General features: G+C 71.8%; 103 protein-coding genes and 4 pseudogenes (1 of these 107 only partly in view). 56 read left to right on the top strand and 51 right to left on the bottom strand.

The features are described 5' to 3' along the window. The 3 genes from modA to HEP85_RS21530 form a co-directional block, all read left to right on the top strand. Positions 1-440 carry the 3' portion of a molybdate ABC transporter substrate-binding protein gene (gene modA, locus HEP85_RS21540; protein WP_168529178.1) on the top strand. It extends 403 nt beyond the left edge of the window, so the window shows 440 of its 843 coding nt (coding positions 404-843); its start codon lies off the left edge, out of view; its stop codon occupies positions 438-440. 110 nt (positions 441-550) lie between these two features. Beyond that, a complete protein-coding gene (gene modB / locus HEP85_RS21535) occupies positions 551-1,324 on the top strand; it encodes a molybdate ABC transporter permease subunit (RefSeq protein ID WP_248002504.1) in 774 nt (257 codons plus the stop codon). Beyond that, positions 1,321-2,586, top strand: a complete 1,266-nt coding sequence (locus HEP85_RS21530) for an ABC transporter ATP-binding protein (RefSeq protein ID WP_329289236.1) — start codon at positions 1,321-1,323, stop codon at positions 2,584-2,586. The genes modB and HEP85_RS21530 overlap by 4 nt, the downstream gene beginning before the upstream one ends. A gap of 33 nt (positions 2,587-2,619) precedes the next feature. Here HEP85_RS21530 and HEP85_RS21525 read toward each other — a convergent pair whose 3' ends face one another. Then, positions 2,620-3,636: an FkbM family methyltransferase gene (locus HEP85_RS21525; protein ID WP_168529176.1), complete on the bottom strand. Its 1,017-nt coding sequence runs from the start codon at positions 3,634-3,636 to the stop codon at positions 2,620-2,622. Positions 3,637-3,949: 313 nt separating this feature from the next. On the opposite strand from HEP85_RS21525, the gene HEP85_RS21520 reads away from it, so the two are divergent. Then, positions 3,950-4,372: an ATP-binding protein gene (locus HEP85_RS21520; RefSeq protein WP_248002027.1), complete on the top strand. Its 423-nt coding sequence runs from the start codon at positions 3,950-3,952 to the stop codon at positions 4,370-4,372. Between the two features lie 237 nt (positions 4,373-4,609). Here the strand turns inward: HEP85_RS21520 and HEP85_RS21515 are convergent, their stop codons facing one another. Beyond that, positions 4,610-4,888 carry an SCO5918 family protein gene (locus HEP85_RS21515; RefSeq protein WP_168529175.1) on the bottom strand — a complete coding sequence of 93 codons (279 nt, stop codon included), beginning with the start codon at positions 4,886-4,888 and terminating at the stop codon, positions 4,610-4,612. Positions 4,889-5,124: 236 nt separating this feature from the next. Then, positions 5,125-5,328, bottom strand: a complete 204-nt coding sequence (locus HEP85_RS21510) for a cold-shock protein (RefSeq protein ID WP_010986199.1) — start codon at positions 5,326-5,328, stop codon at positions 5,125-5,127. 697 nt (positions 5,329-6,025) lie between these two features. Here HEP85_RS21510 and HEP85_RS21505 point away from each other — a divergent pair. Further along, complete coding sequence (locus HEP85_RS21505; protein ID WP_329289233.1) at positions 6,026-6,289, top strand: hypothetical protein; 264 nt, start codon at positions 6,026-6,028, stop codon at positions 6,287-6,289. 106 nt (positions 6,290-6,395) lie between these two features. Beyond that, on the top strand, positions 6,396-7,226 hold the full coding sequence (locus HEP85_RS21500; RefSeq protein WP_329289231.1) for a hypothetical protein: 831 nt from the start codon (positions 6,396-6,398) through the stop codon (positions 7,224-7,226). A gap of 94 nt (positions 7,227-7,320) precedes the next feature. Here HEP85_RS21500 and HEP85_RS21495 read toward each other — a convergent pair whose 3' ends face one another. Next, positions 7,321-7,599 (bottom strand): ribosomal protein L7/L12, encoded by a 279-nt coding sequence (locus tag HEP85_RS21495; RefSeq protein ID WP_168529174.1) that lies wholly within the window; start codon positions 7,597-7,599, stop codon positions 7,321-7,323. 10 nt (positions 7,600-7,609) lie between these two features. After that, positions 7,610-8,086, bottom strand: a complete 477-nt coding sequence (locus HEP85_RS21490) for a MarR family transcriptional regulator (protein WP_329529131.1) — start codon at positions 8,084-8,086, stop codon at positions 7,610-7,612. A 71-nt stretch (positions 8,087-8,157) separates the two neighbouring features. Between HEP85_RS21490 and HEP85_RS21485 the strand changes: the two genes are divergently transcribed. After that, complete coding sequence (locus HEP85_RS21485) at positions 8,158-8,961, top strand: alpha/beta fold hydrolase (protein WP_168529173.1); 804 nt, start codon at positions 8,158-8,160, stop codon at positions 8,959-8,961. Here HEP85_RS21485 and HEP85_RS21480 read toward each other — a convergent pair. Together HEP85_RS21480 and HEP85_RS21475 are read right to left on the bottom strand one after the other, a co-directional pair. Next, complete coding sequence (locus HEP85_RS21480; RefSeq protein ID WP_168529172.1) at positions 8,928-9,689, bottom strand: L,D-transpeptidase; 762 nt, start codon at positions 9,687-9,689, stop codon at positions 8,928-8,930. The two genes, HEP85_RS21485 and HEP85_RS21480, sit on opposite strands and share 34 nt — an antisense overlap. Before the next feature lie 133 nt (positions 9,690-9,822). Continuing rightward, positions 9,823-10,293: pseudogene (locus tag HEP85_RS21475) on the bottom strand (SigE family RNA polymerase sigma factor); the annotation flags it as partial. Between the two features lie 857 nt (positions 10,294-11,150). On the opposite strand from HEP85_RS21475, the gene HEP85_RS21470 reads away from it, so the two are divergent. From HEP85_RS21470 to HEP85_RS21450, 5 genes are all read left to right on the top strand, one after another. Further along, a complete protein-coding gene (locus HEP85_RS21470) occupies positions 11,151-11,681 on the top strand; it encodes a sigma factor-like helix-turn-helix DNA-binding protein (RefSeq protein WP_248002026.1) in 531 nt (176 codons plus the stop codon). Then, entirely contained in the window at positions 11,678-12,436 is a 759-nt protein-coding gene (locus tag HEP85_RS21465) for a hypothetical protein (RefSeq protein ID WP_329526981.1), read from the top strand. The genes HEP85_RS21470 and HEP85_RS21465 overlap by 4 nt, the downstream gene beginning before the upstream one ends. Positions 12,437-12,825: 389 nt before the next feature. After that, complete coding sequence (locus HEP85_RS21460) at positions 12,826-14,469, top strand: transglycosylase domain-containing protein (RefSeq protein WP_168533857.1); 1,644 nt, start codon at positions 12,826-12,828, stop codon at positions 14,467-14,469. Beyond that, positions 14,466-14,687 (top strand): hypothetical protein, encoded by a 222-nt coding sequence (locus HEP85_RS21455; protein WP_101399314.1) that lies wholly within the window; start codon positions 14,466-14,468, stop codon positions 14,685-14,687. The genes HEP85_RS21460 and HEP85_RS21455 overlap by 4 nt, the downstream gene beginning before the upstream one ends. Positions 14,688-14,934: 247 nt before the next feature. Then, complete coding sequence (locus HEP85_RS21450; RefSeq protein WP_168529170.1) at positions 14,935-16,770, top strand: alkyl/aryl-sulfatase; 1,836 nt, start codon at positions 14,935-14,937, stop codon at positions 16,768-16,770. A 103-nt stretch (positions 16,771-16,873) separates the two neighbouring features. Here the strand turns inward: HEP85_RS21450 and HEP85_RS21445 are convergent, their stop codons facing one another. Then, entirely contained in the window at positions 16,874-18,217 is a 1,344-nt protein-coding gene (locus tag HEP85_RS21445; RefSeq protein WP_329289218.1) for a helix-turn-helix transcriptional regulator, read from the bottom strand. Positions 18,218-18,368: 151 nt separating this feature from the next. Here HEP85_RS21445 and HEP85_RS21440 point away from each other — a divergent pair, with 151 nt between their 5' ends. Continuing rightward, positions 18,369-18,551, top strand: coding sequence for a hypothetical protein (locus HEP85_RS21440; protein ID WP_168529169.1), 183 nt, complete (start codon positions 18,369-18,371; stop codon positions 18,549-18,551). Between the two features lie 209 nt (positions 18,552-18,760). Beyond that, complete coding sequence (locus HEP85_RS21435) at positions 18,761-20,014, top strand: amidohydrolase (RefSeq protein ID WP_168529168.1); 1,254 nt, start codon at positions 18,761-18,763, stop codon at positions 20,012-20,014. On the opposite strand, the gene HEP85_RS21430 is transcribed toward HEP85_RS21435, so the two are convergent. The 4 genes from HEP85_RS21430 to HEP85_RS21415 form a co-directional block, all read right to left on the bottom strand. Then, positions 19,989-21,455, bottom strand: a complete 1,467-nt coding sequence (locus HEP85_RS21430) for an extracellular solute-binding protein (RefSeq protein WP_348772410.1) — start codon at positions 21,453-21,455, stop codon at positions 19,989-19,991. The two genes, HEP85_RS21435 and HEP85_RS21430, sit on opposite strands and share 26 nt — an antisense overlap. Continuing rightward, positions 21,452-23,371, bottom strand: a complete 1,920-nt coding sequence (locus HEP85_RS21425) for a hypothetical protein (protein WP_369657795.1) — start codon at positions 23,369-23,371, stop codon at positions 21,452-21,454. Before HEP85_RS21425 ends, HEP85_RS21430 begins: the two co-directional genes overlap by 4 nt. A 71-nt stretch (positions 23,372-23,442) precedes the next feature. Beyond that, the gene (locus tag HEP85_RS21420) at positions 23,443-24,495 is read right to left on the bottom strand and encodes a hypothetical protein (RefSeq protein ID WP_369657794.1); all 1,053 of its coding nucleotides are present in this window, start codon (positions 24,493-24,495) and stop codon (positions 23,443-23,445) included. A 4-nt stretch (positions 24,496-24,499) separates the two neighbouring features. Beyond that, positions 24,500-24,865: a hypothetical protein gene (locus HEP85_RS21415; protein WP_248002024.1), complete on the bottom strand. Its 366-nt coding sequence runs from the start codon at positions 24,863-24,865 to the stop codon at positions 24,500-24,502. Between the two features lie 11 nt (positions 24,866-24,876). Between HEP85_RS21415 and HEP85_RS21410 the strand changes: the two genes are divergently transcribed. Continuing rightward, on the top strand, positions 24,877-24,999 hold the full coding sequence (locus HEP85_RS21410) for a hypothetical protein (protein WP_282189851.1): 123 nt from the start codon (positions 24,877-24,879) through the stop codon (positions 24,997-24,999). Between the two features lie 51 nt (positions 25,000-25,050). On the opposite strand, the gene HEP85_RS21405 is transcribed toward HEP85_RS21410, so the two are convergent. From HEP85_RS21405 to HEP85_RS21395, 3 genes are all read right to left on the bottom strand, one after another. Beyond that, the gene (locus tag HEP85_RS21405; RefSeq protein WP_329289208.1) at positions 25,051-26,118 is read right to left on the bottom strand and encodes a hypothetical protein; all 1,068 of its coding nucleotides are present in this window, start codon (positions 26,116-26,118) and stop codon (positions 25,051-25,053) included. Between the two features lie 83 nt (positions 26,119-26,201). Next, a complete protein-coding gene (locus HEP85_RS21400) occupies positions 26,202-27,401 on the bottom strand; it encodes a PP2C family protein-serine/threonine phosphatase (protein ID WP_329289206.1) in 1,200 nt (399 codons plus the stop codon). A 39-nt stretch (positions 27,402-27,440) separates the two neighbouring features. Continuing rightward, positions 27,441-28,076, bottom strand: a complete 636-nt coding sequence (locus HEP85_RS21395; protein ID WP_168529165.1) for an NAD(P)-dependent oxidoreductase — start codon at positions 28,074-28,076, stop codon at positions 27,441-27,443. Positions 28,077-28,180: 104 nt separating this feature from the next. Between HEP85_RS21395 and HEP85_RS21390 the strand changes: the two genes are divergently transcribed. The 4 genes and pseudogenes from HEP85_RS21390 to HEP85_RS21375 all read left to right on the top strand — a co-directional run bounded on the left by HEP85_RS21390 (position 28,181) and on the right by HEP85_RS21375 (position 33,011). After that, entirely contained in the window at positions 28,181-28,636 is a 456-nt protein-coding gene (locus HEP85_RS21390; protein ID WP_168529164.1) for a hypothetical protein, read from the top strand. 308 nt (positions 28,637-28,944) lie between these two features. Next, positions 28,945-29,844, top strand: a complete 900-nt coding sequence (locus HEP85_RS21385; protein WP_329289202.1) for a hypothetical protein — start codon at positions 28,945-28,947, stop codon at positions 29,842-29,844. Positions 29,845-30,097: 253 nt separating this feature from the next. Beyond that, a pseudogene (locus tag HEP85_RS21380) lies at positions 30,098-31,026 on the top strand (endonuclease/exonuclease/phosphatase family protein). 38 nt (positions 31,027-31,064) lie between these two features. Further along, on the top strand, positions 31,065-33,011 hold the full coding sequence (locus tag HEP85_RS21375; protein ID WP_329289200.1) for an FUSC family protein: 1,947 nt from the start codon (positions 31,065-31,067) through the stop codon (positions 33,009-33,011). A 324-nt stretch (positions 33,012-33,335) separates the two neighbouring features. Here HEP85_RS21375 and snpA read toward each other — a convergent pair whose 3' ends face one another. Next, positions 33,336-34,046, bottom strand: a complete 711-nt coding sequence (snpA, locus tag HEP85_RS21370) for a snapalysin (RefSeq protein WP_168529161.1) — start codon at positions 34,044-34,046, stop codon at positions 33,336-33,338. A 185-nt stretch (positions 34,047-34,231) separates the two neighbouring features. Here snpA and HEP85_RS21365 point away from each other — a divergent pair, with 185 nt between their 5' ends. The 5 genes from HEP85_RS21365 (at position 34,232) to HEP85_RS21345 (ending at position 40,512) form a co-directional block, all read left to right on the top strand. Further along, positions 34,232-35,173: a LysR family transcriptional regulator gene (locus tag HEP85_RS21365; protein WP_168529160.1), complete on the top strand. Its 942-nt coding sequence runs from the start codon at positions 34,232-34,234 to the stop codon at positions 35,171-35,173. A gap of 307 nt (positions 35,174-35,480) precedes the next feature. Next, a complete protein-coding gene (locus HEP85_RS21360; RefSeq protein ID WP_168529159.1) occupies positions 35,481-37,310 on the top strand; it encodes a VWA domain-containing protein in 1,830 nt (609 codons plus the stop codon). A 184-nt stretch (positions 37,311-37,494) separates the two neighbouring features. After that, positions 37,495-39,216 (top strand): methionine--tRNA ligase, encoded by a 1,722-nt coding sequence (metG, locus tag HEP85_RS21355; protein ID WP_168529158.1) that lies wholly within the window; start codon positions 37,495-37,497, stop codon positions 39,214-39,216. Between the two features lie 116 nt (positions 39,217-39,332). Next, complete coding sequence (locus HEP85_RS21350; RefSeq protein ID WP_168529157.1) at positions 39,333-39,809, top strand: hypothetical protein; 477 nt, start codon at positions 39,333-39,335, stop codon at positions 39,807-39,809. Positions 39,810-39,873: 64 nt separating this feature from the next. Continuing rightward, entirely contained in the window at positions 39,874-40,512 is a 639-nt protein-coding gene (locus HEP85_RS21345; protein WP_211118036.1) for a hypothetical protein, read from the top strand. Between the two features lie 34 nt (positions 40,513-40,546). On the opposite strand, the gene HEP85_RS21340 is transcribed toward HEP85_RS21345, so the two are convergent. Further along, entirely contained in the window at positions 40,547-41,515 is a 969-nt protein-coding gene (locus HEP85_RS21340) for an intradiol ring-cleavage dioxygenase (protein WP_168529156.1), read from the bottom strand. A gap of 117 nt (positions 41,516-41,632) precedes the next feature. Next, a complete protein-coding gene (aspS, locus tag HEP85_RS21335; protein ID WP_168529155.1) occupies positions 41,633-43,396 on the bottom strand; it encodes an aspartate--tRNA ligase in 1,764 nt (587 codons plus the stop codon). A gap of 152 nt (positions 43,397-43,548) precedes the next feature. On the opposite strand from aspS, the gene HEP85_RS21330 reads away from it, so the two are divergent. Further along, positions 43,549-45,702, top strand: coding sequence for a SpoIIE family protein phosphatase (locus tag HEP85_RS21330; protein ID WP_168529154.1), 2,154 nt, complete (start codon positions 43,549-43,551; stop codon positions 45,700-45,702). Here HEP85_RS21330 and HEP85_RS21325 read toward each other — a convergent pair. The 3 genes from HEP85_RS21325 to HEP85_RS21315 all read right to left on the bottom strand — a co-directional run bounded on the left by HEP85_RS21325 (position 45,669) and on the right by HEP85_RS21315 (position 48,404). Continuing rightward, positions 45,669-46,718, bottom strand: coding sequence for an AI-2E family transporter (locus HEP85_RS21325; RefSeq protein WP_168529153.1), 1,050 nt, complete (start codon positions 46,716-46,718; stop codon positions 45,669-45,671). The genes HEP85_RS21330 and HEP85_RS21325 overlap by 34 nt on opposite strands. Before the next feature lie 129 nt (positions 46,719-46,847). Next, entirely contained in the window at positions 46,848-47,819 is a 972-nt protein-coding gene (locus HEP85_RS21320; RefSeq protein ID WP_168529152.1) for a pirin family protein, read from the bottom strand. A gap of 117 nt (positions 47,820-47,936) precedes the next feature. After that, complete coding sequence (locus HEP85_RS21315) at positions 47,937-48,404, bottom strand: SseB family protein (RefSeq protein ID WP_168529151.1); 468 nt, start codon at positions 48,402-48,404, stop codon at positions 47,937-47,939. A 332-nt stretch (positions 48,405-48,736) separates the two neighbouring features. Here HEP85_RS21315 and HEP85_RS21310 point away from each other — a divergent pair, with 332 nt between their 5' ends. From HEP85_RS21310 to HEP85_RS21300, 3 genes are all read left to right on the top strand, one after another. Continuing rightward, the gene (locus HEP85_RS21310; RefSeq protein ID WP_168529150.1) at positions 48,737-50,563 is read left to right on the top strand and encodes an acyl-CoA dehydrogenase; all 1,827 of its coding nucleotides are present in this window, start codon (positions 48,737-48,739) and stop codon (positions 50,561-50,563) included. Positions 50,564-50,982: 419 nt separating this feature from the next. Further along, positions 50,983-52,287, top strand: a complete 1,305-nt coding sequence (locus tag HEP85_RS21305; RefSeq protein ID WP_168529149.1) for a M18 family aminopeptidase — start codon at positions 50,983-50,985, stop codon at positions 52,285-52,287. Between the two features lie 116 nt (positions 52,288-52,403). Beyond that, the gene (locus tag HEP85_RS21300) at positions 52,404-52,637 is read left to right on the top strand and encodes a hypothetical protein (protein ID WP_168529148.1); all 234 of its coding nucleotides are present in this window, start codon (positions 52,404-52,406) and stop codon (positions 52,635-52,637) included. A gap of 7 nt (positions 52,638-52,644) precedes the next feature. On the opposite strand, the gene HEP85_RS21295 is transcribed toward HEP85_RS21300, so the two are convergent. Both HEP85_RS21295 and HEP85_RS21290 read right to left on the bottom strand, forming a co-directional pair. Then, positions 52,645-54,477, bottom strand: a complete 1,833-nt coding sequence (locus tag HEP85_RS21295; protein ID WP_168529147.1) for a thioredoxin-like domain-containing protein — start codon at positions 54,475-54,477, stop codon at positions 52,645-52,647. A gap of 41 nt (positions 54,478-54,518) precedes the next feature. After that, positions 54,519-54,911 carry a cupin domain-containing protein gene (locus tag HEP85_RS21290; protein ID WP_329289182.1) on the bottom strand — a complete coding sequence of 131 codons (393 nt, stop codon included), beginning with the start codon at positions 54,909-54,911 and terminating at the stop codon, positions 54,519-54,521. A 51-nt stretch (positions 54,912-54,962) separates the two neighbouring features. On the opposite strand from HEP85_RS21290, the gene HEP85_RS21285 reads away from it, so the two are divergent. Both HEP85_RS21285 and HEP85_RS21280 read left to right on the top strand, forming a co-directional pair. Further along, positions 54,963-55,982 carry a GlxA family transcriptional regulator gene (locus HEP85_RS21285; protein WP_168529146.1) on the top strand — a complete coding sequence of 340 codons (1,020 nt, stop codon included), beginning with the start codon at positions 54,963-54,965 and terminating at the stop codon, positions 55,980-55,982. Then, positions 55,979-56,473 carry an LURP-one-related/scramblase family protein gene (locus tag HEP85_RS21280; RefSeq protein WP_168529145.1) on the top strand — a complete coding sequence of 165 codons (495 nt, stop codon included), beginning with the start codon at positions 55,979-55,981 and terminating at the stop codon, positions 56,471-56,473. Before HEP85_RS21285 ends, HEP85_RS21280 begins: the two co-directional genes overlap by 4 nt. A 52-nt stretch (positions 56,474-56,525) precedes the next feature. On the opposite strand, the gene HEP85_RS21275 is transcribed toward HEP85_RS21280, so the two are convergent. After that, positions 56,526-57,320 (bottom strand): carbon-nitrogen family hydrolase, encoded by a 795-nt coding sequence (locus HEP85_RS21275; protein ID WP_168529144.1) that lies wholly within the window; start codon positions 57,318-57,320, stop codon positions 56,526-56,528. 144 nt (positions 57,321-57,464) lie between these two features. On the opposite strand from HEP85_RS21275, the gene HEP85_RS21270 reads away from it, so the two are divergent. Next, a complete protein-coding gene (locus HEP85_RS21270; protein ID WP_168529143.1) occupies positions 57,465-58,289 on the top strand; it encodes a maleylpyruvate isomerase family mycothiol-dependent enzyme in 825 nt (274 codons plus the stop codon). A 161-nt stretch (positions 58,290-58,450) separates the two neighbouring features. Here the strand turns inward: HEP85_RS21270 and HEP85_RS21265 are convergent, their stop codons facing one another. Continuing rightward, entirely contained in the window at positions 58,451-59,755 is a 1,305-nt protein-coding gene (locus HEP85_RS21265) for a nitrate/nitrite transporter (RefSeq protein WP_168529142.1), read from the bottom strand. Next, entirely contained in the window at positions 59,752-60,435 is a 684-nt protein-coding gene (locus HEP85_RS21260; RefSeq protein ID WP_168529141.1) for a GntR family transcriptional regulator, read from the bottom strand. The genes HEP85_RS21265 and HEP85_RS21260 overlap by 4 nt, the downstream gene beginning before the upstream one ends. A gap of 231 nt (positions 60,436-60,666) precedes the next feature. On the opposite strand from HEP85_RS21260, the gene HEP85_RS21255 reads away from it, so the two are divergent. The 7 genes from HEP85_RS21255 to HEP85_RS21225 all read left to right on the top strand — a co-directional run bounded on the left by HEP85_RS21255 (position 60,667) and on the right by HEP85_RS21225 (position 66,108). After that, a complete protein-coding gene (locus HEP85_RS21255) occupies positions 60,667-61,563 on the top strand; it encodes a D-alanyl-D-alanine carboxypeptidase family protein (RefSeq protein ID WP_168529140.1) in 897 nt (298 codons plus the stop codon). Positions 61,564-61,762: 199 nt separating this feature from the next. Continuing rightward, a complete protein-coding gene (locus HEP85_RS21250; protein ID WP_168529139.1) occupies positions 61,763-62,179 on the top strand; it encodes a WXG100 family type VII secretion target in 417 nt (138 codons plus the stop codon). A gap of 49 nt (positions 62,180-62,228) precedes the next feature. Next, positions 62,229-62,534, top strand: a complete 306-nt coding sequence (locus HEP85_RS21245) for a WXG100 family type VII secretion target (protein WP_168529138.1) — start codon at positions 62,229-62,231, stop codon at positions 62,532-62,534. Next, positions 62,534-64,237, top strand: coding sequence for an RNase A-like domain-containing protein (locus HEP85_RS21240; protein ID WP_248002022.1), 1,704 nt, complete (start codon positions 62,534-62,536; stop codon positions 64,235-64,237). The genes HEP85_RS21245 and HEP85_RS21240 overlap by 1 nt, the downstream gene beginning before the upstream one ends. 104 nt (positions 64,238-64,341) lie before the next feature. Further along, positions 64,342-65,013: a hypothetical protein gene (locus tag HEP85_RS21235; protein ID WP_168529137.1), complete on the top strand. Its 672-nt coding sequence runs from the start codon at positions 64,342-64,344 to the stop codon at positions 65,011-65,013. Positions 65,014-65,071: 58 nt separating this feature from the next. Further along, a complete protein-coding gene (locus HEP85_RS21230; protein WP_168529136.1) occupies positions 65,072-65,377 on the top strand; it encodes an RNase A-like domain-containing protein in 306 nt (101 codons plus the stop codon). 47 nt (positions 65,378-65,424) lie between these two features. Then, complete coding sequence (locus HEP85_RS21225; protein ID WP_168529135.1) at positions 65,425-66,108, top strand: contact-dependent growth inhibition system immunity protein; 684 nt, start codon at positions 65,425-65,427, stop codon at positions 66,106-66,108. A 51-nt stretch (positions 66,109-66,159) separates the two neighbouring features. Here HEP85_RS21225 and HEP85_RS21220 read toward each other — a convergent pair whose 3' ends face one another. From HEP85_RS21220 to pdhA (HEP85_RS21210), 3 genes are read right to left on the bottom strand one after another with little or no spacing between them, the layout of a single operon-like run. Next, the gene (locus HEP85_RS21220) at positions 66,160-67,602 is read right to left on the bottom strand and encodes a dihydrolipoamide acetyltransferase family protein (protein ID WP_168529134.1); all 1,443 of its coding nucleotides are present in this window, start codon (positions 67,600-67,602) and stop codon (positions 66,160-66,162) included. Between the two features lie 10 nt (positions 67,603-67,612). Continuing rightward, a complete protein-coding gene (locus tag HEP85_RS21215) occupies positions 67,613-68,593 on the bottom strand; it encodes an alpha-ketoacid dehydrogenase subunit beta (protein ID WP_168529133.1) in 981 nt (326 codons plus the stop codon). A gap of 2 nt (positions 68,594-68,595) precedes the next feature. Then, positions 68,596-69,843 carry a pyruvate dehydrogenase (acetyl-transferring) E1 component subunit alpha gene (pdhA, locus tag HEP85_RS21210; protein WP_168529132.1) on the bottom strand — a complete coding sequence of 416 codons (1,248 nt, stop codon included), beginning with the start codon at positions 69,841-69,843 and terminating at the stop codon, positions 68,596-68,598. 407 nt (positions 69,844-70,250) lie between these two features. Here pdhA (HEP85_RS21210) and HEP85_RS21205 point away from each other — a divergent pair, with 407 nt between their 5' ends. From HEP85_RS21205 to HEP85_RS21195, 3 genes are all read left to right on the top strand, one after another. Then, the gene (locus HEP85_RS21205; RefSeq protein WP_168529131.1) at positions 70,251-70,913 is read left to right on the top strand and encodes a response regulator transcription factor; all 663 of its coding nucleotides are present in this window, start codon (positions 70,251-70,253) and stop codon (positions 70,911-70,913) included. Between the two features lie 113 nt (positions 70,914-71,026). Then, a complete protein-coding gene (locus tag HEP85_RS21200) occupies positions 71,027-71,449 on the top strand; it encodes a pyridoxamine 5'-phosphate oxidase family protein (protein WP_168529130.1) in 423 nt (140 codons plus the stop codon). Positions 71,450-71,551: 102 nt separating this feature from the next. Beyond that, on the top strand, positions 71,552-72,775 hold the full coding sequence (locus HEP85_RS21195; RefSeq protein WP_211118239.1) for a phosphotransferase: 1,224 nt from the start codon (positions 71,552-71,554) through the stop codon (positions 72,773-72,775). Between the two features lie 148 nt (positions 72,776-72,923). Here HEP85_RS21195 and HEP85_RS21190 read toward each other — a convergent pair whose 3' ends face one another. Then, positions 72,924-74,483: a protein kinase gene (locus tag HEP85_RS21190; RefSeq protein WP_168529128.1), complete on the bottom strand. Its 1,560-nt coding sequence runs from the start codon at positions 74,481-74,483 to the stop codon at positions 72,924-72,926. Between the two features lie 388 nt (positions 74,484-74,871). Here HEP85_RS21190 and HEP85_RS21185 point away from each other — a divergent pair. Beyond that, a pseudogene (locus HEP85_RS21185) lies at positions 74,872-76,500 on the top strand (protein kinase). A gap of 163 nt (positions 76,501-76,663) precedes the next feature. Here the strand turns inward: HEP85_RS21185 and HEP85_RS21180 are convergent. After that, positions 76,664-77,206: a bacterial proteasome activator family protein gene (locus tag HEP85_RS21180; protein WP_168529127.1), complete on the bottom strand. Its 543-nt coding sequence runs from the start codon at positions 77,204-77,206 to the stop codon at positions 76,664-76,666. Between the two features lie 231 nt (positions 77,207-77,437). On the opposite strand from HEP85_RS21180, the gene HEP85_RS21175 reads away from it, so the two are divergent. After that, entirely contained in the window at positions 77,438-77,770 is a 333-nt protein-coding gene (locus HEP85_RS21175; protein WP_369657793.1) for a hypothetical protein, read from the top strand. A gap of 37 nt (positions 77,771-77,807) precedes the next feature. Next, a complete protein-coding gene (locus tag HEP85_RS21170) occupies positions 77,808-78,122 on the top strand; it encodes a hypothetical protein (protein ID WP_329289147.1) in 315 nt (104 codons plus the stop codon). A gap of 84 nt (positions 78,123-78,206) precedes the next feature. On the opposite strand, the gene HEP85_RS21165 is transcribed toward HEP85_RS21170, so the two are convergent. After that, a complete protein-coding gene (locus HEP85_RS21165; RefSeq protein ID WP_168529125.1) occupies positions 78,207-79,187 on the bottom strand; it encodes an NAD(P)H-quinone oxidoreductase in 981 nt (326 codons plus the stop codon). 10 nt (positions 79,188-79,197) lie between these two features. Next, a pseudogene (locus HEP85_RS21160) lies at positions 79,198-79,878 on the bottom strand (TrkA family potassium uptake protein); the annotation flags it as partial. 318 nt (positions 79,879-80,196) lie between these two features. On the opposite strand from HEP85_RS21160, the gene HEP85_RS21155 reads away from it, so the two are divergent. Further along, a complete protein-coding gene (locus tag HEP85_RS21155) occupies positions 80,197-81,306 on the top strand; it encodes a TrkA family potassium uptake protein (protein WP_168529124.1) in 1,110 nt (369 codons plus the stop codon). A 192-nt stretch (positions 81,307-81,498) separates the two neighbouring features. Continuing rightward, positions 81,499-82,113 (top strand): hypothetical protein, encoded by a 615-nt coding sequence (locus tag HEP85_RS21150; protein ID WP_168529123.1) that lies wholly within the window; start codon positions 81,499-81,501, stop codon positions 82,111-82,113. A gap of 173 nt (positions 82,114-82,286) precedes the next feature. On the opposite strand, the gene HEP85_RS21145 is transcribed toward HEP85_RS21150, so the two are convergent. Genes HEP85_RS21145 through pdhA (HEP85_RS21125) form a run of 5 tightly spaced genes read right to left on the bottom strand, consistent with a single transcriptional unit; the run spans position 82,287 to position 88,374 of the window. Continuing rightward, on the bottom strand, positions 82,287-83,723 hold the full coding sequence (locus HEP85_RS21145) for a molybdopterin molybdotransferase MoeA (RefSeq protein WP_168529122.1): 1,437 nt from the start codon (positions 83,721-83,723) through the stop codon (positions 82,287-82,289). Beyond that, the gene (locus HEP85_RS21140; RefSeq protein ID WP_369657792.1) at positions 83,723-84,721 is read right to left on the bottom strand and encodes an NTP transferase domain-containing protein; all 999 of its coding nucleotides are present in this window, start codon (positions 84,719-84,721) and stop codon (positions 83,723-83,725) included. The genes HEP85_RS21145 and HEP85_RS21140 overlap by 1 nt, the downstream gene beginning before the upstream one ends. A gap of 25 nt (positions 84,722-84,746) precedes the next feature. Continuing rightward, positions 84,747-86,207 (bottom strand): dihydrolipoamide acetyltransferase family protein, encoded by a 1,461-nt coding sequence (locus HEP85_RS21135; RefSeq protein ID WP_168529121.1) that lies wholly within the window; start codon positions 86,205-86,207, stop codon positions 84,747-84,749. Beyond that, positions 86,207-87,211, bottom strand: coding sequence for an alpha-ketoacid dehydrogenase subunit beta (locus tag HEP85_RS21130; protein WP_168529120.1), 1,005 nt, complete (start codon positions 87,209-87,211; stop codon positions 86,207-86,209). Before HEP85_RS21130 ends, HEP85_RS21135 begins: the two co-directional genes overlap by 1 nt. Then, positions 87,208-88,374 carry a pyruvate dehydrogenase (acetyl-transferring) E1 component subunit alpha gene (gene pdhA, locus HEP85_RS21125; RefSeq protein ID WP_168529119.1) on the bottom strand — a complete coding sequence of 389 codons (1,167 nt, stop codon included), beginning with the start codon at positions 88,372-88,374 and terminating at the stop codon, positions 87,208-87,210. Before pdhA (HEP85_RS21125) ends, HEP85_RS21130 begins: the two co-directional genes overlap by 4 nt. A gap of 174 nt (positions 88,375-88,548) precedes the next feature. On the opposite strand from pdhA (HEP85_RS21125), the gene HEP85_RS21120 reads away from it, so the two are divergent. Beyond that, the gene (locus tag HEP85_RS21120; protein WP_211118035.1) at positions 88,549-89,049 is read left to right on the top strand and encodes an Lrp/AsnC family transcriptional regulator; all 501 of its coding nucleotides are present in this window, start codon (positions 88,549-88,551) and stop codon (positions 89,047-89,049) included. Between the two features lie 2 nt (positions 89,050-89,051). Here HEP85_RS21120 and HEP85_RS21115 read toward each other — a convergent pair whose 3' ends face one another. Then, the gene (locus tag HEP85_RS21115) at positions 89,052-89,642 is read right to left on the bottom strand and encodes a TetR/AcrR family transcriptional regulator (RefSeq protein WP_168529118.1); all 591 of its coding nucleotides are present in this window, start codon (positions 89,640-89,642) and stop codon (positions 89,052-89,054) included. Continuing rightward, positions 89,639-91,153, bottom strand: coding sequence for a 3-hydroxyacyl-CoA dehydrogenase (locus tag HEP85_RS21110; RefSeq protein ID WP_168529117.1), 1,515 nt, complete (start codon positions 91,151-91,153; stop codon positions 89,639-89,641). The genes HEP85_RS21115 and HEP85_RS21110 overlap by 4 nt, the downstream gene beginning before the upstream one ends. Positions 91,154-91,301: 148 nt before the next feature. Here HEP85_RS21110 and paaN point away from each other — a divergent pair, with 148 nt between their 5' ends. Then, positions 91,302-93,008, top strand: a complete 1,707-nt coding sequence (gene paaN, locus HEP85_RS21105; RefSeq protein WP_168529116.1) for a phenylacetic acid degradation protein PaaN — start codon at positions 91,302-91,304, stop codon at positions 93,006-93,008. Here paaN and HEP85_RS21100 read toward each other — a convergent pair. The 3 genes from HEP85_RS21100 to HEP85_RS21090 are packed head-to-tail and all read right to left on the bottom strand — an operon-like array spanning position 93,005 to position 96,143. Beyond that, the gene (locus HEP85_RS21100) at positions 93,005-93,778 is read right to left on the bottom strand and encodes a TrmH family RNA methyltransferase (RefSeq protein ID WP_329294940.1); all 774 of its coding nucleotides are present in this window, start codon (positions 93,776-93,778) and stop codon (positions 93,005-93,007) included. The two genes, paaN and HEP85_RS21100, sit on opposite strands and share 4 nt — an antisense overlap. Before the next feature lie 44 nt (positions 93,779-93,822). After that, positions 93,823-95,052, bottom strand: coding sequence for an HTTM domain-containing protein (locus HEP85_RS21095; protein WP_168529115.1), 1,230 nt, complete (start codon positions 95,050-95,052; stop codon positions 93,823-93,825). Next, positions 95,049-96,143, bottom strand: coding sequence for a DUF5819 family protein (locus HEP85_RS21090; protein WP_168529114.1), 1,095 nt, complete (start codon positions 96,141-96,143; stop codon positions 95,049-95,051). Before HEP85_RS21090 ends, HEP85_RS21095 begins: the two co-directional genes overlap by 4 nt. 259 nt (positions 96,144-96,402) lie before the next feature. Between HEP85_RS21090 and paaA the strand changes: the two genes are divergently transcribed. The 6 genes from paaA to HEP85_RS21060 all read left to right on the top strand — a co-directional run bounded on the left by paaA (position 96,403) and on the right by HEP85_RS21060 (position 101,424). Beyond that, positions 96,403-97,446 (top strand): 1,2-phenylacetyl-CoA epoxidase subunit PaaA, encoded by a 1,044-nt coding sequence (gene paaA, locus HEP85_RS21085; protein WP_168529113.1) that lies wholly within the window; start codon positions 96,403-96,405, stop codon positions 97,444-97,446. Further along, positions 97,443-97,730: a 1,2-phenylacetyl-CoA epoxidase subunit PaaB gene (gene paaB / locus HEP85_RS21080; RefSeq protein WP_148009329.1), complete on the top strand. Its 288-nt coding sequence runs from the start codon at positions 97,443-97,445 to the stop codon at positions 97,728-97,730. The genes paaA and paaB overlap by 4 nt, the downstream gene beginning before the upstream one ends. Positions 97,731-97,810: 80 nt before the next feature. Continuing rightward, positions 97,811-98,515 (top strand): 1,2-phenylacetyl-CoA epoxidase subunit PaaC, encoded by a 705-nt coding sequence (gene paaC, locus HEP85_RS21075; protein WP_168533843.1) that lies wholly within the window; start codon positions 97,811-97,813, stop codon positions 98,513-98,515. Further along, positions 98,509-99,054, top strand: coding sequence for a 1,2-phenylacetyl-CoA epoxidase subunit PaaD (paaD, locus tag HEP85_RS21070; RefSeq protein ID WP_168529112.1), 546 nt, complete (start codon positions 98,509-98,511; stop codon positions 99,052-99,054). The genes paaC and paaD overlap by 7 nt, the downstream gene beginning before the upstream one ends. Continuing rightward, complete coding sequence (locus HEP85_RS21065; RefSeq protein WP_168529111.1) at positions 99,054-100,118, top strand: 2Fe-2S iron-sulfur cluster-binding protein; 1,065 nt, start codon at positions 99,054-99,056, stop codon at positions 100,116-100,118. The genes paaD and HEP85_RS21065 overlap by 1 nt, the downstream gene beginning before the upstream one ends. 127 nt (positions 100,119-100,245) lie before the next feature. Then, on the top strand, positions 100,246-101,424 hold the full coding sequence (locus tag HEP85_RS21060) for an acyl-CoA dehydrogenase family protein (protein WP_168529110.1): 1,179 nt from the start codon (positions 100,246-100,248) through the stop codon (positions 101,422-101,424). 115 nt (positions 101,425-101,539) lie between these two features. On the opposite strand, the gene HEP85_RS21055 is transcribed toward HEP85_RS21060, so the two are convergent. The 4 genes from HEP85_RS21055 to HEP85_RS21040 all read right to left on the bottom strand — a co-directional run bounded on the left by HEP85_RS21055 (position 101,540) and on the right by HEP85_RS21040 (position 105,152). Further along, on the bottom strand, positions 101,540-101,869 hold the full coding sequence (locus HEP85_RS21055) for a rhodanese-like domain-containing protein (RefSeq protein ID WP_153293017.1): 330 nt from the start codon (positions 101,867-101,869) through the stop codon (positions 101,540-101,542). A 73-nt stretch (positions 101,870-101,942) separates the two neighbouring features. Next, on the bottom strand, positions 101,943-102,779 hold the full coding sequence (locus tag HEP85_RS21050) for a hypothetical protein (protein ID WP_168533841.1): 837 nt from the start codon (positions 102,777-102,779) through the stop codon (positions 101,943-101,945). Between the two features lie 382 nt (positions 102,780-103,161). After that, entirely contained in the window at positions 103,162-104,592 is a 1,431-nt protein-coding gene (locus tag HEP85_RS21045) for a DUF2252 domain-containing protein (RefSeq protein ID WP_248002021.1), read from the bottom strand. Positions 104,593-104,780: 188 nt separating this feature from the next. After that, the gene (locus HEP85_RS21040) at positions 104,781-105,152 is read right to left on the bottom strand and encodes a helix-turn-helix domain-containing protein (protein WP_168529108.1); all 372 of its coding nucleotides are present in this window, start codon (positions 105,150-105,152) and stop codon (positions 104,781-104,783) included. A gap of 135 nt (positions 105,153-105,287) precedes the next feature. On the opposite strand from HEP85_RS21040, the gene HEP85_RS21035 reads away from it, so the two are divergent. Beyond that, entirely contained in the window at positions 105,288-105,941 is a 654-nt protein-coding gene (locus tag HEP85_RS21035) for an FMN-dependent NADH-azoreductase (RefSeq protein WP_168529107.1), read from the top strand. A 358-nt stretch (positions 105,942-106,299) separates the two neighbouring features. Here the strand turns inward: HEP85_RS21035 and HEP85_RS21030 are convergent, their stop codons facing one another. Further along, the gene (locus HEP85_RS21030) at positions 106,300-107,142 is read right to left on the bottom strand and encodes an SDR family oxidoreductase (RefSeq protein WP_168529106.1); all 843 of its coding nucleotides are present in this window, start codon (positions 107,140-107,142) and stop codon (positions 106,300-106,302) included. A 212-nt stretch (positions 107,143-107,354) separates the two neighbouring features. Then, positions 107,355-108,560 carry a YafY family protein gene (locus tag HEP85_RS21025; RefSeq protein WP_168529105.1) on the bottom strand — a complete coding sequence of 402 codons (1,206 nt, stop codon included), beginning with the start codon at positions 108,558-108,560 and terminating at the stop codon, positions 107,355-107,357. A gap of 137 nt (positions 108,561-108,697) precedes the next feature. Between HEP85_RS21025 and HEP85_RS21020 the strand changes: the two genes are divergently transcribed. Next, on the top strand, positions 108,698-109,333 hold the full coding sequence (locus tag HEP85_RS21020; protein WP_168529104.1) for a TIGR03086 family metal-binding protein: 636 nt from the start codon (positions 108,698-108,700) through the stop codon (positions 109,331-109,333). 139 nt (positions 109,334-109,472) lie between these two features. Here HEP85_RS21020 and HEP85_RS21015 read toward each other — a convergent pair whose 3' ends face one another. Both HEP85_RS21015 and HEP85_RS21010 read right to left on the bottom strand, forming a co-directional pair. After that, entirely contained in the window at positions 109,473-110,987 is a 1,515-nt protein-coding gene (locus tag HEP85_RS21015) for an FAD-binding oxidoreductase (RefSeq protein WP_168529103.1), read from the bottom strand. Between the two features lie 160 nt (positions 110,988-111,147). Continuing rightward, positions 111,148-112,848: an NAD(P)/FAD-dependent oxidoreductase gene (locus HEP85_RS21010; protein WP_168529102.1), complete on the bottom strand. Its 1,701-nt coding sequence runs from the start codon at positions 112,846-112,848 to the stop codon at positions 111,148-111,150. Between the last annotated feature and the right edge of the window lie 24 nt (positions 112,849-112,872).

The raw sequence follows: 112,872 nt of genomic DNA, 5'->3' as shown, positions 1-112,872 counted from the left end.
TCGTGCGCAACCAGCTGGAGATCGCGACGCTGCCCGGCAACCCGGACAAGGTCGCCTCCCTCAAGGACCTCACCAAGTCCGGCCTGAAGGTGGTGCTGTGCGACAAGACGGTGCCGTGCGGCGCCGCCGCGCAGAAGGCGCTGGACGCCAGCAGCCTCAAGCTCACCCCGGTCTCCTACGAGCAGGACGTCAAGAGCGCCCTGACGAAGGTGGAGCTGAAGGAGGCCGATGCCGCGGTCGTCTACAAGACCGATGTGAACGCCGCGGGTGACAAGGTGGAGGGCGTGGAGTTCCCCGAGTCGGCCAAGGCCATCAACGACTACCCGATCGTCCTCCTCAAGGACGCGCCCAACGCGGCCGCGGCCAAGGAGTTCATCGCGCTCGTGCAGTCCCCCGAGGGCCAGAAGGTACTGACCGCGGCCGGGTTCCTCCAGCCGTGACCGAGCCGGGCCAGGCGGACGCCGAGGTTCTCTCGCGGGGCGACGCTCCCGACGACGGACCTCGGCGGCCGCGTGCCCGGTCGCGTGTCCGGCGGGGTGTCCGCGGCGGGGTGCCGCTGCCGCTGCTGCTGCCGGCCCTCGTCGGTCTGGCGTTTCTGCTGCTGCCGCTGCTCGCCCTGCTCGTACGGGCTCCCTGGCGCGGCCTGCCGGACCTGCTGACGAGCACCGAGGTGTGGCAGGCCCTGCAGCTCTCCCTGGTCTGCGCGACCGCGGCCACCGGCGTGAGCCTGGTCCTGGGCGTGCCCCTGGCCTGGCTCCTCGCACGCACCGACTTCCCCGGACGGGGCTTCGTCCGCGCGCTGGTGACCCTGCCGCTCGTCCTGCCGCCCGTCGTGGGCGGTGTGGCGCTGCTCCTGGCGCTGGGGCGCAACGGTGTCGTCGGCCAGTTGCTCGACGCCTGGTTCGGGATCACGCTGCCGTTCACCACGGCGGGGGTGGTGGTCGCGGAGACGTTCGTGGCGATGCCGTTCCTGGTCATCAGCGTGGAGGGCACGCTGCGGGCGGCCGACCCGCGGTACGAGGAGGCGGCCGCGACGCTCGGCGCCTCCCGGTTCACCGCGTTCCGCCGGGTCACGCTGCCGCTGATCGCGCCGGGCATCGCGGCGGGCGCCGTCCTCGCCTGGGCCCGCGCGCTCGGCGAGTTCGGGGCGACCATCACGTTCGCGGGCAACTTCCCCGGCCGTACGCAGACCATGCCGCTCGCCGTCTACCTGGCCCTCCAGAGCGACCCCGACGCGGCGATCGCGCTGAGCCTGGTGCTGCTCGTCGTGTCGATCGCGGTCCTCGCCGGACTGCGGGACCGCTGGATGACGGGGGTGTCATGACGGGCGTGAACCCCGCGACCGGGGAGAACCCGGCGCCAGGGAACGGGCCGGCCGCGGAGGGCGGCCGCGCTCCGGGCGACGGGCAGTCCTCCGGCAACGGCCCGACACGGACCGGGCGTCCAGGACCGGACCGGGAACCCGCGCCGCTCCAAAAACCCGTACCGGACCACGGCCCGGCGCCGGTCAAAGGCACCGCCCCGGCCGGGGACACCGCAGCCGGGCAGGGCCTCGACGCCCGGCTCGTCGTCGACCGCGGCACCTTCCACCTGGACGTGACGCTGAGCGTCGCCCCCGGCGACGTGGTCGCGCTCCTCGGGCCGAACGGCGCCGGGAAGACCACCGCGCTCCGGGCCCTGGCCGGTCTCACCCCGCTCTCCCACGGCGGCCGGCTCCGGCTGGACGGCGTCCGGCTGGACCGTACGCCGCCGGAGTCCCGTCCGGTCGGCGTCGTCTTCCAGGACTATCTGCTCTTCCCGCATCTGACGGCCCTGGACAACGTCGCGTTCGGGCCGCGCTGCCAGGGCGTGCCGAAGGCGGAGGCACGGGCGCGGGCCGCCGCCTGGCTGGACCGGATGGGCCTGGCCGACCACGCCGGCGCCAAACCGCGCCGGCTCTCCGGCGGCCAGGCACAGCGCGTCGCCCTCGCCCGCGCGCTGGCCATCCGCCCCCGGCTGCTCCTGCTCGACGAGCCGCTCGCCGCGCTCGACGCCCGTACCCGACTCGACGTGCGCGCCGGACTCCGGCGCCATCTCGCCGAGTTCGAGGCCGTGGCCGTGCTCGTCACCCACGACCCGCTCGACGCGATGGTGCTGGCCGACCGGCTGGTCGTCGTCGAGCACGGCCGGGTGGTCCAGGAGGGAACCCCCTCGGACATCGCCCGCCACCCGCGCACCGACTACATCGCCCAGCTGGTCGGCCTCAACCTCTATCGGGGCAGGGCCGAGGGCCACACCGTACGGCTGGACGCGGGCCCGGCGATCACCACCACCGAGGAGCTGGCCGGCCCCGTCTTCGTGGCCTTCCCGCCCGGCGCCGTCACCCTGTACCGCGACCGGCCGACCGGGTCCAGCGCGCGCAACCTGTGGCAGGGCGAGGTCGCGGGTCTGGAGACGCACGGCGACCAGATCCGCGTGGACCTCACCGGTGAACTCCCGCTGGCCGCCGACCTGACGACCGTCGCCGCGGCCGAACTCGGCCTGCACACGGGCGCACCGGTCTGGGCGACGGTCAAAGCCGCCCAGACACACGCGTATCCGGCGTAGCACGTGCGGCGCCGGTGCCGTGACCGGCGCCGGTCACGCGGACGTGGCCTCCGGCACGGCGTCGGCACGCACCATCACGCAGTCGAACTCGACGACCCGGCCGGTCGTCTCCTCACGCGTCACCGGGTACATGCCCGTGATCTCGAACCCGGCCTCCTCGTACGTGGCGATCGCCTCCCGCATCCGGGGGCTGCCCTCGTAGAGCCGCAGCGCGGCGACCTCCGACTGCATGCCGACGAAGTCCGCGATCCGTTCGCCCGCGCCGGCGAACACCTCCAGGTCGTAGCCCTGGGTGTCCATCTTCAGGTAGGGGCGGGGGTCGGTGATGCCGTCCAGCGCCTTCTCCAGCATCCCGTCCAGCCGGCGGATCTCGATGTCCTCGGTACGGGTCTTGGCGAACCGGAGGTAGCGGTCCTTCCCGTAATCACTGGGCGGAAGAAGGGAGTTCATGGTGTTCCAGCCCACGTGGATGGACTGCGCGGAGTCCTCACGCCCCAGCCCGACGTTGAACACCTGCCAGTCGTCGTCCTTCTCCGCGGCCCGCTCCAGCTTCTCGAAGGCGTCCGCGGTGGGTTCGAAGGAGACGATGCGGCCGGTGTAGCCGAGCCTGCGCAGCCGCCGACCGTACTGGCCCGCGTTGGCACCCACGTCGAAGACGCAGTTCACCCGGTACTTCTCCAGCAGGGCGGTCACGTGCTGGGTGCACAGATACTCGGCGGCCGCGATCTGGAAGCGGCGCTCGTCGGCCGCCGACGCCGTCTCGTCGACCAGCAGCCGCCCGCCGGACTCACCGAAGGGCACGCTTCCCCAGGCGTCGCCCTGCGCCGAGGACTCCCGGGCGACCACCCACATGTCGGCCTTCTTCTCCGGCCCGACGGCCGTGACCTCGTAGCGTCCTTGGCCGCGGGCGATCAGATCGGCCGTGCGCCCCACGGGCACGCGGGTGCGCCTGCCGCGTCGGTAGACCACCGCCGCGCCCGAACCGAGGTCGAGAACCTGCACGCCTATCCGGGGGAGCAGACCGAGCATTCTTCTGTAAAGGGTCGGCATCCCCACACCCTTGCAGAATCATGTGGGGAAAGGGAGTTGCCCGAACAACTTTTGCGCGGACGAACACTTGATGACAGGCGTCGGCATCGGTCCGGCGCGATCGCCCCACCCGCACCCCCTCGCACGGGGAGAACGTCCGTGACCGTCTCCTGTACACCGTTGGCGGGTTTGTGACCCCGATCGCCGGTTGCCGATCGCCGGGGGCGGGCATCACCCGGGGGCAGGACCGCCGCGCGCCGTTTCGCGCGGGGCCCGGCCGGCGGGGGTCCGGCCGCCGGGTACCTGGTGTCCTGGGAGGGGAAGTGAGGTTGTCATGCGTGCGCAGCAGCGCGCCGTCCGGCAGACCGCCCGCGTGGAGTACACCCTGCCACGCACGGCCGTTTCGGCAGGCAGGGCCCGTAGGTTGACATCGGCGTTCCTGACCCGGCCGCGTCCGCGGACGGTGCCGCCGACCGCCGACCAGGTCGACGACGCCACGCTCATCGCGTCCGAACTCGTCGCCAACGCCGTCCGGCACGGGCGTACCGGCTGCCGGCTGCGTCTACAGGTGGGGCACGGGGGCGAAGTGACCGTCGAGGTCCACGACGACAGTCCGGGCCGGCCCCGGGTCGGTCTGGTGGACACCGACGCGGAGAGCGGCCGCGGTCTCGCGATGGTGCAGCACCTCGCCCACCGCCTGGAGGTCGTCAGCACGGGCATCGGCGGCAAGACGGTCCGCGCGGTCCTGGCCGTGTAGCCCCGGCCCCGGCAGGCGTCGCCCGTCCGCTGGACCATGTACCGCGCCGCGTACCGCCCCATGATCCGAACGACTGGCTCCGAGGGCTGTCCCGCTGTGGCCGCGCGAGCAGGACCTCAAAACCCGGGGAAACGCAAACGCCCCGGGAGGAGACACCGGGGCGGTCGACCGCGCGGGTCGGGCGGCCTTCGCGAGAGGCGCCGGAAGACTGGACCCGCGAAGGCGGCGGGACAGGGACTAGGCGGGTTCGGCCCAGCTGGGTACGGCGGTACGGGCCGGCGCGGCAGCGGGCCGGCACGTGAAGCCGAGCCGGGTGAGCGCACGGGCCACCTCGGCCTCGGTGAAGTCACGACGGTCCTGCCTGGTGATGATCTCGCCGACCTGCTTGACGGGGTAGGCGTGCGGGCCGACGAGCACGGACGCGCCGGTGACGGACTCGGGCTCGACGCCCGCCATCGAGTGCTCGACCTCGCTCTTGATGAGGTCGAAGGGGAATCGGGCGATCACACAACGCATGGTGCCTCCGCGGGATGAAGTTTCGTGGCCCGGAAACTGGGCGAGGCGGGCCGGAAAGTGGGCACGGCGTACAGAAAATTCGCCGGAAATTCAATCCGGGACGAAACCAGCCGGAGGACGAAGCCGGGGAACGAAACCAAAAAAAGCAGGTGGCCGGGGCCCGCACCTCAGGGTGCAGGTCCCGGCCACCTGTAAGCGTCGGCCGACTCAGAAGTCAGGCGTCAGCAGGTCCCGGACTAGGCGGGGACGATGTTCTCCGCCTGGGGGCCCTTCTGGCCCTGCGTGACGTCGAAGGTCACCTTCTGGCCTTCCTGGAGCTCACGGAAGCCCTGGGTGGCGATGTTCGAGTAGTGGGCGAAGACGTCGGCGCCGCCGCCGTCCTGCTCGATGAAGCCGAAGCCCTTTTCCGCGTTGAACCACTTCACGGTGCCAGTAGCCATGTCAATCTCCTTCGGGGCAAAGCTCGAGGACCCACACTGTGCGGGTCCGCGTCGCCGCGATGTTGCCCCCTCCGGATAAAACCGGAAATTCAGAAGCGACCGACCGGTATGGACCGGAAAGACGCTCCAAGACTTTGGGAACCACAACTGCAACTGATATCGACACTAGCACGCCACGGCTCCGGAAGGGTGGCGCACTATCTCACCGCACTCCGGGGAATAAGGAACTGCCCCCTCGGCCGAGGCATTTTCTATCGCGGCCATGACAGATATTCCACGCCCTCCCGCACCGGATCTCCCGTGCCGGGCCGGTTCCCCCTTACGGACGGCTCGCGGAGCCGGGCCCTGCGGCGCTGCGCGTCGTCGGGGCGGCCCGCCGCCGTGACGACACGGCGGGCGCGCCCGGCCCGGCGTGTCGCGGTCGGCGTGTCGCGGTCGATGTGTCACGGCCGGCGGCCGTGACGCCGGCGGCCGAAGAGATCGCGCCGCACGACACCCCGCACCCGCGCGGCCCGTCACCCCACTCCCGCTCCCGCTCCCGCCCTCGCCCTCGCCCCGAGTTGCCGCCACGCGACGACCGGTGTGCTCTGGAGTCCGGCCACCGGCCGCCCGGCCGACAGACGCACCTCGTACGGGTCCCGAGAAGGGACGCACCTCGTACGACAGGGGGACGGCCCCGTACGACGCAGGAGGGCGCATGACGAGCGAGCCCGGTGCGGTGTCCGAGACCTTCGCGTTCGCGTGCCGGAGCTGCGGGCACACCTGGGAGGCGACGTTCCAGGTCATGTTCTTCACCGATCCGACCGACGCCGCAGGCCTGCACACGCAGGAGTACGTCGACGAGGACGGCGTCGCGATCAGGTCGCCGCTGACCGACGCCGTGTGCACGCGGTGCGGAAGCCGCCGGGTGCGGGTGACGACGCCGGGCGCCGGGCGGCCGGCGCACGACCCTGCCGGCTGACGTCCGCGCGGCGGGTCACCCGGACGGGCCCGGTGCGCTGGTGGTGCGCCGCACCCGGTGGTGGCGTGGACGGAGACATCGCGCCCGCCGTCAGGAGGCCTCCGCCGTGAACCGTCCGCCGCACCGCCCCGCCTCCGTCCGCCCGCCGTCCCCGGTGCCCCGGCTGCTGGTCTGCGCCCTGACGGTGGGCGTGCTGTGGTCGGCGGCCGCGTGCTCGAACGACGGCGGCGGCGGCCGTACGGTCCCCGCCTCCCCGCTGGCCAAGGTGGCGCCCTCGTCCACCGCCACGCTCACCGAGGCCCAGGCCAGGACCGCGCTGATCACCAACGCGGACCTGCCGTCGCAGTGGACGGGGACGTCGGGTGCGGCGACCTGGCGGGACGGCCTGCTCAAGAGCAAGGTCGACGCGGCGGGCTTCGGCACGGACAAGAACGCCGCCGCCGACTGCCAGAAGCTGCTCGACGGCCTGTACGCCGAAGATCTGCTCGGCCCGGCGAAGGGGACCAAGGCCGTCACCGGTTTCGACGACAGCGACAACCAGGCGCAGATGCACTACCAGGTCGCCGAGTACGGGCAGGCGGAGCTGAACAGGCAACTGGCGTGGGTGGCCACGCTGCCGCAGAAGTGCGCCGAGTTCACGGCGGTCGACGGGCAGGGCGGTCAGCAGAACGTCCAGGTCGTCTCGACGCAGTTGCCCGACGAGGGTGACGCCCGGCAGGGGCTGATGCTGACCATGAACGGACAGCTGGACGGCGAGCCCTCGACCCTGACCCTGGACATCGCCGCCGTGCGGGTCGGCGACAGCGCCCTCTTCCTCACCAACGGCGGTCTGGACGGCGCCGAGTCGGACTCCACCGCGCAGGCCGTCCAGCAGGGCACCTCGCGGCTTCGGCAGGTACTCGAGGGAAAGACACCCGCCGCCAGCCCGACGAACTGACGGACCGCGGCTCAGGGGCCGGGGCCGGCCGGGATGCGCGTACCGAGCCGGTCGGGCGTTCCATCCGCTGCGGGCGCACCAGGCGCACCGAGCGCTATTCCATCCGCTCGACCGCGTCCTTCGCCTCCTTGAGGCCCACCCCCGTGAACTCCCGGTACTCCTTGATCGCCTGGATCTTCTTGCCGTCCCGTACGAGCGCGGCCACCTGCTCCAGCTCCGGTTCGGTCTGCTGGATGCCCAGGTGGTCGAGGATCAGGTCGAGTTTGCGCTCGACGCGGGCGATCCTGCGGTCGGTGCGGCCCAGCCTTCCCTCCAGCCCCGCGTAGGTCGCGAAGACGATCATGACGAGGACGAAAAAACCGAGTATTCCCATGGGCCCGATCCTATGAAAGCGCCCCGCCGTCCACGCCCAGACGGCGCAACAGGCCCAGCAGTGTGACCCGTTCGTCCTCGTCGAGCGGCGCGAAGGACGTGGCGAGCACCTCGACCGCGACGGCACGCCCCGCCTCCAGGGTCCGTTCGCCCGCCTCGGTGAGGTGGTGCTCGATCCGGCGGCCGTGGCCGGGGCGCCGCTCGACGAGGTGCTGAGCGGCGAGCCGGCCGGCCAGCGTGCCGAAGGACTGGTCGCCCTGGAAGGTCGCCACGGCCAGTTCGTGCGCGGAGGCACCGGGCGACCGGCCGATCGCGCGCAGCGCGTCCCACTGGGCGAGGGTCGTACCGACCGCCGCGAGGCGGGTGTCGAGCGCCCGGTGATGCCGGTACTGCGCCTCCTTCACGGCCCGCCCCAGCGTTTCGAGGTCGACCGCACCGCCGACGTGACCGTCCACGCGTTTCTCCTCCTCAGTCGTGCCACGAGTCATGCCACTCATGTCACGATCCTAAGGCCTCGAATACGGTTGCGTATATACGCATACGTAGATACGGTGGGCGCATGACCGACACCAGGACCCGTACCGTCCGCACCCGCCCCGACCTCCCGCTCACCCTCACCGAGAGCGGCCCCGAGGACGGCCCGCTCGCCCTCGTCCTGCACGGCGGTGGCGGCCCCGCCACCGTGCGGGGCATCGCCGCCCATCTGGCCGCCCGCATGCGGGTCGTGGTGCCCACGCACCCGGGCTGGAACGGGACCGAGCGGCCCGACTGGTTCACGGGCGTGGACGACCTCGCTCTCGCCTACCTGCACTGGCTCAAGGACGAGGGCCACCGCGACGTCCTCGTCGTGGGCTCCTCCCTCGGCGGCTGGACCGCCGCCGAGATGGCCTTCCGCGACGACGGCGACCGCATCAGCCGCCTCGTGCTCGTCAACTCCGCCGGCGTGGACGTACCGGGCGAGCCGGTCCGCGACATCTTCGCCCTCGACCCGCGTGAGATCGGCACGTACTCCTTCCACGACCCGGCCCGCTTCGCCGTGAACCCCGCCACCCTCACCGAGGAACAGATCACCGCCCAGAAGGCCAACATGGTGACGTTGCGGACCCTGTGCGGCGACCCGTACATGCACGACCCGAAGCTCCTGAACCGTCTCGGCCGGATCCGGGTCCCGGCGCTCGTGCTGTGGGGCGAGAGCGACCGCATCGTGACGCCCGCGTACGGGCGGGCGCTCGCCGCGGCGTTCGCCGACGCCCGGTTCGTGTCCGTGCCCGAGGCCGGCCATCTCCCGCACATCGAACAGCCCGCGGCGACGTTCGGCGCCCTCGACTCCTACCTGGACGGGATGGCTGTGGCGGCGGGCTGACGGCCCGACGAGGGACGCGCGTCCGTGCCACCGGTGGCCGGGGGGACGGTGTCCACCGCCGCCTCGGACGGCCCGGAGACCGTGTCCCCGATCTCGACGATCTCGACCACCGCGCCCAGGTCCAACTGCCCGTACAGCCACTGCGCGTCGGCCGACCGCAGCCCGATCCAGCCGTCCGTGACGTCGTAGTTGCCGGGGGCCTTCTGGTCGGCGGAGAGGGCGCCGACGAAGTTCGTCGTCCCGTCCGCGGCGCGCAGTTCGATCACCCAGGGCACCTTCAACGCATAGACGTCCTTCGGGCCCACCTCCAGGGCGGGCACCACCCGGACGTCCCGCTTCGCCACGACCGTCATCCGGCCCGTCGGCGTGGGGCGGCCGGGCATGCCCGCGGAGACCGGCATGTCGCGGCCCGCTGCCGTCAGCACCCGGCGGGCGAGATCGACGGTGGCGCCGACCGCGACGGGCGTACGGGACGGGGCGGTGTGACTCGCCGCCGGGGACGGACGCTCCCGCGTCCCGCCGTCACCGAGATGCAGGGCCAGCAGCAGCGCCAGGCTCGCCGCGGCGCAGGCACCGGCGACGGAGGCGGTCACGGCCGTGCGGCGGCGGCGCCGTCGGCGTACCGCCCGCAAGCGGATCCCGGCCCCGGACACCGGCGGCGGCGTCTCACCGGAAGCGGCCAACTCGCGCAGGTCGGAGGCGAGTTCGGAGGCGAGTTCATCGGACACGGTCGTCCTCCCTCCTCCCCTCGTCCGCGGCGTCGGCGTCGGCGGCCGAGGCCGCCGGGCCGGCGGAGCGCTTCGCGGTGTTCGCCCGCCGCCCTCCGTGCGCCTTCTTCCCCCGGTCGGCGGCCTCCCACTCGTCCGCCGCCAGTTCCCGGGCCAGTGCCGTCCGGCCGCGGGACAGCCGGGCCTTGACCGTGCCCACGGGGGCCCCGGTTTCGGAGGCTACCTGCTCGACGCTGAGGTCGCACAGATGGTGCAGGACCAGCGCCATCCGCTGCGCCTCGGGCAGCGTGCGCAGTGCGGCGACCAGCGCCGTGCGCTCGGGATCGGGCCCCGGAGCGTGCTCGGGCGGCGGGGTGCGGCGGACGAGCTCCAGCCAGCGGCGCGCGCGACGCCAGCGGCTCACCGCGAGCCGCATCGCCACGGTGCGGATCCACGCCTCCGGGGCCCCCTCGGCGAGGAACTCCCGCCGCCGGTCCCAGGCGCGGACGAACGCCTCCTGGACGACGTCCTGCGCCTCGCCGTGGTCCCCGGTGAACGCGAAGAGCTGTCCCGTCAGCCGGGGGAACGCGGCGGCGTAGAACGCGTCGAACTCTTCCTCGGTCATTCCTCCCGCAGCTTCCTCGGTCGTGCCCCCGCCGGAGATCCCGGAATTTCCGCGGCCCCGTGCAACCCGGCGGAACGTGCCGTGCGTACAGGTCCCGTACGCCGCACATCGAAACACACCACAGGGGGAACACAATGACGAGCGGAGTCAGGAGCCGTCGCCGCGCGGCCGGTTGGCCGGTGGCCGCGGTGTGCGCGCTCGCCCTCACCGGATGTCCGAAGGGGCCGACGGTGAGCGCCGCGGACACCGAGGCCGGCGCGGCGGCGAAGCGGGCCCGGTGTCCTCGCCCCACCACCCCACGGCGGCGCCCGCCGGGGCCGAGCCCCTCGGGGGGCTGCCCCGCGCGCACATCGACATCGCCGGCGGGCAGACCGTGCGCGTCGGCCTACCGGTATCCGTCACCTTCGGCCACGCGATACGGGCGGCCGAACGTGCCCGGAGGGAGCGCCGGTTGACGGCCGCAACGCCCGTCGAGGGCTCCCCGAGCCGGGGCGGGGACCGCGATCCGCCGGAGGAGAAGCGGGTCGACGCGACCAAGGTCCTCATGAATTCGCGGACCGTCGGCCACGGCGACGGGAACGCGAGCTCGGCGCGGTGCCGGGCGGGCGGCGCGCTCAAGTGGCCCCGCCCGACGCCTGATCAGCCAAAGCCACACGCCACCAGAAGAGTTGTCCGCTCATGAAGGCCCACGACACCGGGGACGAGGTCCACTCCCGGTTCGGGCCGCGCTGAATCCGCGGGCGGGGGAGCCGAGTTGTTCAGGTCCCGACTCCCCCGCACCGCACCTCCCCCACGTACCCGACTCCGAGGGACCGCCGGCCGTGCCCCACACCTCATCCGACGCCTCATCCGACGCCTTGTCCGCCATACCCGCCGGTGAAGGCGGCGTCACCGCCGCACCCGGCCGTGGAGGCGACTTCACGACGTACGCCACCGCGGCCTGGCCCCGCCTGGTCCGCACCGCGCACCTGCTCACCGGTGACCTCCAGGAGGCCGAGGATCTCGTCCTGGCCACGCTGGCCCGGGTCCGCACCCGCTGGCGGCGCATCCCGCGCGACGACGTCGCCTTCTACGTACGGCGCGCACTGGTCGAGCACCATCTCGGCCGTACCCGCAGGAGACGCGTCACGCGTCTGCCGGCGCCCTTCCTGCCCGCGCGGCCGAGACGGCCCGCTCCCGCCGCGCTCGCCACCCTCACGGTCCTCACGGCGCGGCAGCGTGCCGTACTCGTGCTGCGCTACGGCGACGGGCTGAGCGAGGCCGAGACCGCCCAGTTGCTCGGCTGCGCCGGCGGCACGGTCCGGACGCTCGCGCGGCGCGGTCTGGAGGCCCTGCGCGCCGATCCCTCCTTCGTTCTTCGCCACCCCGTCCCCGGAGCCCGTCCATGAAACGTCATCGCAGGTCCGCAGCCATGGCGGCCGAGGCCGGTCGGCTGCGCGAGATATTCGCCGAGGCCGCCTGCGACGTGACTCCCTCGCCCGTCCCGCTGGCCGCCGTCGAGCGGGCCGCCCGCCGGCGCCGGCGGCGCCGCGCGGCCACCGTGGCGGGTGCCGCCTTCGCGTTACTGGTGGTCCCGGCGGCCGCGGTGGCGCTGCGCGCGGGCTTCGGCGCGGGAGCGGACGCGACGCGGGTGACGGGGCCGTCCGCCGCGCCCCGGGGGACGGTACGGGTCGTGACGCCCGGGGAACGCGTGCGGATCGCGTCCGGCATCAAGGTCTGGCTCACCGAGGACGGCGGGCACTGGAACTCGCCCTGGAGTTCCGCACCGCTCTTCCGCGGCGTCAAGGACGACGGCATCGACATCGGCACACCCGGCGTCACCCTCCAGGAAGAGGGCGTCGGCGACAACGGCTACTTCGTGTCCGGCATCTACCACGGCAAGGGGGACGCGGCGCGCGTGCGGATCGAAACCACGGCGGGCGACGTCGACGGCACGGCACTCACCCTCGCGGGCAGCCCGCACTGGGGAGTCTGGTACGCGCTGGTGAGGCCACCGAAGACGCAGGAGACACCGAAGACGCGGGAGGTGCTGGGGATGCCGGGGCTGCCGATGAAACGGCGGTTTCACGGCGGTCCGACGAAGAGAGTCACGGTGTACGACTCCGCGGGCAGGGTGATCGCGACCATGGAGTTCGCGACGTGAGCGGCGGGAACGGCGGGAACGGCGAGAACGGCGAGAACGTCAGGAGCACGGGCACGAGCCGCCCCTGGCGGACCGGCGCCACGGACGTGGCCGGATGGCCGCGCGCGGGCATCCGCGGGGACGGGAGGCCGGACGGGAGGCCTCGCGGGAACAAGGATCGGGACCGGGGCCCGGACCCGGCCGAGGACGCGAGCACGGGAACGGGCACCGGCACCGGCACGAGCACCGACCCGGGCACGGACGCGGATCCGAACGCAGACGCGTGCACGGTCCCGAACGCAAACGCAAGCACGGACACGGGCGCGGACCCGAACCCCGGCGCAGCCCGGAACAGGAGGACCCGCCGCTCCCGGGGCCGGCGCAGGCTCCGGGCCGGTCTGCGGCGCCGTATGGCCGACCGCCGTATCCGCGTCCGCCGCACGCGCGGCCGCCGTCTGCGCCGCGCGCTGATCGTCCTGCTCACCGTCCTCGCCCACCTCGTCGCCGCGGTCCTCGTCGCGTACCACCTCACGGTCATCCCCGAGCCGCACCCCGAGACGGCGATGCAGAGCAGCGTCTTCGTCGACGACGACGGCGACTACCTGGGCCGGCGCGGCCCCGTCGACCGTCAGGAGATACCTCTCTCGCAGGTGCCGGGGCATGTCCGGGAGGCGGTGATCGCGGCAGAGAACCGTTCCTTCCGTTCGGACACGGGGATCTCCCCGAAGGCGATCACCCGGGCGGCCTGGGCGACGGTGAGCGGCGGCGGACGGCAGGGCGGGTCCACGATCACGCAGCAGTACGTGAAGAACGCCCTGCTCACCCCGGAGCAGTCGCTGTACCGCAAGGCGCGCGAGGCCCTGATCGCGATCAAGCTGGACCGCACCCGCTCGAAGGACGAGATCCTGGCGGGCTACCTCAACACGGTCTATTTCGGCCGGGGCGCGGCCGGTATCCAGTCCGCCGCCCGGAACTACTTCGGCGTCGATGCCAGGAACCTGACCGTGAGCCAGGGCGCGGCGCTCGCGGCCGTCATCAACATCCCCTCGTACTACGAGAAGGCCGGCTCCGACCCCGCGGTGACGGCGAAGCTGGTGGACCGCTGGGACTGGGTGCTGGACGCGATGGCGGACAGTCACGCCATCACGGCCGCCCAGCGCGCCGCGGCCCGCTTCCCCGCCTTCCGCTTCTATCCGCCGGGCGACACGGACGGTCAGCGCCAGTATCTGATCGACGTGGCGTCCGCCGAGGCCGCCGACCGGCTCGGCATCACCGAGGACCAGCTCGCCCGCGGTGGCTACACGATCCGTACCACCTTCGACCTGACGGCGCAGGACGCGACGGCGGAGCGGGCGGGCGACGCACCGCCCGCCAAGGGCGGCGCCCGGCTGCACACGGCCGTGGTGGCCCTGGTCCCGGGCGACGGCGCGGTCCGGGTCCTGTACGGCGGCCCGGACTACGCCCGCCAGCCCTTCAACGACGCGGTGGACGGCGCGGTGGAGGCGGGCACGGCGCTGGAGCCCTTCTCCGGCACGAAGCTGCCGCCTCCGCTCGCCGGCCTCACCCGCGCCGCCGCCCCGACCCCGCTGCGGCTGGCCTCCGCGTACGCGACCGCGGCGGCGCACGGTACGTACGCGAAGCCGTACACGATCGCGCGGATCACCCGCGCGGGCCGCACCCTCTACCGCGCCCATCCGAACACCAGTACGGCGACGGCGGGGGGTGGCGCGGGGGTGTTGACCAAATTGATGCAGAGCCGGGCCGGCGGTCGTCCGGCCGTCCTCACGGGCGCCGCGGGCCCGCGCACCCTCTGGCGGACGACCTACGACGAACACCTCACCCTCACCGTGGCTCTCTTCGCGGAACACCCGGCCAAAGGCGGAAAGCCGGCCCTCCCGGCGCCGCTCCCCGGCACCGCCGAGGGGCTCTCCGCCCACATCTCGGAGGGTGCCTGGGCCAAGATCACCGGCACCTCCGGCGGCCCCTCTCCGGCCGAAGAAGGAAATCCGGGGCTTCCGATCGGCCAAACAAAGCCCATACTGGCTACACGATGACGAAACCCTCCGCGCCCCGGCGCCACCTGCCCACCAGCCCCTTCGCAGCCCCGGTCGTCCCCGTGGCCAAGGAATTCAGCCTCGGAGACCGCGTCTCCCACGACCAGTTCGGCCTGGGCACGATCATCGGCGTCGAAGAGGGCATCGCCATGCTCGTCGACTTCGGCTCCCGCCAGGCCCGCATCCTCAGCCCCTACACCCGGATGGACAGGCTCTGACCTGCACATTGCGCAGTACCCGCACCGCCGTCAGCACCCGCGACGCGTGCAGTACCCGACCCGACTGACACCACCGGACCCGGCCACCTCACCCCGCGGCTGCCACATCCGCAGGTTGCCGGGTTTTCGGTGTGCGACGGGCCGGACGCCTCACCTCCCCGCCCGATGACGCCTTCCCGGGCCCCTCCACCCCCTCGAACGGCCCACCCCGCTGGTCCCGGGGCAGGGTGTAGTCGAGGGTGGGGGCATGGATGCCGCGGGCGAAGAGCTGCCGTTCGAGGATCTGACCGACTTCGAGAACGCGGATCGCGGGTTCATCGCGGCCCTGGTTCCCGGCGTGGTCCGGGACGCGGAGGGGCGGGTCGTCCATGACGCGGACGCCTACGCGTTCCTCGCGGACGACTGTCCGCCGACCGCGCACCCGAGTCTGTGGCGGCAGGCGCGGCTGTGTGCGCGGCAGGGGCTGTACGAGGTCACCGAGGGTGTGTACCAGGTGCGCGGGCTCGACCTGTCGAACATGACGCTCGTCGAGGGCCGTGAGGGTGTCGTCGTGATCGACCCGCTGATCTCGGCGGAGTGCGCCGCCGCCGCCCTCGCCCTCTACCACGAGCACCGCGGACCGCGCCGCGTGACCGGGCTCGTCTACACCCACTCGCACGTCGACCACTTCGGCGGCGCCCGCGGTGTGCTGCCGCACGGCAGTGACAGCGGGGTGCCGGTACTCGCGCCCGCCGGCTTCCTGGAGCACGCGGTCAGCGAGAACGTCTTCGCCGGCAACGCGATGCTGCGCCGGGCGGCTTTCATGCACGGCGCCCGGCTGCCCAAGGGGCCCCGCGACCAGATCGGCACCGGGCTCGGCACCACCACCTCCACCGGCACCGTCACGCTCATCGCCCCGAACGTGGACGTCACCCGGACCGGGCAGGAGGAGACGGTGGACGGCGTGCGCTTCGTCTTCCAGCTCACCCCGGGGACGGAAGCGCCCGCCGAGATGAACTTCCTGCTGCGTGACCAGCGCGCGCTGTGCGTGGCCGAGAACGCCAGTCACACCCTGCACAACGTGCTCACCCTGCGTGGCGCCCCGGTCCGCGACGCGCGCGTCTGGGCCCGCTACCTCGACGAGACCGTCGACCTGTTCGCCGACACCTACGACGTCGCGTTCGCCTCCCACAACTGGCCGACCTGGGGGCGCGAGAACGTCGTCCGGTTCCTCGGTGAGCAGCGGGACCTCTACGCCTACCTGCACGACCAGACCCTGCGCCTCCTCAACAACGGCCTGACCGGCCCCGAGATCGCCGAGGAGCTGCGGCTGCCGCCCGCCCTGGAACGGTCCTGGCACGCACGCGGCTACTACGGCTCCCTCAGCCACAACGTCAAGGCCGTCTACCAGCGGTACATGGGCTGGTACGACGGGAACCCCGCCCACCTCTGGGAACACCCGCCCACCGAACTGGCCTCCCGGTACGTGGAGTTGGCGGGCGGCCCGACGGAGACCCTGGTGAAGGCGCGGGCGTACGCGGACAACGGCGACCTCCGTTTCGCCGCCACCCTCCTCAACCACCTGGTCTTCGCCGACCCGTCGGACAGCGCGGCCCGGGAGACCCTCTCCGGCATCTACGAACGGCTCGGGCACGGCGCCGAGAACGGCACCTGGCGCAACTACTACCTCACGGCCGCCCTGGAACTGCGCCGGGGCACGGCCGACACCGACATCGACACCACGGGCTCCGAACTCACCTCCGCGCTCACCGTGAGCATGCTCCTCGACTCGCTCGCCGTCCGTATCGACGGCCCGCGCGCCTGGCACGAGCACCTCACCCTCGACCTCGTCGTGACCGACGAACAGCGCCGCCACCGCGTCAACCTCCACCACGGCGCGCTGACGCACCGCGGCATGCCGGTCCACCACGTACCGAAACCGCACGCGGGACTGACCCTGACCCTCACCCGGCCGGAACTGCGCGCCGTGCTGGAGGGGCGGGGCCTCGCGGGCATCGAGACCGACGGCGACCCCGCCCTCCTGGACCGCCTCCTGTCGTACGCCACCGCACCGGACCACGCGTTCCCCGTCGTGACCCCGTAGCGCGGCCACACGGCACCGTGGAGGCCGTCCGAAGGGTGACGGGCGTACGGGACGGCCTCCGCGTCCTCCGGCGCCCTGACCGCCCCCGCCCGCGTGACGGCGGTCAGAGCGGGGGCTGCGCGGGGGCCGGGCCCAGGGTGGTCGTGCCGGGAGCCGTGCGGTGGCCCAGGCCCGTGCGGTAGGCGTCGAGGGCCGCCTCCACCCGGCCGGTGCGCCGCAGGAGGTCTCCGAGCAGGCGGCAGAGGTCGGCCAGGTCGCCCGCCGCGCCGGCCCGCTCCAGCAGGCTCAGCGCCCGGACGTAGTGCTCCTCGGCGGTCTCGGTGTCCCGGGCGTCCTCGGCGATGATGCCGAGCAGCCGGTGCGCGCCCGCCGAGTGCACGGCGCCCCGCTCGGGGCTGAGGTCGCCGAGCACCTCGTGGAGGAGAACGGCGGCCTCCGTCGACTTGCCGCGCCGGTGCAGCACGTCCGCCAGTTCGACGTTGACCTGGCTGGTGTAGAGGGCGGCCCGCTTGGCCGAGAGCATGACCTGCGCCTCGCGCAACTCGTTCTCGGCGCGCTCCAGTTCACCGTTCTGCGCGTACAGGTATCCGCGCATCCAGTGACAATTGGCGAGCTCCGTACGGATCTGGAGCTGGCGGTAGAGCTCGGCGGCCTTGGCGAGGGAGGCGTCGGCCTCCGCCATCCGGCCCTCGGCGATCATGGTGCGGGCCACCGAGCGGTGCATCCGGGCGACGAGCGCCGGGTCGCCGACCTGCGGGGCGAGCGCGAGCGCGAACTCGGCGGCCTGGGCGGCGCGGGCGTGCGCGCCCATGTCCATGTAGGGCGCGATGACGCCGGTGTAGAGAAGCAGCAGGGCGTCCGGGTCGTGCATGCCGGTCCGGTTCAGCTCGTCCAGCGTGGACTCGAACAGGTAGCAGGCGTAACGGAGTTCACCGGCGAGGTAGTGGGAGACGGCACGGCCGCGCAGGGCGGGCACCCGCTGGGGCAGCGGCGCGTCCCCGAGGCGCCGCTCCGACGCCTCGAACCGCTCCTGGGCGGTCTCCAGGTCCCCGGTCTCCAGCGCGCATTCGCCGAGCCCGAGCAGTGCGGCGGACTGCTCGGCGACGAGTCCGTGCGTGTCCGCCTCCGCGAGGAGCACCGCGTACTGCTCCGCCGCGACCTCGGCCTCGCCGGTCGCGAGGGTGCGCTGCGCGTCGGTGAGCCGCAGCCGCAGATCGGTCGCGAGATGGGCCGGCCGGCCGGTCGCCAGCTCCTCGTACGCCACCCCGAGCCGCTCGGCTATGTGCCGCAGCGCGGGCTCCGAGGCGCGTACCCGCCCCGCCTCCAGTGTCGAGATGTAGGCGGGCGTGTACGCCGGTTCCGCCAATTGTTTCTGTGTCAGCCCGCGTTCCGTACGCAGCTGCTGGACCCTGCGCCCGATGACCTCCGGGCCGTCACGCTCCGCCATGGATTAAGCATGCCATTAAGTCCACTTAACCCGAGACGACTTTGACTAATATCCAACTCCCCTTGCGCCCCTTGCTCTTTGGTGCTCCGAGCCCCTACGTTAAGCGACGGGTTAAGCCTGCTTAATACGCCGCTGTTGTTGCGAGGTCGCCGTGCTCCGACGTATTTCCGCGCGCTACTTCCGAGTGCTCGGTGCGGCGGTCATCGCCGTGGCCGCACTGGTCCTGGCGGCGAACGCGGGCCCGGCCAGGGCGGCCGATCCCGCCCCGGCCCTCCACCAGCAGGGCCCCGGACACACCGAGACGGCGTACGGCGACACCTCCTCGCGACCGTAGCGGCCGGCCACACCCGGCCCTCACCGCCCCCGCCGTCCACAGGTGTGGACCAACGCACCGAAGACGAACTCCCGTTGTCGACGGCACCCTTCGTCGGCGCCCCCGCGAGACCCGACCGTCCGGAAACCGCGTCCTCCCCCGCGGCGGACGGCGCGAACGGCCGCCGGCGGAACTCCCCCCGTTCCGTCGGCGGCCTCTACCCTGACCCCGTGAACTCTCCCGCCGCACGTACCGCGCTGGACCTCACCGCCGACCTCCCGCTCCCCGCCCTGGAGGACTTCTACCGGGACCTGCACCGGCATCCGGAACTGTCGATGCGCGAGCACCGCACCGCCGCCGCCCTCGCCGGCCGGTTCCGCACGGCCGGGTTCGACACGGTCACCGGCATCGGGGGCACCGGGGTCGTCGGGATCCTGCGGAACGGGCCGGGACCCACCGTCCTGCTCCGCGCCGACATGGACGCGCTGCCGGTCAAGGAGGAGACCGGGCTGCCGTACGCGTCCACGACGCCCGGCGTGATGCACGCCTGCGGCCACGATCTGCACGTCACCTGGCTGGCGGGCGCGGCACAGGCGCTCGCCGCCGGGCGCGACACCTGGTCGGGCACACTGCTGGTGCTCGGACAGCCCGCCGAGGAGACCGGCGAGGGCGCCGCGGCGATGATCGAGGACCACGTCTACGAGCGGTTCCCGCCGCCGGACGTGCTGCTCGCCCAGCACGCCGCGCCCGGTCCGACGGGGCTCTACGCCCACCGGCCCGGTCTCATCATGTCCGCCTCGACCGACGTGGACATCGTCGTGCACGGGCGGGGCGGGCACGGTTCACGCCCGGAGTCGACCGTCGACCCGGTCGTCACCGCCGCCTACCTGGTGACCCGGCTGCAGACCGTCGTCAGCCGGGAGATCGCGGCGCGCGAGCAGGCCGTCCTGACGGTGGGACGGATCGAGGCGGGCACCCGCCACAACATCATCCCCTCCGAGGCCCGGATCGCCCTCAACCTGCGGACCCAGTCGGACGAGGTACGGGAACGCATGATCGCGGCGATCCGGCGGATCGCGGCGGGCGAGTGCCTGGCGGCCGGCTGCCCGCGCGAACCCGACGTCACCGTCGGAAACAGCTTCCCCGTGACCGTCAACGACCCGGACACCGACGGGCGGATCGCCGCGGTGCACGGCGAGGTCTTCGGGACCGGGACGATCCTCGACCCGGGTCCGGCGATGGGCAGCGAGGACTTCCCGAGGCTCGCGGACGGACGGATCCCGTACTCCTACTGGTTCGTGACGAGCACCCCGGCGGAGGTCTGGGACGCCGCTCCCGGCGACGACCTCATGGAGAAGTTCGCGGCCGTGCCCAGCAACCACAGCCCGCACTTCGCACCCGACCCGCGCACCCTCGCGCCGGGCGTACGGACGCTGGTGTCGGGGGCGCTCGCCTGCCTCAACGCTCCGGAAGGATCCGCCTGAGCGCCCGGTCCAGTCCGGCCGCCAGCTCCGCGTCACTCGGCGGGTCCTCGCCGAAGAGCCTGCCCAGTTCGGTGGCGAAGGTCTGGGTGAAGGCCCCGTAGAACGGGGTACGGGGACGCTGCACGGCGCGCCGGAGCGCGGGCAGCAGGATGGTGCGGGCGTACCGGGGACGGCCGTGGTCGTCGCGCGGCATACGGTCGGCGCTCTCCGCGGACGGCGACGCCGGCGGGGACGCCGAGGGGGAGGCACCGGCGGTCCTGGCCGCACCGCAGGTCACCCCGTCGTCCTGGTAGGCGGACTCCCGGGTGGCCGCGAACCCCGCGTCGAGCAGACAGCGTTCGCTCTCCTTGCCGGTGAGGAAGCCGATCAGTTCCTCCGCCTTCGCGGCACGCCCCGGAGACTGCGTGGTCACCGCGAGGTTCTGTCCGCCCAGCACCGCCCGGCCCGGCAGCGGGGCCACGCCGACCTGCGCCTCGTCGAGCGACTGGTGCAGGGTGCGGTACGCGTACGGCCAGTGGCGCAGGAACGCCGTACGGCCGTCGGCGAAGTCGGTGAGCGACTCGGTCTCGCCGGAGCGGAACGCGTCGCCGAGCGTGTACGCGGCCTGGGCACGGGCGCGCAATTGCGCCACCCCCTCGGTCAGCTCCGGCACGGTCGCGGTGTAGCGGCCCCGGTCGTCGGTGAGGGCGGCACCGCCGCCGGCGGACAGGAACGCCTCGACGCCGTTGACCGTACGGCCCTCGTAGGGGCCGAGCTGTGTGGTCCAGCCCTTCTCGTAGTCACGCGGCCGAGGCGCGCCCGGTGCCTCGATGGTGTCGGTCAGATCCCGCAGCCGCTGCCAGCTGACCCCCTGGCTCAGGTCGGTGTCCCGGATGTGCGCCCGCTCCAGGTAGTCGCGCCGGTAGTAGAGGAGCCCGACATCGCTGTTGAACGGCACCGCGTAGACCTTTTCCGCCCAACGGGCCGTACTCGCCACCGACTTGATGACGTCGCCGTCGATCAGCCCGTCCGGCAGCGGGCGTATCAGGTGCGCGGCCGCGAACTCCGGCACCCAGGTCACGTCGAGGTTGACGACGTCGTACTCCGCGCCGCGCGACTGGAGCGCGCCGAGGAGCTGGCTGCGCTGTTCGTCGGCGGAGCCGGGGAGTTCGACCAGACGGGCGTGGACACCGGTGTGCTCCTTGTCCTGCCGGGCGTTCCACGCGTCTATCAACTGCTGCCGGACGCCGCCCTTGCCGGTCACGTCCCGCCCGCTGGCCACGATGATGTCCCCGGGGCCGCCGGGGGAGACGGGCACACCGGACGGCGCGGGACCGCCACCGGTGCAGGCGGCGGTCAGCAGGAGCGCCAGGGCCAGCGCGTACCCGTACGCCCGCCGGACCGCCCCGTACCCGTACGCCCGCCGGGCCGCCGGGCCCCCGTACGCCCGTCCCCGCGTCACTCGTCCCCCGTTCCCGTGCGCGCGACCTCGTTGCGCAGGTCCGCCACGAGGTCGCCGCCGGTGTCCAGACAGCGGCCGCCGCTCGCCTCGGACATCCGCTGGTCGGGACTGCCCTTGGCGCAGCCGCCGCTGTCCAGGGCCGCCATGACCACCGGAACGCCCTTGTCGTGGAGCGGCCCGAGCAGCTCGTCGATGTGATCGTGCGCGGTCAGGCGGTTGTTGTCCTCGTCGTCCGTGAGGAAGACGATCAGCTCGGGGCGGCTGTCGTCCCTGCCCTTGCGGGCCATGGTGTCCAGCGCGGCCCTGAGCGCGCCGTACGGATCGGCCTCCGCGTCCTGGACGACGGCCCCGCGGTCGACGGCGCGCTCGGCCTCCTGCCGCTCGTGCGGGCCGAACGCCAGGATCTCGCCGTAGGGGCGGCTGCCCGGCGAGGCGACGGACCAGACCCCGTACTCGTCCCGGTCGCCGAGCCCGGCGAACGACTGCTTCAGGATGCCGGGAGCGCCGCCCGGCCCCTGCCACAGATCGGCCATGGAGCCGGAGCTGTCCAGCAGGAAGAGGACCCGGCCCGGCCCGTTGGCGTTGCGGTACCGCTTCAGGGCCGTCTCCATCGCGTCGGCGCCCGCCGCCCCGGCGGACGGGCCGGGATCGGCGATCAGCCCGGAGTCCGGGACCCGCGACGAGAGCAGGGCATGCGCCCCGGACGGGGAGCGGAAGCCGTCCTTCCCGAAGACCGCGAGACCTCCGCCCGGCTCGCTCCCGCCGCTGCCGTGCCCGTCCCCGCTCCCGCCACCCGGGTCCGTGAGCCAGTCGTGGAACGACCGGACCGCGTCGTCCCGCGCCGCACCGTCGGCGTCACCGCCCGTCCAGCGGACCCGCACGAAGAGCGGGGCGAGGGCCGGCACGTCGTCTGGGTACTCGGCCATCCGCAGCGTGCGCGTCGTCCGGTCGCAGCCGACGCCGCTCACCATCAGGAACTCCGGTACGAGGGCCGCCGTACCCCGGTCGGTGTCCGCGTCGTCGGGCAGCGTGCAGAGCAGGTCACCGGCGGTGGGAGAGACCGGCCCGGTCTGGTCCACGCTCTCCTCGGCCCGGCTCACGTCGGGCGTCCCGGTGCCGTACAGACCGACCGTCGCCAGCAACGCGGAGTCCGTGTACGCCGGGTCCGGGCGCCGCACCCCGGCGCTCCCCGCCCGCCGCGTCAGCTTCTGCCGCAGGCCCGTGAGCGAGTCGCCGGTACGGTCGGCGACCGAAGCCTCGGCGATCTCCTGCGGCACGGACAGCACCACCGGGGAGTACGCGAAGGGGGCCGCGTCCGGCTCCAGCGAAACGTAGCTGCGCTGGAGCCCCGTGGGCCGCGCCCGAGCCGCGGTCGCCGCCATGGCCGGGATCCAGATGTCGGGCTGGGGTCCGATGTCGCGCTGCGGGTCGACCTCGTCGCCGACCGGCCGCTGCCAGGGGTCCGACTGGTCGCGCAGGCCCGTCACCACGGCCGCCGACCCGGCGCCGTACACCGTGATCCCGCTGCGCCGGCAGCCGTCGTCCATGGTGTTCGCCGCCGAGGTGAGGTAGGTGTCGGCCGCCTTGCGGACGGTGGACTCCAGGTCGGGATCGGTGAGCAGGCGCAGTTCCAGGGGCGGGGCGCAGGGCGACCCGCCGGACGCGTCGTGGCCGAGGACCAGGTAGCCCGTGAGACCGAGGACGGCGACGGCCAGGCCGGCGGCGGCAGCGACGGTGCGGTGGGGCCACCGGCGTGGGGAGCGCCACGGGACGCGCGGGCGAGAGGTCCGGCCGGGCTGCCGGGGCTCGGCCGGGCCGGTGGACCGGGTGCGGGACGGGTGCGCGTGGGTCCGTGCGGCCCGGACGGCGCCCGCTGCCGCGGCGAGGACGCCGCGGATCCGGAGCCGGACCGGCACACGCGGCCCGCGGCGGCCCGGACCCGCGACCGGCTCACGGGGCCCGACGGAGCCGGGGGGTCCGGCGGACCTCACTGACCCGGCGGACCCCGTGGACCCCGTAGACCCGGCGGACCTGGCAGACCCGGAGGGCACAGCAGACCCAACAGACCCAGCCGACCCGGCGGGCACAGCAGACTCAACAGACCCAGCCGACCCGGCGGGCACAGCAGACCTAGTGGATCCGGCGAACCCATCAGACCCCGTGGACCCGGCAGACCCCGTGGACCCTGTAGCCGGGGTGGATCCGGCGGCCGCGGCGTCGGGTGTTCGGCCCGCCGCCCCCGCCCCGGTCTCCCCGCCGGAGGCAGCGGCCCCGGCCGGACCGCCAGCAGCACGTCCACCGCCGGGTTCTCCGTACGGCTCTGCGGTTCCCAGGGCTCCCCCCGCTCGGTGCGGTGATGGGCGGACATGTACACCCTGAGCGCTTCCGAGAGGGCCAGGAAGTGGACCTCGTCGCCCTGTCCCTCGACGCCGTCCGTCAGCAGGTCCACCAGCCGGGCCGTGAACGGCGTGGGGGTGTCGCCGTCCCCCGCGTCGATGCGGTGGTTGGCCTGCACGCCCATGAGCACGGAGACCCGCCGTCTGACGTCGGGTCTCTCCACCGCCTCCCACACCCGGGCCGCGTTGCCCGCGTTGCAGCAGTCGAGGACGACGACGATCCGCTCCGCGTCGCTGTTGGCGAGGATCCTCAGCACGTTGGTGAACGGGGCGGCCCCCTCGAACCCGGCCGTCCCGCCCCGGACGACCTCCGCGTCACGCATCTGCAACCACAGCTCGTCGCCCGCGCTGGGCACGGCGCCGTGTCCGGCGAAGTAGAGCAGGAGCAGGCCCTCGGCGGCGTCGACGGCCGTGCGCAGCTCCTTGCGGAACTCCCCCAGCACCGGGGAGGCCGCCACGGTGATCCCGTCCGGCCCGACGACTCCGCCCCGCTCCAGCGCGACGGCGAGCAGCGAGAGGTTGTGCGCGACGGCGGGCAGCGGGCTCGGGACGCCGTGGCGGTGCTCCGGCCGCGTGAACTCGTACGCGGACACCCCGACCAGCAGGGCCCGGTTCACTCGTCCGCGCGGGTCGAAGCGGTCCACCCGACTACCTCTCGTCGGGGTCCACGGAATCGACGCGGGCATCGGGCGGATCGCCGTTCTCGACGGAGCCGCGGTTGTCCCGCCAGGCCCCCACGGCACTCTTCACCTGGGCGAGCAGTTCCTTGAAGAGAGTCTCGGCGCCCGCGCCGATCAGGACCAGCACGATGTCCATGCCGACGCCCATGGGCGTGCCCTGCGCGTCGGTCCCGGCGCGCTCCTCGATCCTGAGGTCGCCCCGCCTGACCAGCTCCTCCAGAGGCTTCTCGCGCTCCAGCCACTTCTTCAGGGCGCCGACGTCGCTCTCGCTCGCCGTCCCGTCCAGACGCACACGGACGGCACAGGCCGCCACACCCTCCCCCTCAGCAGTCATGACTCACCATCATGGCACCGGAGCAGGCGTCCGGGGAGGCTCTCGACCGGGGCAGCGCCTACGACAACACGTCGGGCGACACCGTGAACCCGACGACGCACGGCGCCTGGAAGTACTTCCTCCTCACCGGCTGACGTACCCGGCGTGATCCGGCGGCCCGCTTCCCCGCGAGGGGAGGCGGGCTGTCACACCTGGGCCTCCAGCCGGCTGAGCCGGCCCTGCACATGGTCCAGCGCACCCTGCCGGCGCCCCGGCACCCGCAACCGCAACCCGGCCAGCGCGAGCCCCAGTTCACGGGCGCGCAGCGGGTCGTCGACACGGCCCCACTGATGATGGGCCCGGTCCACGGCCGACTCCACGGACGGCGCGTCGGCGGGCTGTCCCGTGTCCAGGCGCGCGGTCGCCACCGCCAGCCAGACCCGGCAACTGCCGGCCGCGTCACCCGCGAGCATCGCCAGGTCCGCACGGACCTCCGCCCAGTGCAGGGCCTGCTCGGACGCGGTGCCCCAGGTGCGGACCGCCTCCTGTTCCCAACGCGCGGCCAGCGCCGCGGCCTCTTCGTGCCGGCCCTCCCGCGCGGCAACGGTGATCGCGGCGTGCGGGTCCGGCGCCGCGGGCACCCGCGCGTCCACCGCCAGCACGATCCCCGGCCGGCCGCCCTCCCCGTCGGCACGGGCCAGCGCCTGCTCGTGCAGCAGCGGCAGTTCGGGCCGGTGACCGCTGCGCAGGAGGGTGGCGACGGCCTTCATGTACGCCGGGGACGCCACCGTGCGCCGGGGCGGCGGCGGGGCCACCCGCCCGTACAGGCCGACGCCCCTCCCCACGGGCAGGGTGCTCGTGGCGAGGTACTCCCAGCTCTCCGCGTCGGCGTGCAGGTCGACCAGGAGCGCGGTGGTGCCCGGCGGGCGCAGCCGGAGTTCCTCGGCGATCCAGTGCCAGGGGAAGGCCGTGTAGCGGACGGTCGCCGGGGTGGTGCGGGCGAGCGCCAGGTGGGGGAGGCGCTGGCGGCGGTCCAGTTGGAGCTGGCCGGTCACGAACACCGTCAGCGGGCCGGGTGCCGTCGCCGCGGCACGCAGCCGGGTCAGGACGGCCTGCGGCTCCAGCGGGTCGGCCAGTTCGACCACGTTCGCCGTGTCCGTGCCGGACAGCACCGCGGGGGAGACGGCCGCGAGGACGGGGAGCACGGACGCCGCGTCCACCAGACACCCCTTGCCCATCGGCGAGGCCGCGAGGAGCAGCACGGTTCCGGGCATGGTTGCCTCCCCCATCGATCACGTACGCCAGCACCGTAACCGCTGCGCCTGCAAAGGGGGGACGACAGACGTGCAAACGCCCCCTATGGCTGGCTTGTACCGCTCCCCGTGGCGCCGCCGCCCGTCCGCCGCCGCACCGCGAAGATCGTCGTGTCGTCGGAGAGGCGTCCCCCGCAGTGCCGCAGCGTGCCGTCGCGGACGAGTTCGACGAGGCGTTGCGGATCGGCGGTCGCCGGGTCCGCGGCGAGGGCGCCGGCCACCCGTTCGCGGAGCGGGAAGAACACTCCGTCGGCGTCACGGGCCTCGGTCACCCCGTCCGTCACCAGGAGCAGGGTTTCACCGGGTGCCAGCACGACCGTCAGGACGAGGGGCCGGTCGGCGGTCAGGGCGGCGAGGCCGAGCGGCAGGCCGTGGCCCGGCGGCAGGTCGCGCACGCCGTCGGGGGCGACCACCAGAGGGGGTTCGTGGCCGAAGTTGACGAACTCCACGGTGTCCCGGTCGTCCTGGGGGAAGCCGACGAGGATGCCGGTGGCGAAACGTTCCCAGTCGTCACGGTCGAGCGCCGCCCGGTAGCGCACGTGCCGGAGCATGCGCACCTCCAGCCGGTCGGCGACCGTGTCGAGCGCGGGCTCGTGGTAGGCCGCCTCCCGGAACGTGCCGAGCAGCGCGGCCGCCGCCTCCACCGCCCCGAGCCCCTTGCCCTGGACGTCGCCGAGCAGCAGCCGGGTGCCGCGGGGGCCCGGCTGGATGTCGTAGAAGTCGCCGCCGACCCGGGCCTCGCTGTCCGCGGCGAGGTACACGGCCGCGTGGTCGAGGCCGCCCCAGCCGGCCGGCATCGGGCGCAGCACGGTGCGCCGGGTCGTCTCGGCGACGTCCAGCATGTGCAGCATGCGCCGTTCGCCGCGGACCCGGACCGCGCAGGCCAGGATCGCGAGGAGGCCGCCCAGGGCGACGAGGATGAAGTCGGGCAGCCCCGTCCGGTACTGGTACGACCAGGACTTGTCCACCGCGAAGTAGGTGAGGAGCGAGAGGCATGCGAAGGCGGCCGTGCCCCACACTCCGCAGATCGCCGCCGCGATGCCCGGGACGAGCACGATCCAGGAGATCATCCGGAACGCGCCCGAGGTGTTCCAGTCGGCCGCCGCGATCCCGCCGAGCAGCAGCGCGGGCGGCACCCACGCGACGCTGCGTCCGCGCAGCCTCAGGAGCTTCTGCCGCTGGACCGGATCGGCCCGTCCGGCCGGGGGCGCCAGCGGGCCGAGCGGGGATAGCCAGTCGCCCACCTCGCCGTACCGCCTGTCCTTGTCGGCGCGCGGCCGATGTCAGTACGCCACCGACATCCGGGCGCGCGGGTGGGTGGGCGTCTCCAGCTCGTCGACGAAGGCGACCGCGTAGTCCTCGGCGCTGATCCGGCTGTTGCCCTGGTCGTCGGTGAGCATCCGGTCGCCGCCGGTCCGGAACCGGCCGGTGCGGCGGCCGGGGGCGATCTCCGCGGCGGGCGAGACGTAGGTCCAGTCGAGGTCGTCGACGGTGCGGTAGTAGGTGAGGGCGTCGCGGTGGGCGAGCGCCTCCGCCAGAACGGTCTCGGGGAAGCCCGGCTGGTCGCAGAGCTCCTGGCCGGGCGCGACCTCCAGACTGCCCGCGCCGCCGACGACCACGAGCCGTGCCACGCCCGCCGCACGCGTACCGTCCACCAGCGCGTGGTTGAGGGCGAGGAAGGGGCCCGTGAGATCCGTGCTGTCCCTCGGCGGTACGCACGCCGAGACGACCGCGTCGGCGCCCGCCGTCAGTTCGCTCACCTTCGCCGCGTCGGCGGCGTCCGCGGCGGTGGCGGTGACCCCGGGGACCGGGGACCGCCCGGACCTGCTGACCGCCAGGACACGGTGGCCGCGCTCCAACGCCTCCGTGGCGATACGGCTGCCGACCATGCCGGTGGCGCCGAAGAGTACGAGCTTCATGGAAGTCAGCGAAACACGGGGCCAGGGCACCCGCATCCCGACTTGCCAGGCGTCCGGGCGAGGTGTGCTCTGGAAGGCAGGGGCGAGGAGAGAGGAGTGCTCCCATGGCTCACACGGCACATGCCTCATCGGCGTCAGGGACACGGCACACATCACGGACGCCACGACCCTCGGACGTCTTCGACGCGCGCACCCACGCCGCCGCGCAGCGGGCGGTACCCGTGCTCGGCGGGCTCGTCTACGGATTCTGGGCCGCGGCCATCAACCGCAGCGGCGGACCGATCACGGGCTGGAACGTCCTGTTCGGGTTCGTGAGCGCGATCGTGTTCGCCGCGGTCTGCACCGGCGTCCTCATGGTCGCGCCCCTGCTGAGGCGCGAACTGCACGCGGTGCTGTGGGCCGTGTTCGCGGGCCTCGCGTTCGGCTTCATCTACAGCCAGGCCGATCACAGCGTGTGGCGGTCCACGATGATGTCGCTGGCGGTCGCGTTCGGCGTGTTCGCGGTGAACTTCTACCGCTACTACACCCACGAGGACGGAGCGGGTCATCGCGTGGGCTGACGTCCCGCCCGCGTCGTATGTGGTGCACGAGACCCCGGCGGCCACCGGGGTCTCGTGCACCTCCCTCACTCACCTACCTCCTGGGACGCCGGTCCCAGGAGCCACGGGGCGTGATGGCCACGCCTGGTTCTTCCGGATTCCAGGAAACACCCGTTCGGGTGAGCCCTCCACCGGAGCGGGCGGAGCCCGTGTGGCGCACGGCCTCCCGGGGGTGCCGTCCCGGTCCGGGTCCCCGTTCGGCTTGTCGCATGCGCCCATATGCAGTCACACCGCTCGCGCCCGGCTCCGCCGGGCCTTTGCCTGAAGGGGTGTCCCCTCGTGCCCGGAGCGTCCTGTCGGCCGTTCTGATCGTCCTCGCCTGCCTGCTCGCGCCACTCGGCGCGCTGTCCGGCTGGGCGATGTACGGCATCAACGACAGCGGGCGGTACGAGGCCACGGTGGCGCCCCTCGCCTCCGACTCGGACGTGCGGGAGGCGATCGCCTCGGCCGTCACGGACGGGATCCTGCGCGAGGTCCACGTGGGCGCACCGCTCCAGAAGCCGGTGAACCACTTCGTACGGGACGCGGTGCGTTCCTTCACCCAGACCCCGGCGTTCCGCACGGCGTGGCAAGCGGTGAACCGGGCCGCGCACGACGCCGTGATGCGGGCGCTGCACAGCGACCGCGAGGAAGCCGTGACCATCGACCTCGCGCCGGTCGCCGCGCGGGTCAAGAGCCAACTCACGGTCGAACACATGCCTTTGGCGAACCGGATCCCCGTCGAGCACACCGAGATCACGGTGTTGCCGCCCGAGGACCTGAACCAGCTCCGGAAGGGGTTCCACGTGCTTGAATTCGCCGGCTTCTGGCTGCCGGCCACGGCAGCCGTCCTTGCCGTGACGGGCATCCTGGTCGCCGTGTGCCGCAGACGGGCGGTGCTGGCCACCGGACTCGGCACGGCGCTGGGCGCCGCGCTGCTCGGTGTCGCGATCGCCGTCGGCCGCCGGCTCACGCTCGCCGACCTGCCGGCCGACGTGTCCCCCAGCGCGGCGGGCGCGGTCTACGACGCCCTCACCGGCACCCTCCGCCTCGTCTCCTGGCTGCTGCTCGCCCTCGGTGTCGTGGTGGCGTCGACCGCGCTGCTCACCGCCGCGTACGGGCGCCGCCGGCGAGCGTCCGCGACGCCCGCGCAAGCCGCGGCGGACCAGCCGACACAAGTCCGAGCCTGACGGCACGAGTCCGGGCCCGACGGCTTCCGGGCCGCCGCGACGGCCCGACCCGCCACGGGCATGCCTGGAAAGCCCACTCGAAGAAGTGACGCCCGTCCCCACGTGAGCGCACCACCCGCTGTCTGAGGGAGGATTCGGGCATCCCACACGGACGAGTGGAGGGCCGGGCGTGGACACTGCGGCAGCGCAACGGGCGGACGAGCGGCGGCCACGACAGCCACGTCGGCCGGCCGGTCGGAGGGCCGGACCCTGGGTGTCCGGCGCCCTGCTCACCGGCGTGAGCGTCGTCGTGGGCTGCCGGGCGGCCGACACCGACGGGATCACCCCCGTGCCCCAACTGCTCGCATTCCTGCCGTGGCTGCTCGCTCCCCTCGGTCTGGCCCTGCTGCTCGCCCTGTTCGCGCGCTGGCGGACCGGGATGGTGTGGGGCGTGCTGGTGCTGGGGGCGATCGCCTGGTTCAGCGAGCCGTACGGGAAGACCCGCGAGCCCGTCGGCAGTCCCGTCGCCGAGCTGCGGGTGCTGGCCTCCAACGTGCAGTTCGGCAGGGGAACCCCCGCGCTCATCGCCGCCGTCCGGCGCGAGCGGCCCGCCATCGTGTTCGTCGAGGAGTGCGAGTACGTCTGCTCCCGGGCACTGCGCGACGCCTTCCAGCGGGCCGACGGCCCCTATCCGTACCGGCAGTCCGTCGAGGGCGCCGGCTCCGACGGGTCGGTCATCATGAGCCGCTTCCCGCTCAGGAAGGCCGCCGGCATCCGCGCCACGATGGGGATGCCGGGGGCCGTGGCCGACGTCGACGGCCACCCCGTACGGCTCCAGCTCGCGCATCCCAAGCCCCCGTTGCCGGGACAGGTCGGCCTCTGGCGCCACGAACTCGGCGAACTGCGCGCCTACGCGGCCGCCGACAAGGCCACCCCCACCCTGATCGCCGGGGACTTCAACGCCTCCCAGGACCACGCCGCCTTCCGCCACCTCCTCGACACCGGCCTGCGCGACGGCTCCCGCCTCGCTTACCCCCGCGCACCCCAGCTGGCTTGGCCCGCACCGCCCCCGCCCTCGGCGCCCAGATCGACCATGTCCTGGTCTCCAAGGAGTTCTCCGCGACCGGTGCCGCCTTCCTCACCGTCGCCGGCAGCGACCACCGCGCCCTGCTCGTCGATCTCACCCTCCACCAGCCCGGATGAGTCCGGGGACGGCTCCGTGAAACGGTCATAATGGGCCCATGCCCCGCCAGTTGCCCAGTGTGCTCACCCCTCCCGACTGGCTGGTCAGGAACCTCCGCCCGCAGAACGCCCCCGTCTCCCGCGCCGCCGTCGTCCGCGCCGCGGTCGCGATGTCCCTGCCGCTGGCGATCGGCCTCGCCGTGGGCCGGCCCGAGTACGGGGCACTCGCCTCCATGGGCGCCCTGTCCGGCGTCATCGGCGACACCGCCGACGCGTACCGCATGCGCATCCTCACCATCGCCGTCCCCCAGCTCTTCGGCGCGGTCGGCGTCACCATCGGCGCGCTCGCCTTCGGCCACGGCTGGATCACCGTCACCGCCGTCACCGCCGTCGCGCTCGTCTCCGGGATGTTCTCGACGATCGGCTCCGTCGCCTCCGTGTCCGGACTGCTGCTCCTCCTCAACTGTGTGATCGGTGCCGGGCTGCCGTTGCCGGGCCCGTGGTGGCTGGCGCCCGTCCTGATGTCCGGCGGCGGCCTGCTGGTCCTCGCGCTCGCCCTGCTCGCGTGGCCACTGCGCTCGGGCGTGCCCGAACGGGTCGCCGTCGCGGAGACGTACCGGGCCGTGGCGGACCTGCTCGCCGCGAGCGGCACCGACGCGTACGACGACCGCCGCCACGCCGTCACCCAGTCCCTCAACCAGTCCTACGACCTCGTCCTCGCCCGGCGCGCCCGCCACCACGGCCGCAACCCGGACCTCGCCCGGCTGCTGGCCCAGCTGAACGCCGTCACCCCCGTCGTGGAGAGCGCCCCGGCCGCCCACCAGTACGGCCGCCGGCACGCCGAGCCGCTGCCCCCCGAGGTGCCCACCGCCGTGCGCCGGCTCGCGGACGCCGTCGAGACCGGGTACACCGGCCCGACAGGCCTCAGGCTCCCCGTCCCCACCAACGAGACCGCTCGCGCCGTCGACCACGCCCTGACCCATGCCGCCGACGTCGTCACCGGCCGGACCCCCGACACGCGCACCGCCGACGACCCCCTCGGCAGACCCGCCCGCCTCGGCGTCCGGGCGGTGGGCTCCGCCCGCGACGTCCTCCTGTCCTCCGGGTCCTGGCGCTACGGTCTGCGGCTGGCCGTCTGCATCGGCATCGCGCAGGCCCTGGTCTCCCTCGTGCCGGTGGCACGCTCCTACTGGGTCGCCCTCACCATCACCTTCGTGATGAAGCCCGATTTCGGGTCGGTCTTCTCGCGGGCGCTGATGCGCGCGCTGGGCACGGTGGCGGGGCTCGTCGTCGCGGCCGTCGTCCTGGCCGCGGTGCCGCTCGGCTGGTGGGACGTGCCGGCCATGGCCGTCCTCGCCCCGCTCATCCCGGTCCTCGGCGCGCGCGGCTACGGCCATCAGACCGCCGCCGTCACCCCGGTGATCCTGCTCCTGTCCGACGTCCTCAACCACCAGGGCACCGCCCTGCTCGTCCCGCGGCTCGTGGACTCCCTCATGGGGTGCGCGATCGCACTCGTCGCGGGCTATCTGCTGTGGCCGGAGAGCTGGCACACCCGTGTCGGCGACCGGCTCGCCGACACGGTCGCGGGCACCGCCCGCTATGTGGAGTACGCCTCCAGGGAGGACGCCGACTCCGCCGAACGCGCCCGTATGCGGCGCCGCCTCCACCGCGACCTGTCCGGCATCCGCACCGAGTTCCAGCGGGCCCTGAGCGAACCCCCGCCCAACGGCCGGCGCGCCGCCGCCTGGCTTCCGCTCGTCGTCGCCGTCGAGCGGATCGTCGACGCGACCACCGCGGCCGGGGTACGGATCCGGCACGGGGCCCAGCGTCCGTCGGCCGCCGAGTTCGCGCAGGTGGCCCTGCAACTGCGGGAACTGTCCGAGGGGCTGCGCGAGACGGACGTGCTCGTCGCCGTCCGTACGGATCTCACCGGTCCGGCCGGCAGTGTGCTCGAACCCCTCCGGCAGGAGGTCGCCGCGGCCCGCGCGATCGCGTCACCTCACTGAACGACCGGGCGCGGCCGGGGCACGGACCCGGCAGGGACCGGACGCGTACCCGGGAAGAACGGCGGTGCGGGCCGCCCGTGCAGGGGGCGGCCCGCACCCGTGGGGGGTGGGGCTGGTGAAGGCCGGTGGGAACTAGGGCGTGTTGCGATAAGTCCCGTCGTCCGCCCGGAGGGCGGGCCTCGCGGCGTCTGGTGCGTGCTCTCGGCGGGCCGGGCGGAAGCCCGCGTACTGGACGTACTCGGGTTTTCGCCCGGTGCGGCGAGAGGGCGTGCCAGGCGTCGCGAGGCAGGCGGGACTTTCGCAACACGCCCTAGTGCCGCGGCACTAGCGGGCGCTCGCCTTGGCCAAGACCTTGTCCAGCGCCTGCGCGAAGCCGCCTGCCCACAGCTGGTTGACACGCGACCGCTCGGCCGCGTTGGGGTTCGCGTTGGTGCAGGAGGGACCGGGACCGCCGCCCGACATCAACTCGCTGCACGGGCCGGAGTAGTGGTCGGGCAGACCGAGGACATGACCGGTCTCGTGCGCGGTGATGCGGATCGGGTTGTACTGATCGCTCTGCGCGTAGTCCAGGAAGACGTACCCGCTGCCGTGGCCGTCCGTCGAGGCGTACGAGCCCCGCGAGTCGTTGCCCTCGCGGTAGGTGAAGTCGGCGCTCGACGCCGAGCCCGACTGGAGCTTCACGTTCGCCACCGCGCCGTTCCATATCGCGGTGCTGCGCGCTATCTCGGTACTGAAGGAGGGCGCGCGGGAGGCGTTGTAGATCACGGTGACGGCCGCCGCGCTGCTCGGGTTCGCGGCGCGCTTCTCGGCGACGGATTTGATGACCGCCGCGAAGAACGCCTGGTTGGCCTTGCTCTCCTCGGCGGAACCCGCGTAAGCGGAGTAGCCGGGGAGGGCGGAGTGTCCGGCGTGGACGGCGTCCTGCGCGGGGACGGGAGCCGCCACGGCGGGGACCGTGCCGAACCCGGCGGCCGCGAGGCCCAGACCGAGCGCGGCCGCGAGCACGGCCTTGGACTTGGGCAGGGGAACTCTCATCGATGACTCCTTGTGTGGGGGGTGAAGTCGTCACCGTGAGTTTCGGTGCCTGTGCGGCGGCTGTGATGATGGCAAGTGGCGATAGGCCAGGACTATCGGCCCGCGGAAGGCCGTCCAACTCGCCCGTTCCGGGTGGGGTTTGTGCGTCTGGTGCAACCTCTGCTTCCGACTTAGGCTCCGCAGGCATGGAGCTTGAGGTCAGGCACCTCCGCGCGCTGTGCGCCGTCGCCGACACCGGCAGCCTGCACCGCGCCGCGCGCCTGCTCGGCGTCGCCCAGCCCTCGTTGAGCACCCAGCTGCGCAGGATCGAACAGGAGCTGGGCGGCGAGCTGTTCATCCGCGAACGGACCGGCTGCCGCCTCACTCCGCTCGGCCGGATCGTGCTCGGCCGGGCCCGCCCGCTGGTGGCCGAAATGCGGTCCCTCGTCGCCGAGGCGCGGGCCGCCGCCGCGGACGGACTCCAGCTGCGTATCGGCTCCACCGCGAGCCGCGCGCTCGCCGGCTGGCTGCGCCGGCTGCGCGAACACCGCCAGGAACCGCTCCTCCAGATGGACGTGTCCGCGAACGCCCTGCTCAACCTGGTCGCCGAGGGACGGCTCGACGTCGCCTTCGTGCACGAGGTGGAGGGCTGCCCCCTGCGCATCCCGGACGGACTGCGGCTGCGCGTCCTGGTGGAGCGCGAGCCCCAGTTCGTCTCCCTGCCCAACGATCACCCGGCCGCCGTGCGTCCCGTCGTCCACCTCTCCGAGCTGGCCCAGGACCGCTGGATGGTGGACCCCACGGTCGACGGGGAGTGGGACGCCGTGCACCGGATGCTGCGCTCCGCCGGGCTCAACCCCCGGGTCCTGCACGGCGACTACCACACGGCCGCCTCCCTGGTCGCCACCGGCGAGGTCGTCACGGTCTGCCAGCCCACCCGCCAGTCCGGCCCCGAGACGGCGGTGCGCCCCCTGCACGGCGACCCGCTCGGCGTACGACTGCTGCTCGCGGCCCGTACGGAGGCGGAACTGGACGGCGTCTATCCGGAACTGGCGGAGGCCTACGAGGAGACGGCACGGCAGGCACCCGCGTACCGGGAGTGGCTGGAACACGGCGGTTCGGGAACGCCGGTCCCCGTCCTCCCGTGAAGGTCGGCCGGTCCCCGGCCGGCTTCCTGTGTGAGGATGTGGGCAACGGCAGCAGTCTGCGCACTTTACTCTCCCCATGCGATTACATGACCTGGCCTTGACGTGGGGGAGATGTGGGCGCGAGGGTGCGGTGGCCCGATGAACGTGCGGTGAACCCGTGGGATCCATAGGGGTCTTGATAACGCTCTTGACACCGCTACCTGTCGGTACCCGACCCTGCCCAAGATCGCCGACAGCGGCCGCTAACCTTACGTGTCCGTCCTGGCCAGGGATTGACGGGCATCAACTCATGCGAAGGGTTGCGCACATGGGCATTCTCACTCTCCTGCGGAACGCGTTCGGCCGCTCACGCCAGGGGCGTGACGCCGACGCGGAGACCTCGCGGGAAGCTTCGGCTCCCTCGGTTTCGGCCCCGGAGGCCGAACACGTTCCTTCGCAGGAGGCCGAACCGGTCTCCGCGCCGATCCCCTCCCAGGCGGCCGAACGGGCCCCCGCGGAGACCGAACCGAAGATCCCCGCACCTTCGTCCGAACCGAAGCCGGGGCCGACGTCGTCGGTGGTCGACGAGCTGGTGTCGGCGGCGTTCGACAACGTCACGGTCCCCAAGCCGGCGGAGTCGACGGAGTCGACCAAGGCCACCGAGCCGACCGAGGCGACGAAGTCCTCCGAGCCAAAGACGGGGACGACCTCGTCTCCGGAGACGGTGACCGAGGCCGCGCCCACGGACGAGGTCGAGGCGGAGGCCGAGGCTCAGGTCGAGGCGGAGGCGAAGCCCGAGGATGCGGCCGAGCCCGTGGCCGCGCCCACCAGCGAGGTCGAGCCGGAGGCCGAGGTCGTCGCCGAGCCCGAGGTCGTGACCGAGGCGGACGCCGGTGTCGGCGCCGCGGTCGTGGCCGAGGCCGAGCCGGAGCCCGTGGCCGAGGTCGAGCCCGTGGCCGAGCCCGAGGCCGAGGTCATCACCGAGGCCGAACCCGACGCCGAGGACACGCCCAAGGTCGAGGCCTCGGTCGAGGCCGAGCCCGTGGCCGAAGCCGAGGTGACGGTCGCACCCGAGGCCGAGGTCGCACCCGAAGCCGAGCCGGAGGCCGGGACCGCCGCCGAGGCCGAGGTCGAGCCGGAGGCCGAAGCCGAGGTCACCCCCGAGCCGGAGGCCGAGACCGAGGCCGCGCCCGAGGCCGAAGCCGAAGCGGCGGTCGTGGCCGAGGCCGAGGCCGTGGTGGAGGCGGTCGCGCCCGAGGCCGAGCCGATTGCCGAGGCCCCCGAGGTCTCCGAGCCGGAGGCCGAGGAGCACGCCGCCGCGAACGCTCCGGCGGCGGAACCGGTCGCGCAGACCGAATCGGAGCCCGAGCCGGTCGAAGCCGTCGCCGCGCGGGCCGCCGAACCCGCGGCCGACGACGAAAGCGTCACGGGTGGTGCGGGCACGAAAACCGACACGGCCGAAGGCGCAGCCGAGGCCGGGACCGACGCCACGGCTCCCGCCGTCCCGCTCGCCCACGTCCAGTCGACCGCCGCGACCCTCACCACCGCGTACCGGGAAGCCGCCGCCACCCTCGAGAAGCAGAACCTCACCGGCGCCCGCGCCAAGGTCTACCTCGTCCTGGACCGCTCCGCGTCGATGCGCGCGTACTACAAGGACGGCTCCGCCCAGGCCCTCGGTGAGCAGGCCCTCGCTCTCGCCGCGCACCTCGACCCCGAGGCCACGGTCCCGGTCGTCTTCTTCTCCACCGAGCTCGACGGCACCGGCGAGCTCACCCTCGCCGACCACGAGAACAAGGTCGACGAGCTCCACGGCACCCTCGGCCGCATGGGCCGTACCAGCTACCACGTCGCCGTACAGGAAGTCCTCGCCCGGCACGAGAAGTCGCAGAACCCCGCGGCCCCCGCGCTGGTGATCTTCCAGACGGACGGTGCCCCGGACGCCAAGACCCCGGCCACCCAGGCGCTCACCGAGGCGGCCTCGACCCACCCCGCCGTCTTCTTCTCCTTCGTCGCCTTCGGCGAGCACGAGAACAAGGCGTTCGACTACCTGCGCAAGCTGAAGACCGCCAACGCGTCCTTCTTCCACGCGGGCCCCACCCCCCGCGAACTGACGGACGCCGAGGTCTACGAGGGCGTCCTGGCGAACTGGCGCCCGTAGGCGGCGCCGGCACCCCGCCGGAACCCCAGCGCGAACCACCGGAGGCCGCCCGCTTCCCATCCCTTAAAACGGGAGGCGGGCGGCCCACCCATGTCGGCTACGATTTCAAGGTTCGTAAGACGACCGGCGACCTGATCCGAACCGCCGGCCGTCACCCCACGTAGCGACTTGGGAGCAGCCCGCGATGGCTCGACACCTCATCACCAGCGCCCTTCCGTACATCAACGGGATCAAGCACCTGGGCAACATGGTGGGGTCCATGCTCCCGGCGGACGTGTACTCCCGCTACCTTCGCCAGCGCGGCCACGACGTGCTGTACATCTGCGCGACGGACGAGCACGGCACCCCGGCCGAGCTGGCGGCGAAGGAGCGGGGCATCCCCGTCGACGCGTTCTGCGCGCAGGCGCACGACGCCCAGAAGGCCGTCTACGACGGCTTCGAGCTGGCCTTCGACTACTTCGGCCGCAGCTCCAGCGGGCAGAACCGCGAGATCACCCAGCACTTCGCCCGCCGTCTGAACGAGAACGGGTTCATCGAGGAGCGCGCGATCCGTCAGGTGTACTCGCCGACGGACGGCCGCTTCCTCCCGGACCGCTACGTCGAGGGCACCTGCCCGCACTGCGGCTACGACAAGGCGCGCGGCGACCAGTGCGAGAACTGCACGCGCGTCCTGGACCCGACCGACCTGATCAACCCGCGTTCGGCGATCTCCGGCTCGACGGACCTCGAGGTCCGCGAGACGAAGCACCTCTTCCTGCTCCAGTCGAAGCTGCAGCACGAGGTCGAGGCCTGGGTCTCCCGGCACGAGGAGGAGTGGCCGCAGCTGGCGTCCTCCATCGCCCGCAAGTGGCTGACCGAGGGTCTGCACGACCGCGCGATCACCCGTGACCTGGACTGGGGCGTCCCGGTGCCCGCCGACACCTGGCCGGAACTGGCCGCCGAGGGCAAGGTCTTCTACGTCTGGTTCGACGCCCCGATCGAGTACATCGGTGCGACGAAGGAGTGGGCGGACGCGGCGCCCGCCGGCGAGACCCGCGACTGGAAGTCCTGGTGGTACGAGGCCGACGACACGGTCCGCTACACGGAGTTCATGGCGAAGGACAACGTCCCGTTCCACACGGTGATGTTCCCGGCCACGGAGCTCGGTGTCCGCGAGCCCTGGAAGAAGGTCGACTACGTCAAGGCCTTCAACTGGCTGACGTACTACGGCGGGAAGTTCTCCACGTCGCAGAAGCGCGGCGTCTTCACGGACCACGCGCTCGACATCCTGCCCGCGGACTACTGGCGCTACTTCCTCATCGCCAACGCCCCCGAGTCGGACGACTCGTCCTTCACCTGGGAGCACTTCACCACCACGGTCAACAAGGACCTCGCCGACACCCTCGGCAACTTCGTCAACCGCGTCCTGTCCTTCTCCAGGAAGCGCTTCGGCGACGAGGTCCCGGCGGGCGCGGCGGCCGGTGAGGCGGAGGCGAAGCTCGGCGAGGAGATCGCCGGTCTGCTGGCCGAGTACGAGACCCAGATGGAGGCCCTCCAGTTCCGCAAGGCGGCGGCGGCGCTGCGTGCCCTGTGGTCGGCGGGCAACTCCTACCTGGAGGAGAAGGCGCCCTGGCTGGAGATCAAGACCGACCCCGACGGCGCCGCCCTGACCCTGCGCACGGCGATGAACCTGATCCACCTCTACTCGGTGGTCTCGGAGCCCTTCATCCCCGCCTCCGCCAAGGCGATGCGCTCCGCGTTCGCGCTGGCGGACGACACGGCGGCGTGGGTGTCCGCGGACGAGGCGAAGTCCCTGGACGCCGTGCCGGCGGGCACCGCGTTCACCGTGCCCCCGGTGCTCTTCGCCAAGATCACGGACGAGGACCTGGAGTCGTACAAGGAGCGCTTCGGCGGCGCTCCGGAGTAGTCCGGACAGCAGGAGCGGGGCCCGGCGTCACTCGACGCCGGGCCCCGCTGCCGTGTCCGACGGCCGGAAACCGACCCCGATGGTGACATGCGCGCGCCCACCCGTATGGTTTCGCCATGGCAGTCCCTCCGGTCATCCCGATCGCCTACGAGCCGAAGTCCCGCACCGAGACCGTAGGTCACTACGCGGACGGCCAGTTCCTGGCGTCGGTCACCTACGCATTCCCCGAGGGGTACCGGCCCGACGACGGCTGGGAAGAGCACAAGCGCCTCTACACGGTGCTGCACACCTTCGACTCCCAGGGCCACTACCGCGACTCCGAGATCTGGTGCGCGGGCACCTGGGCCGAGCAGCAACTGACCCCGGACGGCGAGAGTTCGGTCCTCTCCCTGGCGAGGGCCCATCTGGCGAAACTCCTGCGGAGCCTGCCCCGGCGCTCCTACACGGACATCGCGGTCCGCCCCTTCCAACTCACCGTCGACGGCGTGCTCTTCGGCCTGGTGATCAAGGAAGACGAGGAGGAGACCTGGGCCGAGCTCTACCCGGACCGCCTCGGCTTCGCGGACCCGTGGGACGGCACGTACGACACCTGAGCTGTTCATCGACCTGAGCGGGCCCGGTCCCAGCGGCTCGCGCCGGCCTGCCTACCCTGGCTTCGTGATCACCACTTCGTCGGTCCTCGGACAGTTCGATCTCTGCGCGGACCGGGCGGCGTTCCCCGATCTCGACAACGGCTACTACCACCCGGTCGACGCGCGGCTCCACGTCCTCGGAGACGGCACGCGCTGGGCCGTGGTCGCCGAACTGCTCGGCTACAACCCGCGCGGCGGCAACCTCATCGACGTCATGCACCGCTTCGGCAACTGCCTCACCCGCGGTGAGCCCGGGTTCGGCGCCTTCCTGGACCGGGTGGACAACATGGCGGAGATCGACCCCGAGGGCACGGAGGTCTACGCCGGAGGAGCCCCTGTGGTCGTCCGGGGGACCGCGCTCACGGTCGGCGCCGACGCCGGCACCCCGTTGCAGGACGTGTTCCGCCTGCTCGCCCCGGAGAACAAGGGGCTTCTCCTGGCCGACGGGACGGAACTCCGGGCCGGCCTCCCCGCCGACCTGCCCGTACTGCTGCGGCTCGACGAATGGAACCAGCCGGAAGATCTCTGGGACACCCTGCCGAGCGCCCACGAGACCTTCCGGCTGATCGCCGACGTGCTGAACTCCTCGGACGCGGCCCGCTACCGGCCGACGCTCCCGCCCAACACCCACTGGTCCCACTGGCCCGACGCCGGAACACTCTGACCAGGACCGGACACCGCTGGGGCGAACCGTTGCGTCAGCTCGACGAAGCCGAAGCCGAAGCCGAGGCCGTCCCGCCCGGCACCGTGTCCGTGCTGTCGTGCGTCTCGTCCGGGGCCACGCCCAGCGTCAGGTGCGCGCGCACTCCCCTTGCCGGGTGCTTCCTGTCGTACGTGAGGTACAGGAGCCCGCCCGTGTGACTGTTCTGCGGGTAGATCGTGTCCTCGGTCAGCGTGGTGCGGGTGGCGGTGTTCGTGGAGTACGGCGAGACCGTCGCCGCCGCCAGGACGGACTTCTCGTCGAAGAAGAACTGGCCCGTGTGGCAGGTGTGCCCGCCCTCGTAGCCCGCGTCGGTCCAGGCGCCGTCGACGTGGACCTTCGTGTGGATGTGCACGGCACGGCCCCGGTACCACCCCGGGAAGACCGTCTTGAAGGTGACCTGGCCGTGCTGGTCGGTCTTCCAGGTTCCCCGGAGGTAGCGCTCGTCGTCGGTCGGCTCGGAGTGCCCACCGCCCGTGCCGCCGGAGGGCCCGCCGGACGGAGGCTCGCCCGTGGGCGTGCCCGAGGGGACGCCGGGCGGGGAACCGGAGGGCGGCGTGCCCCCACCACCGCCACCGCCGCTGCCCATCGCCTCGTAACCGGAGTAGATGCCCAGCGCGGTGCAGTGCCAGATGTCGACCGCCGCGTTCTTCACGGGTCTGCACGTGTCCGCGTCGATCACCTTGAGCCGGAGGGTCAGCGGAATGCCCTCCTGGCCCTCCCTGATGTCCTGACGGATCTTGTCCGCGTCGATGTAGTAAGGACCCTCGGTGGTCTCCGAGGTGAGCGTGTAGCACGCCACCGTCGCGCCCGCGGAAGCGGAGGCGTCGGCCTTCCCCCCGTCCGCGAACGCGTCCACGGCGAGCCCGCCTGCCACGCCCACCGCGGCGACAGCCGCTCCACCTGCGACGATGACCTCACGTCGGGTCAAGTTCCGTATGTGTGGCGGTTCTTGTCTCTCAGTCATGGGCAGCGACGCTAGGGACGCCGCCTGTCAGCACCATGAGTGCGGGCTGTGGTTTCACACGGCACGCAAAAGTGGCCCGGAACCGACGACGGTTCCGGGCCACTCCGCGGACAGGGCCTACTTCGGCTGCGGCTTGCGCACCGAGAGGTGCAGCTCCCGCAGACGACTCTCGTCCAGCTCCGTCGGCGCGCCCATCATCAGGTCCTGCGCGTTGCCGTTCAGCGGGAACGCGATGGTCTCGCGGATGTTCGGCTCGTCCGCGAGGAGCATGACGATGCGGTCGACGCCCGGGGCGATGCCGCCGTGCGGCGGGGCGCCGAAGCGGAAGGCGCGGAGCATCCCGGCGAACTGCTCCTCGACGGTCTCACGGTCGTAGCCCGCGATCTCGAAGGCCTTGAGCATGATGTCGGGCTCGTGGTTCCGGATCGCGCCGGAGGACAGCTCGACGCCGTTGCAGACGATGTCGTACTGCCAGCCCAGGATGTCCAGCGGGTCCTGGGTCTCCAGGGCCTCCAGGCCACCCTGGGGCATCGAGAACGGGTTGTGCGAGAAGTCGATCTTCCCGGTGTCCTCGTCCTTCTCGTACATCGGGAAGTCGACGATCCAGCAGAACCGGAAGACGTTCTCCTCGAAGTTGCCCGAGCGCTTCGCGGCCTCGACCCGCACCGCGCCCATGATCTTCGAGACCTCGTCGAACTCGCCCGCGCCGAAGAACACCGCGTGGCCGGGGGCCAGCGACAGCCGCTTCGTCAGCTCCGCCACGTTCTCCTCGGTCAGGAACTTGGCGATCGGGCCCGTCAGCGAGCCGTCCTCGCCCACCCGCACCCAGGCCAGGCCCTTCGCACCCTGCTCGACCGCGTAGTCGCCGAGGCCGTCGAAGAACTTCCGGCTCTGGCCGGAGACGTCCGGCACCGGCAGCGCGCGCACGTGCTTGCCGGCGAAGGCCTTGAACTCCGAGCCCGCGAAGATGTCGGTGATGTCGACCAGCTCCAGCTGGGCCCGCAGATCCGGCTTGTCGGAGCCGTACTTCAGCATCGACTCACGGAACGGGATCCGCGGGAACGGGGAGGTGACGTGGCGGTCCCCGCCGAACTCCTCGAAGAGCTCCGTCATCAGCTTCTCGATCGGCTGGAAGACGTCCTCCTGCTCGACGAAGGACATCTCCACGTCGAGCTGGTAGAACTCGCCCGGCGAGCGGTCCGCACGCGCGTCCTCGTCGCGGAAACAGGGCGCGATCTGGAAGTAGCGGTCGAAGCCGGAGATCATCAGCAGCTGCTTGAACTGCTGCGGCGCCTGCGGCAGCGCGTAGAACCTGCCCGGGTTGAGGCGGGACGGCACGACGAAGTCGCGGGCACCCTCCGGGGAGGTGGCGCTGAGGATCGGGGTCGCCATCTCGTTGAAGCCCAGCGCCGTCATCTTGTGACGGATCGCGGAGATCACGGCCGTGCGCAGCAGGATGTTGCGGTGCATGCGCTCGCGGCGCAGGTCGAGGAAGCGGTACTCCAGGCGCCGCTCCTCGTTGACGCCGTCCTCGGCGTTGATGGTGAACGGGAGCGGAGCGGCCGCGCCGAGCAGCTCGACGTCGCTCACCTCGACCTCGACCTCGCCGGTGGGCAGGTCGGGGTTGACGTTCTCCGCGCCGCGGGAGACGACCCTGCCGTCGACGCGGACCGTCGACTCCTTGGAGACCTTGTCGAGGGCCTCGTAGGCGGGGGTGCCGGGGCGGGCGACGAGCTGCGTGATGCCGTAGTGATCACGCAGATCGATGAAGAGGATGCCGCCCAGGTCTCGGCGATTGTGCAGCCAGCCGCTCAGCCGGACGTCGCTGTCGACGTCAGAGGCGCGGAGCTCGCCGCAGGTGTGGGACCTGTACCGATGCATCGTCGTTCATCCAGTCTTCGCGGATCGGGGTCTGTTTCACGTGAAACTTCCGGGCGCGGGCCCGGACCCCCCAAGGGTACCGGCCACCCAAAGATCACCACTCCGAATACTCTCGGTGGCACCCACCGATCACCTCTTCATACAGTGGTTCAATGCGCACTGGTGAGCCCCTGCCCGCCGTGGGGGACGTCCTGGCCGCCCTCGCGACCGGCCTGTGGCGCTGGGACAACGCTCAGGGGCTGGTCACCCTCGACGCGGAGGCCGCCCGCCTCCTCGGCCTGCCCGCGGAGGCGGTGACGCTCACCGAGGCCGCCGTGCGCGCCCGGTTCCACCCGGCCGACTGGAACGAGGTCGCCGGCGTCGTACAGCTCGCCGTCGCCGAGCACACGCTCGCCGAGGTGCGGTTGCGCGTCATGGACGAGCACGGCCGGGTGCTGCGGACCGCGCGCAGCCGCTCCAAGCCGACGATCGACCCGGAGACCGGGGAATTCCACCTGTTCGGCACCCTCCAAGAGGTCACCGAGCCCTCCCCCGGCACCGCCGCGCGCACCCCGGTCACCGGTGACTGGCGCCGCTCGCGCGAGGCGTTCCTGCTGGACGCGGGGCGGGCCCTGGCCGAGGCCCGGTCGACGGCGGAGGTGCTGCGGGTCGCGGCCGGCCTGTCGATGCCCGGGTTCTCGCCGGACGGGCTGGCCGTCTTCGGCGCCGAGGGCGACCGGCTCACCGTCGTCGGGCACCACGGACAGCAGCCCGGGGACGAGGGCCCCTTCACCCATATGTCGCTGGCCACGGACTATCCGGCGGCGGAGGTGGTCCGCACGGGACGGGCCGTCTATCTCTCCTCCCCCGAGAACTACAAGGAGCGCTATCCCGTCTCCTGGCCGCTGGCCCGGCACTTCGGCCGGGAGTCCTGGGCCTTTCTCCCGCTGACCGTCGCGGGCCGCACGATGGGCGCGTGGATGGCGGCGTTCATGTACCCCGTCCGCTTCACGCCCGACGAACGCTCGGTGCTGACGACCGTCGCCCGGATGCTCGCGCAAGCCCTCTCCCGGGCCGGGGCCGCCGAGACGGAACGGGAGCTCACGGACGGTCTGCAGCGCTCGATGATGCCCACCCTGGGACCGCGGATGCCGGGCATGGGCATCGCCGCGCGCTACGTCCCCACCGGCGGCGGTCTCCAGGTCGGCGGTGACTGGTACGACGTGATCCCGCTGCCGACCGGCCGCTTCGCGCTCGTCATCGGCGACGTCCAGGGCCACGACGTGCGCGCCGCCGGGCTGATGGGCCAGCTCCGCATCGCCCTGCGCGCGTACGCCTCCGAGGGCCACCGCCCGGACGCGGTCCTCTCCCGCGCGTCACGGTTCCTGTACGGGGTCACGGACTCGGTGACGCACGGCTCCAGCGGGCAGAACGGCGGCAGAGCCGCGGACGTCCGCTTCGCGACCTGTCTGTACGTCGAGGTGGACCCGGCGACCGGGCTGCTGGACTTCGCCCGCGCGGGCCATCCGGACCCCGCGATACGCATGGCCGACGGGACGGTGCTGATGCGCCCCACGGCGGGCGGACTGCCGCTCGGCATCGATCCGGACGCCGACTACCCGACGACCCGGCTCTGCCTGGAGCCCGGCGAGACCATGCTGATCTGCACCGACGGACTGATCGAGACCGGCGGCCACGACCTCGACACCGGCTGGCGCCGCATCCGCCGGATCCTGGAGTCCCACGACGGCGACCTGGAGGAGCTCGCCGACGCGCTGGTCCAGGGCGTTCACGGGCCCTCCTCGCACCACACCCCGGGACCGCTGGCCGACCGGCGCGAGGACGACATCGCGCTGGTGCTGCTGTCCCGCCAGGGCCCGGGCGCGGACGGCACGGTCGCGGCGTCGGCTCCGCCCACGACACGCCGTACCGCGCTGACCGTGGCCCAGACCGCGCCCGAGCGGATCGCGGACGCCCGCCAGCAGGTGCGCGAGCTGCTGCACGACTGGGGCTCGGAGGACCAGCGCGACTCGGCGGTCCTTCTCGTCTCCGAGATCCTGACCAACGTCCTCGTGCACACCGACGACGACGCGCTGCTGGTCGCCGAGGTGACCGGCGGGCCGGGCGACCGCCGGATGCGGGTGGAGGTCACGGACGCGAGCGACGACCTTCCGCACCGGCGCCATCCCGGTGAACTGGCGTCCTCCGGGCGGGGACTGGTGCTCGTGGAGATCCTCGCGGAGGCCTGGGGCGTGGACCCGCGCGGCGAGGGCAAGAGCATCTGGTTCGAGTTCTACGAGTCGTCCACGACCAAGCCCGACGAGTAGCGCCTGCGCAGCTCCGAGATGATCCCGAAGGCGGCCGCCGTCAGCGGTACGGAGAACAGCATTCCCAGGATCCCCGCGACGGACGCGCCCGCCGTGATCGCCAGCAGCACGACCGCCGGGTGCATCTGCACGGTGCGGCTCTGGATCATCGGCTGCAGCACGTGCCCTTCCAGTACCTGCACGGCGAGGACGACCCCGAGCGCCCACAGCGCGATCACCAGCCCCCGGTCGGCGAGCGCGACCAGCACCGCCACCGCGCCGGAGATGAACGCGCCCAGGTAGGGGATGTACGCGCCCACGAAGACGAGCGCGCCGAGCCCGACCGCACCCGGGACGCGCAGGATCAGCAGCCCGACGGTGATGCACAGAGCGTCGATCAGGGCGATGAGGGTGGTCCCGCGCATGAAGCCCTCGACGGCTCCGAAGGCGCGGCGGGCCATGGCTTCCACGGTGTCGGCGGTGCCGCGGGGCGAGAGCGAGCGCAGCAGGCCGGCGGCGCGGTGGGAGTCGCGGAGGAAGAAGAACACGAGCAGCAGGGCCAGCACGGCCACGGCGATGCTCTCGCCGACCAGGCTGACCCCGCTGATGACGTTGGACGCGGCCGCCCCGCCGAACTTGGTCAGCAGTTCCCTGGAGTGCGAGGTGAGGTCGTCGAGGGAGGTGCCCGGCGCGCCGAAGTGCTCGGCGACGGACCGCGCGGCCTGTTTGAGCGAGGCGAGGATCTGGTCCCCGGTGTCGATGAGCGCGGCGACGACGATGTAGACCGCCCCGCCCACCACCACGACGACCGCGACACAGGTGAGCCCCGCGGCCAGTGACCGCTGCACCCGCATGTTCACCAGCCGCCGGTACAGCGGGCGCAGCAGCGCGGTGCCCAGCAGCGCGAGCAGCACGGGCACGACCGCCGTCCGCAGCTCCCCGCACAGCCGGATCCCGACCCACGCCACACCGGCGACGAGCAGGATCACGACACACCAGGCCGCCAGCCGCCGGACGCCCTCGGAGAGTAGCTGCACCTCTCCACCCGACCACGCGAAGGGCGGGCCGTCCTCTCGGAACGGCCCGCCCGGGTGACGCGGTGTCAGACGCGCGCGGCCGCAGGGGCGTACGGCGTCGGGATCGTACGGCGCGTGGGCCGTACGTCCTTACAGCCCGCGCTCGGACATTCCGTGCACCGCCGGGATGGTGCCCAGGCGGCCCTTCTGGAAGTCCTCGACGGCCTGCTGCAGCTCCTCGCGGGTGTTCATCACGAAGGGGCCGTAGTGGGCCATGGGCTCACGGATCGGCTGTCCGCCGAGGAGGACGACCTCCAGGTCCGGGGTGTTCGCGTCCTGCTTCTCGTCCGCGCGGACGGTCAGCGAGCCGCCAGCGCCGAAGACCGCGGTCTGGCCGGTGCGGACCGGACGGCGCTCCGTGCCGACGCTGCCGCGTCCGGCGAGGACGTAGGCGAGACCGTTGAAGTCCTCGCGCCAGGGCAGGGTGATCTCGGCGCCGGGTGCCACGGTCGCGTGGACCATGGTGATCGGCGTGTGCGTGACACCGGGACCCTCGTGGCCGTCGAGCTCACCGGCGATGACACGCAGCAGCGCGCCGCCGTCGGGGGTGCTCAGCAGCTGCACCGAGCGCCCGCGGATGTCCTGGTACCTCGGCGCCATCATCTTGTCCTTGGCCGGGAGGTTCACCCACAGCTGGAGGCCGTGGAAGAGGCCACCGGACATGACGAGCGACTCCGGCGGGGCCTCGATGTGCAGGAGGCCGGCGCCGGCGGTCATCCACTGGGTGTCCCCGTTGGTGATGGTGCCGCCCCCACCGTTGGAGTCCTGGTGGTCGAAGATCCCGTCGATGATGTAGGTCACGGTCTCGAAGCCGCGGTGCGGGTGCCAGGGGGTGCCCTTGGGCTCTCCCGGCGCGTACTCCACCTCACCCATCTGGTCCATCATGATGAACGGGTCGAGGTGGCGGTAGTTGATCCCGGCGAACGCGCGACGGACCGGGAATCCCTCGCCCTCGAAGCCGCTGGGCGCGGTCGTCACGGTGAGCACGGGACGGGCCACGGCGTCGGCCGGCGCCACCACACGGGGAAGGGTCAGCGGGTTTTCGACGGTCACTGCAGGCATGTCGGTACCTCCTTGTGCTTCGAGTTTAGTTGATTGTTGAACTTTCTGCCACCCGTAACGGCGGACGCCCGGAGGGAATTCCCTCCGGGCGTCCGCGGTGATCCGTGAGCGGCAGGACTAGCCGTACATGCGGCGCATGGCGAAGTCCACCATCTGCTCCACGGCCTTCGCGTCGAAGACCATGCGGTGCTCACCCTCCATGTCGAGCACGAAGCCGTAGCCGGTGGGCAGCAGGTCGATCACCTCCGCACCGGTGATCACGAAGAACTTGGACTCCTTGCCGGCGTACCGGCGCAGCTCCTTGAGCGAGCTGAACATGGGGATGACCGGCTGCTGGGTGTTGTGCAGCGCCAGGAAACCGGGGTTGTCGCCGCGCGGGCAGTAGACCTTCGAGGTGGCGAAGACTTGCTGGAAGTCCTCCGCGGAGAGCGATCCCGTCGTGAAGGCGCGGACCGCGTCCGCCAGCGACGGCGGGGACGGCTCGGGATAGAGCGGCGGCTGCTGGCCGTAGCCGCCGGGCATCTGCTGCTGCGGCTGGGCGTACTGCTGCTGCTGAGCGCCCGCGTTCTGGTCGTAGCCGTACATGCGGCAAAGACTAGTGGGCGCGGCCTCCGGGGGAGTCACGGACGGCCCATCCCCGTACCCGGCCGCTTAAGCCCCGCCCGTCCATCGGCGCCCCGGACCCGCCCGCGTACAGCTCCCGGCCCCGGTCCGGGCCGTGCGCGGCACGCGCGGTGACCGATTTCGGCACGCGTCCCGGCTGCGTCCGGCTGAAGTCCCGTTAGAGCCTCGTCACACAGGGGCCGTCAGGGGTTGATTCTTATTACCGACGGGTAGCATCATCGTAGCTACTTGCTGGTACGTGTAACGAGGCTGCGAGTACCTCCGCCTCCCCGAACCCTTACGGAGCCGTCGCCATGGGGCACTACAAGTCGAATCTCCGCGACATCGAGTTCAACCTCTTCGAGGTGCTCGGGCGCGACAAGCTGTACGGCACCGGACCGTTCGCGGAGATGGACACGGACACCGCCAAGAGCATCCTGGAGGAGCTCACGCGCCTCTCGGAGAACGAGCTGGCCGCGTCCTTCACCGACGCCGACCGCAACCCTCCCGTCTTCGACCCCGAGACCAACACCGCCCCGGTCCCGGCCTCCTTCAAGAAGTCGTACCAGGCGTTCATGGACTCCGAGTACTGGCGTCTGGGCCTGCCCGAGGAGATCGGCGGCTCCACCGCCCCCCGCTCGCTCATCTGGGCCTACGCGGAACTCGTGCTCGGCGCCAACCCCGCCGTCTGGATGTACTCCTCGGGCCCGGCCTTCGCCGGCATCCTCTTCGAGGAGGGCACCGAGGTCCAGAAGCACATCGCGAAGATCGCCGTCGACAAGCAGTGGGGCTCCACCATGGTCCTCACCGAGCCCGACGCGGGCTCGGACGTCGGCGCCGGCCGCACCAAGGCCGTCCAGCAGGCGGACGGCTCCTGGCACATCGAGGGCGTCAAGCGCTTCATCACGTCCGGTGAGCACGACATGTCGGAGAACATCCTCCACTACGTGCTCGCCCGCCCCGAGGGCGCCGGACCGGGCACCAAGGGCCTCTCCCTCTTCCTCGTCCCGAAGTACGAGTTCGACTTCGAGACCGGCGAGCTGGGCGCGCGCAACGGCGCGTACGCGACGAACGTCGAGCACAAGATGGGCCTGAAGGCGTCCAACACCTGCGAGATGACCTTCGGCGACCGTCACCCGGCCAAGGGCTGGCTGATCGGCGACAAGCACGACGGCATCCGCCAGATGTTCCGCATCATCGAGTTCGCCCGCATGATGGTCGGCACGAAGGCCATCTCGACGCTCTCGACGGGCTACCTGAACGCGCTGGAGTACGCCAAGGAGCGCGTCCAAGGCCCGGACCTCGCGAACTTCATGGACAAGACCGCGCCCAAGGTCACCATCACGCACCACCCGGACGTGCGCCGCTCGCTGATGACGCAGAAGGCGTACGCCGAGGGCATGCGCGCCCTGGTGCTGCACACCGCGGCGATCCAGGACGACATCCAGGTCAAGGAGGCCGCCGGCGAGGACACCGCCGCGCTGGAGGCCCTCAACGACCTGCTCCTGCCGATCGTGAAGGGCTACGGCTCCGAGAAGGGCTACGAGCAGCTCGCCCAGTCCCTGCAGACCTTCGGCGGCTCCGGCTTCCTGCAGGAGTACCCGATCGAGCAGTACATCCGCGACGCCAAGATCGACACCCTGTACGAGGGCACCACCGCGATCCAGGGCCAGGACTTCTTCTTCCGGAAGATCGTCCGCAACCAGGGCACGGCACTGAACTCGCTCGCCGAGGACATCAAGAAGTTCCTGGCGCTCGCCACCGGCGGCGAGGAGCTGTCCGCGGCCCGCGAGCAGCTCGCCAAGGCGGCCGTCGAGCTGGAGGCCATCGTCGGCCTCATGCTCACCGACCTCGCCGCGACCGAGCAGGACGTCAAGAACATCTACAAGGTGGGCCTGAACACCACCCGCCTCCTCCTCGCCTCCGGTGACGTGGTCGTCGGCTACCTGCTGCTGCGCGGTGCCGCGGTCGCCGCCGAGAAGCTGGAGACGGCGTCGGCGAAGGACAGGCCCTTCTACACCGGCAAGATCGCCGCCGCGAAGTTCTTCGCCGCGAACGTACTGCCCGGCGTCACCGGCGTGCGCAAGCTGGCCGAGGGCGTGGACCTGGACCTGATGGAGCTGGACGAAGCGGCGTTCTGAGTTCGAGCCCCCTCGGCGACCGCTCGGCGACCGCTCGGCGCCCACTCGACGGCCCGCTCCCGGATTCGTTTCCGGGGGCGGGCCGTTCGGCACGGTGGAGAGGACGGCGCCGAGGTGGAGCCCCTCGACGGGGTGCCTGAACGGGGTGCCTCAACTGAACGCCGAAACAGGAGGACCAGGGGCGCAGAGGGGGCGTATAAAGGGGCGCGCGATTCCATACGCGCCGGGGCGTGAAATTCTGGAGGCCCCCGCGGCGGGCCGGATCACGGGCGGCGTCTCCCCTCCCGCACCGTGGTCCCCAAGCGGGCACCAGTCGGAAACGTCCAGCTCCAGCCAGATGTCCGCCCTTCACATCCCCCTTACGAGAGCCCGCTCACCATCCCGGGGAGGGGGCCCCCGAGCGTCGTTAAGGTGAACTCATGAGCTACCCAGCCCGCTTCGACCGCGGCCACACCGACGACCTCATGACCTTCCTGGCGGCGAGCCCCACGCCGTACCACGCCGTGGCGAACGCCGCCGAGCGGCTGGAGAAGGCCGGATTCCGTCAGGTCGCCGAAACCGACGCGTGGGACGGCACGAGCGGCGGGAAGTTCGTGCTGCGCGGCGGCGCGATCGTCGCCTGGTACGTGCCCGAGGGCGCCGGACCGCACACCCCCTTCCGGATCGTGGGCGCGCACACCGACTCCCCCAACCTGCGCGTCAAGCCGCAGCCGGACACCGGGGCGCACGGCTGGCGCCAGGTGGCCGTGGAGATCTACGGCGGACCGCTGCTGAACTCCTGGCTGGACCGCGACCTCGGGCTGGCCGGGCGGCTGGCGCTGCGTGACGGCTCGACGCGCCTGGTCAACATCGACCGGCCACTGCTGCGCGTCCCCCAGCTGGCCGTCCACCTCGACCGTTCCGTCTCCACCGAGGGACTCAAGCTCGACAAGCAGCGCCATCTCCAGCCCGTCTGGGGCCTGGGCGACGCCCACGAGGGCGACCTGATCGCGTTCCTGGAGGAGGAGTCGGGTCTGCAGGCCGGCGAGATCACCGGCTGGGACCTGATGACCCACTCCGTCGAACCGCCGGCCTATCTGGGCCGCGACAAGGAGCTGCTGGCCGGCCCCCGCATGGACAACCTGCTGTCCGTGCACGCGGGCACGGCGGCGCTGGTCGCCGTGGCCACGGCCGCGGGCACCGGCTCCGAACTCCCGTACATCCCCGTCCTCGCGGCCTTCGACCACGAGGAGAACGGCTCGCAGAGCGACACCGGCGCCGACGGTCCGCTGCTCGGCGGCGTGCTCGAACGCTCGGTGTTCGCACGGGGCGGCACGTACGAGGACCGGGCACGCTCCTTCGCGGGCACCGTCTGTCTCTCCTCCGACACCGGCCACGCCGTCCACCCCAACTACGCGGAGCGGCACGACCCGACGCACCACCCGCGCGCCAACGGCGGCCCCATCCTCAAGGTGAACGTCAACAACCGCTACGCCACCGACGGTGCGGGCCGCGCGGTGTTCGCCGCCGCCTGCGAGAAGGCCGGCGTCGACTTCCAGTCCTTCGTCTCCAACAACTCCATGCCCTGCGGCACCACCATCGGCCCGATCACCGCGGCCCGCCACGGCATCAAGACCATCGACATCGGTGTGGCCATCCTCTCGATGCACAGCGTCCGCGAACTGTGCGGCGCCGACGACCCGTTCCTGCTGGCCAACGCGCTGGTGGCGTTCCTGGAGGGCTAGGGCACCGACGGTGGCAGCGAGCGGCGAGTGAGCGCCTCCGCATGTCTCGCGAGGTCCCGGGTACTCGGAACGAGCCCGGAAAGACCGCGAGTTGCTACTTCAAGGAGGCGACACCCATGGGCCTGGGCGGCTGCATCATCCTGATCGGCGCGGGGGCCATCCTCACGTTCGCGACCGACTGGCACATGAAGGGGGTCAACCTCGATCTGGTCGGCGTCATCTTCATGGTGGTCGGACTGATCGGGGTCCTGACGTTCAACAGCATCGCGAGGAGGCGGCGCGTGGTGGTGCCGCCGAGCACCCCGGTGATCGAGGAGGAGCGGCACCAGCGCGGCGGATACGGCGTGTAGCCGCAGGTTAGTCGTCCATCCCCGCCAGCACCAGCGGCAGCCGTCGCGCACCGCCCGCGGTGAGGCGGACCGGCACACCCCAGTCCTGCTGGTGGACGTGGCAGGCCGGGTACTCGTTCGACGGATCGTCGTCGCAGGACGCGGCCATCGCGGAGACGTGCAGGACACCCTCCGTGACGGCCGGGTTCAACTCCAGGGCCCGGGAGAGGTCCGTGCCCGCCCCCTCGCCGTCGAGCAGCAGCTCGGGCGGGGTCGAGGAGACGAGCAGCCGGGTCGACGGACCGTAGCGGGTGTCCAGCTTCTGGCCCGCCGGAGCCTGGAAGATCACGTCCAACCGGAGTCCGCCCGGGGCGACTTCGGTGGCGGCACGCTGCGTGCGGTGGGCCACCGACTCCACCCTCACGGCCTCCTCGGGCAGGCGCAGCCGGGTCAGCCGGTGCCGGGCGGACTCGACGACCACGATGTCGTCCCCGACCAGGACCGCGTCGCTCGGCTCCCGCAAGTCCGTGGCCAGCGTGGTCACTTCGCCCGTCGCCGGGTCGTAGCGGCGCAGCGCGTGGTTGTACGTGTCGCTGATCGCGACCGAGCCGTCGGGCAGCGCCGTCACGCCCAACGGATGCTGGAGCAGAGCTTGTCCGGCGGCGCCGTCGCGGTGCCCGAAGTCGAACAGGCCGGTGCCGACGGCGGTGTGCACGCTGCCGTCGAGGCCGACCCAACGCAGCGCCGAGGTCTCGGAGTCGGCCACCCAGAGCCGGTCGGCGGTGGCCGCCAGCCCGGACGGCTGAGCGAACCAGGCCTCGGCCGGCGGCCCGTCGACGAGTCCCTCGTTCGTCGTGCCCGCGGCGACCTCGACGGTCCCGTCCGCCGGGTCGTACGCCCACAACTGGTGCACCCCGGCCATGGCGATCCAGACCCTGCCGCCGAAGAACGCCACGTCCCACGGCGAGGACAGGTCGACCTCGCGCGCCGGGCCGGACGTCGGCGCGCCCTGCCACCACTGCCGGCCGGTCCCCGCGAGGGTCGTGACCTCGCCGGTCGCGAGGTCGACCCGGCGCAGGGCGTGGTTCACGGTGTCGGCCACCACGACAGGACCGTCCGCGCCGAGCAGCGCCAGCCCCTGCGGCTCGCTGAACCCGGCCGCGTCGGCCGGTCCGTCCACGAACCCGCGCACGCCGGACCCGATGCGCCGTACGACCGTCTCGCCGTCCGCCTCGAGCTCCACCAGCTGATGCCGGGTCGTGTCGCTGACCAGGAAGTTCCCGTTCGGCAGGGCGAGCGCCTTGCCGGGAAAACGGAGCGCGGTCGGCTCGGGCTCCGGCGCCACGTAGGGCCCGTCCCCGCGCCGCAGCGTCCCCTTGGCCGCGTGCTCCGCCTCCAGCTCCTCCACCAGCCGGGCGATCGCGTGCGCGTGCCCCTCCCCGGCGTGCTGTGCGACGACGTAACCCTCGGGGTCGATCACCACGAGCGTCGGCCAGGCCCGCACCGCGTACTGCTTCCAGGTGGCGAGCTCGGGGTCGTCCAGCACCGGGTGCTCGACGCCGTACCGCTCGACGGCGTCGACGACCGCCTGGTGCTCGGCCTCGTGCACGAACTTCGGCGAGTGCACCCCGATGATCACCACGGTGTCCCGGTGCTTCTCCTCCAGCTCCCGCAGCTCGTCCAGGACGTGCAGGCAGTTGATGCAGCAGAAGGTCCAAAAGTCGAGAATGACCACACGTCCTCGCAGGTCGGCGAGGGTGAGTGCGTTGCCTCCGGTGTTCAGCCAGCCGCCCTTGCCGATCAGCTCGGGGGCGCGGACACGGACACGGCGGGGCGCGGGGGCGGGGGCGGCGTCGTTCATGCTTCAAGCATGCCATCCGGGCAGGAACACGCCATCGGCGCTCAGCCCAGGGCGTGCCCCGTGGTGGCGTCCACATGGTCCGGGATCTCGTCGTGGTGGTCGCCGACGGTGAGGGTGCCCGTGGGTTCGAACATCAGGATCGCGGCGCCGGCGGGAGCGCTCGGCTTGTGTTCGGTGCCACGCGGGACGGTGAAGACGGAGCCCTTGGGGAGGACGACGGTCCGCTCGCCGGCCGGCTCCCGCAGGGCGATGGTCAGCTCGCCCTCCAGGACCAGGAAGAACTCGTCCGTGTGATCGTGCGTGTGCCAGAGGTGCTCGCCCTCGACCTTGGCCACGCGTACGTCGTAGTCGTTGACGGCGGTGACGATCCGGGGGCTCCACAGGTCGGAGAAGGAGGCGAGGGCGGCGGTCAGGGAGACGGGTTCGTTGGCCATGCCGTCATCCTCGGCCTGGTCGGACACGTCCACGAGTGCTAGAAATCGCACATGCCGCAAGGATCCTCGCACCCCGTCCTCGGGGACACCCCCGGGACCGCCGCGCACCGGGTCGTCCTGATCGTCGACGAGAACTCCAACCCCTTCGAGATGAGCTGCGCCATCGAGGTCTTCGGGCTGCGCAGGCCCGAGCTGGGGCGGGAGCTGTACGACTTCCGGCTCTGCGCGGCCACCGAGCGCACCCGGATGCGGGACGGGTTCTTCACCCTCGCCGACGTCGACGGGCTGGACGCGGCCGAGGGCGCCGACACGCTGATCGTGCCGAACCGGCCCGACACCGACGCACCGCGTTCCCCCGAGGTCCTGGACGCCATACGCCGGGCGCACGCGCGGGGCGCGCGGTTGATCGGGTTCTGCTCCGGCGCATTCACACTCGCGGAAGCCGGGCTGCTGGAGGGGCGGCGGGCGGCCTGCCACTGGATGTGGGCGCCGTCGTTCCGGGCGCGCTTCCCGGAGGTGCGGCTGGAGCCGGACGTGCTGTTCGTGGACGACGGGGACATCCTCACCGCGTCCGGCAGCGCGTCGGCGCTCGACCTCGGGCTGCACGTCGTACGGCGCGACCACGGCGCCGAGATCGCCAACGCCGTCAGCCGGCGGCTGGTCTTCGCCGCGCACCGCGACGGCGGGCAGCGGCAGTTCGTCGAGCGCCCCGTGCCCGACGTACCGGACGAGTCCCTCGCGCCCCTGCTGACCTGGGCACGGGAGCGGCTCGGGGAACCCCTCACGGTGGCCGCCCTCGCGGCGCACGCGGCACTCAGCCCGGCCACACTGCACCGGCGCTTCCGGGCCCAGCTCGGGACCACCCCGCTGGCGTGGCTGACCGGGGAGCGGGTGGCACTGGCCTGCCGCCTCATCGAGCGGGGCGAACACCGGATCGAGGTCGTCGCGCGGCGCAGCGGCCTCGGCACCGCCGCGAACCTCAGGGCGCGGCTGCGGCGGGAGACGGGACTGAGCCCATCGGCCTACAGACGGCGTTTCGGACCGGCCACCGGGGAAGCCGTGACGGTATGAGATTCCTCGTGCGCGACCGGCTCCTCGGCTTCGGTGACGACTACTGGATCGAGGACGAGCACGGCAACAAGGTGTTCCTCGTGGACGGCAAGGCGATGCGGCTGCGGGACACGTTCGAGCTGAAGGACACCCGCGGGCGCGTCCTCATCGACATCCACCAGAAGATGTTCGCCCTGCGGGACACGATGGTCATCGAGCGGGACGGCGAGACGCTGGCCACCATCCGGCGCAAGCGGCTGTCCCTGCTGCGCAACCACTACCGGGTGGCGCTGGTGGACGGTACGGAGCTCGACGTCAGCGGGAAGATCCTGGACCGGGAGTTCGGCGTCGACTACGACGGCGAGCTGCTGGCGCAGATCTCGCGGCGGTGGCTGCGGGTGCGGGAGACCTACGGCGTCGACGTCGTCCGGGACGACGCGGACACCGCGCTGCTGATCGCGGTGGCGGTCTGCGTGATCCACCTGGCGGAGAAGGAGCACGGCGCGGACTGACACCGCACGGTGCCGTGCCGCGGGCGGCTGCCGCCGGCGTCAACGACGTGCGTCAGCCGCGTGGTGGCGCGAGGCCCAGTACGCGGTCCTTGAGTGCGGGGAACTGGTCCCTCGTCGTCGCCACCTTCCCCGGGTCGAACTCGACCCTGAGGATCTCCTCGTCGCGGCCCGCCTCCGCGAGGACCTCGCCCCACGGATCGACCACGATCGAGTGACCGGCCTGGGGAACGTCCGCGTGGGTGCCGGCCGTTCCACAGGCGAGTACGAACGCCTGGTTCTCGACCGCGCGGGCCCGCGCGAGGAGCGTCCAGTGGCCGCGGCGGCGCTCGGGCCAGCCGGCAGGGACGACGAAGGTCTCGGCGCCCGCGTCGACGAGCCCGCGGAAGAGCTCGGGGAAGCGGAGGTCGTAGCAGGTGGCGACGCCGACGGTGGTCTCCGGGAGGCGGACCGTCACCAGCTCGCCACCCGCGCCCATCAGTACGGCCTCGCCCTTGTCGAAGCCGAAGCGGTGGATCTTGCGGTAGGCGGCGGCGAGGTCGCCGGAGGGGGAGAAGACGAGGGAGGTGTTGTAGAGCGTTCCGTCCGCGGCGCGTTCCGGGACCGAGCCGGCGTGCAGCCACACGCCCGCGTCGCTCGCCGCCTTCGCCATGACCTCGGCCGTCGGTCCCTCCAGGGGCTCCGACTCCGCGGCGAACGACTCGTAGGCGAACGCCCCCGTGGTCCACAGCTCGGGGAGCACCACCAGGTCCACTCCGGCTTGTTCTCGTACCAGAGCCGCCACCCGCCGCCGACGCGAATCGACCGATTCGGTGGCTTTTACGTCGATCTGGAGCAGAGAGGCGTGCACACTACCACCGTCCTGGCATTCGAGCCGTCCATACGGGCCTACGATCGTCACACGAAAGCACTGCCGGGGTGCCTCACAGCAGCGTAACTTAGCGTTCCAAGACACCCACTGCCCGCGTACCGACCGCCCGAGGGGTCCCGTTCCGTGAGTCTGCATCCGAGCCTTCAGTCCTACGCCGACGCCTGGGCCCACTCCATCGACGCGATATCGGAGCTGGTGTCGCCGCTGGTGGAGGGCGAATGGAACCGGCGTACGCCCTGCCCAGGCTGGTCGGTACGGGATCTGGTGTCGCACGTGATCGGGCTCGACTGCGAGATGCTGGGCGATCCGCGGCCGATCCACACGCTCCCCCGGGACCTGTTCCACGTCACGAACGAGCACCAGCGCTACATGGAGATGCAGGTCGATGTGCGCCGCCACCACACGGCGCCCGAGATGACCTCCGAGCTGGAGTACACGATCATCCGCCGCAACCGTCAGCTGCGGAACGAGTCACGGCAGCCGGACGCCAAGGTGCGCGGTCCGCTCGGCACCGAGGTGACCCTCGAACACGCCATGCTGAACCGTGCGTTCGACGTGTGGGTGCACGAGCAGGACCTCCGGACCACCCTCGGCCGGCCGGGCAACCTCGACTCCCCGGGCGCCCAGATCGTCCGCGACCAGCTGCTCGCCGCGCTGCCGAAGGTGGTCGCCAAGCACGCGGGGGCGCCCGCGCATTCCGCGGTCGTCTTCGATGTCCACGGGCCCGTTGAGTTCCTGCGCACGGTGCGTGTCGACGCCGAGGGGCGCGGCTCGATAGACGGTGCCCCCTCTCTCGGCCCGGCCGCGACCCTCACCCTCGACTGGGAGACCTTCTTCCGTCTGGCCTGCGGGCGGGTGACCCCTGACGCCGTCTCCGACCGCATCAAGACCGAGGGCGACCCGGAGCTGACCACGGCGATCCTCCGCAACTTCACGGTCACGCCGTAACGGGCGGCGGGCCCGGAGGAATCCAGGGTCCGCGGCGAAGGTCCCGGAAACGGCGCGGGCCGGTCGCCCCCGCCCGAGGCGAAGCCGAGAGCTCGGGGGAAGGGTGGGGGCGGCGGAGCGAGGAGCCTTGTCGGTGACGGGGCGAGGGGCCCTGCCGGTGACTACGCCGGTACGTGCACCGTCTCCACCCGGCTCGCGACCAGCCGCTCCCGCTCCCTGCGCGCCGCCTCCTTGCGCAGCCGGAAGATCTGGCTCAGCCCGACCGCCTGAAGGACGAACACCGCGGAGAACGCGATCCGGTAGTTGTCCCCGGTCGAGTCCAGCAGCACGCCGATCGCGAACAGCGTCGTCATGGAGGCGACGAAGCCACCCATGTTGGTGATCCCGGACGCGGTCCCCTGCCGCTCGGGCGGATTCGCGGGCCGCGCGAAGTCGAATCCGATCATGGAAGCCGGCCCGCAGGCGCCCAGCACGGTGCACAGCGCCACCAGCAGCCACATCGGCGCGTGCTGCCCGGGGTAGGCCACCGCGCTCGCCCACGCCACCGCGGTCGCCGACACCGTCCCGAGCGCCAACGGCAGCCGCGCCGCGTGGTGCCGGGCGACGATCTGCCCGTACACGAGCCCGACGAACATGTTGGACAGGACGACGAGGGTGAGCAGCTCACCGGCCGTCGCCCTCGACAGTCCCTCCGCCTCGACCAGGAACGGCATGCCCCACAGCAGGAGGAACACCATCGCCGGGAACTGCGTCGTGAAGTGCACCCACATGCCCAGCCGGGTGCCGGGCTCGCGCCAGGACGCCAGGATCTGCCGGCGCACATAGGCGGCGCCCTGGTGCGGGAACGGCTCCGGCTCGTGGCCCTCGGGGTGGTCCTTGAGGAAGAGGAGCAGCAGGACGAGGACGACCACGCCCGCCGACGCGCTGCCCGCGAACGCCGCCGTCCACCCGACCCCGTGCAGCAGCCGCGCGATCACGAGGGTCGACACGAGGTTGCCCGCCATGCCGACGAGCCCCGCGAGCTGGGCGACCAACGGCCCGCGCCGGGCCGGGAACCAGCGGGTTCCCAGCCGCAGCACGCTGATGAACGTCATGGCGTCCCCGCAGCCCAGCAGGGCCCGCGAGGCCAGCGCCATCCCGTACGAGGACGAGAACGCGAAGCCCAGCTGTCCCGCCGTGAACAGCACGACGCCGAAGGTCAGCACCCGCTTGGTGCCGAGCCGGTCGACGAGCAGCCCGACCGGTATCTGCATGCCGGCGTAGACGAGGAGTTGGAGGATCGAGAAGGTGGAGAGGGCGGAGGCGTTCACATGGAAACGGTCCGCGGCGTCGAGTCCGGCCACCCCGAGCGACGTACGGAAGATGACCGCGACGAAGTAGACGGCGACACCGATGCCCCAGACGCCGACGGCGCGGCGCCCGCCGGGTGGATCACCCGGCAGCGACACGGCCGAGTGCGAGCTCATCGCACCTCTCCCCGTGCGAGGTTCGAGAACCAGCTGACGTGGCGGTGGACGATGCCGACCGCCGCCTCCGCGTCCCCGGAGCGCAGGGCTTCGAGGATCTCCTCGTGCTCGGTGAGCGTCTTGGTGATCCGGTCGGGGTGCGCGTGCATGACGGCCACTCCCATCCTCAACTGACGGTCGCGGAGCTGGTCGTAGAGCCGGGAGAGAATGTCGTTGGCGCCACTGCGGACGATCTCCGCGTGGAAGCAGCGGTCGGTGACGGCGGCGCCCGCCAGGTCGCCCGCGGCGGCCTGTTCTTTCTGCTGGGCGAGAAGTTCCTCCAGCCGCGCGATGAGCCGCGGCGCTGCCGGTACGGCCTTGCGGACCGCGTGCTCCTCGACGAGCTGGCGGGTCTCGACCACGTCCGCGATCTCCTGCGCGGAGACGGGCAGGACGAGCGCGCCCTTCTTCGGGTAGAGCCTGATCAGGCCCTCGGCCTCGAGCCGGAGCAGCGCCTCGCGCACCGGTGTTCGGGACACCCCGACGGCGTCGGCGAGTTCGCCCTCGGTGAGCAGCGTCCCGCCTTCGTAACGGCGTTCCAGGACACCCTGCTTGACGTGGGCGTAGACACGGTCGGCGGCGGGCGGCTGTTTCACCGGGGGGACGGCGGGCGGGGCGGACACGGGTGGGGCGGCAGGCATGCGCACATCATAGATACAACACGCACGCATCACGGTTCCCGTCCAGGATGCGGACCGGCGCGACCCGGCGGCTTCTCGCGCGTTCACCTTGGGGCTCCCGACGTAACCCACGTCACATCATTAAGTTCCCCTTTCCGTGCATCCCTTTGGGGGCGTGGGGAGTCCGTACGTGAGACGGCACTGCCATGTGCCGTTCTCCCAGGGGCATTTCGCGCATTCGGAGCGTTCATTTTGATTACCGGCATTAAGGGCACGCGTTTCCGCAGGGCCGCCGCTGTGGCCGTCACGACCGGCGCCGTTCTGGCCGCCGGAGCCTTCGGCGCGGCACCCGCGGGTGCCGTGACCACGCCCACGATCGCCGCCAAGGGCGGCTACGTGATGAACAACGGCACGGCCAAGACCCTCTACACCAAGGCCGCGGACACCAAGCGTTCCACCGGTTCCACCACCAAGATCATGACCGCCAAGGTCGTCCTCTCGCAGTCGAACCTGAACCTGGACTCCAAGGTCACGATCCAGAAGGCGTACAGCGACTACATCGTCGCCAACACCGCCTCCTCCGCCCACCTGATCGTCGGCGACAAGGTCACCGTCCGTCAGCTCCTCTACGGTCTGATGCTGCCGTCCGGCTGCGACGCCGCGTACGCGCTGGCGGACAAGTACGGCTCGGGCTCGACCCGTGCCGCCCGTGTGAAGTCGTTCATCGGCAAGATGAACAGCACGGCGAAGTCCCTCGGCATGACGAACACCAAGTTCGACTCGTTCGACGGCATCGGCAACGGCAGCAACTACTCGACCCCGCGCGACCTGACGAAGCTCGCCAGCAGCGCGATGAAGAACAGCACGTTCAAGACGGTCGTGAAGACGAAGTCGTACACGGCGAAGACCGTCACGAAGACCGGCAGCACCCGCACCATGGGCGCGTGGACCAACACCAACGGTCTGCTCAGCAGCTACAGCGGCACCATCGGCGTGAAGACGGGCTCCGGCCCCGAGGCCAAGTACTGCCTCGTCTTCGCCGCCACCCGGGGCGGCAAGACGGTCATCGGGACCGTCCTCGCCTCGACGTCCATCCCGGCCCGCGAGTCGGACGCGAAGAAGCTGATGAGCTACGCCTTCGCCAAGTAGTCCTCCCCTCGGGGAAAGCACCACCCGCAGACGAGAAGGGGGCCCGCCGCGAACAGCGGCGGGCCCCTTCGTCGTACCCGCCGCTGTCGCGGAACGCCGTTCCACCCATGTGATGACCCCGTGACGGTCTCCCGGCAACGCACCGAACAGCCATACGATGAAGACCGAGTTGCCGATGTGACGAGGGGGAGCGGCACGCATGGGCGATACGACGGGTGGGCGCAAGGACCTCCAGATCCCCGACTCCGGGCTGAAGAAGCTCGCCGAGGATCTGCACGCCATGCAGGACCACCTGAACAAGCAGGTCGAGCGGATGGACACGATCGTCGACGGCATCGAGGCCGGCTGGCGCGGCCCGGCGGCCAAGGCGTACCGGACCTTCCACCGCGCGGCGGCGGAGGACGCCGTACGCATCCGCGAAGTGATGGAACTCCTGGAACAGGCCGTGCGGATGAGCCGGGGCGGCTTCTCCCGGCTGGAACTGGACACCCTGGAGAACTTCCGCAGGATCCAGGTCGGCGCGGACATCACGAGCGAGGTGGACAAGCTCTCCACCCCGGACCCGGCCGCGACGCAGCAGCCCTCACGCCCGCACAGCAGCCTCGACGCGATGTGACCTCGCGCGGGCACCACGACCAGCAGTGAGCCAACCCGGGGGGATACGGATGTCGGCCGACGACGACCGCATAACAGTGGCCTTCGCCACTCTGAGACACCTCACCATCGAGCTGGAGGACATCCTCAAGCAGCTCAACGGCAGACTCGACGACCTCTACGACCGCGTCGAGCCGGTCGTCCTGTCCTGGCAGGGCGAGACCCGCGAGGTCTTCGTCGACAAGCTCGACGAGTGGAGCCACTCCGCCGAGGACCTCCAGGCCGCCCAGAAGTGGCTGCACGAGATCGTCACCTCGGGACATGTCAACTACGCGGCGGCGCACCGGGCGGTGCTGCGCGGCTGGGGGGCCGCCTGATGGGAACCCCCACTCCGCCCCAGGGCGGGACCATCGACGTCAAACCGTCCGATCTGCACCGGGTGGCCGGCGCGTTCGCCGGACAGCAGACGCCCTTCGACAAGGCCGCAAAGGATCTGGTGACGGCCCTGGAGAAGTACCCCGACGCGGGCGGGTACGGCACCGCGGCCCAGGCCTTCGCCACGGCGTACGTCGAGGTCGGCAACCGCTACCTGGAGGTCTGGGCCAGGAGCGTGGTCAGCGTCGGAGGCGCCGCCGTCGGGTTCGCCACGACCGCCAACAACTACTCCAGGGCCGAGGCCGCCAACGACGCCTCCGGCAAGACGCCGGCCCAGGTGCAGGCACCGCCGGTGGTCATCGACAAGGCCCCCGACTACGGACCGGTCCCGGACCTGAAATGGGGTGACGACGACGGCGGTGACGACTTCATCCGCTCGCTGCTCGAATACGTCCCCGACGTCGTCTGGCACATCCTGCGGCCCCTGCTGGAACACGCCTTCCGCTGGGGCAAGGTCGCCGAGGTCTACCCGTTCCCCCAACAGCACTACCTCAACTCCCTGTCCCAGTCCTGGGCGGACATGACCATGTCGCTCTCGCTGACGGAGAGCACGCTGACCGGTCAGGTGAGCGGGATCACCCAGCAGAGCAACAGCGAGTGGTACGACGCCATGCGCCGGTTCTGCAGTTCGCTGTGGGGCACCACCGCCTGGGGCAAGCACACCGGCGGCTACGAGTGGGGGCACGACAGCTCCGCCGCCCAGACCGCGACCCACCCGGTCATGACCGTCCTGTTCGACTCCGCGATGAAGATCAGCGACCGGCTGCGGGACTTCGCCGAGGCGGCCGTCGAGCTGAACCACGACGTCTGGGAGATCTACTCCAAAGCCGTGAAGCAGGCCGTCGGCGACCTCGACCTCAGCCACCTCGACGTGGGGGACCTCAAGGAAGGCGCCAAGGCGGTGGGCCGCTTCTTCAAGGGGCTCGCCAAGGGAGCCGTGGAACTCGGGGCCGAGATCACGCTGAACATCGACACCGCGGCACTGAACGCCGTCGTGGAGAAGTACAACAACCGGGTCGACGTGCTCACCCCCCAACTCCGCGCGCTCAAGGGCGATATCGACGAGGCGTATCGCCAGGCCCCCACCTATGCCGCCGAAGAGGCCCGCGCGGAAGCTTTCGGGGCGCGCTCGCTCAACGAATTCAAGAAGGAACACAAGTACACCAAGGACGACGACGAGAAGAACCACTTCTACCCGCTGGACCTGGCCAATGACGAAGGGCTGTACGGCGGTCACTCCATCGACAAGCACGTGGGACTGAGCGACGACCAGCTCAAGGGCCGACTTCGCGACGATTCGAGTGCGAGCTCGGCCTCGACCTTCAAGGATCTCCCGTCCGCGCAGCGCTACACACAGGCGGCTCTCGACGACATCGACAACGCGGACCGCATCGAGAAATGGATCGAACGGGTCGAGAGAAGGAAACGGAACAACCCGGGCTGGGATCCCAACAATTCAAAGATCCAGCCACCGGTCGAACTCTCCTTCACCGACGTGACCGGATCGACGGTCAGCGGCGCGGACTACGCCACCGCCGGCGATCGGGCCCAGGTGAACGATACGCACCGGGTGCGGGTCGTACTACGATACCGCGACGGACTCGACCCTCCCTTCACCGTCGTCACGTCAATGCCGGTGAACTGAGAAACAGAACCGGCGACTTACGCAATTACGGTGGCCCGAACGCGGAATGAATCCCCGGAGGCTCAGCCGCACGTCCACCAAGAATTCCCTCGAAAGGAAATACCGTGCTGCCGTTCACGTGGTCCGCCTTCGACCGAGGCCCGGTGGCCAGGGTCCTCGATCTGGCGATCATGTGCCAGGAATCCCAGGGCACATACGCGCTCACCGACGAACTGGGGGCTTTCGTACGCCTCATCCGCTCGTCCGACGAGGCCGAGTGGCTCTGCCCGGTCACCGCCGTCACCGCGCTCCTCGATCTCGCGGCCGAACACCTCTCGGCCCGGCCTGACGCCCCACTGCCCGAGGAATTCACGGCGAAACTCGGCCGCGCGGCCGCGGGAACGGACGGCCCCGCGTACCTGCGTCTGCTGGCCGAAACCATCCGGCTCGTCGAGCGGGAGGGCGTCACGGACCCCGGCGCCGCTCCCGGCTCCGCATGGGAATCCGAAGTTCGGTTCCGTGCGCTGCGGGGATTCCACGACAACTGGCTCTCGGACGGCGAGTACCCCACGCCCCAGGAAGCGATCCGTGCCGCGATCGACTCGGAGCACCCGTTCTGCGGGGAGTTCCTCGCTCCCGTCGCGGCGCAGGCCCAGTACGCCCTCGTACACGTACTGGAGTCGCACGACGCACAGTCCCCGATGGCCCGGACCATGCCCTGGGCCACCGCGGAGACACTCACGGTCCTGCTGGACACCGTCAACGGCCATCTGCGGCACGACCACACCGCCTCCTGACCGTCGCCGTCCGCCGACCGCCCTCCACTCCACCTCGACAGACAGGCACGCGCCAGCCATGACCACCGCGCAACGGGCAGCGACCTATCCCGACCGCGAGACCGCCCAGTGGGCCACCCAGCAGACCGTCAACCGGAACGAGCAGGTCATCCACCGCTGGCTGGCCCTCTCCACCCGTGCGAGGCTGACCATCGAGGCGGCCTGGCCGAGCCGCCCGGACCCGGTGGGCCGCGTGCTGCTCCAGGCGATGATGCTGGCCGGGCGCGAGTCCGTCAAGGTCCGGGCCGCGCGCGTCATCCTGAAACGGGACGCCTCGAAGCCGCACGGATTCGTCGTGCACGCCACGTTCCCCGTCTACCTCTGACCTCTCTCCGCGATCTCGCGTCCCCCTCACCCACGGAGCCGACCGCCGTGCCCATGAACCCCCTCGAACACGACCGCCGCTACGGCGAGTTGGACCAGGTCGTACGCGCCTACACAGGTCGCGTCGCCGACGACACCGAGGAGGAGCCGAGCGCCGCCCTGACCGCGTATCTGCGGCACACCTGGCACACCCGCCCCTGGGCTCTGGCGATCGCCGAACAGCAGCTGCGCGAGTACGCCAGCAACCCCCCGGGGCGGCTTCGGCAGCGTCTTGGCGAGTTCTACGAGATCCCCGACGTCGGCCTGCCCGAGGGCGCCGTCCAGAACTGGCTGCTTCTCCTCGCCGATCACATCAGGCGCAGCGTCGAGGGCGGCGAGGTGCCGGCTCCGGCCCACCCCGTCACCCATGGGGAGTGGCACGCCCGCTTCCCCGAACTCGCCCAGTTCCTCGGCGGATGGTTCTCGCAGGACATGCCGGACGAGTTCGACGACCACGACACGGCCGTCGCCGACTACACCGGCACCACCGATCCGCAGCTGGTGGCCCGCCTGGCCGGCGAGCTGCACGAGCTCCTGGCCCTGGATCTGGACGAGACCGGCTACGCCCTGGCCGTCGCCGAACTGGGCATGGAGGTCGACCCTCCGGCGCCGTACTCCCCCAGTGGCTGGCTGGCCCACGTCGCCGACCGGCTCACGGCGCCGCGCGCCGACTACGGGCCGCCGTCGGCGTAGGGAAAGCGTCCGAGGGGGAGCCGCGTGCGCGGTTCCCCCTCGATCGTCCCGCTACGCCCAGGTGATCAGCCGCTTCGGCTGCTCCAGGATCGCCGCCACGTCGGCGAGGACCTTGGAGCCCAGCTCGCCGTCGACCAGGCGGTGGTCGAAGGAGAGGGCGAGCGTCGTCACCTGACGCGGCTTCACCTTGCCCTTGTGGACCCAGGGCTGGAGCTTGATCGCACCGATCGCGAGGATCGCCGACTCGCCGGGGTTGAGGATCGGCGTGCCGGTGTCGACGCCGAAGACGCCGACGTTGGTGATCGTCACCGTGCCGCCCTGCATGGCGGCCGGTGAGGTCCTGCCCTCGCGGGCCGTCGCCACCAGCTCACCCAGGGACTCGGCGAGCTGGGGGAGCGTCTTGGTGTGCGCGTCCTTGATGTTCGGGACAAGCAGACCACGGGGTGTGGCGGCGGCGATGCCCAGGTTCACGTAGTGCTTGAGGACGATCTCCTGGGCCGCCTCGTCCCAGGACGCGTTGACGTCCGGGTTGCGCTTGATCGCCACCAGCAGGGCCTTGGCGATGAGCAGCAGCGGGTTCACGCGGAGACCCGCGAGATCCTTGTCCTGCTTGAGCTCCTCGACGAGCCTCATCGTGCGCGTCACGTCGACCGTCACGAACTCGGTGACGTGCGGAGCGGTGAACGCCGAGCCGACCATCGCGGTGGCGGTGGCCTTGCGGACCCCCTTCACCGGGATACGGGTCTCCCGCACCGCGTCGTACGGGGCGACCGGGGCGGGCGCCTGGACGCGGGCGGCCGCCACGGTCTCCTCGACGGACGTCTGCGGGGCCGGCACCGGTGCGGGCGCCACCGCCGCGTGCACGTCCTCGCGGGTGATGACGCCGCCCGGCCCCGACGGTGTGACCGTCGTCAGGTCGACCCCGAGGTCCTTGGCGAGCTTGCGGACCGGGGGCTTCGCCAGCGGGCGCGGCCTGCCGTGTCCGTTGAGCTCGCCCTGGATCGCGGTAGCCGCGTGGAACACCTCGGACTGCTGCGGGGGGACCTCGGCGCCCTTGCGGGGGCGTCGCTTGGTGGAGGACTCCGCCACGCCGTAGCCGACGAGGACCGGCTTGCGGCCCTCGGACCTGGGCTCCTCCTCGGCGGGAACCGCCGGGGACGGCGGGGTCGCGGGGGCGGGCTCGGCGGCCGGGGCCACCGCGGGCGCCGACTGCACGGGCGCCGCACCTCCGGCGACGTCCACCGCGATGATCACCTGGCCCACGTCCACCGTCGTCCCCTCGGGGAAGCGGAGTTCGCGCACCACGCCGTCGTACGGGATGGGCAGCTCGACCGCGGCCTTGGCGGTCTCGACCTCGCACACGACCTGGCCGTCGGTGACGGTGTCACCGGGCTGGACGTACCACTTGAGGATCTCCGCCTCGGTGAGTCCCTCGCCCACGTCGGGCATCTTGAACTCGCGGAGCCCCGACGCGTTCTCAGTCATCGTCGTCACGACCCTCTCCTCAGTACGCCAGCGAGCGGTCGACGGCGTCGAGCACCCGGTCCAGGCCCGGAAGGTACTCGTCCTCCAGGCGTGCCGGCGGATAGGGGGCGTGGTAGCCCCCGACCCGCAGGACGGGTGCCTCCAGGTGGTAGAAGCACCGCTCCGTGATGCGGGCGGCGATCTCCGCGCCCGTGCCCAGGAACACCGGGGCCTCGTGCACCACGACCAGGTGGCGGGTCTTCTCCACCGAGGTCTGGACGGAGTCGAAGTCGATGGGCGACATCGAGCGCAGGTCCAGGACCTCGATCGACTTGCCCTCCTCCTGGGCGGCCGCCGCGGCCTCCAGGCAGACCTTCACCATCGGGCCGTACGCGGCGAGCGTCAGGTCGCTGCCCTCGCGGGCCACGACCGCCTTGTGCAGCGGGCCGGGGATGGCGTCGGTGTTGACCTCGCCCTTGTCCCAGTAGCGCCGCTTGGGCTCGAAGAAGATCACCGGGTCGTCGCTCTGGATGGCCTGCTGCATCATCCAGTAGGCGTCGCTCGCGTTCGACGGGGAGACCACCTTGAGGCCCGCGACGTGCGCGAAGAGCGCCTCGGGGGACTCGGAGTGGTGCTCCACCGCGCCGATGCCGCCGCCGTAGGGGATGCGGATGACGACGGGGAGCTTGATCTTGCCGAGCGCCCGCGCGTGCATCTTCGCGAGCTGCGTGACGATCTGGTCGTACGCCGGGAAGACGAATCCGTCGAACTGGATCTCCACCACCGGGCGGTAGCCGCGCAGGGCCAGACCGATCGCGGTGCCGACGATGCCCGACTCGGCGAGCGGGGTGTCGATGACCCGCTCCTCGCCGAAGTCCTTCTGGAGCCCGTCGGTGACCCGGAAGACACCGCCGAGCTTGCCGACGTCCTCGCCCATGATGAGGACCTTGGGGTCGGCGTCGAGGGCCGTGCGCAGCGACTCGTTGATCGCCTTGGCCAGCGCCATCTTTTCCGCAGCCATCGCTACTTGCCCTCCCCTTCGTCCGCGAACGACGCCTGGTAGGCGGCGAACTGGGCTCGCTCCTCGTCGACGAGCGCGTGCCCGTCCGCGTACACGTTCTCGAAGATGGCGAACTTGTCCGGGTCAGGCATGGCCCGTACTACTTCGCGCACCCGCTTGCCCAACGCTTCGCTCTCGGTCTCGAGTTCCGCGAAGAACGCCTCGTCGGCGTGGCCCGCGGCCTCCAGATAGGCGCGCAGACGCAGGATCGGGTCCTTCGCCTCCCACGCCTCGCGCTCCTCGTCGGCCCGGTACTTGGTCGGGTCGTCGGAGGTGGTGTGCGCGCCCATGCGGTAGGTGTACGCCTCCACCAGGGTGGGGCCCTCACCGTTGCGGGCCCGCTCCAGCGCCCAGCGGGTCACCGCGAGGCTGGCGAGCACGTCGTTGCCGTCCACGCGCACGCCGGGGAAGCCGAAGCCCTGCGCGCGCTGGTACAGCGGCACGCGCATCTGGCGCTCGGTCGGCTCGGAGATCGCCCACTGGTTGTTCTGGCAGAAGAACACCACGGGAGCGTTGTAGACCGCCCCGAAGTTGAAGGCTTCCAGGACGTCGCCCTGGCTGGAGGCGCCGTCACCGAAGTACGCGATCACGGCCGAGTCGGCGCCGTCCTTGGCGATGCCCATGGCATAGCCGGTGGCGTGCAGCGTCTGCGAGCCGATGACGATCGTGTACAGGTGGAAGTTGTTGCCGTTCGGGTCCCAGCCGCCGTTGTTCACACCCCTGAACATGCCGAGCAGGTTGGTCGGGTCGACCCCGCGGCACCAGGCGACGCCGTGCTCGCGGTAGGTCGGGAAGACGTAGTCGTCGTCACGGGTGGCACGGCCCGAACCGATCTGGGCGGCCTCCTGGCCGAGCATCGAGGCCCACAGGCCCAGCTCGCCCTGGCGCTGCAGAGAGGTGGCCTCGGCGTCGAAGCGGCGGCTCAGCACCATGTCCCGGTACAGGCCGCGCAGCTCCTCGGGGGTGATGTCGGCGACGTACGGGTCGTACGTGGCGTCCGCGACCCGCTCGCCCTCCGGCGTCAGCAGCTGGACGAGTTCGGGGTCCGCGCCCGAAGTACCCGATGACTTCTTGCCGGCCGCGCCGGTGCCCTTGCTCGCTGCCGTCCTGCTCGCGGCGGTCTTTGAACCGGCCGTACTGGCGCCGCTTTTCGCAGCGGTCGTACCGGCGCTGCGTCGCGGCTTGCGCGCGGCAGTGCTCTCCACGGTCACGTGTGCTCCTCCGTCGGTCCGGCCCCCGGGGTTGCCGGGTGGCTGGGTTCCCTCTTGCTCGTCGAGAGCTCGAGGGAGCGGCTCGCCGTTCCAGTACCCGTGCACGGGGTGGGTGCCACTCGGCCGGAACAGGCGTGACAGGTGCCCCGGCGAGCGCCCTGCATCGGTCACGTTACCCAGTGCTCCACATTTCTGTGAAACCCCTCCTGACCTGCGTTTTTGCTTGGATTTCCAAGTACTTTTTAGTCGGATTTCCAAGTAGTTCGCGCGGGTCGGGAACAGTTGCTGGTCACAGCACTGGTCGCAGCCTTGCAGGGGGCCGGAACACCGGCACGTTATCCCGGCCACCCCGGGCACGGGAAGAGTGGACCTCCACCGGGCCGAGGGTGGTGTGTGACACTTACTTTGTGCCCGAAAACGGAAAAATTACCGTATTTCTCGTCGATGACCACGAGGTGGTGCGACGCGGGGTCCACGAGTTGCTCTCCGTGGAGGACGGCATCGAAGTGGTCGGCGAGGCCGGGACGGCGGCCGACGCGCTGGTACGGATTCCCGCCACACACCCGGACGTCGCGGTGCTCGACGTGCGGCTCCCGGACGGCAGCGGCGTGGAGGTCTGCCGCGAGATCCGGTCCGCCGACGAGGCCATCAAATGCCTGATGCTGACCTCCTACGCCGATGACGAGGCACTTTTCGAAGCGATCATGGCGGGTGCGTCGGGCTATGTACTCAAGGCGATCCGCGGCGGTGAACTGCTGGCGGCCGTGCGCGATGTCGCGGCCGGGAAGTCCCTGCTCGACCCGGAGGCCACGGCCCGGGTCCTGGAGCGGCTGCGCGACGGCGGCCCCCGCGGCGACGACCGGCTCGCGCACCTCACCGAGCAGGAACGCAGGATCCTCGACCTGATCGGCGAGGGGCTGACCAACCGCGCGATAGGCGAGCGGCTGCATCTCGCCGAGAAGACGATCAAGAACTATGTGTCGAGCCTGCTGTCCAAGCTGGGCATGGAGCGGCGCTCCCAGGCGGCCGCCTATGTGGCACGCATCCAGGCGGAGAAGCAGCGCCGCTGACGAACCCGGGTCGGCGCGGGAGCGGGGCCCGCGGGTTCATCCGGGACCTATGGCCCCTTTCCCCGGGACGGGCGGCTCTTGTCCGGGCTGTTCGGATGCCGAAGATTTGAAGGATGCCCACCGACGAACAGCTCGCCGTGGACCTGATGCGCCGCACCGATCACGGTCGCGTCGCCGCCAGTCGGCACGCGCTGCCCCTGCTCGCGTCGGCCCGCCACATCGTGGTGGAGGGGCGCGTGCTGCTGCGGATGCACCGGGGCTGTGGAAGCCACCAGGCGTGCGCCGGGGGCGTCATCGCCTACGGCACCGACAACCTGGGTTCGGCGCGGCCCGGTGAGAGCCTGTGGTCCGTGCAGATCGTGGGCCGGTGCGAGGCGGTCGAGCCGACCGCCGCCGAGCGGGAGCGTTTCGGACCCGCCCCGCGTCTCGTGGACGGCGAACGCTTCGACCCGGTCTATCTGGGCGTCACACCCCAGTTCTGCACCGTGCACTCCACGGACGATGGCCCGGAACGGCAGTTCCAGCACATCCTGTGACCATCTCGTGATCAAACATGACTGTGTGTGACAAACGCAGGTCAGGGGCGTATACGGTGCCCTAGCATCTGGCGCGTGCCGCGCTCATCCGTACCCATTCCTGTGATTCACGCGCCCCCTCTGGGCGCCCTCCTCCGCCAGTACGCCGCCGGGTCCGCGCTGACCTGCGACCCCGTCGAACAGGGGCTGCTCAACCGCGGCTACCGGCTGCGCACCACACACGGCCGCTATTTCCTCAAGCACCATTTCGACCCCGAGACGGCCGACCCCGCCGCGATCGCCCGCCAGCACCGGGCGACCCAGCGTCTCGCGGATCTCGGCGTTCCCGTCGCCCCGCCGCTGGCCGGCACGGACGGGCGCACGGTCGCCGTCGTCGGGGGCCACGCGTACGCGCTGCACCCCTGGATCGACGGCAGGCACCGGCACGGCGGTCAGCTCACCACGGCGCAGTGCGCCCGGCTGGGGGCCCTCCTCGGGGTCGTCCACGCGAGTCTGGAACGGGTGATGGAGCGGGTGATGGCGACACAGGGACGCGCCCCGGCGAAACCGCCCGCCGACGCCACGCCCGGCCAGGACCAAGGCCAGGACCAAGGCCAGGCACTGAAGGGAACGGCCGACGACATGGCCGGGACGCCGGAGGGGACGCCGGACAGGGGCCAGGGGGCACAGGACAGGGTCCAGGTGTCGCCGGAGGGCGCGGCGGGCGCCGGTCCCACCGGGAACACCGGAGCCCGCGCCCATGAGGGCACCGACCCGGCCCGGGGTGCCGACCCCGCCGACACCTTCGCGCTCATCGACCGCCTGCTCGCCAGGGTGCGCAGCCACCGCCCGCCGGACGCCTTCGACGAACTGGCCCGGCACCGGCTCCTGGAACGGCGCGCCCTCCTGGAGAAGCACGCCGACCGGCGGCCTCCGCAGGGCGGCTCGGTGGGCTGGGTGCACGGCGACTTCCACCCGTTCAACCTGCTCTACCGCGACGGCGAACCGGCCGCGATCGTCGACTGGGACCGGCTGGGCGTCCACCCCCGCGCCGAGGAGGCCGTACGCGCCGCGATGATCTTCTTCGTACGCCCCGTCGGCGCGCTCGACCTGGCCAAGGTGCGGGCCTACGCGCGCGCGTACCGGCGCGCGGCGGGCGCGGGGCCCGCCGAACTGGCGGCCGCCGTGCACCGCGTGTGGTGGGAGCGTCTCAACGACTTCTGGATGCTGCGCTGGCACTACGAGCGCGGTGACACCCGTGCCGACCCCCAGTTCCCGGCGGCCTCGGCGCTGGCGGTGTGGTGGACACGGGAGTACGACGCGGTGTGCGAGGCGTTCACGGGCTGATCCGCGGCCGGGTGGTGCCCCGGGAAAAGGCCGGGAGACGGCCAGGACACCCCGCGAGGGCCCTCCAGAGGCCCGGAGACGCCCACGCGCGCGTGGCGCCCGTTTCCGGGCCTCACGCGCGCGTGGAGGGCGTTTCGGTCGGATCCCCTCAAGGATTCGCGGTGTCGCCCTGGGTGTCGCCGCCGTCTCCGGTGGGGTCCGGAGACACCGGCGCGTCGCTGCTCGGCTCGTTCGACGGTTGCGAGGGCGTCGACTTCGTCGGGGTGTCCGAGGGCTCGTCGGACGGCTCGTCCGAGGGCCGGCTGCTGTAGCTCTCCGACGGGGTGTCCGACGGCGTGTAGTGCGAACCCGGGTCCGAGCCCGTGCCGTTGTCCGTGGAACTGTCCGTCGAGGTGTCCGTGGAGTCGTCGCTCGGGCTCGCGCTGGTCTCGTCGCCCTTGTCGGACGGCGTGACCGTGGGCGACTGGGTCGTACCGGTGCCGCCGCTGCCGCCGCCACCGGTGTTGTTGACCGCGAGCGCGACACCCGCGGCGATCGCGATCACCGCGAGCACCGCGAGGATCCACAGCTTGCCGCGGCCGCCGCCCCCGTTGCCGTGCCCCTCGAAGCCGCCGTCGTCCCCGCCGCCGTACGGCGGGATGATCGGCGCCGGGATCTGCGTGGTGCCGGAGTCGCCCGGGTGCGGCAGCGCGGTCGTGCCCGCGAAGCCCGCCGCCGGAGTGTGCAGGCCCTCGTGCACGGTGACCGGCCCGGTGTTCCAGGTGCCGGTGTGTCCGCCCTGGTCGTACAGCATCTGCAGGCCGTACTGGACGAGCCCGCGCATCTCCTCGGCGGTCTGGAACCGGTCGTCCGGCTCCTTCGCGAGCGAGCGCATGACCAGCCCGTCGAGCTCCGGCGGCGCCGCCGCCGCGACCTCGGACGGAGGGACCGGGATGTCCTGGACGTGCTGGTAGACCACCGACAACGGCGTCTCACCGGTGAACGGGGGCCGCAGCGCGAGAAGTTCGTAGAGCAGGCAGCCGGTCGCGTACAGGTCGGAGCGGTGGTCGACGGCCTTGCCGAGCGCCTGCTCCGGGGAGAGGTACTGCGGCGTGCCCATGACCATGCCGGTCTGGGTCATCGTCGACTGCGCGCCGTGCAGGGCGCGCGCGATGCCGAAGTCCATCACCTTCACGGCACCGGTCTGCGTGATGATCACGTTCGCCGGCTTGATGTCGCGGTGCACGATGCCGTGCTGGTGCGAGTAGGCCAGCGCCTCCAGCACACCCGAGACGATGATCAGCGCCTGCTCGGGCCCGGGGGCCTCGGCGTTGATGAGCAGGTCACGGATGGTGCGGCCCTCGACCAGCTCCATCACGATGTACGGGACGACCCCGTGCCCGACCACGTCCTCGCCGGAGTCGTACACGGCGACGACGGCGTGGTGGTTGAGTCCGGCCACCGACTGGGCCTCGCGCGTGAAGCGGGCCTTCGAGACGGGGTCCTCGGCCAGGTCCGAGCGGAGCAGTTTGACCGCGACGGTGCGCCCGAGGCGCACGTCCTCGGCCGCGAACACCTCGGCCATGCCGCCCCGGCCTAGTCTGTGGGTCAACCGATACCGGCCATCCCCCACAAGTCCGCCGTTACCCCACATCTCCGGCGCATCTGACATACCGCCGCCAGTCGCCTCGGGGTCGGACGGGCCCTGAGCGCGCTGCTGCTGTGCCATCAGTCCTCGCCGTCGTTTCTGCCCGCGGTCTGCGCGGTGGTTGTTACGGTCTCCGTCGAGCCACGCTACAGGCTCGGCGCGGGGTGCCGGTCCGAGATGGGATCGAGATGGACCGGTCATCCAACCCGCCCCGGGTACCCGCGCGCAAATCCTGTGTACCGCCCGTACGGCACCTGTAACGCTTCCGCGACGCTTCTTTCGCGTACGGTCACGGAACGGGCACCGAGCTTGACGTGTCACCGCCCTCGGGCAGACTTGGCCGGGAATCAGCCAATCGATCACCGGAGCACCGGTGATCACAGTCGATCGATTCGATCACAGTCAATCGATCACGGACCGCGGGAGCAACCAGCCGACGCTGCCGCCGTGCCGATGGGGGACGCAGAACATGAGCCAGGACGGCGCACAGGGCCGGTACGCGGGGCGCGCGGTCGCCGGCGGCCGCTACCAGCTGCGCGATCTGCTCGGCGAGGGCGGCATGGCCTCGGTGCATCTCGCGTACGACTCGGTGCTCGACCGCCAGGTGGCGATCAAGACACTGCACACGGAGCTCGGCCGTGAGCAGGCCTTCCGCGAGCGTTTCCGCCGCGAGGCCCAGTCGGTGGCCAAGCTCACGCACACGAACATCGTCTCGGTCTTCGACACCGGCGAGGACAACCTCAACGGCATGACGACGCCGTACATCGTCATGGAGTACATCGAGGGCAAGCCGCTCGGCTCGGTCCTCGACGCGGACATCCAGCAGTACGGCGCCATGCCCGCCGACAAGGCCCTGAAGATCACCGCGGACGTGCTGGCCGCCCTGGAGATCAGCCACGAGATGGGCCTGGTCCACCGGGACATCAAGCCGGGCAACGTCATGATGACCAAGCGCAACGTCGTCAAGGTCATGGACTTCGGCATCGCCCGCGCCATGCAGTCCGGCGTCACCTCCATGACGCAGACCGGCATGGTCGTCGGCACCCCGCAGTACCTCTCTCCCGAGCAGGCGCTCGGCAGGGGCGTGGACGCCCGCTCCGACCTGTACTCGGTCGGCATCATGCTGTTCCAACTGGTCACCGGGCGGCTGCCGTTCGAGGCGGACTCACCGCTGGCCATCGCGTACGCGCACGTCCAGGAGGAGCCGGTCGCGCCCTCCTCGGTCAACCGCTCGCTGCCGCCGGCCGTGGACGCGCTGATCGCTCGGGCGCTGAAGAAGAACCCGAACGAGCGTTTCCCGAGCGCCGAGGCGATGCGCGACGAGTGCCTGCGCGTGGCCCAGTCGCTCCAGGCCGTCCCGCCGAGCATCATCCCCGGCGCCAGGACGTCGAGCGGCGCGGGTGTGGGCGCCGCCGTCTTCCCGCCGGTCGACCAGTCGTCGATGCCGACACCGGGTCCCGTGCAGACCCCGTACCAGCCGGGCCCCTACGGCGCGCCGACCCCGCCCCCACGGCCTCCCCGGCGTACGGCTATCCCCAGCAGGGCGGCTACCAGCTCTACCCCGCAGACCACGCCGTACGCCCCGCAGCACGGTGTGCCGACCCCGCCGCCGTACAACCTCGCGCCCCAGCACGTGACGTCCGCCCCGGGGGGCCGCAGGAGCAACAAGGGGGTCGTCATCGGGTCGATCGTCGTCGCGATCGTCGCGGTCGGCGGCCTGATCACCGCCCTCTCGATGAACGGCGGCGGCAGCGACGACAAGGGAGGCGACGGCGGCACGAGCACGTCGCCGTCCGTGGTGGCGAGCCATCGGGGTCCGGACACGTCGAAGACGATCGACACGGAGAAGTGCACCGATCCGCAGGAGTCGTACGACGACCCGGACAAGATCCAGGTTCCGGACTTCACCTACCGGTACATCAAGTCGGTCAAGTCCTGCTTCCAGGCCGCGGGCTGGCGGATGAACCAGACGCCCGTCGACGAGAACACGTACGGCGAGGGCACGGTCATGGAGCAGTTCCCCACCGCCGGGACGGACGTCGACCCGAAGGACATGCCCGAGATCGAGCTGAAGGTCTCGACCGGCGACCCGTCCTGAACGGCCGGTGACGACCGGTCCCCGCCGATCGGTGCCACCCGTGGCCGACGACGGGTGGCCACCCGCTCGGCGGCCGGAAGCAGGAAACGGGCCCGGCACGTTCGTGCCGGGCCCGCCGTGTCCGTGCCGTCGCCCGATTCCCGCCCCGCGGTGCCGCCGGGACCTACAGGTACGGGCCGCCCGAGCGGCCGCCCGTGCGCGGATCCTCGTCACCTTCCATACCGCCGACGCCCGGCGGAAGCGCACGGCGCATCTGCTCCAGCTGTGCCCTGGCCGCCATCTGCTGCGCGAACAGGGTCGTCTGGATTCCGTGGAAGAGACCTTCGAGCCAGCCCACCAGCTGCGCCTGCGCGATCCGCAGCTCGGCGTCGCTGGGGGTCGCGTCGTGGGTGAAGGGCAGTGAGAGCCGTTCCAGTTCCTCGACCAGTTCGGGTGCCAGACCGTCCTCCAGCTCCTTCACGGAGCTGGCGTGGATCTCCTTGAGCCGGACCCGGCTCGCCTCGTCCAGGGGCGCGGCGCGCACCTCTTCGAGAAGTTGCTTGATCATGCTCCCGATGCGCATGACCTTGGCTGGCTGTTCGACCATCTCTGTCACCGGGACCTCACGGGAGTCCTCGTCACCGGTGCCACCGAGAGCCATTCCGTCCTGGCCCACGACCAGGATCTGGGGGTTCTCCGGCGACCTTTCGTTCCTCGGCATCTCCATGCCGCCATTGTCTCGCACCCCTCCACCTCATCACGGTGGCGCCCCCCGCACAGAGTGATCCACTCGGCCGGTCACCGTCGAGATGCCGGGAAGAGGGCGTCATGTGAGGCTTGCCCCAATGATCATGGGACTCCTCTACCGGGAGGGGGTCACCGGCGTGACTCCATGGCTCGGCCCACCCCGCGGGCTGATATTGCTGCTGATTCTGGCGACCAGCGTGGCATCCCCGTTATGGGCCGCCTCGTACGCGGCCGCGTCCTCCGCGTCACCGGCCACCTCGCCGCCCGTTTCATCGTCCGCTTCTCCCTCCGCGTCTCCGTCCCGCCGGCCGACGTCCGCACCGTCCCGCCCGCCGACGTCCGCACCGTCCCATGGGCCGATGTCCGCACCGTCCCGCCGGCCGACCGCCTCACCGCCCCGCTCGCCATCCGCCCCACCGTCGCGCTCGCCCTCGCGCTCGCCATCCGTCCCGGCCGCCGCCTCGGCCCTCGGATCAGCCCCCGGATCGGCGGCCGCCAAAGCGCCGTCCGTCGCGGAGGCCGCCGGGCCCACACCGGCCGCTGAGGAGTCCCGCGCGGGAAGCGACGCGGGAGCCGGCCGGGTGCGGCCGGGACGCGAGGAGAGGAACCAGCGGGAGGGTGAGAACGACGAGGACACTGCGCCGACGTACACCGACCGGGACCCCGTCCAGGAGGGCACCGGATCCGACACCCCGCAGGACGGCGTGGGCGGGACGGGGGACGTCACCACCGGGCCGCCGCCGAACGCGGCCGTCCCCGCCGAGCAGCACGTCGTCGGCCCCGGCACCGCACCGGCACAGCCGAGGCTCCGGATCCTGCCCCTGGGCGGCGGTCTGATCCTCATCGGCCTGGGGCTGGGGATGGCCTTCCTCGCCCTGCGCCTGCGGCGCGGCTGAGCGGGCCGCCCGGTCGCGCCGGCCGCCCACCCGCCACAACCACCGTCGCCGAGCCCCGTGAGGGCGGGCGACGGTGGGCACGCGTCAGGGAGCGATGAGCAGCACCTTGCCGATGTGACCGCTCTCCTCCAGGATCCGGTGCGCCGCGGCGGCCTCGCTCATCGGCAGCTCGCGGTCGACCACCGGGCGCACATGACCGGAGTCGATCAACGGCCACACGTGCTCGCGTACGGCCGCGACGATCGCCGCCTTCTCACCGAGCGGACGGGCGCGCAGCGAGGTCGCGCTGACGGCGGCCCGCTTGGTGAGGAGCGCGCCGATGTTCAGCTCGCCCTTGGCACCGCCCTGCAGACCGATGATCGCGAGCCGTCCGTTGACGGCGAGGGCCCGCACGTTGCGGTCGAGGTACTTGGCGCCCATGTTGTCGAGGATGACGTCGGCGCCCGCCCCGTCCGTGGCCCGCTCGATCTCCTCCACGAAGTCCTGCTCGCGGTAGTTGATCAGGATGTCCGCGCCGAGCTCGGCGCAGAAGTCGAGTTTCTCCTTGGTGCCCGCCGTGACAGCGACCTTCGCGCCCACGGCCTTGGCGAGCTGGATCCCCATGGTGCCGATGCCGCTGGAACCGCCGTGCACGAGCAGGGTCTCGCCCGGACGCAGGTGCGAGATCATGAAGACGTTCGACCAGACGGTGCAGGCCACCTCGGGCAGCGCCGCCGCCTGCTTGAGGTCCACGCCCTCGGGCACGGGCAGCAGCTGTCCGGCCGGGACGACGACCTTCCCGGCGTACCCACCGCCCGCGAGCAGCGCGCACACCTCGTCACCGACGGCCCATCCCGAGACACCGGGCCCGGTCTCGACGATGCGTCCCGCGCATTCGAGGCCGGGGTAGGGGGACGCTCCGGGCGGCGGGGCGTAGAAGCCCTGCCGCTGCATCAGGTCGGCACGGTTGACCGCGCTCGCCACCACCTCGACGAGAACTTCGCCCTCGCCGGGCACGGGGTCCGGGACCTCGTCCCACACCAGCGCCTCGGGCCCACCAGGTTCAGGAATCGTGATCGCGTACATGAGGGCGACGCTACTCCTGCGGGAGGGAACGGGTGCCCGGCGCCACCGGTGGACGCGGAGCGACCCGCACGATCGTGATGAGCCGGTCGGTCAGCTGGAGCGTCCCGACGGCCGGATCGTCGTAGCCCAGCACGCGATGCCCCCGTACGACGCTCACCACCAGGTCGTCAATCTCGCGTACGCCCTTGCCCACCTCGGCCTTTATGACCGGACGTTCGACGATCTCGAGCCCGCTGCCCTGCTGGATGAGGTCCTCCATGACCAGGCCCGCGCTGGGGCTGAGCACGGAGAGTCCGAGGAGCCGTCCCGCCGCGCTGGCGCTGGTGATGACGGCGTCGGCGCCCGACTGCCGCAGCAGCGGCGCGTTCTCCTCCTCCCGCACCGCGGCGACGATCTTCGCCTGGCGGTTGAGCTGCCGGGCGGTCAGCGTGACCAGCACGGCCGTGTCGTCGCGCTGGGTCGCGATGATGATCTGCCGCGCCCTCTGGACCTCGGCCCGCATCAGCACGTCGCTGCGGGTCGCGTCCCCGACGACCCCCGTGTACCCGTCGGCCGTCGCCGCGTCGATCGCCTCGGAGCTGGGGTCGACGACCACGACCTGTTCCTTCCTCAGCCCCGTGGCACAGACGGTCTGCACCGCCGACCGCCCCTTGGTCCCGAAGCCGACAACAACCGTGTGGTCCCTCAAGGCCCGCCCCCTCCAGCAGTCTTCCGAACGCACCCCATGAACCTGGCGACGGTGCCGACGGTACTGCCAACGGGTACGACGCCACTGCCGACAGGACGGCGAGCCCGCGTTCCTCCAGAGGGCGCCCCGCTCGTCTTCCGGCGGCTCCCGTCGCGGTCGTACGCGCGGTCGGGGTCGAGGACCGCCCGGGGTCGGGGGCGCGGTCGCGGTCCTGCCAGGGGAGCGGCGTGCCGGATTCCGCGGACCGCGTGCCGGGGGACGTTCGTCCGGGACCATGGTCACCGTGCTGACCGACCGGATCAACGCCACAGGGGGCAAGCCATGAGCCACGAGAAGCAGCCTTTCCCCAGACCCGAGAGGTTCTCGATCCTCCGATCCCTCTGGTACCGGTCGCGGGGCGAGGCCATGGAGGACGCCGAAGCCGGACGCTCCATCACCATGCCTGCCGAGAGGGCGCTGCCGCCGCTCCAGCAGGTTCTACGGCGACTGGCCATGGCGCTGTTGGTGCTGGCCGTGACGACGCTTCTCGTCTGGGTCGACCGTGACGGCTACAACGACAACGCGGACGGCCGCGTCGACTTCCTGGACGCCGCGTACTACGCCACCGTCACCCTCTCGACCACCGGGTACGGCGACATCACCCCGGTGAGCGACGCCGCCCGGCTCACCAACATCCTCGTCATCACGCCGCTGCGCGTGCTGTTCCTGATCATCCTGGTCGGCACCACGCTCGAGGTCCTCACGGAACGCACCCGCCAACAGGTGCGCGTCCACCGGTGGCGTTCGCGCATGCGGGATCACGTCGTGGTCGTCGGATACGGCACCAAGGGGAGGCACGCCGTCGAGTCGCTGCTGGGCCAGGGGACGGCGAAGGACCACATCGTCGTCGTCGATCCGCAGCGCAAGGCGGTCGAGGCCGCCGGCAACGACGGGCTCGTGGCCGTGCTCGGGGACGCGACACGCACCGACACCCTTCGCAAGGCCGAGTTGCAGACGGCCGCACGCGTCATCGTCGCCCCGCAGCGCGACGACACCGCGGCACTGGTCACGCTCACCGCGCGCCAGCTCAACAAGCGGGCGACTCTCGTCGTCGCGGTCCGGGAGGACGAGAACGTCCCCCTGATCAGGCAGAGCGGCGCGGACACCGTGGTCACGAGTTCCAGCTCGGCCGGCCGTCTCCTCGGCGTGTCCGTGGCCAGCCCGCACGCGGCCGACACCCTGGAGGACCTGATGACCCACGGCAGCGGACTCGATCTCGTCGAACGCGCGGTGGCCGAGGACGAGGTGGGCCGCTCTCCGCGCGAGTGCTCCGATCTCGTCGTCGCCGTCGTACGGCGCAAGAGGGTGTTGGACTACACCGACCCGGAGGCCGCGGCCCTTCAGTTCGGAGACCGGGTGATCAGCATCAGGCAGGGCCTTCCGAGCAGTTGACCGGCCGGGACACGCTGACGACACACCAGATACCCCTCTGCGTCGTGGTATGCGGTGCGTTCTGCTTTTGCACCCGTCCGGTCCCCCGACATCACACGTTGGACATGCCCGATATGACAGCTATTCGAGGCATTAGTACGTTCAACGCAGGTCGGCTGTCCGGCCGACATCTCCGAGGCAGAGAGAAGTCCCATGCCCACGCGTACTTTCGCCGTGGCCGCCGCCGTAGGCGCAGCGGCCTTCGCCACCACCGGCATCACCTACGCCTCGCCCGCCGAGTCCACGCAGGCCGCCCCGTCCGTCCAGCGGGCGGTCTCCACCGTCCAGAAGGCGGCGCCACCCGTCCAGAAGGCGGCCCCGTCCGCCAAGAAGGCCGTCCCCGCCACGCCTCCCCTCGATGGCGGCACCGCGAGCAGGAACAAGGGCGAGGGGGGCGAGGGCGGCGATCGCGAAGGTGGTGACCGCGGAGGCCGCGGCTCGGACCACGAGGGGCCCGGGTACATCTACTTCAACGAGCGGACGTACTCCGGCTCCATCGAGGGCTGCATCGCCGCCGCCAGCGGGCTGGGCGCCAACAGCTTCAGCATCTACAACGACAGCCGCAGGACCGTCGAGGTCTACCGCGGGTTCAACTGCAACGGCGGCTCCCCGGTCGCCACCGTCGGCCCCCACGGTGCCACCCACGGCGTCGTGACCAGTCCCGTCAACGGGGACGCGTTCGGGACCGACGCACTGATCGCCGGTGCCATGTTCGGTGACGACGGCGTCGTGGGCAGCTTCCGGGTGATCCGCGACGACGAGTGGTGACAGGCCGCCGGTTCGGCCGCCGGTCCAACCGCCGCCCCTCCCGGACGGTCCGAGCACGGTCCGGACGTTTCACGTGAAACACGCCCCGATCCCCCTCACTGCCCGGGGCATGAGCCGACACCGGCCGGCGCCCTGACTTCATGCGGAGCAGGTACCGCCGCCGCGCCCTGACTTCATGCGGAGCAGGTACCACCGCCGGCCAACGCCCAGGGCAGATCAAGGAGTTCCAGCTCTTGCCCCGGGCGGGCGCCACCGGGCGGAACGACCGCGAGGGCATCGGCGGCGGCGATGCCGCGCAACATGGCCGGACCGTTGTAGCGCAGCGGAACCGCCTGGTCGCCGTGCAGGGTGACGGGGATGAGCCGGGTGTCATAGGGGTGCCCGTGCACACCGTCCCTGACGGGCAGCGTGTACGGCTCCGGTGCCACCCGCCCCGCCAGGACGCGCAGCAGCGGCTCGGCGAGTGTGAGCAGGCCGGAGATGGCCGCCAGGGGGTTGCCGGGCAGGCCGACGAGATGCTGGTTCTCCTTGGTGCGGGCCAGCAGCATGGGGTGGCCGGGGCGCACCTTGACCCCGTCGACGAGAAGAGGGGCGCCTAGACGGCTCAGGGTGGGATGGACGTGGTCGAGGGGGCCCGCGGCGGTGCCGCCGGTCGTGACGATCAGGTCGGCGCCGGAGCCGGTGATCGCCTTGTGCAGGGCTTTGGCGTCGTCGCCCAGTCTGCGCACGGCCACGACGTCGGCGCCGAGCGCGCGCAGCCAGGGCGGCAGCATCGGGCCGAGCGCGTCCCGGATCAGGCCCTCCTGGGGGAGTCCCTTGGTGAGCAACTCGTCACCGAGGACCAGGACTTCGACGCATGCGCGGGGGATGACGGCGAGGGTGTCGTATCCGGCGGCCGCGGCGAGGCCGAGCACGGCGGGAGTCACCAGCGCGCCGGTGGGCAGAAGCTGGTCGCCACTGCGGCATTCCTGGCCGCGCGGCCGGATGTCCTGCCCGTGCACGACCGAGGGCGTCCCTCCGGGCCGCCCGGAGCCGAGGTCTCCGGGGAGGGTCGCGTGCAGCCGCCCCTTGTCGTCGATGCGTCCGTGTTCGCTGCGCAGGACGGCGGTGGCGTCCCGCGGGACGCGTGCGCCGGTGGCGATCCGCACCGCCTCGCCGTCGGTGAGGTGCTCCGGCTTCGCGTGGCCCGCGAGGACGCCCTCCTCGCGGACGTCCCAGGGGCCGGGTCCGGCCACCGCCCAGCCGTCCATCGCGGAGGTGTCGAAGGAGGGCAGGTCCGTGAGCGCCGTGAGCGGCGCGGCGGTCACCAGGCCCAGGGCGGCGTCCAGGGGGACGGAGACGGGAGCGCGGCGCGGCAGTGCACGGGCGGCCCGTTCGGCGGTGGTGCGGGCGCCGGGCCAGGGGGTGGCCTGGTGCTGTCCGCCGTGCTCGCTCCGCGCGGTGTGCGGGGGGATCGTTGTCTCGGGCGCGGACGCGGGTGTGCGGGCCGCGGCGTCGCCGTGGCCTCGCCCGGGGTCCGCCGAGCGTCGGGGGTCCTTGACCAAGGCCAGGGCCTCCTCCACGTCGAATTCGTCGGTGTCCCGGCCGACGCGGGCGCCCGGCGAGGTCATCAGGCGTCCGGGGCGGCGTCGGAACCGGGTTCGGCACCGGAAGGCGTGGGGGCGTGGGAGCCGGGTTCGGCGCCGGACCCTGGGCCGGGTACGACGCCGGGGGTGTCCCCGGGGGTGTCCTCGTCGGCCCAGCGCAGCGCCAGCGCCCCGGCCTTGCGGGCGGCCTCGGCCACGGCCTCGGGGCCTCCACCGGCCCGCGCGGCCGCGTACCCCACGAGGAACGTGGTCAGCGGTGCCGCGGGCCGCGCCACTCCGTGCGCGGCGTCGCGGGCCAGGTCGAGCAGGACGCCGGTGTCGACGTCCAGGTCGATGCCCAGTTCGTTCTTGACTGCGGAAATCCATTCATCCAACACGTGCCCATGCTCCCTGATACGTGCCCGAGCGGCGGCGATGTCGTCCCAGGTGTCGCAGTCGAAGGACGCGACGGGGTCGGAGATGCGGGTGAGATCCAGCGCGGCGGTGAGCCGTCGCAGCGGCAGGCCGGTGAGTCCGCCGTGCGCGGCGGCGAGCGCGGCCAGTTCCCGGCGCAGGGCCCCCGCGCGGTACGCGGCCACGAGCGGCTGGTCGCGGCCGTCGGGGTCGCTGAGCAGTACGCCCTCGGGGTGCCCCGGGCCGCGCGGGCCGTCGCTCCCCCGCAGGGTGTCCAGCAGACGTCCCACCGTCCCCTCGTCCAGGAACGGCAGGTCGGCGGAGAGCACCACGACGTCCTCCGCCGACGTGCGGCGCAGTCCGGCGTCGAGCGCGGCCAGCGGTCCCCCGCCGGGCGGCTCCTCGCGCGCCCACCGCACGGGGCGCACGGTGGTTCTGGGCTCGGCCACGACCACCGTGGTGGTGGCCGTGGCACAGGCGGCGAGCACCCGGTCGAGCAGGGGGCGCCCGCCCACCCGCACCCCGGGTTTGTCCGCGCCGCCCAGCCGCCGGGCCGCACCGCCCGCGAGCACGACAGCGTCGTACGGGGCGGCGGCGCCGGGGGCGCCCGGTGGCTCGTACGCGGTCATTCCCCGAGTATGCGGGCCGCGGCGATCACAGGGAACGCAGGAGCACCGCCGGCTGTTCGACGCAGTCCGCCACGTACCGAAGGAAGCCGCCCGCCGTGCCGCCGTCGCACACTCGGTGGTCGAAGGTCAGCGAGAGCTGGACGACCTGTCGCACCGCCAGCTCGCCCTGGTGCACCCAGGGTTTGGGGATGATCCTGCCGACGCCGAGCATGGCCGCCTCGGGGTGGTTGATGATCGGTGTGGAGCCGTCGACGCCGAACACCCCGTAGTTGTTCAACGTGAAGGTGCCGCCCGTGAGGTCGCCGGGGGTCAGGGTCCCCGTCCGTGCGGCCTCGGTCAGCCGGGCGAACTCGGCGCTCAGCGACTGCGCGTCACGGGTGTGCGCGTCCCGGACGACGGGGACGACGAGGCCGCGTTCGGTCTGTGCCGCGAATCCGAGGTGGACGTGGCCGAGCCGGACGATCTCGCGCGCTTCCATGTCGACGGTCGAGTTGAGCTCAGGGTGGCGGGCCAGCGCGGCGGTGCAGATCCGGGCCAGCAGCGCGAGCAGGGAGATCTTCGGACCGCCGGCGGCGTTCATCGCCGCGCGGGCGGCGAGGAGTTCGGTCGCGTCGGCGTCCACCCAGCAGGTCGCGTCGGGGATCTCGTGCCGGCTGCGGGAGAGCTTGTCGGCGACGGCGCCGCGGATGCCGCGCAGGGGGACCCTGGTGCCGTCCGCCGCCGCGGCGGGGGTGGTTCCGGGCGTGCGGGGGACCGCGAGGGTCTCCGGCTGCCGGGTGATGCCCTCGGCCGAGCGCGACGCGTGCTCCACGTCCGCCCGCAGGATCAGTCCGTCGGGGCCGGAGCCCGTCAGCTCCCTCAGGTCCAGGCCGTTCTCCCGGGCGATCCTGCGCACCAGCGGGGAGATGACGGGGACCGGACCGGTCGCCCGTGCCCCCGCGTTCCCGCGCCCTCGCGCGTCCGTCGGTCCCCGCCCGTCCGTCAGTCCCCGCGCGTCCGTGCGATCCGGCGCCGCCGTCCGGGCGCCGGAGCCCCGGCCCGTGCCGAGCGGTCCGGACGTACCGTCCGCTCCGCGGGCCGCGGCCGTGGAGCCGCCGTTCGACAGGGCTCCCCCGGCGGGCCGGACGGGCGCGACCGGGCTGGTCCGCACCCTCCTGCGCCGCGCCGGAGGCGCCCCCGTGCCGTAGCCCACGAGCACATTGCCGGACCCTTCGTCCGCGCCACCGGAGGCGGGCGCGTCGCCGCCGACCGCGACCGTCAGCAGGGGGGATCCGACCGGCAGTTCCGTGCCCTCCTCGCCGAAGCGGGCCGTGACCACGCCCCCGTAGGGACACGGGACCTCGACCATCGCCTTGGCGGTCTCGACCTCCACGACGGGCTGGTCGACGGCGACGACGTCACCGACCTCCACGAGCCAGCGGACGATCTCCGCCTCCGTGAGGCCCTCTCCGAGGTCGGGAAGCTTGAACTCCAGAACCTGGGCCATCAGTTGCCCGCCTCCCACTGCAGACGCGCCACGGCGTCCAGGATCCGGTCGACGCCGGGCAGATGGTGCCGCTCCAGCATCGGCGGCGGATAGGGGATGTCGAACCCGGCCACGCGCAGCACCGGCGCCTCCAGGTGGTGGAAACAGCGCTCGCTCACGCGGGCCGCTATCTCTCCGCCGGGGCCGCCGTAACCACCCGACTCGTGCACGACGACCGCGCGGCCGGTCCGCCGCACCGACGCCGCCACCGTCTCGTCGTCGAAGGGGACGAGGGAGCGCAGATCGACGACCTCGAGGTCCCAGCCCTCGGCCCGCGCGGCCTCGGCGGCCTCCAGGCAGACGGGCACGGACGGCCCGTAGGTGATGAGCGTGGCGCTGCGGCCGGGCCGGCGCACCACCGCACGGCCTATCGGCTCCACGGACTGCGGCTCGTCGGGGTTCCAGGAGTCCTTCGACCAGTACAGCCGCTTGGGCTCCAGGAAGACGACCGGATCGTCGGAGGCGATGGAGGCGCGCAGCAGCCCGTAGGCGTCGGCGACCGTAGCGGGCGTGACGACATGAAGCCCCGGAGTCGCCATGTAGTACGCCTCGGAGGAGTCGCTGTGGTGCTCGACGCCGCCGATTCCGCCGCCGTACGGGACACGGATGGTCAGGGGCAGCGGCATGGCGCCGCGGGTGCGGTTGCGCATCCGCGCCACGTGCGAGATCAGCTGCTCGAAGGCCGGGTAGGCGAAGGCGTCGAACTGCATCTCCACGACCGGCCGCAGCCCGTACATCGCCATGCCGACGGCCGTGCCGAGGATGCCCGCCTCGGCGAGCGGGGTGTCCGTGCAGCGGTCCTCGCCGAACTCCTTGGCGAGCCCGTCGGTGACGCGGAAGACCCCGCCGAGGGTGCCGACGTCCTCGCCCATGACGTGGACGCTCGGGTCGGCGGCCATGGCGTCGCGCAGCGCGCGGGTGAGGGCCTGCGCCATGGTGGCGGGTTTGAGGGCGACGGTGGTCATCGGCCCCTGCCTTCCGACTCGGATCCGGCGGCGGAGTCCGGCTCGGCCTCGGCCGCCAGCTCCGCACGCAACTGCGCTTCCTGTTCGCGCAGTTGCGGTGTGGGCTCGGCATACACATGGGCGAACAGGTCCATGGGGTCGAGCACCGGGTCCTGGTTCATCCGGGCGCGCAGGTCCGCGGCCATCGTCTCGGCGGCCTCACGGGCGGCCTGTATGCCCTCCTCGTCGAGGAGACCGCGCTCGGTCAGCTCCTGCTCCAGGAGCACGATCGGGTCGTGCGCGCGCCAGGTCTCGACCTCGGAGTCGCCGCGGTAGCGGGTGGCGTCGTCGGCGTTCGTATGGGCCTCGATGCGGTACGTCACGGCCTCGACGAGCGTCGGGCCGCCGCCCGCGCGCGCGTGGCGCACGGCGTCGCTCAGGACCTCGTGCACGGCCGCCGCGTCGTTCCCGTCGACCAGGCGCCCGGGCATTCCGTAGCCGACGGCCTTGTGGGCCAGCGACGGAGCCGCGGTCTGCTTGTCGAGCGGGACGGAGATGGCGAAGCCGTTGTTCTGGACGAGGAAGACGACCGGGGCCTGCCACACGGCGGCGAAGTTCAGCGCCTCGTGGAAGTCGCCCTCGCTGGTGCCGCCGTCGCCCACCAGGGCGAGCGCGACCACGTCGTCACCCTTGAGCCGGGCGGCGTGCGCGAGGCCCACCGCGTGCGGGAGCTGGGTGGCGAGCGGGGTGCACAGGGGGGCGATGCGGTGCTCGCGGGGGTCGTACCCGGTGTGCCAGTCGCCGCGCAGGAGGGTCAGGGCCTGGACGGGGTCGAGGCCGCGGGCGACGGCGGCGAGGGTGTCGCGGTAGCTGGGGAAGAGCCAGTCGCGCTCCTCCAGGACGAGCGCGGCGGCGACCTCACAGGCCTCCTGGCCCGTGCTGGAGGGGTAGACCGCGAGGCGGCCCTGCTTGGTGAGAGCCGTGGCCTGCGTGTTGTAGCGGCGGCCTCGCACCAGCTCCGTGTACAGACGGCGCAGCAGATCCGGGTCGACCTGTGCGGCCGCTTCGGTGCCGAGGACGCGATGGGGCAGCGCGTCGGGCAGCAGCGGCGCGGGGTCGGTGCGGGGCTGCCAGGCGGGCGGCGGCGTGGGCCGGTAAGCACCTCGCTGCTCCATGACCGTCATGACGGCACCTCCTCGTGGGAGCGGCTCGGGACGCATCACGGTTGTGATGCGCCTCACCTACCGATTGTTCGGTCGTCGGCACATTTTGGCTACAGGCACCTGCAGGCTGTGGACAAACGGTTCTGCACAGCCTGAGATGGACGCAGTACGTCCATGGTAGGGAGGCGGGGGGACATGGCACCTGAACAAATGGCCGAGCCGCCGGCGGCCGGCGCCGTCGCGCCGCCCGCCCGTCCGCTCGACGCGATCGACCAGGACATCCTGCAGATGCTCCAGGCGGACGGCCGCGCCTCCATACGTTCCGTGGCCGAACGGGTCCACGTGTCACGCGCGAATGCCTACGCGCGGATCAACCGCCTCATCGAGGACGGCGTGATCCGCGGCTTCGGGGCGCGCGTCGACCACGAACGCGCCGGACAGGGCACCTCCGCGTACATCACCCTCAAGATCGTGCAGAACTCCTGGCGCACGGTGCGCGAGCAGTTGCGGGTGCTCCCCGGGGCGTCCCACATCGCGCTGGTGGGCGGTGATTTCGACGTGCTGCTGCTGGTCCACACGCCTGACAACAGGGCGCTGCGCGAGCTGGTCCTCACCCGGCTCCAGGCGATCCCGGAGGTGCTCAGCACGCGGACGCTGCTGGTGTTCGAGGAGGAGGACCTGGAACCGGAGGGCTGAGATCAGCTCTCGGCCCTGAGTCCCCCGAAGACCACCTGTACGACCGCGTCGGCCACCTCACGCTCGCCCATGCCCCGCGCGTCCGGCCGGTACCACTCCACGATCGAGTTGATCATCCCGAAGACGAGCCGGGTCGCGAGCCGGACCTCCACGTCGCTGCGCACGTCCCCGTCGGCCGCCGCGTCCTTCAGGAGCTCCGCCACCCGGTGGTCGAAGTCGCGGCGCCGCTCCAGGGCCCACCGCTCGGTGACCGTGTTGCCGCGCACACGCAGCAGCAGGGTCACGTACGGCAGCTCGGCGGTGAGCACCTCGACCATCCGCCGTACGACGTACTCCAGGCGCTCCACGGCGCGCCCCACGCACGCGTGCTCCTCGTCGAGGATCTCGAAGAGGCCGTCGAGAGCGCGGCTGACGGCTCGCCGCAGCAGTTCCTCCTTGCCCGCGACATGGTGGTAGATCGACGACTTGGAGATGCCGGCCGCCTTGGAGAGGTGCTCCATGGAGGTGCCGTCGTAGCCGCGCTCGTTGAAGACCTGGACGGCGACGGAGAGCAGGGTCTCCGGGGTGTACGTGTCGCGCTTGGCGGTGGTCATGAGGTGCCCTCCCGCTTCTCGGTGGCGTGCCCGTGGCGGTACAGCGCGAGCGAGGGGGCGTAGCGGCCGGAGGGCTCGCGCAGGTGCAGCTCCTCCAGGAGGTCGTGCGCCCAGGTCCTGCCGAGCCTGCGGCACCACTCGAAGGGCCCCAGGGGGTAGTTGACGCCCAGGCGCATCGCGGTGTCGACGTCCTCCTCGGTGGCCACTCCCTTCGCGACGGCGTCGTGCGCCAGGTCGACGATGCGGGCCACGGTCCGGGCGACGATCATGCCGGGGGCGTCCCCGATGACGCTGACGTCCTTGCCCAGCGCCTGGAAGAGGCCGATGGCCTCCGCGACCGTCTGGGGCGCGGTGTCCTGCGAGGCGGACAGGGCGATGCGGGTGGCCCTGCGGTAGTCCAGCGCCAGGTCGAAGTAGACGACGTCGCGGAACTCGATCGAGGTCTGGCCGTCGGCCAGGACCAGCTGGCCGCCGCTGGGCAGCAGCAGGCGGGTGCCGTGGTCCTCCTCGTCCTCGCGGACCTGGATGCCCGCCTCGCGGATCAGGGCGGGCAGCTCGGAGGCCGGTCCGAGGTCGCCCTCGACAACGACGTGGGCGGGCGGCTGCGCCTTCTCGGCGGTGTGCGGCTCGGGGCGTTCGGCGTCGTCCCCGTAGTCGTACCAGCCGTGTCCGGTCTTGCGGCCGTGCCGGCCGGACTCGACGAGCCGCCGCTGCGCGAGCGAGGGGGTGAAGCGCAGGTCCTGGAAGAAGGCCTGCCACACGGAGTGCGTGACGGACTCGTTGACGTCCTGGCCGATCAGATCGGTGAGCTCGAAGGCGCCCATCCTGAAGCCGCCGGACTCGCGCAGGACCGCGTCGATGGTGGCGGGATCGGCGGCCTGCGACTCGTACACCGCGAAGGCCTCGGCGTAGAAGGGCCGCGCGATGCGGTTGACGATGAAGCCGGGGGTGTCGGCGCAGGCGACCGGGGTCTTCCCCCAGGCGCGTGCCGTCTCGTACGCGCGCGTGGCCGACGAGAAGTCGGTCGCATACCCGGAGACGACCTCCACGAGGGGCAGCAGCGGCGCGGGGTTGAAGAAGTGCAGTCCGACCAGGCGGCCGGGGTTGCGCAGGGCGCCCCCGATGGCGGTGACGGACAGGGACGAGGTGTTGGTGGCGAGCAGGCAGTCGTCCTCGACGATGTCCTCGAGATCGCGGAACAGCTTCTGCTTGACGTCGAGTTGTTCGAGGACCGCCTCGACGACGAGCACGCAGTCCGCCAGCTCGTCGAGGCTCCGCGCGGGTCGCAGCCGCTCGCGCGCGGCGTCCCGGTCGGCACCGCTGAACCGGCCCTTCTCGACCAGCCGGTCGAGGCGCGCGCCGATCGCTTCGGCCGCCGCGTCGGCACGGCCCGCGAGGGTGTCGTAGAGCCGCACGGGGTGGCCCGCGACCAGCGCGACCTGGGCGATGCCCTGGCCCATGGTGCCGGTGCCGACGACGGCCACGGGGCTGTTGAGGTCGAGTGCTGTCATGCTCGCGATCCTCCCGCACGGGGTTTTCCACAGATGCGGCGGACCCCCTTGTCCCGACCGATCGTTCGGTTACTCTAACTCTGACTGTCCGTTCCTGCCCAGCTCGCGAGCGCGATGAAGCGCTCCTGAGACGAGGAGTTGGTCCCCGATGGCCGCCGAACTCACCGCGCACCAGTTGATCGCCCAGCACCGGCCCACGCTCGACCAGGCGCTGGAGGCGATCCGCACACGCGCGTACTGGTCCCCGCATCCCGAACACCCCAAGGCCTACGGCGAGAACGGCAGTCTGGGCATGGCCGAGGGCAAGGCCGCCTTCGACGCCGTCCTCGGCACCCGCGTCGACCTCGGCCAGCCGGGCACCGACGACTGGGTGGGCGGCGAGGTCTCGCCGTACGGCATCGCGCTGGACGTCACCTACCCGCACGCGGACATCGACGTGCTGCTGCCCGCCATGCGGACCGGTCAGCGCGCCTGGCGCGACGCGGGCGCGGAGACACGCGCGGTGGTCTGTCTGGAGATCCTCAAGCGGATCGCCGACCGGACGCACGAATTCGCGCACGCCGTGATGCACACCAGCGGCCAGGCCTTCATGATGGCGTTCCAGGCGGGCGGCCCGCACGCACAGGACCGTGGACTGGAAGCGGTGGCGTACGCGTACGCGGAGCAGATCCGCACCCCGGACACCGCGGAGTGGACCAAGCCCCAGGGCAAGCGCGACCCGATCACGCTGACCAAGCAGTTCACCCCGGTCCCGCGCGGCATCGCGCTCGTCATCGGCTGCAACACCTTCCCCACGTGGAACGGTTATCCGGGCCTGTTCGCCTCCCTGGCCACCGGCAACGCGGTCCTGGTGAAGCCCCACCCGCGCGCGGTGCTGCCGCTCGCGCTGACCGTGCGCGTCGCGCGCGAGGTGCTCGCCGAGGCGGGCTTCGACCCGAACCTGGTGGCACTGGCCGCCGAGCGCCCCGGAGAGGGCATCGCCAAGGCCCTGGCCGTCCGCCCCGAGATCCGGATCATCGACTACACGGGCTCGACGGCGTTCGGCGACTGGCTGGAGACCCACGCCCGCCAGGCGCAGGTCTACACCGAGAAGGCCGGCGTCAACACGGTGATCGTGGAGTCGACCGCCGACTACAAGGGCATGCTGTCCAACCTCGCCTTCTCCCTGTCCCTGTACAGCGGCCAGATGTGCACGACCCCGCAGAACCTCCTCATCCCGCGGGACGGCATCCGTACGGACGAGGGCCCCAAGTCGTACGACGAGGTGGTGGCCGACCTCGCCAGGTCGGTCGGCGGACTCCTCGGGGACGACGCCCGGGCCAATGGACTGCTCGGCGCCATCGTGAACCCGGACGTGAAGGCCCGCCTCGAGGCCGCCGCCGGCCTCGGCGAGGTCGCCCTCCCCTCCCGGGAGATCAGCAACCCCGAGTTCCCCGACGCCGTCGTCCGCACGCCGGTGATCGTGAAGCTCGACGGCGCCCGCAAGTACTGGGAGGGTACGGACGACGAAGCCGCCTACATGAGCGAGTGCTTCGGCCCGGTCTCCTTCGCGGTCGCGGTCGACTCGGCGGCGGACGCCGTGGAGCTGCTGCGCCGGACCGTCCGGGACAAGGGCGCGATGACCGTCGGCGCGTACACCACCGACGAGGAGTTCGAGCAGGCCGTCCAGGAGGTCTGCCTGGAGGAGTCCGCCCAGCTCTCCCTGAACCTCACGGGCGGGGTGTACGTCAACCAGACGGCGGCCTTCTCCGACTTCCACGGCTCCGGCGGCAACCCGGCGGCGAACGCGGCCCTGTGCGACGGCGCGTTCGTGGCGAACCGTTTCCGGGTGGTCGAGGTGCGGCGCGAGGCCTAGGAACTGATCGGTGCGCCCCCCGCGGCGCTCCAGTGGAACAGCGTCATGGCCACACTGGTCGCGAGGTTGTAGCTGGAGACCTGGGGGCGCATCGGCAGCGACACCAGATGCTCGGCGCGCGCCCGCAGCTCGGGGGAGAGACCGCTGCGCTCGGAGCCGAACGCGAGCAGGGCGTCGTCCGGGAGCTTCGTCCCCCGGATGTCCTCGCCCTCCGGATCGAGGGCGAACACCGGCCCGGACGGCAGCTCCGCGACCGTCAGGCGCTCCACGGCGGTCGCGAAGTGCAGGCCCGCCCCGCCGCGCACCACCGTCGGGTGCCAGGGATCGAGGGTGCCCGTCGTGACGACCCCGGTCGCGCCGAAGCCCGCCGCGAGCCGGATCACGGCACCCGCGTTGCCGAGGTTGCGCGGCTGGTCGAGCACCACCACGGGCGCGATGCGGGGCGTGGCCGCCAGCGCCCGCAGACCGGCCTCCCGGGAGGGACGTACGGCCAGCGCGGCGACCGCCGTGGGGTGCGGGCGCGGGACCAGCGACCGGTAGGTGGCCTCCGGGACCTCCACCAGCAGGCCGTCCAGGGTGTCGCGCACGTCCGGGGCCAGCTCGTCGGCGAGGGCCAGCGCCGCCCGCCGGTCGCCGGTGACCGCCGTCAGGACCTCGGCCCGGAATCGCACCGCGTGCTTGAGGGCGTGGAAGCCGTCGAGCAGGACGGAGGCGCCGGCGAGCCGGTGCCAGGTGCCCACGGCGTCCTTCGCGCGGTCGCGGTCGTCCATGCCGTCGTGGTCGTCGGCACGGTCGTGGTCGTCAGCGGGGTCCTTCATGCGGTGAAGCCTACGTGCGGGTCCTCGGAGCCCTCCGGGGTGCGCGGGCCCCGCGCGCGCTGACCCGGCAGCTCGGGGGCGCCGCCCGGGAGCAGCCGGCCACGCGCGCGCAGCGCCAGTCCGCCGAGCCGTCGCAGGAAGGACGTCGGCAGGAACACCGAGTCGGCGGCGATCATCGCGAGCGAGAAGAACGGCAGTCCGAGGACCACGGCGATCACGGCGTGCTCGGTGATCATCGCCGCCAGCAGCACGTTCTTGACCCGCCGGTTGAACAGGGTGAAGGGGAAGGCGACCTGCACGACGACCGTCCCGTAGGTCACCAGCATCACGATCGTGCCGTGTGCGGCAAGCAGGTCGGACAGGGCCGGCCAGGGCGAGAAGTAGTCGAGGTGGAGCGGGTAGTAGACGGCCGTGCCGTCCTGCCAGCGCGAGCCCTGGATCTTGTACCAGCCCGCCGTCGCGTAGATCAGACACGCCTCGGCCATGATCACGAACAGGGCCGCGTTGTGCACCATGTTGGCGACCACGTCGAGCAGGATCCGCGGCTGCGGGGTGCGCGCGCGGCGGCCGACGGCCCACCACAGCGCCTGTGCCGCCCACAGTCCCCAGAAGACCGTCAGCCAGCCGCCGCCGAGGTGTCCCGTGACCGTCACCGCCGCCAGCAGCAGGCCGAGCCCCGTCCACAGGGCGGGGCCGACCTGGTCCGGGCCCGCCGCCCGGGAGACCTCCCCCCGCGCGCGTGCCTCCGCCGCGAGCCGTGCCCGCCGGGCGTCCAGCGACCACACCTGTCCGCAGCGCGTGCCGACCAGGTAGATCGCCATCAGGTGGATGACGTTGTCCCCGCCGTCCCCCATGAAGATGCTGCGGTTCTGCAGCGAGAGCACGCCGATCATGAACAGCACGGACATCGTGCGGGTCCGCCAGCCCATCAGCAGCAGGACGCTGGACAGCACGGCCACGGCGTAGACGATCTCGAACCACACCTGGCCGTCGGACCACATCAGGGCCGTGAAGGCGTGGTTGTCCGCGACGAGCCGCTCGGCGAGGTCCCAGCTCCAGGGGCCGTCGGGCCCGTACATCTCCTGGCGGTCGGGGAACTCGCGCAACAGGAACAGCAGCCAGGTGGCGGCGAAGCCGACGCGGATCACGGCGGCCTGGTACGGGCCCAGCGCGTTGTCGGTGACCCGGGTGATGGCGCGCGCGACGGGCGCGGCGAATCGGTTCATCGGGCGCTCGCCTCCGTCGTCCGGGCGTCCGTCAGGTCCTCCTCGGGGACCGTCCACCAGGGCAGCTCGCGCAGGACGGGCTTGTCGGACACCTGCTCATCGCTCCACTCGGGGGGCCGCACGTCGGTAGTACGGGAGCGGACCTGGACGCGTTCGACGACGGCGCCCTTGCCACCCGCCCCCTCACGGTCGAGGCGCAGCAGCACGACGCGGCGCAGATAGCGTTCGGAGAGGTTGCCGCGCAGGCCCACCGGGCGGTTCTCGTTGTCGTGCGTGCCGGCGTAGAAGTCCCAGGCCCTGCGCAGTTCGTTCTGCTGGGTGTGGCTCGGGAGCGGATTGCCGTCGATGGCCACGCCGTCGAGCGCGGACAGGTCGTACCAGCCGGTCTCGGTGGCGCCGCCGTCCGTGGCGCGTATCCGGGCACGGACCTGGACGTCGATGTTCTGCTGCAGCGGATTGGGGGCGAAGAGCTTCCAGTTCTGCTCGAACTCGGGGTAGATCCACTCGTCGATCGCCCTGCCGTGCTGCTTGGTGACCGTGTTCGAGGGCGCGACGTGCAGAAACACCATGCCGAGATGCACGCAGGCGACGACCGCGACGACGGCGAGGGCGAACGCCGCGGCGATCTGGTGGCGCAGGGAGAGCGCGGCGATGCCGGTGAGGGCGGGCGCGGGGGCGGCCACCGGGTATCCGGGAGGCGCCTCGGACGGGGGGAAGGGGCGTGCGACAGCCGTCCCGGCGTGAGGAGTCGCGACGTGGGGGGTCTCCGCGTGAGCAGTCGCGGCGTGAGGCATCCCCGCGCGAGGGGTGCCGGGGTGGGGCGTCCCCGCGCGAGGTGTCTCCTCGTGCGGGGTGCCGGAGTGAGGTGTCTCCGCGTGGGACGTCCCGGCGTGAGGCGTCTCGATGGCAGGGCCCCCCGGCGCGGGCTCATGGGCCGCGGCCCCCCGGCCGCCCGACTCCGGCGCGGCCGCGGCGCTGGACGCGTCATCGGGCACGGCACCGGCGGAGACGGGGCCCTCACGCAGGGGGCCGCCGGGGCCGTCCGGCCCGTGTCGGGCGTTCGAGCCCTCGTCGTACGCGTCCGCGTCCATTCCGCCCCGATTCCGATCCCGGTCCGATTCCCGCCGCCGGGCACGCGGCGCCCGGGCCCCGCGCGCAAGCACTCCGCGGCGTGCGCACGGGAACCGTACTCAGGCTCGGCCCCCCGGCACAGCCCCGTCCGGCACACCGGGCACAACAGTCGCCCCGAGGTTATCCACAGCGGTTGACACCTTACGGCGCCCGTCCCACCATTGAATCGACAGAACCGAACGATCGGTCGGTCGGGAGCGAGAGGTCGAGGGGGACCGCATGGCGACAGCAGCAGCGCATCGCACGGCCCGTACGCAGGCGGCAGGGCCCGCGGGCGAAGCCGGGTCCACGGCGGCGTACGAGGCCGTTTTCGACGCCTCGGTGGCAGCCGACGAACGCATCGAGCCCCGCGACTGGATGCCCGACGCCTACCGTTCCACGCTGGTCCGGCAGATCGCCCAGCACGCCCACTCCGAGATCATCGGCATGCAGCCGGAGGCCAACTGGATCACGCGCGCGCCCTCGCTGCGCCGCAAGGCGATCCTGATGGCCAAGGTCCAGGACGAGGCGGGGCACGGGCTCTATCTCTACAGCGCGGCCGAAACGCTCGGCACCAGCCGCGAGGAGCTGCTCGACAAGCTGCACACCGGCCGCCAGAAGTACTCGTCGATCTTCAACTACCCGACGCTGACCTGGGCGGACGTCGGCGCCATCGGCTGGCTGGTGGACGGCGCGGCGATCACCAACCAGGTTCCCCTCTGCCGCTGCTCGTACGGGCCCTACGCACGCGCGATGGTCCGCGTCTGCAAGGAGGAGTCCTTCCACCAGCGCCAGGGGTACGAGCTGTTGCTGGCCCTCAGCCGCGGCACTCCCGCGCAGCACGAGATGGCGCAGGACGCGGTGAACCGCTGGTGGTGGCCCTCCCTGATGATGTTCGGGCCGCCCGACGACGAGTCCTCGCACTCGGCACAGTCCATGGCCTGGAAGATCAAGCGCCATTCGAACGACGAGCTGCGCCAGCGCTTCGTGGACATCTGCGTCCCCCAGGCCAAGTCACTCGGCCTGACCCTGCCGGACCCGGACCTGGTGTGGAACGAGGAGCGGGGCCAGCACGACTTCGGCCCGATCGACTGGACGGAGTTCTGGGAGGTCCTCAAGGGCAACGGCCCGTGCAACGACCAGCGCATCACGCAGCGCAAGCGGGCCCACGAAGAGGGTGCGTGGGTGAGGGAGGCGGCCGCGGCCTACGCGGACAAGCACACCGCCGGTCCGGCCGGGGAGATACCCGGCTCGGCCGACGCGAACGGGAAGGCGCGCGCATGACCACCAACGACTGGCCGCTGTGGGAGGTCTTCGTGCGCTCGCGCCGCGGGCTCTCGCACACCCACGCAGGCAGCCTGCACGCACCGGACGCCGAGCTGGCCCTGCGCAACGCGCGGGATCTGTACACGCGCCGCGGCGAGGGCATCTCGATCTGGGTGGTCCCGTCCGCCGCGATCACCGCGTCCTCGCCGGACGAGAAGGACCCGTTCTTCGAGCCGTCCGCGGACAAGCCCTACCGCCACCCGACGTTCTACGAGATCCCGGAAGGGGTGAAGCACCTGTGACGAACGCACCCAGCACTCACGCGCCCATGGCCGGAGGGTCCCCGGCGGAGCCGTCCACGGCGCCCGCCGCGTCCGGGGCGATGACCGCCGCGGCCCTCGCCCTCGGGGACGACGCCCTGGTGCTCTCGCACCGCCTGGGGGAGTGGGCCGGCCACGCGCCCGTCCTCGAAGAGGAAGTGGCCCTGGCCAACATCGCGTTGGACCTGCTCGGCCAGGCCAGGATCCTGCTGTCCATGGCCGGCGACGAGGACGAGCTGGCGTATCTGCGCGAGGAGCGCGCATTCCGCAACCTCCAGCTCGTCGAGCAGCCGGGTGGCGACTTCGCGCACACCATCGCCCGTCAGCTGTACTTCTCCACCTACCAGCGACTCCTGTACGCGCAACTCGCCGCCGGGGACAGCGTGTTCGCCCCGCTCGCGGCGAAGGCCGTCAAGGAGGTCGCCTACCACCAGGACCACGCCGAACAGTGGACCCTGCGACTGGGCGACGGCACGGACGTCAGCCATGAGCGGATGCGACGGGCCTGCGAGGCTCTGTGGCGGTTCACGGGAGAGATGTTCCAGCCGGTCGAGGGCGTGGACGTCGACTGGGACGCGATCAGGGCCGGTTGGCTGGAGTCCGTCACGGACGTCCTGCGGCGCGCGACGCTGGAGATCCCCGAAGGCCCGCAGTCCGGAGCGTGGGCCGCGGGAGCGGGACGCCAGGGACTGCACACCGAGTCCTTCGGGCGGATGCTCGCCGAGATGCAGCATCTGCACCGCAGCCACCCGGGGGCGTCATGGTGACGACGACCACCGCCCTGGAGGAGGAACTGCGCAGACTGGCCGGGTCCGTTCCCGACCCGGAACTGCCCGTGCTCACCCTGGAGGACCTGGGCGTACTGCGCGCCGTGCACGTCCGGGGCGAAGGTGCCGTCGACGTGGAACTGACGCCGACGTACACCGGCTGTCCGGCTGTCGAGGCGATGGTCACGGACATCGAGCGCGTACTGCACGAGCACGGAGTGCGGGAGGTGTCCGTACGGACGGTGCTCAGCCCGGCCTGGTCGACGGACGACATCTCGGACGAAGGACGCCGCAAGCTGCGGGAGTTCGGGATAGCGCCACCGCGCGGCGGGCGGGGGTCGGGTCCGGTGGCGGTCGGACTGGGACCGACGCGCACGATCACACGGACGACGGCCGAGGACGCCGACGAGCCCGTGTGCTGTCCGCACTGCGGGTCGGCCGACACCGAGCTGCTCAGCCGTTTCTCATCGACCGCGTGCAAGGCACTGCGGCGCTGTCTGTCCTGCCGTGAACCGTTCGACCACTTCAAGGAGTTGTGATGGCCCGCTTCCACCCGCTCCCGGTGGCCGCCCTCGACCGGCTCACCGACGACTCGGTGGCCCTGACCTTCGCGGTGCCGGCCGCCCTGCGCGCCGCGTACCGGCACGCTGCGGGTCAGCACCTCGCGCTGCGGCGCACGGTCGACGGCACGGAGATCCGGCGCACCTACTCCATCTGTTCCCCCGCGCCCGCCCCGGGTGACGAGGGCCCGCTCACCCTGCGGGTCGGGGTGCGCCTGGTCGACGGCGGAGCGTTCTCGACGTACGCGCTCAAGGAGATCGCCGTCGGCGACGAGGTCGAGGTGATGACACCGGCGGGCCGGTTCACGCTGGAACCGGCGGCCGGGCTGTACGCCGCCGTGGTCGGCGGCAGCGGGATCACACCGGTGCTGTCGATCGTCGCGACGCTGCTGGCACGCGAGCCCGAGGCCCGGTTCTGCCTGATACGCAGCGACCGGACGTCCGCGTCGACGATGTTCCTGGAGGAGGTCGCCGACCTCAAGGACCGTTTTCCACAGCGGTTCCAGCTGGTCACGGCGCTCTCCCGGGAGGAACAGCAGGCGGGGCTGCCGTCCGGGCGTCTCGACCAGGAGCGGCTGGCACAGCTGCTCCCGGCGCTGCTGCCCGTGGATCGGGTGGCGGGATGGTTCCTGTGCGGGCCGTTCGGTCTGGTGCAGGGAGCCGAGCGCGCCCTGCGCGGGCTGGGTGTGGGACGGGCCCGGATCCACGAGGAGATCTTCCACGTGGACGGCGGAGCCGAGAAGGTTCCCGGCGTACCGGCTCCCGCGCACAGCACGGTGACGGCGCGGCTCGACGGCCGCGGAGGGACCTGGCCCGTCCAGGACGGCGAATCGCTCCTGGACGCGGTACTGCGCAACCGGCCGGACGCTCCCTACGCCTGCAAGGGCGGGGTGTGCGGGACCTGCCGCGCGTTCCTCGTCTCCGGCGAGGTACGGATGGACCGCAACTTCGCGCTGGAGCCGGAGGAGACGGAAGCGGGATACGTGCTGGCCTGTCAGTCGCATCCGGCCACGGAGAGCGTGGAGTTGGACTTCGACCGGTAGCCGGCAGCGGGGTGACCGTTCCCTTCTCGTAGAACCTGTTCTATCTTGACGCTCCGTCAGATCGGGTGCCCTGTCCGGTGCGGGTGAGCCGCCCGGTCGGTGGGTCGGCGCGTGGAAGGACAGGACCGTGGACTTCACCTTCACCGAGGAACAACAGGCGGCGGTCGAGGCGGCCGGGGCGGTGTTCGGCGGGGTCGCGCCGGACGGGGTGCCGAGCCCCGCGCTCACCGCGGGCGCCGTCGCCGACGACTTCGACCGGGCGCTGTGGGCGAAGCTCGCCGACGCGGACCTGCTGAGCCTGCTGCTGGACTCCGCGTACGGCGGAGCGGGCCTGGACGCGATCGCCCTGTGTCTGGTGCTGCGCGAGTCCGCGAAGGTCCTCGCACGGGTGCCGCTGCTGGAGAGCACCGCGGCCGTGGTCGTCGTGCAGGAGTACGGCGGCGAGGAGACGAAGGCCGAGCTGCTCGCGCGGGCGGGCCGGGGTGAGGTCGTGCTGACCGTCGCGGCGAACGGCCGTACCGGTCACGAACCGGCCGAACGCGCCGTGACCGCCCGGCAGGACGGTGACGTGTGGGTGCTGGACGGGGTGCAGACCGCGGTCGCGTGGGCGCACGGAGCCGACTTCGTCGTCGTACCCGCGCACACGGACGACGGCCGGACCCTCCTCGCGCTGGTGCCCCGGGAGCACGCGGGAACGGTGCTCGGCGAGCAGATCTCCACGACCGGGGAACGCCTCGGCGAGCTGCGTCTGGAGTCCGCGCGGATACCCGCCCGGCGGGTCATCGACGCGGAGGGGGCGTGGGAGCGGTTGCGGGAGCTGCTGACCACCGGGACCTGTGCGCTGGCGCTCGGGCTCGGTGAGCGGGTCCTCGCGATGACCAGCGCGTACACCGGCAAGCGCGAGCAGTTCGGGTTTCCGGTCGCCACGTTCCAGGCTGTCGCCGTGCAGGCCGCCGACCGCTATATCGACCTGCGCGCGATGGAGGCGACCCTCTGGCAGGCCGCCTGGCGGATCAGCACGGTCGCTGCCGGTGGCGGAGCTGTCGGTACCGGAGCTGTCGATTCGGGGGCGGGCGGTGCGCTTCCGGTGGCCGGGGACGTGGCCGTCGCCAAGATCTGGGCGTCGGAGGGGGTACGGCGGGTCGTACAGACGGCTCAGCATCTGCACGGGGGGTTCGGTGCGGACACCGACTGTTCGCTGCACCGCTATCACGCCTGGGCCAAGCACCTGGAGCTGTCGCTCGGCCCGGCGGCCGCTCATGAGGAGGCGCTGGGAGATCTCCTCGCGGCCCATCCCCTGGGGTGACCGACGACACACCCGGGTCCGGACCCGGGCCGACGTCCGAGCCGGCAGCCGAACCGCCGCGCTGAGCGCGGCGGGCGCGGATACCGGGGTCGGCCGGTCCTCGGTCCTCGGGGGCCTAGAGCACGAAGCCCGCGGCGCCCTTGTCGTCCACCACCGGGCGGCCGGAGGCGGCCCAGACCTGCATGCCGCCGTCGACGTTCACGGCGTCGACGCCCTGCTGGACCAGATACATCGCGACCTGCGCGGAACGGCCACCGGAACGGCAGATCACGTTGACCCTGCCGTCCTGCGGCGCCGCCTCGGTCAACTCGCCGTAGCGCGCGACGAACTCGCTCATGGGGATGTGCAGCGCCCCTTCGGCGTGACCCGCCTGCCACTCGTCGTCCTCCCGGACGTCCAGCAGGAAGTCTCCGTCCGCGAGATCCCCGATCTCGACCGTGGGCACACCAGATCCGAATTGCATGCCTCAGACGCTACCCGACCGGCAAGCGGACGGACCAGGTCCCGGTCCGGCGGCACTAGCCGACCAGTCGGGCCAGCTCCGCCTCGCGCTCGCCGACCTGGGCCAGCAGCTGCTCGGCGATCTCCTCCAGGAGACGGTCGGGGTCGTCCGGGGCGAGCTTGAGCATGGCGCCGATGGCGCTCTCCTCCAGTTCGTGGGCGACCAGAGTGAGCATCTCCTTGCGTTCGGAGAGCCACTCGAGACGGGCGTACAGCTCCTCGCTGCGGCTCGGCTTCCACTCCTTGGGCACCGGGCCCGCCGCCCACTCCTCGGAGAGCTCCCGCAGCAGTGCCTCGTCGCCCCGGGCGTACGCGGCGTTGACCCGGGAGATGAACTCGTCGCGCCGCGTGCGCTCGTCCTCGTCCTGGGCCAGGTCGGGGTGGGCCTTGCGGGCCAGCTCACGGTAGAGCTTGCGGGCCTCGTCGCTGGGGCGGACCCGCTGCGGGGGCCGCACGGGCTGGTCCGTCAGCATCGCCACGGCCTCCGGGAACAGTCCCTCCGAGTCCATCCAGCCGTGGAACAGCTCCTCGACCCCAGGCATCGGCATGACCCGCGCCCGCGCCTCGTCCGCCTTGCGTATGTCCTCCGGGTCGCCGGTGCGGGCGGCCTGAGCCTCGGCGATCTGCGCGTCCAGCTCGTCGAGCCGGGAGTACATCGGACCGAGCTTCTGGTGGTGCAGCCGCGAGAAGTTCTCGACCTCGACGCGGAAGGTCTCCACGGCGATCTCGAACTCGATCAGCGCCTGTTCGGCCGCCCGCACCGCCCGTTCGAGACGCGCCTCGGGCCGCGCCTCACCCTGAGGTGCGTCGCCCTCGGAGCCCGAAGCGTCGGAGCCCCCGCTCCGCTCGCTCACACCCTGGTCGCCTACGGCCTGCTCGTCCACGTTCTCCTGGCTCACGCTCTCGGCGCCCGCCTGCGCGGGGCCCGCACTCTCGGTGCCCGCACTCTCGGTGCCCGCGCTCTCGGTGCCCGCGTCCTTGGGGGTCCCGTTCTCGGGCGCCGCTTCTTCGGCTGCCGTGGTCGGGGCCGGGGCGGGGGACTGGGGATCCCCCGCATCCTGGGACCGGGCATCCTCGGCCTCGATGCGGTCGGACTGGCTGTGCTCGGCTTCCGGGGTCGTCACCCGCCCAGCGTAGGCCACGGCTCGCCGGGCACACCCGGAACCACCGACTGAGGCCTCCCGCTCCCCCGGCCCCACCCCGGCCCCGGGAGAACCTCCGGGTCCGCTTCTCCTGTCAGACCCCCAGCTCCGCCGCGATCCGTCCCTCCCGGACCGCCGCCACCAGGGCCGCGTGGTCCGCCTCCGTGCGGTCCGCGTAGGCCACGGCGAACGCGGCTACGGCCTCGTCGAGTTCCTCGTTCTTTCCGCAGTATCCGGCGACAAGGCGAGGGTCGACGCTGTGCGAGTGGGCACGGGCGAGAAGGGCGCCGGTCATCCGCGCGTAGTCGTCGACCTGGTCGACGGCGAGCGCGGCGGGGTCGACGCTGCCCTTGCGGTTGCGGAACTGGCGCACCTGGAAGGCCCGACCCTCGACCGTGGTCCAGCCGAGCAGGATGTCGCTGACGACCTGCATGCGCTTCTGGCCGAGGACGACACGGCGGCCCTCGTGCGACACGTCGGGTACGGCGTGACCGGCCGTCGCCAGGTGCGGCAGCAGCGCCGAGGCGCGGGCCTCCTTCACCTGGAGGACGAGGGGTTCGCCGCGGTGGTCCAGGAGCAGCACGACGTACGAACGCATGCCGACGCTGCCGGTGCCGACGATGCGGAAGGCGACGTCGTGCACCGCGTACCGGGCGAGGAGGGGGAGGCGGTCCTCCGAGACCGTCGTCAGGTACTGCTCCAGCGAGGCCGCGACCGCTGCCGCCTCCGCGTCGGGCACGCGGCGCAGCACCGGCGCCGCGTCGACGAAGCGCCGTCCGCCGCCCTCGACCGACGCCGTCGACCTGGCGGCGAACCGCCCGCTGGTGTTGGCCCGCGCCTTCTCCGAGACCCGCTCCAGGGTGCCGAGCAGGTCATGGGCGTCGGTGTGGGAGACGAGCTCCTCGTCCGCGATGGCGTTCCACGCGTCCAGCACCGGGAGTTTGGCGAGCAGGCGCATCGTGCGCCGGTAGGCACCGACCGCGTCCTTGGCCGCCCTGCGGCAGGTGTCCTCGTCCGCGCCCGTCTCCCGGCCGGCGAGCACCAGCGAGGCGGCGAGGCGCTTGAGGTCCCACTCCCAGGGGCCGCGCACCGTCTCGTCGAAGTCGTTCAGATCGATGACCAGGCCGCCGCGCGCGTCGCCGTACAGGCCGAAGTTCGCCGCGTGGGCGTCACCGCAGATCTGGGCGTCGATACCGGTCATGGGGGTGCGGGCGAGGTCGTAGGCCATCAGGCCGGCCGAACCCCGCAGGAAGGCGAAGGGGGTGGCGGCCATCCTGCCGACCCGTATCGGCGTGAGCTCGGGGATCCTGCCGCGGTTGGACTCCTCGACCACGGCCACGACGTCCGGCCGGTCGGCGTCGGGGGTCAGCTCGGCGTGCGCGGTGCGCGGCACCCGGGCGCGGAGCTCCTTGCCCTTCTCCTTGGGCGAGCCCTGCGCGGGCCAGCCCGCGAACCCCGGTACCGCGAAGACCCCGGAAACCCTGGGCGCCTGCAGCGCCTCGGCCCTTGTACCCAGCTCGGTCATGGCGACCGCCTCCCCCGCACACACGAACATCAACTCGTGATGACCGTACAGCCGGTGGCCGAAACGCGTCAGACCCTGTGGACAACTCCGCGCCTGTGAACAACCACCCCTCGCGGGAACCGCCTCCCGAATCCGCCCGAACCCCTCCCAGGCCCCTCAGGAACCCGTCCCGATCTCCTCCGGACGGCTCACTTCCTGAGCTCGGAGGGGCACTGCGGGCTTCCCGGCAGGTGCTTCTCCGCCCAGCTGCCCAGTTCCAGGAGCGCGGGCTCCAGTGCGCCGCCGGCCTCCGTCAGGCCGTACGAGACCCGCAGCGGGGGACCGTCGTCGACCTCGCGCACGACGAGTCCCGCCGCGGCGAGTTCCGTGAGGCGGTCGGAGAGCATCCGCTCGCTGATGCCGGGGATCGCTCGGCGCAGGTCGGCGAAGTGCACGGGATGCGGCAGCAGCACGGCCACGATCAGGCCCGTCCAGCGTTTTCCGAACAGCTGGAAGACCCGGGCCATGCCGTCGTCGACCTTCTGGCACGGCCCCACGTCGTGTGCTCCCAGCTCTGGCATGGCTCAAGAGTACTGCGTTCTCTTTGGGGGGTGAAAAAAAATAAGTAGCTGTGTTATCTCTAGTCGAGTACAAAAAAGAAGCCCACGGGATCCGTCCCGTCGGGCTCGACCCGCCACACCTTTTGGAGATCCCCCATGGCCACCCTCCTCCACATCGACTCGTCCGTTTTCCCGGGCTCCGCCTCCACCTCGCGCACGGTGACCGACGCGTTCCGCAAGGCCTGGGAGGAGCAGCACCCGCAGGGCACCGTGATCTACCGCGACCTCGTCGTGAGCCCGGCTCCGCACATCACGGCCGACGCCCACACGGCCGGTTTCGCCCCGGCGGACGCGCACACCCCGGAGCAGGCCGCGGCCTTCGCCGAGCGCCTGAAGTTCATCGAGGAGCTGGAGCAGGCGGACGCGATCCTGATCGGCGCGCCGATGTACAACTACACGATCCCGTCGACCCTCAAGGCGTGGCTGGACAACGTGATCCTCATGGGCCGCACCGCCATGACCGAGGACTCGAAGATCAAGGGCACCCCGGTCACGGTCATCGCCAGCCGCGGCGGTTCGTACGCGCCGGGCACTCCCCGCGAGGGCTACGAGTACGTGCAGAACTACCTGGAGGTCGTCCTGCGCGACGCCCTCGGCCTCGACCTCGAATTCATCGTCCCGGAGCTCACGATGGCCCCGCACAACCCGGCGATGTCCGAGCTGGTCCCGCTCTTCGAGGCCTCCCGCACCAAGGCACTCGACGACGCCGCCATCAAGGCGAAGGAGCTGGCCGACCGTTTCGCCGCGTAACCCCTCCGGGGGGCGTGCGGTGGCCCCGCGGGTCCTGGACCCGCGGGGCCGTCGTGTTTCGGGGCCGTCGCCTTTCGGGACCGCCCCCCGTTCGGGGCCACCATCTCTTGAGGCCACCGTCTCTCGGGGCCGTCGCCATTCGGAGCCACCATCCGTCGCGGCCGCCATCCCTCCGCGCCGCCGCTCTTCGGGGCCGGCGTCGATCGTGGTCGGCGGCGGCTCAGGGCCGCCGTCGGTCCTGAGCCGCCGTCCGCCGTGGACCGCCGGATGCCTGCTGCCGCGGGGGATGAGTCGCAGCAGGCATCCGGCGGCGGTACCGGGGGAGGGAACGCGGGAAGGCGGCGCGGCCGGCGGTGGGTTACTTGAAGGCCGGGACGCTTCGGGCGACCCAGCCGGAGAAGGGTGTGGCGGGCCGGGACAGGATCTTCTCCACGTCGGGGCTGACCCGCTGTTCGGCGGGGAGCGGTTCGCCGAGGATGTCCAGGGTGCCGGGGATGACCTCCTCGGGCATGAACTGCGCCATGTGGGCGTGGGCGGCCTCGCGGGTCAGTTCCACGAAGGTCACCTCTTCGCCGATCGCCTCCGCGATCACCTCGGCCTGCAGGCGCGGAGTGATCGCTTCGGGGCCGGTCAGCTCGTACGTACGGCCGGCGTGCCCGTCTTCGCGCAGCACCACGGCGGCGGCCGCGGCGATGTCCGCCGGGTCGACGACCGGCAGCGCCGTGTCACCGAAGGGGGCGAAGACCGTACGGTCGGCGCGGACCGACTCCGCCCACGCGAAGGCGTTGGAGGCGAAACCGCCGGCGCGCAGGATGGTGAAGTCAAGGCCGGAACCGCGTACGGCCTCCTCGAACTCGCGCAGCCTGCCGTGCGAGGCGACGCCGGGGCGGGTGGCGTTGATCTGCGAGGAGAGCAGGACGACCCGCTCGACCCCGGCGTCCTCGGCCGCCGTCAGCAGTTCGGTGGCGGCCTCACCGTGACCGAGCAGTTCGCCCGCGAGCAGGATGAAGAAGGCGTCGGCCCCTTCGAGGACAGGCCGCATGCTCCGCGCGTTGCCGAGGTCGGCCTGGGCGTGCCGGACATTCTTCGCCGGGGAGGGCAACGGGCGGCGCGAGACCGCCACGACCTGCTCCCCCGCCTCGGCCAGCGCCTCGATCAGTGGACGCCCGACGTTTCCGGTGGCTCCGGTGACGACAATCATGAAAATGCTCCCTAGTGCGTTGATCCGTGGTCGGTAGTCATCGGTCCGTCACCGATCCATCAGCCGACCGGCAGTCGGTCCTCGGTCGGTCCTCGGTCGGTCCTCGGTCGAGACAGTCATCAGTCGGGACAGTCATCAGTCGGCAAGGCGGGGACGCGGCGCGCGGCCGCTCGTCGTCATGGGTGACGAAGGGCCGGGACAGCAGCCGGTTCTCAGCGGGTCGCAGCCATGACCGCGACGCTAGCATCGTCGGTATAGTAGGTACCTAGAGGAAAGCGACTATCTCTTTGCTGGTCGTCGTGGCGCCCGCCGTACCCGCCGTACACCGCGGCGAGCGACCGGCCGAGACGGACGAGCGACTCGCGCGCCTCGGGAGGGCCGAGCACCTCGATCCGCGCGCCGAGGCCCGCGAGCTGCGCGGCCAGCACCTCCACCGAGGGACCGTCGGCGGTGAAGGCGACCCGGCCGTCGGGCTGGACCTCGCCCGTGCGGAGCCGCCCGCCGAGCAGTTGCCGCAGCACCGGCAGGGCGTCCGGGTCGGCATGGGCCCGTACGCTCACCGCGGACAGCCGTTGCTCCACCTCGGACGCCAGCTCCCGCCACGCGGAGGCGAGTTCGAACCCCTCCGGACGTCGCACCGGCGCACCGGTCGGCTCGACGGAGGTGACCCGGCTGAGCCGGAAGGTGCGCAGCCCCTCCCCGGTCCCCGCCACCAGGTACCAGCGCCCGGCCTTGGACACCAGCCCGAGCGGATCCACCGTCCGCTCGCCGGTCATCCGCTCACCCGACCACCGCGCGCCCGAGCCGCTTCCGCCCGAGCCGCCTTCATCCGCACCGTGCCCGCCCGCACCGTGCCCGCCCGCACCGCGTACACCCGAACCGCACCCGCCCCAACCGCGCCCGCCCGAGCCGTCCTCACCCAAGTCCCCTTCCGCCAGGGCCAGGTCGGCGTGCGCGTATCCCAACCGGACCTGCCGGCCGTCCAGCACCGCCCGTTCCAGGGCGTGCCGGTGGGGTCCACTGCCGCCCGCCGTGCGGGACCAGTCGAGGCCGTCGACGAGGATGGCCTTGGCGGCGGCCTCGGCATGCGGTCGCATGGGAGCGGGCACCGCACGCATCAACTTGCGCAGCGCGGCCCGCAGTTCGGGAGAGGCCGACAGCGGTCCCGCGGCCAGGAACAGCGCCCCGATCTCTCGCGAGGTGAAGCCGGTCAGATCGGTGCGGGCACCGCCGACCAGGCTCCACCCGCCACCCCGGCCGCGTTGCGAATAGACGGGGACACCGGCACTGGTGAGCGCCTCCAGATCACGGCGCGCGGTGCGCTCGGACACCTCCAGCTCCTCGGCCACCTCGCGCACGGTCACCCGGCCGCGCGCCTGGAGCAGCAGCAGGGTCGCCACCAGCCGGTCGGCCTTCACGACGCGTCCCCTCCCCGTACGGCGCACTCGGCGGGATATTTGAGCTGTTTTGAGCCACTCCACACATTTTCGGCACCATCGGATACGGCTTCGGTAATAGGCCACAAGATGACCTGTTTGACCTCGACGATGAACACATGACTCACGACACGACTGACGACCTGGCCGAGACCACGACGCCCGCCGCACCCGCCGCCGCCCCGCCCGCCGACCCCCGTGGCGGCCTGTTCAAGGCCGTCGACCTGACCGGCCGCACGCTCGCCGCGCTCCGCCCCGAGCAGTACGACACCGTCACCCCGTGTCCCGATTACACGGTCCGCGACATGGCCAACCACGTGGTGTCGGTGCTGCGCCGGGTCGCCGTCCTGGGCGCCGGCGGCTCCTTCATGAGCGTTCCGCACTTCGCCGAGGACGTCGCCGACGGCGACTGGGCCAAGGCCTGGGCCGCGGCGACCCAGGAGTTCGACGCCGTCTGGCGGGACCCCGCCGTGCTGGGCCGCCAGATCGGTCTGCCCTGGGGCCCGGTTCCCGGCGTGGTCGCCTCGGTGATCTACACCAACGAGTTCGTGCTGCACGCCTGGGACCTGGCCAAGGCCACCGGCCAGACCCCCGAGTGGGACCCGGAGATGCTCGCCGCGCCGCTGGCCGCCATGCACCGGGCGGTGCCCGCGGAACCCCGCGGCGGCCAGGTGCCGTTCGGACCGGTGGTGGAGGTGCACGAGAACGCTCCCGACATCGACAAGTTGGTGGGCTGGTACGGCCGCCGTCCCTGACGGGGCTCCGGAGCGGACCATCGAGCGAGCAGGCCGCCGGACACCGGTCCGGCGGCCCCTCACCGTCCGCAGTTCACATGGATCACCGAGGTCACCGAGGTCACCGAGGTCACGGTGGCGGCGGAGCGCCGCACACCTCTCAGGCCCCGACGCCCTGGGCGAACCTGAAGTACCGGTGCGGGTCGTACTTGGCCTTCACGACCGACAGCCGGGCGTAGTTCTCGGCGTAGTACGACTGCCGCCAGTCCGTCAGCTCGGCGTCCATCCAGTTCTGGTAGGTCTCACCGTTCGACAGCGGATCGATGGTGGCGAACCCGTGGTCGACCCAGCCCGTGGCGACACTCCTGGCCTCCGCGGTCACCTGCGCCGGGTCGTTGACGAGGACCCGGTAGTTGACGGAGAAGAGCGAGTCGCGGTGCACGTACGCCGTGTCGGTGCGGGCCGGGTCGTTGGCCGCCCCGCCGAAGAAGTGGAGGTCGAGGTAGCGGGCCTGGCCGGCCCTGCGGTCGGCGTCGAAGGCCGTCAGCACGTCCGCCCAGCCGCTCTGCGCGTACGGCGCGCTGCCCAGCCGGGTCCGCTCCAGACCGAAGGCGGGCCGGGTCAGCACGCCGTTCGGGGACTTCCCGGCGCGCTGGCACTGGTCCTCGGTCAGCGTGCCGCAGCCGAAGATCATCATCATGACCTGCTGGTACGTCATGACCGCGTCCTGGCGGGCCGTCACCGCGCCGGTGAGCGCCAGCAGCCGCGCGGACTCCGAGGCCAGTTCGGCCGGGGTGCCGCGGGAGGCGAGGAAGACGTTGAGCGCCGGTACGGTGCCGGGCGCGGCGTCCGGCTGGACGAGGTAGGCGCCGCCGCCGATGGTGCGGGGCGCGTCGACCAGCCACTGGCCGACCCCGTGCAGCACGTCGGCGGCACGGTCGTACGGGAAGATCAGGTTGCTGATCGCCATCTGGTCGCCCTCGTGCGGGGTGACCGTGAAGCGGGTGACGACACCGAAGTTGCCGCCACCGCCGCCGCGGATCGCCCAGAACAGGTCGGAGTGGCTGGTCGGTGACGCGGTGACCACCCGGCCGTCGGCGAGGACCACCTCGGCCGAGGTGACCGCGTCGCAGGCCATGCCCAACGGGCGGGTCAGGAAGCCGAAGCCGCCGCCCTGGAGGAAACCGCCGGCCGACACGGTGGGGCAGCCGCCCTCGCTGACCACCAGGCCGTGCGGGGCGAGGGCGTTGAGTATCTCGACGTTCTTGGCGCCGGGACCGATGTCGACCGTGCCGTTGCCCACGGTGATCGCGTTCAGCCGCGAGACGTCGATGATCAGGCCGGGCGTGGTCGAGTAGCCCGCGAAGCTGTGGCCGCCGCTGCGGACGGCGGACGGCAGGCCGTAGGTCTGGGCGAAGCGCAGGGCGACGGAGACGTCGGCCGAGCTGACGCAGTACGCCACGGCCCGCGGGTTGACGGCGTCGAACTGGCCGAGCTCCAGTTGCTTGGCCACGGCGTACGCGGAGTCGGTGGGCAGCACCAGACGGCCCTGGAGCTTGCCCGCGAGGGTGCTCCAGGGGGTTGTGCCGGAGCCCGCGAGGACGGGGCTGGTGGGCAGGACGGCCAGGCCGACGGCGGCGGATCCCGCACCGATCAGTGCTCTACGAGTGATCACGGATGTCCCAAGGGTTCTAGGAGACGGTGGTTGCCAGTGGGGGGAAGGACGGGAGGGGTTCTCGGGGAAGGGACGGCGCCGGGCCCACGGGGGAGGGCGGGCCCGGCGCCGCGTCCGAGGGGAGGGAACCCGGCGGGGCGGGGGTCGGTCGTGGCCGGGGTCAGGAGACCTTGCGGCCCTTCATGCCCTGCTTGACGACTCCGGCGAGCATCGAACGGCCGAGATCGCGCATCTCCTTGGGGCCGGAGGTGCTCGCCCACCACATGAACTTCATCATCGTGGGCGTGGTGGCCCGGAAGAACCGGAGGTCCTCGGGGCCCTTCCAGCCGAACGGGGTGTTGACCGACTCGCAGTCGCGGATCGCCTCGAAGACGATGTCCGCGGCCTTGTCACCGTCGATCTCGCCGGCCTCGTACCGCTCGCAGGTCTCGGCGGTGATGTCGAAGAGGACCTTGAAGGCGTGGCTGTCCGGCCACCACAGGCCGGTGTACGGCGCCTTCTCCATCTCCTTGAAGTGCCGGTCGTCACCGTCGAGCTGGAAGTTCTGGCGCGCCATGATCTGCCGCATGGTGGCCGGGGTGGTGAAGCAGGCCCAGACCCGGAACACCGCGTTCCACAGTCGGAAGTGGCTGAAGGCGATGTACGAGCTGTTGACGATCTTGTCGTTGTACTCCAGGAGTCCCTGCTCCAGTCGCTCGACGTACTCGAAGCGCTCCTCGGTGAAGTCGTTCTCGCGCAGGGCGTCCAGGATCCGGTAGGCGAGCGCGTCGACGACCTCGAAGGTGTTGGACAGGCCGCGTGAGTACAGCGGGTCTATGAAGCCGGCCGCGTGCGACATCAGGCACCAGCGGGCGCCGATGGTGCGCTTGGAGGAGTACTGGATCCGGTCGGTGGAGACCCACTCGCGGATCCGCTTGGCACCGTCGAACTGCCGCTTCACCGCCGGGTACATGTCCAGGTAGTGGTTGAACTCCTGGTCCGGCGTCATGTCCTTCGGCTTGGGGTACAGCCGCTCGTCGAAGGTCAGCCCGACACTGCAGGCCGGGTTCTTGGAGTCCTTGTAGTTGTCGAACGGGATGATCCAGAACCAGCCGCGCTCGATGAGGTGGTGCAGGGTGCCGCCGTGGAAGGGCGACTCGGCGGGCGGGCGGAGCGCGTCCGGGTAGTTGCACACGTCGTCGTACGGCTTGATGCCCACGTAGTGGGTGAAGAGCGAGCGGGCGTGGTGCTTGTGCCGGGGCGGGTTCTCGCGCAGGTCGAACTTCTCGGCCAGCGGGGAGCGGAAGCCACTCGCGTCGATCAGGTACTTGGCGCGGAAGACCTCACCGTTCCGGCCGGTGATCGTGACGCCGTCGTCGTCGACGTCCAGGTCGGTGGCGAACCAGTTCTGGCGCAGGGTGCAGCCGTATTTGGCGGCGACGTTCAGATAGTGCGAGTCGGTGTCCTGGCGGAAGAGGTGCACGGCCTCGGTGAGCATCTTCGGGATGACGAACATCGTCGCCTCGCGCGGGTCCGGCTCGCGGTTCGGCCGCTGCGTGACGAAGCCGAAGCTCTGCTTGCGGCCGTGCGTCGGACCGATGTGCTCGGTGACCGCCTTCACGTCCAGCATGTGCTTGATCTCGGGCACGTCGTAGCGCACGGCCAGGATGTGCAGCCACTCGACGAGCTGCGGGTTCTGGGACTCGCCGACGGCGAACCGGGGATGCTGCCCCGCGTCGATGAGCACCACGTCGGCGCCCTGGCGGGCCAGGATCGCTCCCATGATCGAGCCCGCGAGGCCCGACCCCAGGATGGCTACGTCGCATTCGGTCCACTCGGCGGCCTTGTCGGCCTTCTTCGCTTCCTCAGCCTTGGTGGGCAAGACCGCACTCCTCTTTCTCGTTTC

It is taken from the genome of Streptomyces sp. RPA4-2 (assembly GCF_012273515.2).
In the GTDB taxonomy this organism is placed as follows: Bacteria; Actinomycetota; Actinomycetes; order Streptomycetales; family Streptomycetaceae; genus Streptomyces; species Streptomyces kaempferi.
Note: the sequence above shows the minus strand (reverse complement) of the source record. Positions and strands in the feature narration are given on the sequence as shown.

Excerpts from the sequence above, each read along its gene's own strand:
- HEP85_RS21095 (WP_168529115.1), bottom strand. The coding sequence starts at position 95,052 with ATGAACCGATTCGCCGCGCCCGTCGCGCGCGCCATCACCCGGGTCACC.
- HEP85_RS21020 (WP_168529104.1), top strand. The coding sequence starts at position 108,698 with ATGACTCACGACACGACTGACGACCTGGCCGAGACCACGACGCCCGCC.
- HEP85_RS21300 (WP_168529148.1), top strand. The coding sequence starts at position 52,404 with ATGGGCCTGGGCGGCTGCATCATCCTGATCGGCGCGGGGGCCATCCTC.
- paaA (WP_168529113.1), top strand. The coding sequence starts at position 96,403 with ATGGCGACAGCAGCAGCGCATCGCACGGCCCGTACGCAGGCGGCAGGG.
- HEP85_RS21190 (WP_168529128.1), bottom strand. The coding sequence starts at position 74,483 with ATGGCACAGCAGCAGCGCGCTCAGGGCCCGTCCGACCCCGAGGCGACT.
- HEP85_RS21100 (WP_329294940.1), bottom strand. The coding sequence starts at position 93,778 with ATGGACGACCGCGACCGCGCGAAGGACGCCGTGGGCACCTGGCACCGG.
- HEP85_RS21230 (WP_168529136.1), top strand. The coding sequence starts at position 65,072 with ATGACCACCGCGCAACGGGCAGCGACCTATCCCGACCGCGAGACCGCC.
- HEP85_RS21510 (WP_010986199.1), bottom strand. The coding sequence starts at position 5,328 with ATGGCTACTGGCACCGTGAAGTGGTTCAACGCGGAAAAGGGCTTCGGC.
- HEP85_RS21350 (WP_168529157.1), top strand. The coding sequence starts at position 39,333 with ATGGCAGTCCCTCCGGTCATCCCGATCGCCTACGAGCCGAAGTCCCGC.
- HEP85_RS21045 (WP_248002021.1), bottom strand. The coding sequence starts at position 104,592 with ATGACCGAGCTGGGTACAAGGGCCGAGGCGCTGCAGGCGCCCAGGGTT.
- HEP85_RS21390 (WP_168529164.1), top strand. The coding sequence starts at position 28,181 with ATGGCTCACACGGCACATGCCTCATCGGCGTCAGGGACACGGCACACA.
- HEP85_RS21245 (WP_168529138.1), top strand. The coding sequence starts at position 62,229 with ATGTCGGCCGACGACGACCGCATAACAGTGGCCTTCGCCACTCTGAGA.
- snpA (WP_168529161.1), bottom strand. The coding sequence starts at position 34,046 with ATGAGAGTTCCCCTGCCCAAGTCCAAGGCCGTGCTCGCGGCCGCGCTC.
- HEP85_RS21115 (WP_168529118.1), bottom strand. The coding sequence starts at position 89,642 with ATGACCACCGCCAAGCGCGACACGTACACCCCGGAGACCCTGCTCTCC.
- HEP85_RS21155 (WP_168529124.1), top strand. The coding sequence starts at position 80,197 with ATGAGCCACGAGAAGCAGCCTTTCCCCAGACCCGAGAGGTTCTCGATC.
- HEP85_RS21240 (WP_248002022.1), top strand. The coding sequence starts at position 62,534 with ATGGGAACCCCCACTCCGCCCCAGGGCGGGACCATCGACGTCAAACCG.
- HEP85_RS21360 (WP_168529159.1), top strand. The coding sequence starts at position 35,481 with ATGGGCATTCTCACTCTCCTGCGGAACGCGTTCGGCCGCTCACGCCAG.
- HEP85_RS21460 (WP_168533857.1), top strand. The coding sequence starts at position 12,826 with ATGGCCGACCGCCGTATCCGCGTCCGCCGCACGCGCGGCCGCCGTCTG.
- HEP85_RS21140 (WP_369657792.1), bottom strand. The coding sequence starts at position 84,721 with ATGACCGCGTACGAGCCACCGGGCGCCCCCGGCGCCGCCGCCCCGTAC.
- HEP85_RS21290 (WP_329289182.1), bottom strand. The coding sequence starts at position 54,911 with ATGGCCAACGAACCCGTCTCCCTGACCGCCGCCCTCGCCTCCTTCTCC.
- HEP85_RS21295 (WP_168529147.1), bottom strand. The coding sequence starts at position 54,477 with ATGAACGACGCCGCCCCCGCCCCCGCGCCCCGCCGTGTCCGTGTCCGC.
- HEP85_RS21465 (WP_329526981.1), top strand. The coding sequence starts at position 11,678 with ATGAAACGTCATCGCAGGTCCGCAGCCATGGCGGCCGAGGCCGGTCGG.
- HEP85_RS21520 (WP_248002027.1), top strand. The coding sequence starts at position 3,950 with ATGCGTGCGCAGCAGCGCGCCGTCCGGCAGACCGCCCGCGTGGAGTAC.
- HEP85_RS21375 (WP_329289200.1), top strand. The coding sequence starts at position 31,065 with ATGCCCCGCCAGTTGCCCAGTGTGCTCACCCCTCCCGACTGGCTGGTC.
- HEP85_RS21445 (WP_329289218.1), bottom strand. The coding sequence starts at position 18,217 with ATGGCGGAGCGTGACGGCCCGGAGGTCATCGGGCGCAGGGTCCAGCAG.
- HEP85_RS21490 (WP_329529131.1), bottom strand. The coding sequence starts at position 8,086 with ATGACTCGTGGCACGACTGAGGAGGAGAAACGCGTGGACGGTCACGTC.
- HEP85_RS21530 (WP_329289236.1), top strand. The coding sequence starts at position 1,321 with ATGACGGGCGTGAACCCCGCGACCGGGGAGAACCCGGCGCCAGGGAAC.
- HEP85_RS21405 (WP_329289208.1), bottom strand. The coding sequence starts at position 26,118 with ATGCCCGGAACCGTGCTGCTCCTCGCGGCCTCGCCGATGGGCAAGGGG.
- HEP85_RS21450 (WP_168529170.1), top strand. The coding sequence starts at position 14,935 with ATGGATGCCGCGGGCGAAGAGCTGCCGTTCGAGGATCTGACCGACTTC.
- HEP85_RS21505 (WP_329289233.1), top strand. The coding sequence starts at position 6,026 with ATGACGAGCGAGCCCGGTGCGGTGTCCGAGACCTTCGCGTTCGCGTGC.
- HEP85_RS21215 (WP_168529133.1), bottom strand. The coding sequence starts at position 68,593 with ATGGCTGCGGAAAAGATGGCGCTGGCCAAGGCGATCAACGAGTCGCTG.
- aspS (WP_168529155.1), bottom strand. The coding sequence starts at position 43,396 with ATGCATCGGTACAGGTCCCACACCTGCGGCGAGCTCCGCGCCTCTGAC.
- HEP85_RS21515 (WP_168529175.1), bottom strand. The coding sequence starts at position 4,888 with ATGCGTTGTGTGATCGCCCGATTCCCCTTCGACCTCATCAAGAGCGAG.
- HEP85_RS21030 (WP_168529106.1), bottom strand. The coding sequence starts at position 107,142 with ATGATTGTCGTCACCGGAGCCACCGGAAACGTCGGGCGTCCACTGATC.
- HEP85_RS21365 (WP_168529160.1), top strand. The coding sequence starts at position 34,232 with ATGGAGCTTGAGGTCAGGCACCTCCGCGCGCTGTGCGCCGTCGCCGAC.
- HEP85_RS21410 (WP_282189851.1), top strand. The coding sequence starts at position 24,877 with ATGGCACCGGAGCAGGCGTCCGGGGAGGCTCTCGACCGGGGCAGCGCC.
- HEP85_RS21285 (WP_168529146.1), top strand. The coding sequence starts at position 54,963 with ATGCCGCAAGGATCCTCGCACCCCGTCCTCGGGGACACCCCCGGGACC.
- HEP85_RS21135 (WP_168529121.1), bottom strand. The coding sequence starts at position 86,207 with ATGGCCCAGGTTCTGGAGTTCAAGCTTCCCGACCTCGGAGAGGGCCTC.
- HEP85_RS21305 (WP_168529149.1), top strand. The coding sequence starts at position 50,983 with ATGAGCTACCCAGCCCGCTTCGACCGCGGCCACACCGACGACCTCATG.
- HEP85_RS21315 (WP_168529151.1), bottom strand. The coding sequence starts at position 48,404 with ATGTACGGCTACGACCAGAACGCGGGCGCTCAGCAGCAGCAGTACGCC.
- HEP85_RS21180 (WP_168529127.1), bottom strand. The coding sequence starts at position 77,206 with ATGGAGATGCCGAGGAACGAAAGGTCGCCGGAGAACCCCCAGATCCTG.
- paaN (WP_168529116.1), top strand. The coding sequence starts at position 91,302 with ATGGCCGCCGAACTCACCGCGCACCAGTTGATCGCCCAGCACCGGCCC.
- paaB (WP_148009329.1), top strand. The coding sequence starts at position 97,443 with ATGACCACCAACGACTGGCCGCTGTGGGAGGTCTTCGTGCGCTCGCGC.
- pdhA (WP_168529119.1), bottom strand. The coding sequence starts at position 88,374 with ATGACGGTCATGGAGCAGCGAGGTGCTTACCGGCCCACGCCGCCGCCC.
- HEP85_RS21090 (WP_168529114.1), bottom strand. The coding sequence starts at position 96,143 with ATGGACGCGGACGCGTACGACGAGGGCTCGAACGCCCGACACGGGCCG.
- HEP85_RS21175 (WP_369657793.1), top strand. The coding sequence starts at position 77,438 with ATGGGCCGCCTCGTACGCGGCCGCGTCCTCCGCGTCACCGGCCACCTC.
- HEP85_RS21340 (WP_168529156.1), bottom strand. The coding sequence starts at position 41,515 with ATGACTGAGAGACAAGAACCGCCACACATACGGAACTTGACCCGACGT.
- HEP85_RS21495 (WP_168529174.1), bottom strand. The coding sequence starts at position 7,599 with ATGGGAATACTCGGTTTTTTCGTCCTCGTCATGATCGTCTTCGCGACC.
- HEP85_RS21395 (WP_168529165.1), bottom strand. The coding sequence starts at position 28,076 with ATGAAGCTCGTACTCTTCGGCGCCACCGGCATGGTCGGCAGCCGTATC.
- HEP85_RS21200 (WP_168529130.1), top strand. The coding sequence starts at position 71,027 with ATGCCCACCGACGAACAGCTCGCCGTGGACCTGATGCGCCGCACCGAT.
- HEP85_RS21320 (WP_168529152.1), bottom strand. The coding sequence starts at position 47,819 with ATGCCTGCAGTGACCGTCGAAAACCCGCTGACCCTTCCCCGTGTGGTG.
- metG (WP_168529158.1), top strand. The coding sequence starts at position 37,495 with ATGGCTCGACACCTCATCACCAGCGCCCTTCCGTACATCAACGGGATC.
- HEP85_RS21065 (WP_168529111.1), top strand. The coding sequence starts at position 99,054 with ATGGCCCGCTTCCACCCGCTCCCGGTGGCCGCCCTCGACCGGCTCACC.
- HEP85_RS21145 (WP_168529122.1), bottom strand. The coding sequence starts at position 83,723 with ATGACCTCGCCGGGCGCCCGCGTCGGCCGGGACACCGACGAATTCGAC.
- HEP85_RS21415 (WP_248002024.1), bottom strand. The coding sequence starts at position 24,865 with ATGACTGCTGAGGGGGAGGGTGTGGCGGCCTGTGCCGTCCGTGTGCGT.
- HEP85_RS21485 (WP_168529173.1), top strand. The coding sequence starts at position 8,158 with ATGACCGACACCAGGACCCGTACCGTCCGCACCCGCCCCGACCTCCCG.
- paaD (WP_168529112.1), top strand. The coding sequence starts at position 98,509 with ATGGTGACGACGACCACCGCCCTGGAGGAGGAACTGCGCAGACTGGCC.
- HEP85_RS21040 (WP_168529108.1), bottom strand. The coding sequence starts at position 105,152 with ATGCCAGAGCTGGGAGCACACGACGTGGGGCCGTGCCAGAAGGTCGAC.
- HEP85_RS21150 (WP_168529123.1), top strand. The coding sequence starts at position 81,499 with ATGCCCACGCGTACTTTCGCCGTGGCCGCCGCCGTAGGCGCAGCGGCC.
- HEP85_RS21455 (WP_101399314.1), top strand. The coding sequence starts at position 14,466 with ATGACGAAACCCTCCGCGCCCCGGCGCCACCTGCCCACCAGCCCCTTC.
- HEP85_RS21525 (WP_168529176.1), bottom strand. The coding sequence starts at position 3,636 with ATGCCGACCCTTTACAGAAGAATGCTCGGTCTGCTCCCCCGGATAGGC.
- HEP85_RS21120 (WP_211118035.1), top strand. The coding sequence starts at position 88,549 with ATGGCACCTGAACAAATGGCCGAGCCGCCGGCGGCCGGCGCCGTCGCG.
- HEP85_RS21280 (WP_168529145.1), top strand. The coding sequence starts at position 55,979 with ATGAGATTCCTCGTGCGCGACCGGCTCCTCGGCTTCGGTGACGACTAC.
- HEP85_RS21130 (WP_168529120.1), bottom strand. The coding sequence starts at position 87,211 with ATGACCACCGTCGCCCTCAAACCCGCCACCATGGCGCAGGCCCTCACC.
- HEP85_RS21035 (WP_168529107.1), top strand. The coding sequence starts at position 105,288 with ATGGCCACCCTCCTCCACATCGACTCGTCCGTTTTCCCGGGCTCCGCC.
- HEP85_RS21265 (WP_168529142.1), bottom strand. The coding sequence starts at position 59,755 with ATGAGCTCGCACTCGGCCGTGTCGCTGCCGGGTGATCCACCCGGCGGG.
- HEP85_RS21260 (WP_168529141.1), bottom strand. The coding sequence starts at position 60,435 with ATGCCTGCCGCCCCACCCGTGTCCGCCCCGCCCGCCGTCCCCCCGGTG.
- paaC (WP_168533843.1), top strand. The coding sequence starts at position 97,811 with ATGACCGCCGCGGCCCTCGCCCTCGGGGACGACGCCCTGGTGCTCTCG.
- HEP85_RS21250 (WP_168529139.1), top strand. The coding sequence starts at position 61,763 with ATGGGCGATACGACGGGTGGGCGCAAGGACCTCCAGATCCCCGACTCC.
- HEP85_RS21110 (WP_168529117.1), bottom strand. The coding sequence starts at position 91,153 with ATGACAGCACTCGACCTCAACAGCCCCGTGGCCGTCGTCGGCACCGGC.
- HEP85_RS21330 (WP_168529154.1), top strand. The coding sequence starts at position 43,549 with ATGCGCACTGGTGAGCCCCTGCCCGCCGTGGGGGACGTCCTGGCCGCC.
- HEP85_RS21310 (WP_168529150.1), top strand. The coding sequence starts at position 48,737 with ATGGGGCACTACAAGTCGAATCTCCGCGACATCGAGTTCAACCTCTTC.
- HEP85_RS21165 (WP_168529125.1), bottom strand. The coding sequence starts at position 79,187 with ATGTACGCGATCACGATTCCTGAACCTGGTGGGCCCGAGGCGCTGGTG.